Raw genomic sequence first — 115,343 nt, 5'->3', positions numbered from 1 at the left:
CTATGAGAGCTTGCGTGACACCGCGACATCGCGCTCGCGCCGCGACCGCAGCATGGACGAACGCCGGACGCCTTACGACGACAAGGCATATCAGGCAGCACCGCCGCCGCCAAAACCACCAGCACCGCAGCCGGCGGCACCGCCACCTGCACCGCCCCCGCCACCGCCTGCACCACCCGCGCCTGTTCAACAGGCTGACGTCACGCCGACCGAAGGTCCCGGTCGGATCAGTGCGTTGCTGTCGAAGCTGCGCAAGGCCATGTCCCGCAAGCAGTCCCCGCAGGACACCATCGATACCGGTGAATGGGTCTCATCCTTTGCCGATGGGAAGCCAACGGAAGATCTGACGCACCCCGCCTATTCCCAGTCGGCAGCGGCCTTTGCGCCCCTGCAGCCGGCCGCGGCAGCCTATCCACCACCGCCTTTCCGGCCCGGCGGCCATGTTCCCTATCGGCAACAGACGGCGCAGCCGCCATTGCCTCCCCACATGATGCCGCAGCGATCGTATTCGGGTCCGCAGGCCTATCCCTATGGGAAGCCGTTAGGCCTTCCGCAGGCGCAGCACTGGCAGGTGCCGCAGCAGCCGGGCTATCCCTACCCGCAGCCCATGCCCCATGCCGGACAGCAGATGTCTTATCCGCCCCACCCCGCTTCCGCGCCTCATCCGCAACAGCCCACCGCGCTGCAGCAGGCAGCTCAGCCTGACGAGCCATCGGTGGAGGCGCCCCGGGCGGCGGAGGATGTCGAACGGCAAGCCCCGATCGACGAAATCCGCGCCAGCCTGCGCGAATTCCGCGAAGCCGTCCGCGAACTTACCGAGACCCGCGCGCGCCGCCGCTACTTCTGAGCCACAAAATAAGTCTCGCTGCCGAACAAAAACATGCCGGTTTCGCGTAAACGGCATGGGACGGCGCTTTGACGGGATTGCGTGTTGGAATTTTCGTGAAAATGCCGCGCTGCATGGTGCCGAGGGCACGCTTCCGAGTTTGATCGGGGCGCGTGGTTTCGCGGCATGCGTCAGACAAGGATCCAGGGTGCCGCATTCATGTTTTCGATGCGGCCGTTTGGGCGGAACGGTGTTGAGGTGGACCATGGCCGAAGTGATTGATGGGAAGAGCGTCGCCGAAGACGTGGTGCGGACGGTCAAGACCCTGACGGCCGAACTTGTCGCGAAAGGCAAGGCCAAACCCGGTCTTGCCGTGGTCATCGTCGGTGAGGATCCGGCCAGCCAGGTCTATGTCGCTTCCAAGTCGCGCACCGCCAAGGAATGCGGCTTTCATTCCGTCCAGCACACGCTGCCGGCCGAAACCTCCGAGCCGGCATTGCTGAAGATCATCGGTGATCTCAACGCCGATCCGGCCATCAACGGCATCCTGGTGCAGCTTCCGCTGCCCGCCCATATCGACGCCGGCAAGATCATCCAGACCATCGCGCCGGAAAAGGATGTCGATGGCTTTCATTTCATCAATGTCGGCAAGCTCGGCACCGGCGAACTCGAAACCGCCTTCGTGCCGTGCACGCCGGCTGGTTCGATGCTTCTGATTGAGCGCGTGCGCGGCAAGGACCTGTCCGGCCTCAACGCGGTCGTCGTCGGCCGCTCCAACATCGTCGGCAAGCCGATGGCCAATCTCCTGCTTGCCGCCAACTGCACCGTCACCATCGCCCACAGCCGCACCAGGGACCTGCCGGCGCTTGCCCGCACCGCCGACATTCTCGTCGCGGCGGTCGGTCGGCCGGAGATGATCAAGGGTGATTGGGTGAAGCCCGGCGCCACGGTCATCGATGTCGGTATCAACCGCATTCCGGCGCCGGAAAAGGGCGAGGGCAAGTCGCGCCTCGTCGGCGATGTCGCCTATGCCGAAGCGGCGAAGGCCGCCGGCGCCATTACGCCGGTGCCGGGTGGTGTCGGCCCGATGACCATTGCCATGCTGATGGCCAATACGTTAGCCTCTGCCTACCTCGCGGCCGGATTGAAACGGCCGTCCTTCTGACCCACCAGAAAGCCGCAGCTTTGCCGAACCCAACTGTTCCTGTAGAACGGCCGGTCATGACGGATCCCGTTCAAGGCGGCCGGCAGTTCGCTTTCCTGCTGGTCGACAAGTTCTCGATGTTCTCGCTGGCCGCGGCGATCGATACGTTCCGGTCGGCGAACCGGTTGCTTGGCCGCGACTTCTACGGCTGGACGACCGTCTCCGCGGATGGCGATCCGGTGATGGCCTCCAATGGCCTGCCGCTGAAGATCGACTACGCCGTTGCCGACCTGCCGCCGGTCGACATCCTCTTCGTCTCGGTCGGATTGACGACGGAATTTCCCGGCAAGAGCAAGGTGCTGGCGGCGCTGCGCAGCTGGGGCCGGCGCGGCAACGCGCTCGGTGCGCTGTCGGTCGGCTCCTACCTACTTGCAGAGGCCGGCCAGCTCGAAGGCTATCGCTGCACCATCCATTGGGAAAACCGAGCCGGCTTCGTTGAACGCTTCCCCGACATCAACTGCACAGGCAATGTCTTCGAGATCGACCGCAAGCGCTACACATGCGCTGGCGGCACCACATCGATCGACCTGATGCTGGAGATCGTGCGCGGCGATTTCGGCTCCAACCTCGCCAATGGCGTCGCCAACCAGTTCCAGCACGAGCGCATCCGTTCGGCCGGCGACCGCCAGCGTGTCGGGCCGGAACGCGATCTCACAGGCAAGTCGGAGAAGCTCAGGCGCATCGTCGAACTGATGGCCGACCACCTCGATGAGCCGCTGTCGGCGGTCCAGCTGGCCAAGTCCGCCGGCCTGTCGGTGCGCCAGGTCGAGCGCCTGTTCCTGCGCCATCTCAGCGTCACGCCGGGCCGTTATTACATGCGGCTGCGGCTCGAGCGGGCGCGCGAATTGCTGCGCCAGACCAACATGCCGATCCTCGACGTGGCGATCGCCACGGGCTTCACCTCGCATTCCTATTTTGCCCAGAGCTACCGGCTGCAATTCGGCAGGCCGCCCTCGGAAGAGCGCCGCACGACCTACTGAGCGGAGGTTTTCGCTTCCGCTCAAAAGTTTGACATTCCGTCCCCTCACACCGGCGCCCGGCCTTGTGTCCTGACGCCGCGTCAAATAGCTTCCCGCCCGGATCGGGGCGGATTTGAGGAGATTTCGATGGCGGGATTTGCACGGAGCGTCGCTGCGGCGATCCTCCTTTTGTCGATGACGACGTTCGGCTTTGCCGCAAACAAGGTCATCATCATTCTCGATGCCTCTGGCTCCATGTGGGCGCAGATCGACGGCAAGCCCAAGCTCGAAATCGCCCGTGAATCGCTGAGAACCGTGCTTCAATCGGTTCCCGCGGATGACGAGATCGGCTTCATGGCCTATGGCCATCGCGAAAAAGGCAGTTGCGACGACATCCAGTTGATCGTGCCACCACAGGCAGGCTCGGCAAGCGCCATCTCGGCCGCTGCCGACAGCCTGAAATTCCTCGGCAAGACGCCGCTGACGGCCGCCGTCAAGCAGGCGGCCGAAGCGTTGAAATACACCGAGGACAAGGCGACCGTCGTCCTCATCACCGACGGGCTGGAAACATGCGGCGGCGATCCCTGCGCACTTGGCAAGGAACTCGAGGCGTCCGGCGTCGATTTCACCGCTGACGTCGTCGGCTTCGGCCTCACCGCCGACGAAGGCAAGCAGATCGCCTGCCTCGCCGACAATACCGGCGGCAAGTACATCCAGGCCTCCGACGAGAAGGCATTGCAGGAGGCGCTAGTCGAGACGGTGGCGGCACCAGCGCCAGCGCCAGCGCCAGCACCCGCTCCTGCTCCTGAACCGGCTCCCGCCCCGACGCCTGCGCCGGAGCCCGCGAAACCGGAATTCAACTTCCAGCCGACGGTGGTGATGGCCGAAGGTGGCGAGCCGATCACCGACGGCAACGCCTGGGAGATCTACAAGGCGAACTCCGACGGCTCGCGCGGCGATTCCGTGACCACCGAATATGGCGCCTACAAGGGCAATCTCGAGCCCGGCGAGTATGTCATCGTTGCACGCGACGACGAGGCCAAGGTGGAGCAGAAATTCAAGATCGAAGCCGGCCAGGTCTACAAGCCTCTGTTCACCTTGAACGCGGGCACCATGCTCATTCATCCACGGCCGAGCCAGGGCGCCGACATCAGTGACGAGGCCCATGTCGACTTCACCTATCCCGGCGGCAACACCACCCACTATGGCGACACCAAGATCATCGTGCCGGCGGGTGAACAGAAGGTCACGGTCCAGATCGGCAGCGGTTCGGTGGTCGAGACCATCCAGCTCGCCGCCGGGCAGACGATCGAGAAGGACGTCATCGTCGGCGTCGGGCACGTCGTGTTCAACGCTTATTATGTAACTGGCGGCGACAAGGCCGACAGTTCCGGCCTCGGCTTCCAGATCGTCAAGGCGAAGAAGAAGATCGACGGTTCACGCGACGATGTCGAGCATTCCTATGGGCCGGACAGCAAGTTCTGGCTGCCGCCGGACGACTATGTCGCGCTCACCACGCTTGATCTTGCAACCGTCGAACAGCCGTTCAGCGTCAAGGTCGGCGACAATCAGGACATCAAGGTGCCGCTCGGTGCCGGCGTTCTGGCCATGTCGGCCCCTGGCGCCTACTCGATCGAGGTCCTGTCTCCGAAAAAGGACATTCAGGGCAATCGCAAGGCGCTTGGCCTGAACTATGGCGACGCCTGGCAGCAGACCATTCCGGCCGGCGATTACGTGGTCGTCCGGCACATGTCCGATGGAGGCCATGACAAGGAAATGCCGGTGACGGTCAAGGCTGGCGAGCGTACCGAGATCACCGTTGCGCCATGACTGCCGCATGACCGGCAGCAAAAAAGGGCGGCTGTCAGCCGCCGTCAGACTGCTGACAAACCCCTGGCTTTTGCTGGGGGTTTTTGATTCACTGGGTCATGTTGAAGCGACCCGCCCCCGAACAGACCGCGCTTGAGATGGTAACGTTGGATCAGCTTGTTCCGGCTGATCATCTGTTGCGCAAGATCGAGCGCGCGATCGACTTTTCGTTCATCCACGATCTGACCGCGCCGCTGTACTGCGCCGACAATGGCCGGCCGCCGCTCGACCCGACCTTGATGTTCAAGGCGCTGTTCATCGGCTACCTGTTTGGGGTTCGCTCGGAACGCCAGTTGGTGCGCGAGATCGAGGTCAACGTCGCCTATCGCTGGTTCCTGCGGCTGAAGCTGACGGACAAGGTGTTCGACGCCTCGACGCTGTCGCAGAACCGACGCCGGCGCTATCAGGATGAGACCATCGCGCAGGGTATCTTCGACAGGATCGTCGAGCAGGCGATCCGGCATGGGCTTGTCGACGGCACAGTGCTCTACACCGACAGTACGCATCTGAAGGCCAGCGCCAACAAGAACCGCTTCGACCTTGCGGTGGTGGCCAAGTCGCGCGCCGACTACTGGGAAGCGCTGGACGCCGCGATCGAGGAGGACCGGGTCCAACATGGCAAGAAGCCGTTGAAGGAGAAGGAACGCCAGCCCGCCGAGAAGCAGACCAAGGTGTCGCGTACCGACCCCGACAGCGGCTACATGGTGCGCGACGGCAAGCCGAAGGGCTTCTTCTATCTCGACCACCGCACGGTGGACGCCGCCCATGCCATCATCACCGACACCCATGCCACGCCGGCCAACGTGCATGACTCGATCGTCTATCTCTCACGCCTCGACCGACAGCGCCAACGCTTCGGCTTCCAAGTGGGGGCGGTTGGGCTCGATGCGGGATACGCAACCGCTGGCATCGCCAAGGGATTGGAGGACCGCGACATCCTCGGCGTCACCGGCTATCGCAATCCAACACCACCCAAGCCCGGCATGATGAGGAAAACCGCCTTCGCTTATGAGCCGGATCTGGATGGCTATCGCTGCCCACAGGGCCAGCTTCTCAGCTACGCCACCACCGATCGCAACGGCTACCGCCAATACAAGAGCGACCCGGCCATTTGCCAAACCTGCCCGCTGCTGGCCTCCTGCACGACCAACGCCGCCGCGACACGCACCATCACCCGCCATGTCTGGCAAGATGCGCGAGAGCGCATCGACGCCAATCGCCTCACCGGCTGGGGCAAGCTTATCTACCGCCGCCGCAAGGAGACCGTCGAGCGCTCCTTCGCGGACGCCAAGCAACTGCATGGCCACCGCTACGCCCGCTTCCGAAGTCACGTTCGCGTCGCCTGCCAGTGCCTGATTGCAGCCGCCGCCCAGAACATCAAGAAAATCGCCCTTTGCCTGTGGCCAAAGCCAAAACCAGGCATCGCCTGAGGCCAGCGAACCACGGGTCCCCGTCCTGCAACCTCCTGTCAAATTGTCCTGACAACGAAATCGCTAACCCGTTCAGTCGCATAAAACAAAACCCCGCCTAAAATAGACGGGGTTTGTCAGCAGTCTGAGGGCGGCTGTCAGCCGCCCTTTTTCATCGACACGACGATGATTTCGTCACGCCGTGCCGAAGGCGCTGGCGCCATGGTCGGCACGGCCGACCAACTGGCGGAAGCCGGCGAACAGCTCGCGGCCGAAACCGAATTCATTGCCGATGAGGTCGGCATCCGCCGTCCGGCGCAGTGCAAACTCGCCGGCCGGCACCAGCACTTCCAGCGTTCCGGCGTCGGCGTCGAGCCGGACGATGTCGCCATCATGGATCCTGGCGATCGGTCCATCCTCGACTGCTTCCGGCGTGACATGGATGGCGGCCGGCACCTTGCCGGAGGCGCCCGACATGCGCCCGTCGGTGACCAGCGCCACGCGCTGGCCGCGGTCCTGCAGGATGCCGAGCACCGTGGTCAGCTTGTGCAGTTCCGGCATGCCGTTGGCCTTCGGCCCCTGGAAGCGGATGACGGCGATGAAATCACCGGTCAGCGTTCCCGCCTTGAACGCCTCGTTCAGCCCTTGCTGGCTGTCGAAGACCTTGGCCGGCGCCTCGATGATGCGCCGCTCCGGCTTCACCGCCGAGGTCTTGATGACGGCATGGCCGAGATTGCCCGAAAGCACCTTCAGACCGCCGGTTGCCTGGAATGCCTTGTTGAACGGCGCCAGCACCTTTTCGTCACCGCTTTCGCGCGGCGAGGCTTCGCGCACCACGCTGCCGTCGGCGCCGAGCTTGGCCTCGACCGCATAGGGCCGCAGGCCTTCGCCCCACACCGTCTGCACATCCACGTGCAGGATGCCTTCGTCGAGCAGTTCGCGGATCAGGAAGCCGAGCCCACCCGCCGCGTGGAAGTGGTTCACGTCGGCGAGACCATTCGGATAAACTCGCGCCAGCAGCGGCACGGCCTCCGACAGATCGGAAATGTCCTGCCAGGTGATGGCAATACCGGCCGCCGCCGCCATCGCGATCAGGTGGATGGTGTGATTGGTCGAGCCGCCAGTGGCATGCAGGCCGACGACGCCGTTGACGACCGAACGCTCGTCGATCATCCGCCCGACCGGCGTATAGGCATTGCCGAGCGCGGTGATCGCCAGCGCCCTCTTCGTCGCCTCGCGCGTCAACGCCTCGCGCAGCGGCGTGCCGGGATTGACGAAGGAGGCGCCCGGCGTGTGCAGGCCCATGATCTCCATCAGCATCTGGTTGGAATTGGCCGTGCCGTAGAAGGTGCAGGTTCCCGGCCCGTGATAGGACTTTGACTCGGCCTCCAGCAGTTCGGCCCGTCCCGCCTTGCCTTCGGCATAGAGCTGGCGGACCTTGGCCTTTTCGTCGTTCGGCAGGCCGGTGGTCATCGGCCCTGCCGGAATGAACACCGCCGGCAGATGGCCGAAGGTCAGCGCGGCGATCACCAGACCCGGCACGATCTTGTCGCAGACGCCGAGATAGACGGCGGCGTCGAACATGTTGTGCGACAGGCCGATCGCAGCGGCCATGGCGATCACATCGCGCGAAAACAGCGACAGCTCCATGCCGGGCTGGCCTTGGGTGACGCCATCGCACATTGCCGGCACGCCACCGGCCACCTGGGCGATGCCGCCGGCCTCGCGCGCCGCGTCCTTGATCAGTGCCGGAAAGGTCTCGAACGGCTGATGCGCCGACAGCATGTCGTTGTAGGAGGTGATGATGCCGAGGTTCGGCACCGTGTCCGCACCCAGCGCCAGCTTTTCCGATGGGCTGCACACCGCAAAGCCATGGGCGAGGTTGCCGCAGGACAGCACGGCCCGGTTGGCGGTGCGGTTCGACGCTTCGGCGATACGGCCGAGGTAGCGCTCGCGGCCTGGTCTGGAGCGCTGGCGGATGCGCTCCGTGATGGCTTCGATGTCGCGTCTGGCGGTCATGGTGTCGGTCCTTTCAGGCGAGGTCCCGGAACACAATCCGGCTGTCTGCCGGGACCCTCAGCACGTTCAAATCAGGGCGCCCAGAAAACCTCTACAGGCTTGGGTGCGGCGTCGAGCACGGCGCGGATTGGCTTTCGCGGTCCAGGGGCAACCGCGCTGTCGAAGGCGGTGCGCTTGTCCTCGCCTTCGATGTGCAGCGCGATGAAGCCGGCATCGACAATGCGCGCCAGCGACAAGGTCAGCCGCGGCTCGACGGCGCTCGCCGCATGAACCGGCAGCACGATCCTGTCGGACGACGGGTCGAGCAGCTTTGCCAGATCATCGGCATCGGGAAAGAACGAGGCGGTGTGGCCGTCCGGTCCCATGCCGAGCACGACGACATCGAGCGGCCAGGGCAATGACTGCAGCGCCGAATTGTCGGAAGCCGCCGCATCCTCGATGCCGACGGCTTCGTGATAGAGCGGTACGAACCGTGCCGCCTTGGCCGCGTTCTGCAACAGATTGGCGGCCACCAGCCCGGCATTGGAGCGCGGCGAGGAGGCCGGCACGAAACGCTCGTCGACCAGCGTCACAATCACCTTGTCCCAGGCGATGGGTATCACCGAAAGGGCGGCGAAGAATTTGGCCGGGGTGGTGCCGCCGGAGACGGCGAGCAACCCTGTGCCGCGCTCGGCGATTGCCTTGGTCAGGCGCCCTGCGACATGGCCGGCAAGCGCGGCCGCCAACTCCTGGCGCCCGGCAAAGCCGTTCCAGCTATAGGCGGCGCCGTTCAATTGCTCTCGTGCCATGTCCGCCCGTCACGTTCGATCAGTGCAATAGAGGCCGACGGCCCCCAGGTGCCCGCTGTGTAGCCCTGCGCTTCCTGTCTGGCGCTTTCCCACGCGTTCTGGATCGGGTCGATCCATTTCCACGCCGCCTCGACTTCGTCGCGACGCATGAACAGCGTCTGGTTGCCACGGATGACGTCCATGATCAGCCGTTCGTAGGCGTCCGGCGCGCGGCCGTCGAAGGATTGCGCGAAGCTCATGTCGAGCGAGATCTGGCGCAGCCGCATGCCGCCCGGACCCGGATCCTTGATCATGATGAACTGCTTGACGCCTTCGTCCGGCTGTAGCCGGATGACCAACTGATTGGCGAAGATCGGCCCGGCGCTGTCGCCGAAGATCGAATGCGGGATCGGCTTGAACTCGATGACGATTTCCGAAACCCGCGTCGCCAGCCGCTTGCCGGTCCGCAGATAAAACGGAACGCCCGCCCAGCGCCAGGTGCCGATCTCGGCCTTGATGGCGACGAAGGTCTCGGTGTTGCTGTCGTGGGCAAGCTCCTCGACATAGCCCTTCACAGCGCCGCTCGCCGAGGCGCCGGCGCGGTACTGGCCACGCACGGTGTGCTTGGGCGCCTCGTTGCCGTTGATGCGCTTCAGAGCCCTGAGCACCTTCAGCTTCTCGTCGCGCACCGCGTCGGCGTCCATCGACGACGGCGCTTCCATGGCAACAAGACACAGCAGCTGCAGTATATGATTCTGCACCATGTCGCGCAGCGCGCCGGCCTTGTCGTAATAGGTGACGCGGTCTTCCAGACCCACGGTCTCGGCCACGGTGATCTGCACGTGGTCGATATGGGCGGAATTCCACAGTGGCTCGTAGAGCGCGTTGGCAAAGCGCAGCGCCATCAGATTCTGCACCGTCTCCTTGCCGAGATAGTGGTCGATGCGGAAGATCTGGCTTTCGTGGAAATCGTCGCCAACCAGGTCGTTGAGTGCTTGCGCCGAGGCAAGGTCGCGGCCGATCGGCTTCTCCAGCACGATGCGCGAGTTCGGCGTGATCAGCTTGTGCTCTTTCAGCTTGTGCGAGATATCGCCGAACAGCGCCGGCGCCACCGCCAGGTAGAAAGCGCGGATGCGGTCGCTATCGCCGATCGCCTTCTTCAGCTTGTCGAAGCCGGCGCCTGTGGTCGCATCGGCCGAGACGTAGGAAAGGCGGGCGAGGAACGTCTTCAGTTCCTTGGCGTCGATATCGTCAGCTTTGACGTGGTCCGAGATCGCTTGTTTGGCGAAGGCCTGGAATTCCTCGTCGGTCATCTTCGAGCGCGACGTGCCAATGATGCGCGTCGGCTCGGAGAACTGATGGTCGCGCTGGCGATAGTAGAGCGACGGCAGAAGCTTGCGTTCCGACAGATCGCCGGTGCCGCCGAAAATGATGAAGTCGAAAGGATCGACGGGGATGATCTGGCTGGTCATGGTCTGTCCGCTCTGACGCCGGTCGCTGTGACGCGGCTGATATAATCTAATCGATTTAAATTTTCCAGTGCCATGGTGTCACATCTGAGTGTTGCGCCTGCCTCTTGACAGCCCGATACCTCGGAGGCTTGTCGACAGGCGCGGCCCCGGAAGCCTTCGCAGTTGCAGCATAGAGCGGGATCGAAGCGAAAGCCAAAGGAGAAATCGGCGATGACCGCACATCTTTCGACCAAGCCGGTTAGAGGTCGTGGCCCGGCTAGAAGTCGTGGCCCGGTCAGAAGCCGTGGCTTTGCATGTGCCGCGGGCACTCCGGTCGAACGTTACCAATCATGAGCGGGAAAAGCATGCGTCTGGAAAATAAGGTTGCCGTCATCACCGGTGCGGCGGCGGGCTTTGGCGAGGGCATCGCCAGGCGCTTTGCGCAGGAGGGCGCCAGGGTCGTCGTCGCCGACCTCAACGCCAAGGGCGCGGAGCGTGTCGCCAGCGAAATCGGCGAGGCGGCGATCTGGACCCAGACCGATGTTTCGCTGCGGTCCGAATTCGACGAGATGGTCTATGCAGCCAAGAGCGCCTTCGGCCGCATCGACATCATGGTCAACAATGCCGGCTACACCCATCGCAACGGCGACATGCTCAACGTCGACGAGGAAACCTTCGACCTGATCACCGCCGTCAACATGAAGGCGATCTATCACGCCGCACGCGCCGTGGTGCCGATCATGGATCGGCAAGGCGGCGGCGTCATCCTGACCACGGCTTCCACCGCCGGTCTGCGGCCACGGCCCGGCCTCACCTGGTACAATGCCTCGAAGGGCTGGGCGATTACCGCCACCAAGTCGATGGCGGTGGAACTGGCGCCGAAGAACATCCGTGTCAACTGCCTCTGCCCGGTTGCCGGCGAGACCGGCATGCTGGAGAAGTTCATGGGCGCCGACACGCCTGAAATCCGCGAGAAGTTCCGCGCGTCGATCCCGCTCGGCCGGCTTTCGACACCACTCGATATCGCCAACGCCGCACTCTGGTTGGCGTCGGATGAAGCCGCCTTCATCACCGGTGTGGCGCTGGAAGTGGACGGCGGACGCTGCATCTGAAAGCGCCAATGCCCCGAAAATCGGTACCGATTTTCGGAAAGGATCATGGGCAAATCAAAATGCGGTACGGAGGCAGCGTTTCGGCGACGGGTCTATCTCTTGTCTTGACGCAATTCCCTCAGGGAAAGCGCTACGCGCTTTTCCCGGGGAAACCGCTTCACACTTTTCCTGAAATTGCTCGAGGCGTCAGGCGCCGGTCTTGATGTAGGTCTTGTAGATCCAGCCGGTCTTGCCGTTGTAGGTGATCTGGCACCACTTCTTGCAGCTCATCACTTGCACCGAGCTTTTGGCTGGCACCGTGAGGATAGCGGCCGCATTCTTCTTCGGGCCGCTACGCATGGTCACGGCCCGCAGGATCTGTCCGGTTCCGGCGGCCTCGACTTTGCGTGGCTTCGACTTGGCCTGGCTGCCGTCGCCTTCAGCCGCTGCGGGCTGCTCCGACAGCACTTGCGGCTGTACCGCCGGGATGGCGGCGGTTTTCGCGTCATCGGGATGGCTACCCGCCGGCGGAGTGGGGGCGGCAACCTTGGCAAGTTCGCTGGCCGCATCGCTATCGGCTGCAGGTTGCGCGAATGCCACTGCGGCTTTGTCCGGTGCCTGTTTAGCCTGGTTCGCCACTTGGCCGGGAGCAGGCGTACTGGCAGCGGATGCGGCCTTCGACTGCGAACCGGTCCAACGCGGATCATTGGCTGGCAGCGCCGGTATGGTGGCTTGCGCGGCCGCCACGGTCGGCAAAATCTTGTCCGACTTGCGCGCCGCCTGCGGCACGGCCGCTGCAGCCACAGTTGCTCCCGCCGGAGCGATTTTGGTCGTTTTCACCGGAATGGTTGGAATGGTCTGCTCGGGGCTCGCCGCCGCTTGCCTGTCATTGGCCGGCAATGCCAGCCACAGCGCCACCGCGGCGACACCAAGCAGTGCGGCGGTGCCGATCGCGGCGATCACCAGATGCGAATTCGAGCGGACCTCCTGCCAAAAGGACGGCCGCATGCCATATCCGAACTGCATGGCAAAGCGCCGACGTTCCGGCGTACCGAAACTGAAGGGCTCTCTCACTCTTGCCACCTCCATAAGCGGGCCGATGTTCTTCCGATCAAACGCCAAGAACCTGGCGCCAGATCTGCATCAGTCCCAAGAATCAAAGCGGGCAAGCCCGCAGAATTCCCCGTCAGTAACCCACAACCGGCATCTTTATATCGCTGATTGTGGCATCACTACGCCCTCATCGGCGATTCTGCTCCTTTGGATGGGATTCTGCAATGTGCCGCTACGGCAACAAATATTACAACAATATTACATAGATGAGAGCGATCCTCTCCGCATGGAGCACGATCCTGAAAAGTGGCATCCGGTTTTTCGCTGGAGATCACGCTCCAACAAGTCAGATAGCGTCCCAATTCCACCGGGACAGAACTGTTTCTAGATCCTGTCGCGCAACGCGAACCAGTTGAGCGCCAGGAACAGCAGCGGCGCGCGGAAGCGCCGGCCACCGGGGAATGACGGGATCTTCAGATCCTCGATCAGCTTCAGGCGGTCGCGGTTGCCGGCGACGGTTTCGGCATAGAGCTTGCCGAAGAAGTTCGACAGCATGACGCCGTGGCCGGAATAGCCGCCGGCCGAGATCACATTGGGCATCACTTCGCGCACGAACGGCTTTCGCGGCACTGTGATGCCGACATAGCCGCCCCAGCCATGCGTGATCTCGACATCCCTGAGTGCCGGATAGAGTTCGACGATCTGACGGCGGATGTGGATGTGGATGTCCTTCGGATCGTTGACGCCATAGACTTCGCGTCCGCCGAACAGCAGCCGCCCGTCCTTCGATCTGCGGAAATAGCGCACGACGAAGCGGGAATCGTCGACCGCCTCGCCGCCCGGCAGCACTGTCGAGTCCGCGCCCAGCGGCACCGTTGCGCCGATGAACGACCCGATCGGCATGATGTGCGCGGCACTCACCGGCTCAAGCGTGCCGCCATAGGCGTTGACCGCGATCAGGCATTTCTGCGCTGTCAGCGTGCCTCTCGGTGTCGAAACCTTGACCTTGCCGCCGCTGGAAATGATGCCGGTCGATGGTGTCTCCTCGAACAGCCGCGCGCCGGCTTGCGCCGCCACCCGCGCGGTGCCGATCACCAGCTTCATCGGGTGGATGTGGCCGGTGCCGGTGTCGCGCGTGCCGCCGAAATAGGCGGTCGAGCCCAGCCGCTCCGCCGTCTCCTTGGCATCCATGAACGAGATATGCGGGTAGGAAAAACGACTCGCCATGATCTCGGCATGCGCCTTGTAGTCGTCGACATAGCGCGGCTTGTGCGCCACCGAGAGTTGGCCCGGCATATAGTCGATATCGATCTGGTTGGCGGCGGCAAACTCGAGGAGATCCGCCTTAGCCTGTTCGGCAAGGTCGAACAAAGCCTTGGCGCGGGAGAGGCCGTATTCGGCTTCCAGATCCTCGACCCAGGCGCGCTGGCCGGTACCGAGCTGGCCGCCATTGCGCCCGGAGGCGCCATCGCCGAAGCGGTAGGCTTCAATCAGCACGACATTCGTGCCTGCCTTGGCAAGGTGAGCAGCCGCCGACAGGCCGGTGAAACCACCGCCGATGATGATGACATCGCACGTCTTGTCGCCATCCAGCGCCGGATATTCCGGCCGTGGGCCGGCGGTGTCCTCATACCAGGAACGGCCGGGAGAGATCGGGGATTGGTAGGGCATGATCCTCAAGGGGAGTAGGGGAGTAGGGGAGTAGGTAGGCTAGTCGGCTGACAGTCTGCGGACTAGAAGTCGAAGAAGCTTTCCCACACTCTCGGTACTCGCCAACAGTGGATCTGACGTCGCTTTCGGCGAGAGGCCGATACGCTCAGCGATCAGAAGTTGAGTTTCCAGTTCCTTCAGCGATCCTTGAGCTATACGAAGAAACTGCTGATAAGAACCTCGGATTTCTCTGCCATATCCCTCCGCTATGTTCGCCGGCACTGACGTTGCAGAGCGTCGCACCTGGCTGGTCAGTCCATATAGTTCTTCTTTAGGCCAGGATTTCGTAGCGCCGTAAACCGCTACCGCAAGGTCCATAGCCTGCTGCCAAACCAGCAAGTCCTTGTAGGAACCTGTTTTTTCGACCATCGTTCCTACTCCCCTACTCCCCTACTCCCCTACTCGCTAAACGTTCAGCAACAGATACTCTCGCTCCCACGGACTGATCACTTCCATGAACGTCTCGAATTCCGCCCGCTTGATCGCCGCATAGGTCGCGGCGAAGGATTTGCCGAGCAGTGCGCAAAGTTCCTCATCGCCCTCGAACAGGTCGACGGCTTCGAGCAGGCTGCGCGGCAGGTCGATCTCGGCCGCGTTGGCGGTGGTCAGCACGGGAGGCTCGGCCTTGATCTTGTTGGTGATGCCGATCAGCCCGCAGGCAAGCGATGCCGCCAGCGCCAGATAGGGATTGGCATCGGAGGAGGGGATGCGGTTTTCGACGCGCCGCGCCGCGGGATCCGAGCGCGGCACGCGGAACGCCGTGGTGCGGTTGTCGTAGCCCCATTTGTTGTTGACCGGAGCAGACGCCGCCTGTGTCAGCCGGCGGTAGGAATTGACATAGGGCGCAAACATCACCAGCGCGTTCGGCACATGCTTCTGCATGCCGCCGATGAAATGGAAGAAGTCTTCGGTCTCCGAGCCGTCCTCTGCTGAAAAGATGTTCTGTCCGGTCTTCTTGTCGATGATCGACTGATGGATATGCATGGCCGAGCCCGGCTGCCCCTGGATGGGCTTGGCCATGAAGGTGGCGTAGATCTCGTGCTTGAGCGCGGCCTCGCGAATGGTGCGCTTGAACATGAACACCTGGTCGGCCAGCTCGATCGGGTCACCGTGGCGCAGGTTGATTTCGAGCTGACCGGCGCCCTCCTCATGGATCAGCGTGTCGATCTCCAGGCCCTGGCCCTCGGAGAAATGGTAGATGTCGTCGATCAGTTCGTCGAACTCGTTGACGCCGGCGATCGAATAGCCGGCGCCGCCGCCGATCGCGCGCCCCGAACGGCCGACCGGTGGCGTCAGCGGATAGTCCGGATCGGGGTTCTTGCGCACCAGATAGAACTCGATCTCGGGCGCCACCACCGGCTTCAGTCCACGCTTGTCGTAGGCGGCAAGTACGCGCCTGAGCACGTTGCGCGGCGTGAACTCGACAGAGCGTCCGTCCTGGTGGACGAGGTCGCAGATGACAGCGGCCGTCGGGTCCTCTTCCCAGGGCACTACCGTCAGCGTCGACAGGTCCGGCATCAGCTTGAGGTCGCCATCGTCCTCCGGATAGTGGAAGCCGTTGCCATCCTCGGGATAGCCGCCGGAAATTGTCGTCATGAAGACAGCCGACGGCAGTGCCAGCGAGGTGTTGGAGGTGAATTTTTTCGATGGCATCATCTTGCCGCGTGCGACGCCGGCCTGGTCAGGTGTGATGCACTCGATGTCCTCGATGCCGCGCCATTCCAGCCAGGCGCTGGCTTCCTTCCAGTTCTTGACGCCACGTTGGTTTTTCACGAAGGCAGGCGTACGCGCCCGTCCTCCGCGGCTCGACGGACGGACTTCCTTTTTTGCAGGCGGCATCATTCACCAGATTGGGTTGCGGATTGTGGAGTATAGCCGTGCGCCCCTGTGGAAGGGAAGGGGAGCCACGTCGGGCATTGGCCAACACGGTTGAAAATCACGCCAATCGGCTTAGTTTCCCAATCCCAATCGAGACCCCGATCCCAATCGAGACTTTGCATGCGGCACGACAGCAAATTGACCACGATCGGCTTCGATGCCGACGACACGCTCTGGCAAAACGAGCAGTTCTTCCGCATGACGGAGAAGCGCTTTGCCGCCATGCTTGCCGATCATGGCGAAGCCGAGCACATCTCGGCACGATTGCTGGAGGCCGAAAGACGCAACCTTGCCGTCTATGGCTTCGGCATCAAGGGATTTACGCTGTCGATGATCGAAACGGCGATCGAGGTCACGCAAGGCCGTGTGCCGGCTTCGGTGATTTCAGAAATTCTCGATGCCGGCCGCGAGATGCTGAGCCATCCGATCGAGGCACTGCCGCATGCGCGCGAGACGATCCAGAAGCTTGCCGGCGCATTCCGCCTTGTGCTGATCACCAAGGGCGACCTCTTCGACCAGGAGCGCAAGCTGGCTGGATCAGGCCTCGGAGATCTGTTCGATGCGATCGAGATCGTCAGCGACAAGAGTGCCGCCACCTATGCCCGCCTCTTCAGCCGCCACGGCGATGGCCCGGCAAGAAGCATGATGGTCGGCAATTCGCTGAAGTCGGACGTGGTGCCGGCCATCGAGGCCGGTGGTTGGGGTGTCCACGTGCCGCATGAACTCACCTGGGTGCTTGAGCATGTCGAGGCTCCGGTGACCGAGCCACGCTTCCGTGAGATATCCGATCTCGGACAACTGCCCGGACTGGTCGAAAGCATCGTCAATCCGGACTGATCGCGGGGCCTTCCTATTTTGCGCAATTCCGGACGGAAATTGCTTAGCGGTTGATCAGGCGATCGATCACCGGCTGCAGCCGTTCGGGTGTGATCGGCTTGGCGACCACCACGTCTATGACGCTCGACAGGCCCAGGCTCTCCGGCGTGCCATTCTTGTTTGAAAGCAGGATCACCGCCGGAAGCGATTTGCCGGAGGCTCGCCGCAACGCGTCGATGCTGGCCATCAGATTGTCGCAGTCCTTGTTGTCGGCGCCGCCGTCAAGGACAACCGCACCGGGAATGAGGGACCGCAGGATCTTTACCGCCATGTCGGGAGATTCCGAGATTGGCTTGAGCCCGGATCGCTCGACGATCTTCGAAATCACCACGCGATTGATCGGCGATTTGCAGACGACGAGCACTTGCGATGGATCGCGGATCGTCTCGGTGTTCGAGTCGCGGGCAACAAAATTCAGGTGTCTTGGAGTCTCGCCTTCGCGGTTCACTGGGCACACAAGTCGGCCAAGAAGCTCGCCCCCATTTCAATGCAGAGTTGAATCTGGAGCGCAATTGGCGTGAGATCGCCGCCTATGTCAAGTTGAAATAAAAGTCGCCCAGATCATCCCTGGGAACAGTGAATTTCAAGCAACGCTACTGTACTCAACTGTCCACAGGTGGCCTCATAAAAAGAAAATTCACCTGCGCAGAGACTGCGCAGGTGAAGGGTCGGTTGCGCGAGTTCGATCAGCTGTGGCTCTGCTGCGTGACGATCACCGGGATCAAGAGATCGCCCCAGTTTCCGTCGCCGCCGTGATGCCGTGCCGAGCGCACGAGCTCCACCGAGACGCCGGCCTCGACTGCCTTCATCACCGACTGGTTGAGGCGGTGCAGATCATTGGCCAGCATGCGGATCGTCGCTTGCTGGTCGACGGTCATCGTTGTGGCCTGTTCTTCGGCGCGTTCCTTGACACGGCTTATCGATGCCATTGGTCTTCTCCTTGTGTTCCAAGCCCTGTTGGGCGTTTCCTCTGTGTTGTTCTGTTTGCTATTCGGCGGCCGGCTTGAATTGCGCGTGCTCGGTCGACTCGTGCATGGCGGTGGTCGACGACTGGCCGCCAGTGATCGCCATCGACACGGCGTCGAAATAGCCGGTGCCGACCTCGCGCTGATGCTTGGTCGCGGTGTAGCCATTGGCCTCCGCCGCGAACTCAGCCTCCTGCAACTCGGAATAGGCCGCCATCTGCCGTGCCTTGTAGCCGCGCGCCAGTTCGAACATGCCGTAGTTGAGCTGGTGGAAGCCGGCGAGCGTGATGAACTGGAACTTGTAGCCCATCGCGCCAAGCTCCCTCTGGAATCTGGCGATCGTCGCGTCGTCGAGGTTCTTCTTCCAGTTGAACGATGGCGAGCAATTGTAGGCGAGCAGCTTGTCGGGGTGATGCTTGCGCACGCCTTCGGCGAATTTCTTGGCCTGCGCCAGGTCCGGCTTCGAAGTCTCACACCAGATCAGGTCCGCGTGAGGCGCATAGGCGACGGCGCGGGCGATGCAGGGTTCGATGCCGTTCCTGACGTTGTAGAAGCCTTCCACGGTGCGCCCGGCGCCGTAGTCGACGAAAGGCTGGTCGCGTTCGTCGATGTCGGACGTGAGCAACTTGGCGGCTTCCGCATCGGTGCGCGCGACGACCAGGGTCGGCGTGCCCATCACGTCCGCCGCCAGGCGCGCGGCGTTGAGGTTGCGAATGTGCGCCGCGGTCGGGATCAGCACCTTGCCACCGAGATGGCCGCACTTCTTTTCCGACGCCAGTTGATCCTCGTAGTGGACGCCAGCCGCGCCTGCCTCGATGAAGGCCTTCATGATCTCGAAGGCGTTGAGCGGCCCGCCGAAACCGGCTTCCGCATCAGCCACGATCGGCGCGAACCAGGTCTCGACCGAAAGACCGTTGCCTTCCGAGGTCTCGATCTGGTCGGCGCGCTGCAGCGTACGGTTGATGCGCTTGACCAGTTCGGGCGCCGCGTTGGCCGGATAAAGCGACTGGTCCGGATACATCGCGCCAGCCGTGTTGGCGTCGGCGGCAACCTGCCAGCCCGACAGGTAGATCGCCTTCAGCCCGGCGCGCACCTGCTGCATAGCCTGGTTGCCGGACATGGCGCCGAGTGCGTTGACGAAGTCCTCCTCGCGGATGAGCTTCCACAGCCGGTTGGCGCCCATTTCCGCGACGCTCTGGCGGATCTGAACCGAACCGCGCAGCCGCTTCACATCCTCCGACGAATAGGGCCGTTCGATGCCGTCGAAACGACCTTCCGGCGCCGAGGGGACAAGGTTGTAAAAGTCAGTCATTGGTCACTCCGAAGGATTGCTGCACCCGTGTCCGACGCCAATGATCTGCGCGCCGGGATATGACTGAATTTACATTGCGGTGCGAAATGGGCCAGAGAAATCAAGGAAATCAGCTTAAGATAGGGGAAAACCTGTGTTGTGTTTGACAGCAAGCCGTTGTAAATTTGTCATGACTGTAAAAGATGCGCGCGTAAGGTCGATGCGAAGGTGATGTAAAATCTTGTCAAGGACAGTTGATGGCTGACCAGAAGATCTTTGCCGGGCCGCGCATTCGCCGTATCCGCAACGCCAAGGGCCTGACGCAGACTGCGATGGCCGAGGGGCTCGGTATCTCGCCGTCCTATCTCAACCTGATCGAGCGCAACCAGCGGCCGCTGACGGTGCAATTGATCCTTAAGCTGGCGTCCGTCTACAAGGTCGATCCGCACGAACTGCAGGGCGAGGCGAGGGGGTCCGTCGCTGCCTTGAAGGAAGTGTTCACCGATCCTCTGCTGGTCGGCGAGTTGCCGGGAGATCAGGAGTTGATCGAGCTTGCCGAGGCGGCGCCCAACGCGTCGGCGGCTGTGATAAAACTGTTCCGCGCCTATCGCGAGCAGGCCGAGCGCCTGTCCGACCTCAACGAGCTCCTGGCGCGCGAAGGTCGGGCGACCGCACTATCCGGGGCTCGCTTGCCGATAGACGAGGTGCACGAGATTTTCGAGCGCCGGCCCAACCATTTCGCGGCACTCGAGGAAGAGGCCGCGGCGTTCACCTCGGTGCTTGATCCCGGCGACGATCTGTTCGGCGCGTTGAAGGCTTGGCTGAAGCGCGAATACGGCATCGTGGTCAAGGTGCTGCCGGTTGCCACCATGCCGAACTGGCGCCGCCGTTATGATCGCCACTCGCAGCGCCTGTTCCTGTCCGAACGGCTGTCGCCGTTCGACCAGTTGCGCGAAGTGGCGATGGAGGCCTGCCTGATCCGCATGACGGTCGCGGTCGCCGGCGAGATCCAGGCGCTCAAATTGACCACCGACGAGGCCCGCCGTCTCGCCCGTTTCGAACTCGGCCGCTATGCGGCGCATGCGCTGATGATGCCCTACCAGGCCTTTCATGCGGCTGCCGTTCGCGCCCGCTATGATATCGACGTTCTGCGTTCGCGCTTCGGCGTCTCCTTTGAACAGGCGGCGAATCGGCTGACCATGCTGCAGCGGCAGGGCGTCCAGGGCGTGCCGTTCTTCATGCTGGAGGTCGACAATGCCGGCAACCGCTTCCGCAAGGCCGGCAGCCAGGGCTTTCCGCAAAGCCGCTTTGGTGGCGGCTGTCCCAAGCTGCCTGTGCATGTCGCTTTCACCCAGCCCGGCCAGATCTTCGTCGAGGCGGTGGAAATGCCCGACGGCGCCGAGTTCCTGTGCATTGCCCGCACGCTGGAAGGTCCGCAAGGCGCCTTCTCCGAGCGTCCGCGCCGCACGGCGTTGCTGCTTGGCTGCGACATCGGCTTTCGCGACGACATCGTCTATGGCGCGGCACTTCCCGGCGCGGCTGCCACCGCGAAGGCGGGCAGCGTCACGGCGACGCCGGTCGGGCCCGCCTGCCGGCTTTGCGAACGCGTCGGCTGTCTGGCGCGTGCCGAGCCGCCGGTGACGCGTCCGCTTGGCCTCGACGAGATGGTGACCGGCCTGAGTGCCTTCGACTTCCAGTGACCCCAGGCCCCAGTGACGCCGGGCCGGGTGCCACAATTGTCGTCGATCTCTGGCTCACCCCCGGCCTTCGGCTTTGCGTTACGCGAACGGAGTATCTTTTTGTCGTCCCTTGCGCATCGTCCCGTCCACAAAAGCCCGACAGTCGCGCCCATGACCGACACAGCACCATCACCGAGCGTTGTTTTGTCGACCGTCTCGCCGCGCGAGGAACGCGTCGGCATGCTTTTGGTGTTCCTGTCGGCGCTGATGTGGAGTTTCGGTGGCACCATTGCCCGCTTCATCGTCGTCGGCGACAGCTGGACGGTTATTTTCTGGCGCTCCGTCTGGGCAGCGGCCTTCCTGATCTGCTTCATGGTCTGGCGCGACGGCTGGCGCGGCACGCTGAAATTGTTCCGCGACATGGGTCTGCCCGGCCTGGCCGTCGGGCTCTGCTTCGCCACGGCATCGACCGCCTTCGTCGTCGCACTTGCCTACACAACCGTCGCCAACATCCTGCTGATGCAGGCCGGCGTGCCGCTTCTGGCGGCGCTGTTTGCCTGGGCGTTGTTTCGCGAGAGGGTGAGTGTCGCGACCTGGCTGGCGATCGCCGCCGTCATTACCGGTGTCGCCATCATGGTGTCGGAATCGCTCAATGGCGCCGTCTCGCCGATAGGCGACGGGCTGGCGCTCTTGATTGCTGTCATGTTCTCGATCGCCACCGTCATCACCCGGCGATTTTCCAGCGTTCGCATGACGCCGGCGACCTGTCTCGGCACCATGCTTGCGGCGGGCTTTGCCGCCTCGCAGGCATCGACATTCGCCGTGTCGGCCAGTGACATGGGCTTTCTGTTTGCCTTCGGCGTGGTCAATCTCGGTCTTGGCCTGGCCTTCTTTGCCACCGGGGCGCGGCTGATCCCGGCGGCCGTCGCCGCATTGCTCGGCACGTTCGAGCCGATCCTCGGCCCGATATGGGTCTGGCTCGTCCATTCCGAAGTACCGTCGGAGCGCACCATCATCGGCGGCGGGGTGGTGGTGACGGCGCTGCTCGTCCATATCGGGCTCGAATTCAAGCGCCAGGCACGACCCGAGCGTGCAGGGGTCACAGGGGTGCCATCGCCTAATTGATGCGGCGTGCAAGCTTTGCCATTGACAAATTCGCTGCCGCGCGGGCAGGCTGAGACTACGCAACAACAAGACAGGCGTATCTTGCCAAGTCTCCCTGCCGGTCAGATCGAGACCGGACCACATCGTCGTATCTCTGCCCCCGCCACGGCGAAAGCCTTTGACGGTATCCGCACGCCTCCCAGGCAGCGACAGGGACACAAACCCACCACCCGCCGCTCATCGAACCGCCCGCATGCTGTCGGCAGTTGGCGCTTGTTGCTTTCTGGAAAGCTCAATAGTCTGAAACAAATGCCCGGCCGCGCGGGGTCCGCGACGAGCCGGCGAAGGAACACTCACCAAAGGAGAATAGCATGATCCGCAAAGCGCTCTGGCTTTCGGCGACCTCGGTATTTCTGACGCTTTTCACCGTCGGCGGCCATGCCGAGGATCGCGTCGTCAACGTCTTCAACTGGTCGGATTATATCGACAGTTCGATCATCGATGATTTCACCAAGAAAACCGGCATCAAGGTCGTCTATGACACCTTCGATTCCAACGAAATCCTGGAAACCAAGCTGCTTGCCGGCGGCAGCGGCTATGACGTGGTCGTGCCCAGCGGCAACTTCCTCGCGCGCCAGATCCAGGCCGGCGTGTTCCAGAAGCTCGACAAGTCGAAACTGCCGAACATCTCCAACATGTGGGACACGGTTTCGGAGCGAACCGCCAAATACGACCCCGGCAATGAATACTCGGTCAACTACATGTGGGGCACGGTTGGTCTGGGCTACAACATCAAGAAGGTGCAGGCGGCACTCGGCACCGACAAGATCGACAGCTGGGATGTGTTCTTCAATCCGGACAGTCTGGCCAAGTTGAAGGACTGCGGCGTCTATGTGCTGGATTCACCGGCCGACATCATCCCGGCGGCGCTGAAATATCTCGGTCTCGACCCCAACAGCACCTCGCCTGACGATATCGCCAAGGCCGAGGAGGCCCTGCTCAAGGTCCGGCCTTACATCAGAAAATTCCACTCCTCGGAGTACATCAACGCACTCGCCAATGGCGACATCTGCCTGGCCGTAGGCTGGTCGGGTGACGTGTTCCAGGCCCGCAACCGCGCGGTCGAGGCCAAGCAAGGCGTGGAAATCGGCTATTCCGTGCCGAAAGAAGGCGCTCAGATGTGGTTCGATCAGATGGCGATCCCTGCAGATGCGCCACATGTCGCCGAGGCGCTCGAATTCATCAACTACATGATGACGCCGGAAGTGATCGCCAAATCGTCGAACTATGTGCTCTACGCCAACGGCAACAAGGCGTCGCAGCAGTTCGTCGACAAGGCGCTTCTCGACGACCCGTCAGTCTATCCCGACGCGGCGACCTTGCAGAAGCTCTACACGGTTCAGCCTTACGATCCCAAGACCCAGCGTCTGATCACACGCAGCTGGACCAAGATCGTCACCGGCCAATAAGCAATCCGATACGGTCCCGGCAGCCACCTGCCGGGACCGATTCTTTCTGGGGCAAGAAGCAAGAAACAGGACGGAGTGGGACATGAAATCGCTTGGCAGCATCCGCAGGGATTTTGCGCCGTGGAACGACCCGAACGCCAAGCCATACATCCAGTTCGACAATGTCACCAAGAAGTTCGGTGACTTCACCGCCGTCAACAATCTGTCGCTGACCATCTTCGAGCGCGAGTTCTTCGCCCTGCTCGGCGCGTCGGGCTGCGGAAAGTCGACACTGCTCAGGATGCTCGCCGGATTCGAGGAGCCGACAGCTGGCCGCATCCTGCTCGACGGCCAGGATCTGCGCGGCATTCCGCCCTATCGCCGGCCGGTCAACATGATGTTCCAGTCCTATGCGCTGTTTCCGCATATGACGGTCGAGAACAACATCGCCTTCGGCCTCAAGCAGGACGGCATGCCGAAGCCCGAGATCGCGTCACGCGTGGCCGAGATGCTGAAGCTGGTCAAGCTCGAACAGTTCGCCAAGCGCAAGCCGCATCAATTATCCGGTGGCCAGCGCCAGCGCGTCGCGCTCGCCCGCTCGGTTGCCAAGCGGCCGAAGGTGCTCTTGCTCGACGAGCCGCTAGGCGCGCTGGACAAGAAGCTGCGCGAGGAGACCCAGTTCGAACTGATGGACCTGCAGCAGAATCTCGGCCTGACCTTCGTCGTCGTCACCCACGACCAGGAAGAAGCGATGACCATGGCCGATCGCATCGCCATCATCGATAAGGGCGAGGTGATGCAGGTGGCGACGCCCGCAGAAGTCTATGAAGCCCCGACATCGCGCTTTGTCGCCCATTTCGTCGGCAACGTGAACATGTTCGAGGGCAAGGTCGCCGAGCAGACCGCAAACACGACACGCATCGCGGGTTCGAGCGGAGCCCAGATCGTCGTCGACAACGCCGCCAAGACGGCTGCAGGCGCCGATATCGTGTTCGCCATCAGGCCGGAGAAGATCAAGATTTCGTCTAAGAAGCCGGCCGATGCGGTGAATGCACTTGAAGGCGAAGTCTACGACATCGCCTATCTCGGCGACATGACCGTTTTTCACGTCAGGCTGGATGACGGGCAGATGGTGCGCGCCAGCACCATGAACGCGGCCCGCATCACCGAGGATCCGCTGAGCTGGAACGACCGCGCCTGGGTTTCTTTCCGGCCCGATGCCGGCGTCGTGCTGACGCGGTAGGGGGCGGTCATGTCGAACGCCGCCGTCACCGCATCAGCCCCGGCAACCAATTCCGACAAGTCCATCCTGGCCAGGCTGGGAGCAGCTTTCGTCGGCCGACTGGTCATCATCGTCCCCTATGTCTGGCTGCTTTTTTTCTTCCTCGTTCCCTTCATCATCGTCTTCAAGATTTCGCTGTCGCAGACGGCGATCGCCATGCCCCCCTACACGCCGGTGCTCGACTTCAAGGACGGTATCTCCGGGTTCTTCGCCGGCTTTGGCGCGCTCAGCTTCGACAACTACGCCTGGCTGACGCAGGATGCCCTCTACTTCAACGCTTATGTGACAAGCGTCATCATCGCCGCGATCTCGACGGTCCTGACGTTGATCGTCGGCTACCCGATCGCCTATGGCATGGCACGCGCGCCGGCAACGATCCGCCCGACATTGCTGATGCTGGTGATCCTGCCGTTCTGGACCTCGTTCCTGATCCGCGTCTATGCCTGGATCGGCATCCTCAAGCCGGAGGGGCTGCTCAACCAGCTGCTGCTGGCCACAGGCATCATCAGCCAGCCCTTGATCATCCTCAACACCTATACGGCGATCTTCATCGGTATCGTCTATTCCTACCTTCCGTTCATGGTGCTGCCGCTCTATTCGTCGCTCGAAAAGATGGATTATTCGCTGATCGAGGCCGCAAAGGATCTTGGTTGCCCGCCGACCAGCGCGTTCTGGAAGATCACCTTCCCGCTGTCGCTGCCCGGTGTCATCGCCGGCTGTCTGCTGGTGTTCATCCCCGCCGTTGGCGAGTTCGTCATTCCCGATTTGCTCGGTGGATCGCAGACGCTGATGATCGGCAAGACGCTGTGGAACGAGTTCTTCGCCAATCGTGACTGGCCGGTCTCGTCGGCCGTGGCCGTCATCCTTCTGCTGCTTTTGACCGTGCCGATCATGTTCTTCCAGCAGGCCCAGGCGCGCGCCCAGGAGCAGGACAAATGAACACCACCTGGAGCCGATTCAACGTCACCTCGATCGTGCTGGGCTTTGCCTTCCTGTACCTGCCGATCGTCCTGCTCATCGTCTTCTCCTTCAACGAGTCGAAACTGGTTACCGTCTGGGGCGGTTTCTCGACCAAATGGTACGTTTCGCTGTTCCACAACCAGGGCCTGATGGACGCCACCTGGGTCACGGCCCGCGTCGGCGTCATTTCGGCCACGGTGGCGACCGTGCTCGGCACGCTGGCGGCGCTCACCTTGACCCGCTACACGCGGTTCAGGGGCAGGTTGCTGTTTTCAGGCATGGTCTTTGCGCCGCTGGTCATGCCGGAAGTCATCACCGGCCTGTCGCTGTTGCTGCTGTTTGTCGCCGTCGGTCTCGACCGCGGTTTCCTGACCGTCACGCTCGCCCACATCACGCTCACCATGTGCTTCGTCGCCGTCGTCGTGCAGTCGCGCCTGGTCAGCTTCGACCGCTCGCTGGAAGAAGCTGCGATGGATCTTGGCGCAACGCCGGTGAAGACCTTCTTCCAGATCACTCTCCCGGTCATCATGCCGGCGATCGTGTCCGGCTGGATGCTGGCCTTTACGCTTTCGCTCGACGATCTGGTCATCGCCAGCTTCACCTCCGGGCCTGGAGCAACAACGCTGCCAATGAAGATCTACAGCCAGGTGCGTCTCGGCGTGACGCCGGAGATCAACGCCGCTTGCACGATCCTGATCGCCGTTGTCGCGGTCGGCGTCATCATCGCCTCGGTCGCCAACAAGCGGCGTGAGGTGCAGCGCCAACTCGACGAGCGGGCCGCACAACGCGGCTGAGGCAATTCCGGGAAAGCGCGTAGCGCTTTCCATAGGGAATTGCTTCAGGATAAACCGGCGGTAAGGTCTATTCGCCAGAAACGCCGCGGCTGATCGGGGAAATGAACGGCGTGCTCCACGTTCCTCCGACGAAGAAGGATGACTGGATGGGGCCTTGCTGGCCGTTGGCCTGCGTTGCCGCCTGGTCCGGCTGAATGATACCGCCGGAAAAGGCCAGTCCTCGTCCGGTGTAGGACGCGATCCCGGACAGCCAGAGCTTGTACTTCGCCGAATTGGCTTCGGCCTTGTCGATCCGCGCCACGCCCTTCGTGATGCTGGCCTTGATTTCGGCACCGTCGATCGGCAATGTTCCGTCGGAGACGTCGTCGAGCGCGAAGAAGCCGCCTTGTTCGGTATGCTTGAGGAAGGCGGGCAGGTTGAGCTTGCTCAACACACCCGGTCCGAACGTCGCGGAGACCGAGCCGTCGGCATTGTCGAAGATGGAGTCCCAGGTTCTGCCTGGTCCCTTGAGGATCACCGAGACCGTTCCGGTGGCGACCGGCACCAGCCGGGTCATCCCAGCCGCCGTGCCGAAGGCGCCGCCATCGATGTCGGACGCCAGCAGCTTAATCTCGACCTGCGAGCCTTCCGGTTTGCGGTCGAAGCGAAGGCTGCTCTGGATGTTGCCGCCAAAGGCCGAGGCATCGGAGATATCGAAGACGGAAAGACCATCCTTGACCTGGGCGGTGGCGGCGACGTCGGCGAGTTGGATAGGCCCCGCCGTAGCGTGCGCTGCCGACAGCCTGAGATCGAGGTTGACCTTGTCGGCGAAACTTGTGTCGATGTCGCCGGGTTCCGCCCCTCCGGTCGGCGCCAGCGGCGTGAAGGCCGAGAGAAACGATCTGAGGTCGAGCGTGTCGAAGGCGAGCGTCCCGGAGATCACCGGTTGCGCCTCGCCCAACGAGAGATCCAGCGCGCCCATTCCAGGATTGTTGTCCAGCGCGATCGCGGTGTTGTCGAATTTGACTCGCCCTGCCGTAGCCGTGATCTTGCTCGAAATGCTGACCGAACCGATCGCAGCACTCGGCGCAATGCCGGCCTGCGACCACTCCAGGACACGCCGCAGCGAAGGTGCCGAGAATTTCGCCTGGCCGTCGAAGTAAGCGTTTTCGGACATGCTGGCCGTGCCGTCGAACGAGAAGGTCGCGGGCGCCGCCTTGAAGGACAGCGTCAGCGGTGCCGTACCGCCGGCAAACAGCACAAGCGGCTTCGGCGAGGCTACGTCCAGCGCGACGCTTTCGCCGCGCCAGATCCCAGTTGCCGACAGCGTCGCATTGCTGTTCATCGCCGCCCAATTCGCCTGGCCGGACAGGCTGCTCAGGATCTCGACATCCTTGCCGCCGATGGACGCCACCATGCGGCCGTCGCGGAACTCCACCGTACCGAACGTGTCGGCCGGCAGCTTGTCGAGGTCGGGCTTGGCGGGGTCGGCATTGACCACGCCGCGCGCCGTGTCGATGGAACGCGTGATGCGCCCGCCGGTCGGGACGGCGGGCAGGAAAAAGCCGGCCGGTGTTCGCTCAACCCGGATCGTCGGCCGCACCAGCCGCGCCGTCGAAAACTCCACGTCGCCGCGCAAGGCGGCCATGGCGGAAAGGTCAACCTCGACTCGCTCAGCCTCGACCACCGGCGGCGCCTCGGTGTCGGTCCATTGCGAAAGCGTCACATCGGTCAGGATCGCGCGGAATTTCGGCCAGACCTCGATGCGCGGCGAGCCGTCGATGGCGACCCGGAAGCCGCTCCACGCACTCATCTCCCAGGCAATGCGGTCACGCACGATTCGGGTGGAGGCGATCAGCGGCAGGGCGGCAACGACCAGCGCGATGACGAGCACGGCAGCGCCGATCGCCCATATTCCGCGCCGGATCAAAGTTGATGGCATATCGCCCCGTACGTTTCCATTCCGACAAAAATCGCCTGACGGGTGTAACCCCAGTCGTCACTACGACTTAGGGCTGAGGCATTTCAAGTCTTTATGGCCCGGCGATGGCATTTGCGCACATCTGGTCTCACTGACCGAACAAAATCTTGCTCTGCTGCGCTGCGATATGCATAAGCGGTGGCGACCGTGGAGGAACGATCATGGCTGCCGAAGTACCGCTCTGGACCCCGACGCAAGACCAGATTGATGCAGCACCCTTGACCGCTTTCATGAAGGCTGCGGCAGTGAAAGCCGGCGCAGCGTTTTCATCGTATTCGGAGCTCCACCGCTGGTCGGTCGAGGATCGCGAAGGGTTCTGGAACCTGGTCTGGGACTTCGGCGGTATCGTTGGCGACAAGGGGACCAATGGGGGCGAGCGCGTGCTCGTCGACGGCGACAGGATGCCTGGTGCCTCGTTCTTCCCCGACGCGACGCTGAATTTCGCCGAGAATCTGCTGAAGAAGACCGGCGCTGGTGAGGCAATCGTGTTTCGCGGCGAAGACAAGGTCGAGCGCCGACTGTCGTGGAACGAGTTGCAGGCGCTGACGTCACGGCTGCAGCAGCTTTTCCTGTCGCTCAAGGTGAAGAAGGGCGATCGCATCGCGGCGATGATGCCCAACATGCCGGAGACCGTCGCCGCCATGCTGGCTGCCGCCTCGATCGGCGCCGTCTGGTCGTCCTGCTCTCCCGATTTCGGCGAGCAGGGCGTGCTCGACCGCTTTGGCCAGATCGAGCCGGTGGTCTTCATCGCGCCCGATGGCTACTGGTACAATGGCAAGGCGATCGAGGTCGCCGACAAGATCGCCGCGGTCGCGGCCAAGCTTGGCACGGTGCGCAAGGTTCTGGTCGTCGACTATCTCGGCACCTCGAGCGATGTTGCTGATGTCATCGACAAGGCCGTGGCGCTGGAAGAGGTGCTTTCGCCCTTCGCCGTCAAGCCCGTCACCTTCGAGCGGCTGCCGTTCGCGCATCCGCTCTACATCCTGTTCTCGTCGGGAACGACCGGCATTCCCAAATGCATCGTCCATTCGGCCGGCGGCACGCTGATCCAGCATGTCAAGGAACATCGGCTGCATGCCGGTCTCACCGACGGCGACCGCTTCTTCTACTTCACCACCTGCGGGTGGATGATGTGGAACTGGCTGGTTTCGGGGCTCGCCTCGGGCGCGACGCTGCTGCTCTATGACGGCTCACCCTTCTATCCCAACGGCAATGTGCTGTTCGACTTCGCCGATGCCGAGAAGATGACCTTTTTCGGCACCTCGGCCAAGTTTATCGATTCCGTGCGCAAGGCCGGTCTCAAGCCGATCCGCACGCATGATCTTTCGAGCGTGCGTGCGATTTCCTCCACCGGGTCGCCGCTGTCGCCGGAGGATTTCCGCTTCGTCTATGACGGCATCAGCAAGGACGTCCATCTGGCTTCGGTCTCCGGCGGCACCGACATCGTCTCCTGCTTCGTGCTCGGCGTGCCGACACAGCCGGTGTGGACCGGCGAGATCCAGGGACCTGGCCTTGGCCTTGCCGTCGATGTCTGGGACGACGACGGCAAGCCGATCCGCCAGGAGAAGGGCGAGCTGGTCTGCACCAGGGCGTTTCCATCGATGCCGATCGGCTTCTGGAACGATCCCGAGGGCAAGAAATACCAGGCAGCCTATTTTGAGCGTTTCGACAATGTCTGGTGCCATGGCGATTTCGCCGAATGGACCGTGCACGGCGGCATGATCATCCATGGCCGTTCCGACGCCACGCTCAATCCGGGCGGCGTGCGCATCGGCACGGCGGAGATCTACAACCAGGTCGAACAGATGCCCGAGATTCTGGAAGCGCTGTGCATCGGCCAGGATTTCGACAATGACGTGCGCGTCGTGCTGTTCGTGCGGCTCGCAGCCGGCGTCAGACTGGATGACGATCTGGAAAAGCGCATTCGCTCCAAGATCCGCAGTGGGGCGAGCCCGCGTCACGTGCCAGCCAAGATCGTCGCCGTCACCGACATCCCGCGCACCAAGTCCGGCAAGATCACCGAGCTTGCGGTGCGCGACGTCGTCCACGGCCGCGCCATCAAGAACAAGGAGGCGCTCGCCAACCCCGAGGCGCTGGAGCTGTTCAGGAACCTGCCGCAGCTGGCCGAGTGACCGGGCAGGCATGGTTAACCAAATATGTCGCGAGAATTTACCTAGATTTCATGAGTGGTACACATTCGTAAACTTTCGGCGGCGCGGGTAAGGAGTTGTTAAGGCCCGGCGTCGATAGTCGCACGTAACTTGAGGGAGAAATCCCGTTCCTCTGCCCCGGAGGATCTGAATTCGCTCAAGCCCCGTTGTGACAGCAATCCCATCTCTTAAGGCGTCCTCTTGGGCGCCTTTTCTTTTGCTGCTGCATGCCGCCCAAAAGTGGTGCGGTTTTGGGACAACGACACGCACAGGGATAAAGACCGAAAGCGCATCGCCTGAATCTGATCGGACGCGCTGCGCTGTAGGTCGGTCTGTTTTCCGGAATTGCTTATTCGGCGAGCACGCGGGTCGACGGAAACGCGACCTCGACCAGGGTGCCTTCACCCGGTGTCGAGTTGATGGTGAACCGGGCGCGGTTGGCTTCCACCATCGCCTTGGTCAGCGGCAGTCCAAGCCCCGTGCCGTCACCACGTCCGCGCTTCAACGCGTTGATCTGCTTGAACGGCTTCAGTGCCTGCTCGATCTCGGCGTGGCTCATGCCGATGCCGGTGTCGCGCACCCGCATGACGACGTCGCCTGACGTCTCATAGGCGGTGGAGACGATCACCTGGCCGCCGGCCTGGGTGTAGCGAATGGCATTCGACAGGATGTTGAGCGCGATCTGGCGCACGCTGCGCAGGTCGGCGACCACTTCCGGCAGCCGCGACGCGAAGCTGGAGCGGATAATGACGCGCTCGCGGTTGGCCTGCGGCTGCATCATCGCCACCGTCTCGGCCAGCGTGTCGTTGAGCGACACTGCCTCGTATGCCATCTCCTGCTGGCCGGCCTCGATCTTCGAGATATCGAGCAGGTCGTTGACGAGGTCGAGCACATGGTTGCCGGAGCGATTGATGTCGCGCAGATAGTCGCGGTAGCGGTCATTGGCGACCGGTCCGAACTTCTCGTCGACCATCAGTTCGGAAAAGCCGATGATGGCGTTGAGCGGCGTGCGGATCTCGTGGCTGATGCGGGCGAGGAAATCGGTCTTTTGCGAGGACGCACGCTCGGCCACCGCGCGTGCCTGGGTCAGGTCCTCTTCGGCCCGTTTCCACTGCGTGATGTCACGCACGACGGCACAGAAGCCGCTGTCGTTGGGCAGCCGGCCGATGGTCATGAACAGCGGGATGAAGCGGCCCTGCGCCTCGCGCCCGATCACCTCGCGGCCGTCATTCATGACGCTCGCCACGCCGGGCTCGGACAGTCCGTTGAGATAATCGCGCGCCGCACGCTGGCTTTCTATCGCAAACAGCGAGGCGAACGGTTTGCCGGTCACTTCGTCGCTGTCGAAACCGAACAGCGCTTCGGCCGGCCGGCTGATCGAGCGGATGGTGCCGTCACGGCCGATCAGCACGACCCCGTCGGTGGCGGTGTCGATGATGGTGCGCATCTCGGCGATGCGTGCCTTGAGCTCGGGAATGTCGGGCTGCGTCTGCTCGTCGCCAACCACATGCAGGGCCGCCGGCGCGTCATCTTCGCCGGTGCGGCGCACGACCAGCATCAATGCCTTGCCGTCACGCCAGGGGACAGAGCGCAGGATAGCCTCGATCGGGAATTCCTGCCGATCGCGCGTCTTCAGTCGCAAGGCGCGATCGGTGCCGTCGGAGGTCCCATCGTGGGCGTAGGGGTCGGCAAACAGCGCGCCGAGGCCGCCGGCATCCGCCAGGTCGTCGAGCGCCTCATAGCCGGTCAGGTTGAGGAATTCCTCGTTCGCATAGTGCAACTGGTCGCCGGAATGGATGAGCAGCGGCACCGGCAGTTTGCTGAGAAGCGAGGTATCAGGAGCCTTGTGCTCATCTCCGGCGGAAAAGGCCGACGGCACGAAACCTTCGACCTTGAGCGGCGGCACATTAAGGCGTGGGCGCGCGATGCGTGCTGCGGCGCCGCTTGCGCCGGCTGTTTCCGCGACGGACGCGGACGCCTTTTCGTTAGAGGCAGCGGCTTCCTCGTCGGGCTGTACCCAATCTTCACTATCCTCGGCATCGCGAAAATCCGCCGATGTCATGCTGTCGTCATCAACAGCGTCATGTGTCGCATCGGCTACAACCGGCCCTTTGCCGGTGGCGACGGGCTCGGTGATCTCTGGTTGCGCCGCCACCGGTTCGGAAACCGGGGCCCCGTCGCTGTTGTCCGCGACAGGACCGCGTTCATCATCACGGTCGGCATAGTCGAGCAACGAACCCGGCAGGGTGTCGGAGGGTGCCTCATGACCCGCTTCGTCCGGGTGACCGCCGTCAAGCCGCGCCAGATCCGCTTCGTCCTCGGCATCGACATCCGTCTCGGCCCGCATCGTCTCCGGCTCCGCCGCCGGGATTTCGCCGGCCAGCGTCGGCCCTTCGTGCGAGGCCACATCCGCTGTTGACGGAATCTCGCCGACTGCCGCAGCCTCGGCGGTCCGTTCCCTGGGATTGTCCAGGCTGGGCTTCTCGGCCTTCGGCGGCTCGACCGGGGAACTGTCCTTCTTCAGCCTTTCGCCGATCTCACGGAACGCGCTTCGCTCCAGCGTCGACAGGCCCTTATCGTTGGCTGGCTGGCGATGTTCGGCCAGCCGGATCACCTTGTCGGCAAAGCGTCGCTCCGGTTTCGGCACGATGGTCAGCGCCGGCACCTCGCCCTGGAACGGGTCCGATGCCTTCGGCTCCTCGACCTTCGGCTCCTGGGCTTTCGGCGCTTCAGCCTTGGGCTGTTCAGGCACGGGTTCCACGGCTTGCGGCTCCGGCGTCTCCGGGGCCTTGCCGTTGGGCACCAGCGCCATGCCGATGGCTTCCGGATCGACGACCGCGTCACTGGCCCGGGCAACACCGAAGCCACGGAAGCCTTCAAAAGCACGGCTGCGGCCATAGACAGGCAGCGCCGCGAGGTCGACAGGGAGCTTCAGGTCGGATCCGGCGACCGGCCACAGCACGGAGCGGCCGGACCAGGTATCGCGGCGTTCCAGCAAGCCGGCGATCTCGCCGGAGGGATCGAGGCCGAAAGTGGCCGCCACATCCCTGAAGCGCCGCCCGATCACGTCGGCGGCCGGCTTGCCGACAATGTCGGCGAATTCCGGAGAGAGTGTGCTGAACTTGCCTTCGGCATCGGTGCGCCAGACAAAGCGCAGTGGAGCCGCAGTGCGGTCGATCGACCGCGCGACTGGGCGCTCGACAAGGGCGGTCTTGGTATCGCGCTGCGTCGGATTTTCCGCCGCACCCTTCGCGAAGGCGGCAGGGGGCTCAACCGGCTCGGCGGCAGCGGCCCGGTCTGCCTGTTGCGTGTCGTCTTCACCGGCATTGAAGTACCAATGATCGTGCTGCGCCGGCGTCGCGTCGGCAGTTCCCGGGTCGTTATCCGCCGCCTCCGCAGGCTGCCCCGCTGGATCGGCATTCTCAGGCGCTGGCGGAATGATCTCGGCGGCTTCCGGAACGCTCGGTTCGTCCACCGCCGGGTGTTCGATGTCGATTGCCGGTCTGTTGTCCTGGTCCGGTTCCGACTGGGCAATCGCGCTTACCGCAGCCGCGGTTTCAACCTGGGCTGGCGCTTGCGTGTCCGCGACACTGTCGTCGGCAGCGGACGTGTCGTCGAGTTGGTCCTCGTCGATCACCACCAGCAGATGCCGTTCCTCGGTCAATCTTGCCAGCCCTGCCGGATAGGAGGTCGCGCCACCAGGCACAAGGCGCTTGACGATGCGGTCGCTCTCATCCGCGACGTCGGCAGCCAGCGCCGCCAGCGTCTCCGGCAAGATGCCCAGTGCCGAAAATCCTTCCGAGGCGGCCTCGACGTTTCCCTTGGCATCGACAAAGGCGATGAAATGGCCGTCTTCGGTAATGCCGCTAATGGCGCGAGCGGCGATTTCGCCGGCGCTGCGCGAGCCCGTCTGCCCCGCCGGCACGGTCAGCATGATCGCCTTTTCGGCATCCGGCATGGTCACGGCACTGGCAAGGAAACCGACGGCACGGCTGGTCATGCCGGTTGCCAGCCGGACCGTGATGGCGCGGTCGCCGCTGATCTCGGGAAATCCGCTGGTCGCCATGATCTGGCGTCTGGCGATCAACGGCAACTGCGCGGAGGCGCCGATGATCGCTTCGATGTCGGGGTAGCCGAACACCGCGGCTCCTGGCCCATTGGCCCAGATTACCTGCTCGAGATCCGTCGAAAGAATCGCGATCGCGTCGCCGGCGGCAAAGCGCTGGCGGACTGCTTCGAGCACGGCGACGTCGAGGAAGGAATATTCGGACGGCATGCGCTTGGCGAACCCTCACGGAGCGGCAAATTGCGGTTAACGCTTTGTTAATAAAAGCCGGCGGCGCGAAGGTCCACAAGCCAGAACGTGCAAAGGCTGGAATCTGGCCTCTTGGTTAACGGCCCGAAGAAATTTATGGTGCACTGCAACAAAGATATTGCAATGCACAAAATTTGCCTTTATATTGCCATCATACATGAACGAGACGGCTTTCTGTCAAAGCCGCTGACGCTGAAAAGGATGGAAAATGTCCAGGACCAAAACTGCCGACACGATCGAAAACGTTGAATTCCCGAGCTTCGACGCTTCCAAGGCTACCGACCAGATGCGCGCTTTCGCCGAAAAGGGCGTTGAGCAGTCGAAGGAAGCCTACGCCAAGCTGAAGACCGGCGCCGAGGAGACCCAGAAGGCTCTGGAGTCGACCTACGAGACCGCCAAGACCGTTTCCAGCGACCTGTCGCTCAAGACCATTTCCGCTCTCCGCGCCAATGCCGAGGCTGGTTTCTCGCATCTCGAAGCCCTGATCGGCGCCAAGTCGCTGTCGGAAGTCGTCGAGCTGCAGACCGCCTTCCTGCGCAAGCGCGTCGAAATGACCGTCGAGCAGGCCAAGGACTTCCAGACCGTCGCCTCCAAGGCGGCCGAGGACGTCTCCAAGCCGATCAAGACCGCCTTCGAGAAGGCGATGAAGGAAATCAAGGTTGCCTAACATTTGCGCATGATCTGAAGATGCAACAAAAGGTCGCATTTTCTTAAAAACGATCAGGCGTATGATGGTAGCCATCAAGGAATACCCGGCGAGTGGAACCTCCTCCCTCTGCTCCCAGGGTGACCAGCCAGCACCTCCTCCCGCTGGCTCGTAACAGGAAAAGGCCGGCACCTCCTCCCGCCGGCCTTTTTCTTTGTCCGGCGAAAAGTCGATGCTGTTTGTGGGCAAGCGACCTTTGCCTAGCAAAAGTCTTGAATTAAAATCCATTAGCCCGTAAGGACGCATCGCCGAACGACGGAGCGGATCAAGGAAAGCGCGCTTTCCACGTGGTCTGGCTCGGTGAACGTGCCGTTGTAGCTCAGATGGTTAGAGCGCCGGATTGTGGATCCGGAGGTCGCTGGTTCGATCCCAGCCAACGGTACCACTACTTTCCTCAATAAATTCAGTAGTTTGTCGCATGGGGTAGGGGCGTCCTTGCCCGCTTCATGTCGCACCTATGTTGCAAATGGCTACCGTTGATTTCCGAGGGTTTCCTGCGACTATCGGCAAGTCCGTGCGACATGAAACGCGACATGGGAGGATTCAACATCAAAATCACAGACTTCGTGCCAGACGCTGCCGGCGTCGAGTTCATCCCCAAAACGGCGGCGGCGCCGGGGTGAGGTTGAGCAAGCCATGAGGCTGATCAGATCATTGGTGAGACGTGCGCCGGAATGGCTGCTGCTTCAGTGGGAAAGGCGCGGCGACGCCAAATCCTCAAGCGCTACCCCCCATTGGGTAGCCGTCGTGGGGTCAGCAGCCGACTTTTTTGAGATACTGATCGGATTGGTCCATGCCACTTGATATCGAAACTCGGTTTCTCTGCCTGGCGGATTTTGAACCGGCGGCGCGGGAGCGATTGCCGCACGCGGTTTACGAGTTCATTGCCGCCGGTGCTGGCGAAGAAATCACCAAGCGTGACAATGAAGCCGCATTCGACCGCATCAGGTTAAGGCCGCGCGTGCTTCGCGATGTGACAAGACTTGATACCGGGATCACGCTCTTCGGGCAAAGTCTGCCGCATCCAATCATCCTAGCCCCAATAGCATATCAGCGGCTGGCGCATCCGGAAGGCGAGGTGGCCGCAGCGCGCGGCGCCGGAGTGGCGGAAGCGGTGTTCACTCTGGGCACGACGGCGACGGCGGCGATCGAGGATTGCATGGCGGTGACCCAGTCTCCAGTCTGGTTCCTTCTCTATTGGCAAAGCGATAGCAGTTTCAATGGCGAACTCGTATCGCGCATGGCCGCACTGGGCGCAAAGGCGATCAGTGTGACGGTCGACATGCCAACACCAGGCGATCGCCGCAGGCAGTTCCGGGCAGGATTCAAAATTCCCGACAGCCTCGCAACGCCATACTTCAAGGACCGGAACACCGGCGTCCTCAAAGTTGGCACTGCGCAGCGGCGCGCCATGCCGACCTGGGCGGATATTGCCTGGCTGCGTTCGCTGACAACCCTGCCGCTTATCCTGAAGGGCATCCTCGATCCTGACGATGCCGAGCAGGCGATCGGAACCGGTGCCGATGCCATCGTCGTCTCGAACCACGGTTCGCGTAACCTCGACACCCTGCCGGCGACCATCGACGCCCTGCCCGCCATCGCGGATCGGGTGGCCGGGCGGATTCCCATCATCCTCGACGGCGGCGTGAGGCGTGGCACCGACGTTTTGAAGGCAATTGCCCTGGGGGCAAGCGCGGTCATGATTGGCCGCCCCTATGTCTACGCACTGGCAACGGATGGTGCCGAGGGCGTAGCCCATTGTGTCAACCTGCTTCGCCGGGACTTCGAGGTCGCAATGGCGCTTACCGGCCGGGCGCGGATCGGCGAGATCGACCGGTCGGTAATCTGGTGAAGCCGGACCTATTCCTTAGCGCTCTGATGGCGGCTGTGGTCCTGTCTCAAAGACGATTGACGAAGCACTCTGCCGGTTCCAGCAGCCCCGCCGCGCGCTCTGGAAACGGCCGGCGTCGAGCTCATCGCAGAGAGCGTCCTAGCATAGCGCCTCGTGCCCCTCAGATGTTCCTCTCGAAGGTATGAGCCACGATCGGATCTGGCGTCGATAGCTCAAATCCTTTAGCTGCCATAAAGGTCAGAACGATAGCCACAGCTATCGATGCAATCACGGTGGCGGTGCGAGCTATGATTCTCATGATCTCTACCCAAAGCTCCAGCAAATTCTCTCGGACGGGTAGGTCCACCCTCTAAGGTCGGGATGCTCGCGGCGGATTGCAACTAACCCTTAGTCTAGGTCCAGCTTCGGCGCGCTTGGCAATGCGGGTTGGAAGCGGCCCCGCGTTTCGCTATCCCTTCGGCAGCAGCACCGGCATTTCAGAAAAGCACCAGCTAATTTGTGCGACGCTGGGCGCGGAGCAGCGCCGTTAGAGCCAGTGCTCCAAAAGAAAGGAGTGGACAACGCACCCAGGGCGGATTGCGTTTGCGCTCGACTGGCGCAATCCTCACCTAGGGGAAGTGAGGAAGCATGAGCAGCTTGGGCTTATGGGTCATACTCGCGACGGCGACCATGGCGATCCTTTACCTGTTGTCGTATGTCTCGATCACGATGTAGGGATATGGCCGGGGCGTGCTGCATTTGTTGACGGTCAGCGCCCCTTCTTCAGCTTCGGCGTGATCTCCTCGATCCGCACCTTGTTCTGGATAGTCAGCGTCGAGGCAGCCGGTCGGAAGCGCACCACGGTAGACAGCTATAGCTCGCACCTTGATCTGCACATCGTGACGTTCATCGGGATCTCAAACTTACAGCGCTGAACATCGCCGCTGCACGCTCGTTGGAGGATCAACTGCGAGCAGCGGTCGTTCTCAAGCGATGATCCGAAAGGTTCGCTCGCAGGGGTGAACTCACTCGGGGTAGCCCCCAACGTCCTCCGGCCCCGGCTTGTTGAAAAGGACAAATACCAAGGGATTGCCGGGCTCGGACATTGCATCGCTGCGCAGGCCCGATATCTCTCCGGCCACGCCGCTTGCGTACTCCGCAACCACTTCGCCGAAGCTATTGCGCTGGATGGCCACCTTCTGTCCGGCCTCGACCTTGTCGTTGAGCTTGACCAGATACTCGACCAACCCGCCCTCGGTTGCCAGGATCGGGAACGCACTGTTGCCGACAAAGACGGTCACGTCCTTGCCCGTGCGTCCCATCGGCCCGGCGACGATGCCGTGATGCTTGAGCACGTTCATCGTGCCTTCCACGAATAGCCCGATCATCTCGAGGTCCAGGTGGCGGGCAGCCCCGATCTCCGGGCAAAAGGACGGGATGCCCGCGGCGTTAAACGCGTTATGGAGGACATTGGGATATGTTGGATTGTCGAAGATCTGGCCGATCGGATAGAGCTCCGCCATCGCCTTGATCTCGGGCACGTCCATCTCGGCAATATTGAATGCGGTGACCTCGAATCCGGTCGTTCCGGTATGGAAGTCGATCGCGAAGTCGGCGTTGGGCCGCAGCAGCCGGTTGAACACCAGCCCGGCGTGTCGGCTGGCCGCGGTGATGTCGTTCTCGTTCCCGGGCCACACCCGGTTCATGTCTATCAGGTCGAGGCCTCTGCCCGCGTTGGGCCATCTGCGCTGCATGCTTTCCAGGGCCGGGCGGGAGATGTCGGTGACCGCCATCACCGTGCCCGACATCTCAGCGGGGTCGAGCTGGTTCATCACGGTCTGGACCGTATGTATGGAACTCATCTCGTCGCCATGCACACCGCTGGTCAGGATGCCGTGCTTGCCCGACTTCGCCCCCTTGGCGACGGCCACGGACACATACCAGTGCTGTCCGGTGGGACTCTCCACGCCCTGGAAATACAGAAAATGCTTCTTACCGGGCTCCAGGTCGTTGACGTCGAGCGTGCTGACGACTTTCTTCCCCTGGATCACATCGCCGACATAAATCGTCGCCGATGGCGCACCCGCTGCCGGAGCGGACGAGGAAGTCGCCGAGTCCTCGGCGTTCGCGGCGCCGGCGTTGGCCGCCAAGGCGGCCGCGGCGCCGACCGTTGCAATGGATGCCATTATAAGGTCGCGGCGATCAATGCCCTTTACAGATTTGTCCGACATGATGGGGCCTTTTTGCAGAAAATCCCCCGCGACTTCAAAATACTGGTATGCCGCCGAACACGCAAGCTGTCATGATTTCTGTGCCGTAAGCATAGGAGTGTCCGGGTTGGGTTATCACACGATTTGTCCGGTTTGTCGGAACTACGCGGAACCCATGTCGGCAAAGGGAGAGTTCTGCGCCTTTCCGGGCTTGATCCCGCGCTGTGCACCGCGTGGCGGTGATCGGCTCGGGCACGCTCGACAGCCTGCCGCACAATGGCTCCGTGGTGTCGTTGCTTGCCGTGTGCGGCACAACGCACAAGGCGAGCTATCTCGACATCGTCATGGTCAGCGTCGTCGGTCCCCTGGTGGCGCTGGTGGCGGTGGTCGCGTTCGGCTCTTTTTGAGACGAAGACCATCCAGACCCGGGCCAGCTAGAAGCTAGTCCCTTGACAATACGCTTTTCGAGGGACTGATTCCACGGAAACCAAAGCAACGTCACGGAGAGTTCCATGCCTCGTCCCTTCTTTGCTTGCCTGGGTCTCGTTCTCAGTCTTGTCGTGCCCCTGGCTCTGCCGGCGCCCGCCCATGCCGTCACGATCAACATCAATATCGGCACCAGCCTCAACAATGGCCGGGCGATCACATGCCGAGAGGGCGAGAGGCTGCTGCGCAACCGTGGTTTTTGGAACGTCCGGCGAGTGGATTGCCGCGGGCGCCTTTTCACCTATCGGGCGCGCCGCGCCAACGGTCTGTTTGAAGTCGGGTTGAACGCGCGCAATGGCCGTGTCGCAGACTTGCGCCGCATCAGGCGGTGACCTCGTCGCGGATCCGGCTGCCGCGGCCGGCCGTTTGGACCGGCGAAACGATCGCATGAGGCGCCCGTCGCAAGCTGCGGTCACTTCCTGGCGCGCGCGGCAAGATGTTGCTTCAGTTGCGCTATCTGGTCGGCCGACCACCCCCGCGGATCAGTCACGGCGAGCCACGCATTGACGTAGTGTTCGGGCGCAAAAACATGTCCGTAGCCCATCGGCGTGTTGGTCGATACGGCCATGTCGAGGGCGAGCTGCAGCATCGATACGACCGGGTACCACCGCAGCTCCGGCGAGACGTCCGGGCCGCGCGGCGCATTCATCCAGTCCGGACGGCGATAGAAATCGCTATAGGCGAAGAACGTCAGTGGATCGCTCGCATACTGGAGGTAGACGATGCGCAGCGGACCCCAGGGCGCGTCCCTCGGGCCGGGGTCGCCGTTCTGGTTCATGAAACGGACGAAGGACCCGTCCCGGAATTGCGGCAGCCAGGCCGGTGACCCGGCATTGCGATGCTCCGTCACGCTGCGCCAGAGTCTGCTCTTGAACGGCGGACCGCTCCACAGAGCCCCCTGGACAGGGTCACCAAGCATCTCGAAAAGCTCCATCGATCTCTCGGAATTCATCGCTCCCAAGCTCAGGCCATGCAGATAGAGTTTCGGCCGACTCTCGTGCGGGAGCGTCGTCCAGTATCCATAGACTGCGGCAAACAAAGCCTTTGCAGCCTCCGAGCCGTATTCCGGCTCGAGCAGCAGCGATAGCGGGCTCGACAGGTAGGAGTACTGCTGGGCCACGCTCGCCACGTCGCCGTGGTGGAGATACTCGACCGTATCCATCGCAGAGGGATCGACCCAGCCGGTGCCGGTGGGCGTGATGACGACGAGTACGGAGCGTTCGAAGGCGCCGACGCGTTTCAATTCATCGAGGGCGATTTGCGCCCTTTCCTCCGCCGTGTCGGCGGCACCGAGCCCGACATAGACCCGGATAGGTTCGAGCGCATCGGCGTGCGTGAACGCGCGTATCTCGGCGGCGGTGGGTCCTGTCGCGATGAATTCGCGTCCTGCCCTTCCAAGTTCTTTCCAGCGGACGAGGGAAGCCGAGCTGCCGGTCTTGAGCGGAGATTCAGGTTGCGGCCGGTCCGGCTCGATGAGGGCGTCAACCGCCGCGAAGGACGAATCGGCCAAGTGCAGCACGTAGCGGAAGAGCACGCCGTTTGCCATCGTCCAGAACAACAGTATCGCGACTGCGAAACCGATCACCTTCGAAACCCTGCGTGGGACGAAGCGGCCCAACCTTTCTGAAATCCAACGGGAGATACCTTTGAAGAGCCTGGCAAGCGCGATGACCACCAGGAACGTAGCGATCGCAATGAAACAGACCTCAACCGGATGCGCGCTCGTCACGGGTTCGAGCTGCATCAGTCGACGGATCGAGTTCTGCCATTCCGCCGCCCACCACAGAAACAGTATGGCGATGACGGCGCAAGCGGCCGCGACAGCAATCTTGAGAGAGAGCAGAAGCCGCTCACGCGGTTCCGGCAGTTCCATGTAGGTCCATAGCCAGCGCCAGGCGACTCCGATGCCGTATCCGACGGCGAAACATGCCCCGGACAGCACGCCTTGGGTCAGGTAGGTGCGGGGAATGAGCGTCGGAGTAAGCGAGGCGACGAAGAACAGCGTGCCCAAAACGAGGCCGCCGGCAGAAAGCGAGCGCCAGAAGCTTGTCACCCAGCTGCGCATACGCCCGTTTCGCTTCCCTTTGGGATGAATTGTCTCGGATGAATACGAGAGGCATCATGGCTCGCTCTCGCGTTTAATAGAAGGACGCAGCTGCTGAAATTTCCGTTTGCGTCGTCCGGCAAGTCGCAACATGTACTCGGTTGAGCGTCGACCTTTCGCGCCGACGCCACCACGACCGCCAGCGTAGTCGCCTGCGACGTCAGCTTTCAGGAAGCGGCAAAGCTGGCCTCTACAGTCGAGATGCGGCGTTAAGTTGCCCGTTCCAGCAGCCGGCTCAGGCGGCAAAATCTGACTCCATTGTCGACCTCAGCCCGGACAAGTACCAATTGCACGGTCTTCAGGAAGGAAGAAGCTTCGCCGCTCGCAAGGGGTGAGTTCGCGAGGCACGGTGCGCCGGGCGAAGTCAATGAGGTCCTTGGGTGTCTGGAAGACGCGAACGATGCGGACCCTTTCCTCGCCGGAAACAATTGCGATCTGGGTGCCGTCGGAACTGAAAGCTGCGCGTGTAAGGCCCGGTCGAACGGTCGCTTCGTCCCGGCTGGCAAGGACGGCAATCTGGCGCCCCGATTGCGTCGCCCATAGCCGGACCGTGCGATCTTCGGACGACGCGGTCACGACATACAAACCACTGGGACTGAACTGGGCGCTGACCACCGCGCCGCTGTGGCCCCTAAGAACGGCCCTTTCCAGTCCGCCAGCGACGCTCCAGATCCGGACGGTTCCATCGCGTGAGGCCGTCAGCAGCGACTGGCCGTCGGGACTGAAGGAGACCACCGTCACCTCGCCGGTATGTCCTTCCAGCGTTACGACGTTTGCTCCGTCCGCTGTCGACCAAATTCGGGCCGTGTGGTCGAGTGAGCCCGTGGCGACCAGTTGACCGTCTGGGTTGAAGGCCGCTGCCGTGATGCGGTCCCGGTGCCCCACAAGGGCCTTAAGCTCAGCTCCGCCCGCCTTCAGGAGGTGGCCCGCATTGTCTTCCCTGGCCGCGAAGACCAGACGTCCGTCGGGGCTAAGAATGGCCTGCGGCAGCTTGCTGCTTGTATTGATGACGGCCAGCTCGGTACCGGTCGCCGCATCCCACAGCTGCGCGGTACCGTCGATCGATGCGGAAACAAGCGATTTGCCGTCGCGACCAAACTGGATCTGGATCAGTCCGCCATGTGCTCGGAACTGGGCGGTCTCGAATCCCCTGGCAACCTCCCAAATTCGGACCTGGCCCCCAAGAGATGCCGTCGCGACGCGCCTTCCATCGGGACTGAACGTCGCGCGTTGAACGATCTCATGGGTATCGAGCCGGATGATCTCGCGGCCGCTCAGGACATCCCAGAGATGCGCCGCGCTGTCGCCGCCACCGGTCAACAGGTGGATATTGTCGGGACTGAAGACCGCGAAAGTCGGCCGATATTCATGAGAGAGCGTGGTCGTCAGTGCGCCGTCGACATCCCACAGCCGAGCTGTGCCATCGTGCGAAGCGGTGAGAAGAATGTTGCTGTCGGCCGGGCTGAATTCCAGATGCTCGACCAAAGATTCATGACCGGCGATCGTCGTGACCAACGAGGCGCGTTCAACGTCCCAGATGCGGACCGGCCCATTGACCGAAGCAGTCGCCAGAAAGCGGTCGTCCGGGCTGAAAGCACCGTTCATCTCTTCATCGCGTTCATCCGCACCGATATCGGCGAGCTTCAAACCCGAAACCTCCTGGCCGAGCAGGTCATGCAACGTTCCCAACGCTCCATCCCAAATCCGGGCAGCGCCGTCGAGTGATACGGTGGCGATCCGCTGACCCCCGTGACTGAAAATCACGCCGTTCAATTGCGTGTCGCTCTTGTGGCCGTCCAGCTTCGCGATCTCCGTTCCTTTCGACGCATCTAAAAGGCTGGAAGTGCCGCCGTATGAAAGCGGGCCGCATGCGCCAGCCAGCAGCCGGCCCCCGTCCGGGCTGAACGCCAGGCTATAGGGCCGGGAGTTCACCCGGAATGACCGCGTCAGTGCGCCATCCGCGGTATTCCAGATCGAAACAAAGTGCTTGCGTGCCGTCGCGAAGCTGTGACCGTCCGGACTGAAGCCAGCCCGTGCATATCCGTCGCTTCTTACACTCACGACTTTTCTTCCGGTCCGGGCGTCCCAGAGCACTGCATCGCTGTTCTCCCCCGCCGTCAGCACCTGGTTGCCATTCGGGCTGAAGATTGCGGTTGGATAATTGCCTACCGGCTGCAGGATGAAGAGCTGTTCTCCCGAGATGGCGTTCCATACGCGTGCAGTGCCGTCCCTCGCGGCCGTCAGGATACGGCTCCCGTCCGGGCTGAACTCAGCCCTCTCCACGGCCCCTCCATGACCTTTTAGAACCGCAGTTTCGGCACCGCTGGAGATGTCCCAGACGCCTGCAGTTTTATCGTAGGATGCGGTGACGATGTGATCGCCGCTCGGATTGAACGCCGCATCCGCGACGCCGGCGCCATGCCGGAAGATTTTGATCTGGTGGTGCGCCAGCAGGGCCTTGTAGAGGGCTGCCTCCGCTTCAAAGAGATAGGGCCGCTCGGACTGGTCTTTCGAGGGCAGTGCTTCGAGCGCCAAGAGGATCGCAGCCTCGGTGCTGCCTGTCGCCGTGGACTGCTGTGAAAGAAAGGAGAGCGAAAGAGACTGGTTGCGCAGCGCCTGGTCGCGTTGCCGCCCGGCTTCCTCCTGCGCCCTGAAGGCGACCAGTGCGCCTGCGCCCGCCAGGAGGGCGAGCATTATCGCTACAATCGCGGCATTGCGCGTACGTCCGGCTAGCCGGTTTGCCGCGGCAGCCGCAAGGCTCCGGCGCTCGGCCTCGCGCTCCAGGCGTTCGCGTTTTGCCTCTTGGGCGGCCTCGATCAGTGCCAGCTCTGCCTGCCGGTCCTTCTCCTCTCTCTGCTGATGGGCACGCAAGGACGCCTCGATGTATTCAAGGACGTCATCGTCGACCTCCTCCCGTCTTGACAGCATCAGCTCTTCACCCTCTGCGAGACGTTTGCCGGACGGAAGGAGAAGCTCTCGATTCCTGTTCTCCAGGTGCCAACGGTGAGCGTCGGCCCTGAGGCGGTCGCGGGTCTCGAGGAAGTTCCGGTTTGCATTCACAATGTCACTGGCGCGCGGCCAACGGCTCAACAGTGCTTCATGTGCAACGCGGACGAAAACATGCCCTCCGGCGTCCTCGTCGCTGACGAGGAGCCGTGCGTCGATCAGGCCCCTGACGAGGGCCGATCGCTCGGGAGTGCCTGCAATTTCGGGGAACAGGGCCGGACGTGCCGTCACCGTTTCATCGCCCGGCCTTGCCGTGGTGAGCGCGCGCAGCACCGCGGGTAAGGCCTCCTGGATGTTGGGCGCCAGCAAGTCTACGACTTCATCGGCGCGGCGCGCGATTGCGCCTTCGAGCCCGCCGAGCGCGTGATAATGCCCAAAGGTGAGAACTCGGCGCGCGCGGCCGGCTTCGTACAACGCGTCGAGCACAAACTCGAGAAGCGGCAATGATCCGGGATCGGCAGCTGCTGCCTCCTGCAGGACATCATCGAGCCGCCCCAGCTCGGCACTCTCCTCGAAGCGGAGACCGGCAACGCCCGCAGGCTCGCGGATGATCTGCGCGATCTCTGGGCCAGTCGGCGGCAGGAGTTCGTAGCTGGAGAGGCCATCCTTGAGCGCCGAGAAACCCCGGACCTCACCGCAGCGGTGAAAGAAGTCCGAACGGATCGCCGCTATCACCCAGACCAGTCCGCTCGCGGCCAGCACCGCCATGAAACGCACAAGGGCCTCGCGCGTCGCCGGCTGCCTCTCGGTCGTGAACAGCTCCTCCAGCTGATCGATGGCGACAAGCAATCTGATCTGCGAGCGGGCCGGCCCGGCGGCCTTGCCAAGTGCCTGTCGGACCATCGTCAGTGCCCGATCCGGCGTGCTCCTGCAGAGCCGAGCAAACTCCGCGGCCGTTACTTCGGAGGCCAGCTCCGGCACAGCAGCTTCGCGAAGCAGTGCCGCAGCCAGCACAGCGAATGGATCCGGTCCTTCGGAAAGGCGGATCAGGCAGCGGCGCCACAAGGATATGCCGGCCACGGCTCCAGGCTGTGTCAATGACGGCAGCAGGCCAGCGCGCAGGAGGGAAGACTTGCCGCAACCGCTCATTCCGTAAATGAGAAGGAATGCCATGCCGCTAGCTGCCTGCCGCTCCAGTCTTGCAATGCAGGCAGCAATCGCCCGCGCTCGGCCGAAGAAGAGATCGGCATCTTCGAATTCGAAGGCATCGAGACCGCGAAATGGCGACCTGACCGGTTCCTCCGAAGCAAGGGGTACGCGGTAGACGCGCAAGGCGCGTGCGACGCTCTTCAGCTTGTACTCGCCGAGATCGACGAAGTCCAGCGAGAGCCGGTCTTGAGCCTGGGCCTGGACCGCTTCCGTGACACAAATCCCGCCCGGTCGTGACAATGTTTGCAGATGAGCGGCGACATCGACGGCCTCGCCCGCGAGGTGATCGCCCTCCGCGACGACATAACCCAGGTGAACGCCGATGCGGAAACGCAGGCGCTTTGTCTCGGGAACTTCGCAGTTCCGCCTATCGACATCATGCTGGATCTCACTCGCACACCGCATCGCCTCGACAGGGCCGGAAAACTCGGCGACCACGCTCTCTTCGGCGCTCCAGAACACACCATCCGCATGTTCAACCAGCAGCCGATCGATGATCTGCCTGTATGCCCAGAAAGCTGCAGCAGTGCTCCGCTCATCCTTGCCTGTCAGCCGGCCCTCAGGAGCCAATTCGGCTGCCAGGATGGTGGCCATTCTCGGTGCGGCATTTGAGGAAAGGACCAACCTGTAACCGCGCCTCGGAACCGTCTGCACGACGGCCTGCCGATTGTCGTTGAGCGCCGCACGGATCTCGTGAATGCATTGCACTAGGCTGTCGTCGGTCACGGCTATGCCGTTCCAGACTGCCTTCATCAGGTCGTCCTTGGTGATGACGCGATCAGCGTTCTCCAGAAGGTGACGAAGCACCGCGAAGGTCTGGTGGCGAAGTGCGATTGTCCTGTTGGACTTGTCGCGCAAGGTCTCGCTGCTCAGATCGGCAGTAATGCCGTTGAGTACGAACGTCGTGGGCGGCGAGCTATTCAAGCCGGTTTCCTCACGCACGAAGCCGCAGTCCAATTCTTCGATCTTAGCACGGTTCGCACTGCGAAGAGGTCATCGCCATCCAGACCGGCGGGGAGCGCAGATTTCGGCGAATGATCGGAAGCCATTCGTGACCAAAGAGACGCCTCGGACCGACAATTGCATTCTCAGCGGGAGGCTCGCCATGGACTACTTGGTGCGGATTGCTCGATCTGCGGGTGCAAGACCGGTGCCACGGCTCACGGGCCTCTGCCTGCTCAGTCTGTTCTTCGCGATGGCGTCACAGGCTTACTCGACTGACCGTCGCGCAGACGACCTGACTGAAGTCGATCTGCAATTGATCCTTGCCGTGGACGTCTCGCCATCGATGAGCAAGGTTGAGCAAAGAGTGCAACGCGACGGCTACGTCGATGCTTTCCGCCACACGGACATCGCGAGGGCAATCAAGTCGGGAGAGCGGGGCAGGATCGCAGTGCTTTATCTGGAGTGGGCCGGCCCACGTCAGCAAACAGTCATTGTGCCGTGGACAATTGTCGAAAGCCTCGACGATGTTCTGACTTTGGCAGACAGGCTTGCGGCGCTGCCGTTGACTGAAGGCCGCGGAACGTCGATTTCCGGCGCATTGTCGGCCGCGAATGATCAGTTCGCGAAGAGTGAATTGCGCAGCCCGCGCAGGGTTATCGACGTATCCGGCGACGGACCCAACAATGCCGGAGCGCTCCTCGACCCCATCCGGCAGGTGCTTCTCGCGGAAGGCGTGACGATCAACGGGCTGCCTATCGCAATGCCCCGCATTGGCGGGGCCGACGGGTTTGCGATGTACGACCGCCCCAATCTCCAATCCTATTTCGAGCGCTGCGTCATTGGCGGGCCAGACGCATTTACAATCGGCGTCACCGAGGCCGCTATGTTCGCCACCGCAGTCCGTCGAAAGCTGGTGCGTGAAATCTCCATGAACATGGGTCAGGTGATCCACGCCAGCTACACCGTGCGTTCACACCGCACGGTCGATTGCAACGGGATAGCTCAGGTGCCGGGCCGGTAGCGATGGGCGACGGGGTGACCGCGTTGGAGAGGGTGGGCAGCAACGCGCACCGCTGCTTACGGTCAAATTGAATCTGCTTGCGGAGCCAGGGCCACTGGCTTGCCATGCGGTGTAGTCAGGTAGGCGTTTCGCCAATCCTGTTGGCGTCTGTCCACCTCGGCTCGCAGGGCGAACTGGCTCCTGTCGAGTATCTGCTCCAGAGCGCTGAGAAAGGCCCCGTAATAGATCGCGTCGGGGTCCATGGCTGTATCGGTCGCCCGTCGATCAAGCTCGGCGCCCAAGGTCTGAGACCAATCCTCGGCTTCGATCTTTCCGTCGGCGATGAGCAGCTCGACCAACGCAATGACCTGAGCGTGCCATTGCTCGGAGAAGACAGGTTCGCCATCGCGATGGCGCCGCGCGCGACGGGCAATCTCAGGCCGGCTCAAGATAGCTGTCCCACATGTCGATCCGCAGGCTGTCTGCGCTGTCGCCGGCTTCAGGCCAAAGATCCGACATGCGAAACCGCACGACGTATGTCTGCTCGCGCCGTATCGTGCCGACAGCTTTCTCGTCGGGCAAGGGCTGTGGTCCGTTCACGCTGTCGACAACCCCGGGTCGGCCGCGGACATACCCAGCCAGCCGCGTGTGCATTGTGGCGACGTCGCGCCGTGCCACAATCTTGTCGCCAGCCTTGAACCTTGCCCCTGTGGGCGAGACCTCGACCGCAGGCCTGGGCGCCTCGTATTCGAAGGTTCGACTTGAGGCCCTGCCGTCGACGAACTCCTGAACGCCCGCGACGCCTTCATCCACAGACGTGACCATCATGGCCAGAATCCACTTCTCGAAATAGTCGAGGCCGAGGTAGGCGTCCGGGGGAAGCCTTTCCAAGACGTGGCGATACCAATCGAGCGTCCAGCCCGTGCGATCCGTCGTCAGCTTTTTCATCGACATCATGGCGATCGCCCATGTTCGCGCCTTCCATTCATCGGAAAACAGCGCCGAGTCATCTTCTGCGACGTTTGGGATCGGTCTGAACCCTTGCCTGCCGCCGAGGTCGTGTACCGTATCCATCACCCCACCTCCTGCTTTGGCGACAGATCCCTCATCGTCCCGATCATTGCATTGCGCGTCACGAGGCCGGCAAGGTCCTCTTCGGTCCAGCCGTCCGTCCCCTTTGGACGCTCCGGGACCACCATGTACCGCCGGTCTGAAGTCGAGTCCCACACCGTGACCTCAACCGTGTCCGGCAGGTCGGTTCCCAATTCGGCGAGAACGCCACGCGGATCGCGGACCACTCGCGCCCGGTACTCGGTCGACTTGTACCAAGATGGAGACATTCCCAAGATTCCAACCGGATAGCAGGAACACAAGGTACAGACGACAACGTTGTGGATCTCCGGCGTGTTGAACACTGCGACAAGGGGGTAGTCCTTCCTGACGTTTGGGACGATTTCCGAAAACGCCTCGGCGGCATGTTTCGCCAGGCGTTCCGCGAACTTAGGATCAGTCCACGCCCGCGCGATGACCTTGGCTCCATTCATCGGACCTACGTTTTCCGAGTAGTCGTCGAGCCACTTGTCCACGGCGTCGGCCGCCAGAAAGCCTTTCTCGACCAGAACCGTCTCCAGTGCTCTCAGGCGAAGCGCCGATTCAGGCGGAAGATGGCTGTGCAATTCCCGATGAAGTTTGGCAACCTTGTCGGAATCGTATGAACTCATTGATACCCTCCCTGAGTATCATTCTTCGCACCGCGCTGGGTTGGATTTTTAGGGTTGCGTGGCTAACTCCCCGCCGACCATCAAGGACCAGCTTATTGGAGCGGTGCACTCGAGTCATTGACTTTCTGACCTTACGTCAGCTTAAAGGTCGAAGCCGATGTCTTGCAGCTTTGGGCCCCCTGCATGCGGCGACGGGACCGGGCGCCCACTAGGGCACGCGCCAGGCGCGACACCATTGCAGTTCGACACTCCGATATGATCGGCCCTTGATATCGTGTAAAACGATAGGGGTCCTCAGTGCTTCCGGAATGAGACGATGCGCCCGGCCAAGATCCGTCATTCGAGAAGTGATGGCGAGGATCGCGTACAGAGCGATGGGCATGGGCTCGCGCGATCTGGTGCTCTCGCGATTGCATCGCAGGCAGCCCATGCTACGCGCGACGAGCGCCTCGCGCCTGACGTACGACTTGCCGCATCACTTAGGATCGGACCAAGACCCGAGTTGTGAAGGAGGAACGTCCATGACCAGCGAAGCATTCTACCACGAAGGCAATCGCTCTCTGCAGGACCGCTTCGAGAGCCGGCGCATCGCCGACCGCCTGGCAGAGATGGCGCGGACGGCCTTCACCGACGAGGATAAGGCGTTCATCGAGAATGCGATTTACTTCTTTCTTGCCACTGTCGACGCCGAGGGACGGCCAGATTGCTCATTCAAGGGCGGCCCCGCCGGCTTCGTGCGTGTCATTGGGCCGTCGGAGCTGGCGTTCCCGGATTATGACGGCAACGGCATGTTCAGGAGCCTCGGCAACCTCGACGTCAATCCGAACGTCGCACTGTTGTTCATCGCCATGCACGGCACACCGCGCCGCCTGCGCATTAACGGCGCCGCCCGAATCGACCGAGACGATCCGCTAACAGGCAGGACGGTCGGCGCACAGATGATGGTGCGCGTGGAGGCGCGCGTGATCTTCCCGAACTGTCCGCGCTACATCCCGACGATGCAGCTCAGCGAGCCGTCGCCCTTCACGCCCATGCCGGGCTGCGATCTGATCGAACCTGCTTGGAAGGGCTTCGACGCCTTCAAGGACGACATCCATCCGCGCCAGCCGACATGGAAAGGCTGATCGAAGGCAACCACGCTGTCGCCTGGACGTAAACGAGGCGGTCAGCGCCGCGACCGATGAACGGGGTCGCGCCGCGGTGATCAGGCGCATGCGCAGGGCGCTCGAGGACAAGGACGTGTAGGGTGGCCTTCTTGGTAACTGCTCCCCTGCAGCGGCGCCTTTGTTCTCGTAGAGGCCGGGCTGCTCGAACGGGCGCCGCGGGAAGGTGTGATTTCCCGACCTTGAAGCGGAAGAAGATCGCATCTTCTATGGCGAGCGATACCTTGAAAATCGTCACCATTTGACGATGCCGACGCCGGCGATATTGTGAACCGCATGACCGACCAGCCCAACCGCCCGGACGACTATCCCGATCGCCAGATCGATCGCCAGCAGGAAACAGGTTTTCAGCGCAGAGTTCCCTTGCCCGCTGGCTACCGACAAGGTGTCATCTCCGCGATCACCGTGCTGCTCGGATTTTCGCTTCTTTTCCTGCGGTACTGGAATTTCGAAGTCGAGGGCGGATGGACGTTTGCGTCGATCCTGGCGACGCTGCTGCTGGCACTGGCCATCGTCCTTCAGTTCGTTGCGCTGTGGCGGTCGTTGCTCCCACGAGACGATGACGAGCCGGTTTATCAGGTCACGCTGCGCTGGTTCCTCGCCTCGATCATCGCTCTCCTTGCGGGCGTGCTGCTCGCCGGGCTGACGGCTTCGCACGTCTTCAATCTTTGATCGATTCCCAGGCCCGCGACTGCTGCCGTCCAGCCGTGGCGCCTATTTCGCCTCGGGCGGTTCCGCCCGAGCCCGAGCGTCCCGTAGAGCGGGCGGCCCCTCGCTGCGGGCCGGCGCTTCGTGGCGGCGAAAGGCGTTAAGGCTTGTGCAATCTTCGCGGTCTATCGTCACGGGCAGATTGGCGAGGGAACCATGAAACGCAAGCCGCTTCTGCTTTTTGCCTTCCCGTTTCTCATTCTTGCGATCCTGGCAGGGGAGCGCTTGGCGACTTTCTTGTTGGGAGCCTATCCAGCCAGCCCCACCGCATGGTGGATATGGCTTGAACTGCGCCCGTTGTCGACGATGCTTTGGCAGCAGGTCGATGCCAATCTGGGTGGCTCGATGGTTGCCGACGCCGCCGTCCTTGCTGTCGCATCGATCGTCTGCTGGATAGCATGCCACACCAGAAGGTCGGCTTTCTTCTTCCTCGCCAACCACATCGCCCTGATTTTCGCGGGGCTGATGATCGCGGCTGGCAGCCACTCGGAAACGGCGAGCACGATCGCTACATTCACGTCGCCCAGTGGTTTTCCATTCTCGCTGACGGTCGATTTCACCTTGAAGGGCAGCCTGTTGCTGCTTCTGGGCACAGCCGCCTGTGCATACTGCCACGTCGCCTTCCTCGCCGAAGCGCGGGCGCGGTCAGAAGCCCGAACCGTCCGCATCCTGGCCCTGCGGCGCGATCTCTAGAGCAGGTGCCATTCGCCACCTGCGCCCTGCCCAAATCCATGGCCTACGAGGTCTAATTGACCCTCTTGTAATAGACCTTGCCGTCAGGCTGCTGGATGCGCTGGTAGTTGGAGCTTGGGGGAGGGGGTGACGCCGGTGCGGCCCTTTTCCTGGGCGCACGCGGCGCTTCGATGACACCGGATTCGCTCGCGCTCGCGCCTTCGACAGCTTCGGGCGCCTCAGCCAGCGTGCTGGTGGTGATCTCGGGCGGTTCCGGAGCACCCGGCGTGGCCTCGTCGCCGGCGATCGGCCTAGTCAGTGCCAGCTGGGCAACGTTGCTATTGATCTCGTTGAAACTGCCTTGCAGTTGGCTGTCCAGTTTCTCGAACCGGCTCTGGAAGCCGTTGTTGACCGTGTCGAGCCGTGCCGCGATCCGCTGCTCGAACGCCCCGAGCTGCTCCAGCCGCGCTTCGACAAAACGCAAGTCGTTCATGCCGCGATAGAGATAAATCGCGGCCGCCATGTTGACCACGGTGAGCAGCAAGCCGCCGCTGGCGATGAGAATGCCGATCGTCTTTATCTTGCTCGGTTTCTCGATAGCGACCTGTTCGCGCTGCTCCTGTTGTCCGATATCGATCGCCGGCATGTCCGGTTCGCTGAGCATCGTCATTGGACCACCACCTTCGCGCCAACCGCGACGCGCTTGAAAAGATCGATCACATCGGTGTTTGTAAGCCGAAAACATCCCGATGTCCCGTCGAACCCGACACCAGACGGATCATTGGTGCCGTGTATACGGTAGAGTGTGTCGCGACCGTCGCGAAGCAGGTAGAGCGCCCTTGCGCCGAGGGGATTGTAGGGGCCGGCGGGCACCATTTTCGGCAGCTCCGGCTGGCGGGCCCGCATTTCCTGCGGCGGGCGCCACTCCGGCCATTCGGTCTTGGCCCCCACCTGGACGATGCCTGTCCAGCCAAACCCGTCGCGCCCGACGCTGATCTGGTAGCGGAGCGCCTGGCCCTGGCGGGTCACCAGGTAAAGCGCTTTCTCGGTCTTGCGGATGATGATGGTTCCTGGCTGCTCTGTGGTCGCGAAGGCAACCGTCTTGCGCAGGCTGGGGCCCATTGCCGGCAGCGGCGGCCGATCCGAAAGGCTCGATCTCGCCTGGGCGAAGTCCTGGACTGGTAGCGCCAACGCCGCGCCCAGCAGGCTGGCGTAGGCCAACCCCTGGACGATCCGGTAGCTAGCGTGCAGCGTCATCGAGCCGCTCTTTGAACATCCGCTTCAGGTCCTTGTTGAAGCGCGCCCGCCCATCGACTTCGGAAGGCAGGATCGCACGATTCAAGGCGTCGGTCAGCAGCGCATTGTCGAGCGGGACCGACTTGATGTGCGGCGCCTTGAAGATCTTCTCGAGCTCGCTGCGCGAGAAGTGGTTGCCGAACCATTTGCGCTTGTGCTTGTTGGCGACCAGCGTGATGTTGACCGCATTGCCGCGCAACTCGCGGATCTTCCTGTAGAGCCGCTTGCCTTGCCGCAGCGAAGCGACGTTGAGTTCGAAGACGATGAAAATCTCGTCGCTCGTCGACAGCACGGAATTGTGCCAGGGCGTTTCGAGGTTGGGCAGGTCGATGACGATGTCGTCGAAGCGGTAGGCGACGAGGTCCAGCAGCCGGAAGACGAAATCGCTGCCGTGCGGCTCGAATGGCAGCTGCGGCCTCTCGAACGCATAGAGGGTGAGGCCGGACGGGCGCGACAGCTTGATGACATCCATCAGCTCGACATCGAGCCGTTCCGGCTGGCCGATGATGCCGGCAAGGTCGAACTGGTTGAACAGGTTGAGATAGGCACCGCAATTGGCGCTCTGGAAATCGAGGTCGACCAGGCAGGTGGAACCCGCGCGTTCGGCCGATTTCGAGGCCAGGAATTCGGCCGCCGACAAAGCGAGTGTCGTGCCACCGGCACCGCCGCTGGCGCTGACGAAGGTGATGATCCGGCTTTTCGTTCCCTGGTTGCCGGTGTCGTGGAAGGTCACCGCGCTGAGCAATTCCTTGCCGTCGAGCGGCTTGTGCAGCCAGTCCGAGGCGTTCATGCGCACCAGCACGCGCGTCTGTTCCGACGTCAGCTCGTCGGAAACCGCGATCAGCGGCACGGTTGCCCATTTGGACCGCGCCTCGACGATGCCGGCCTGGCCGAGCACCTCGCCATTGCCGAGATCTAGGATGACGATGCCGGGTCGCGTGTCGGCGGGCGGTCCCTTGTGGAAGTCGGCCGTCTCGGAAACCCTGACATCGTAGATTGCCAGCGCTTCGAGCCGCGTCGCCACCTCGCGCTTGAAGTTCGGATCCGACGAGAACAGCGCCACCTGCTTTCGCTTGGTAGGCGTAACCTTGGTGTTGATGGCATTCATGGGAAGGAGGCCTTCAGGTCTTCGCCCGTAACCGTGCTCAGCATGGAGGGCATGTTGATGTCCGCAAACTTCAGGAAGAAGAACTGGAAGGTTAAATTCTGCAAGTTCACGGTGATTGTCGGCACCGGTCCACCCAGACGGGTCTGGTAGCCGAGACCGGTTGCCGCGTAGGTGACGACGACGTTGTCGCGATGTAGTCCTGCGAAGAAGTGACACATGCCTGGCCGCTGGTTGGCGGCCAGCGCCGGACAGACGTCGTTGGCGGTGTTGGCGGTGTCGCCGCGGAAGATACGGCTGAAGGCGGCAGCATCGAATGTGCCGCCATTGCTGCATGCACCGGTGGTTCCGGTGTACTTGCAGGAAAACGGACCATAGGCGCCTGCCGCGACGGGGGCACCCGGCGAAGCGATAGGGGCGGCGGCCGTCAGATTGCTGACAACCGGATTGGAGATCGACGCCAGCCGGGCGCCGATCTGGACGGCCTTCGTCGCCTCGTTCCATTGATAGAACGCATAGCCGAAATCGACGAAGCCCAGGACAAGCGAGAACAGCAGCGACGAGACGATGGTCATTTCCACCATCGCCGCGCCGTCTTCCGATTTTGCAAAACGCTTGAGCATGGTCAGAACCGGATCAACCGCTCGTCGTGGGAACCATGAATCGTGAGCGGCCCAATGCCGATGAACGACAGCATTCCAACACCCGCGTATGGGTACGAGCCGACCGCACGGACGGTGCAGACTTGTGCCGTGGTGGAGCGATATTGGGTAACGCCGCCCGACACGGTATCCTTGCATGAGTTGTTCATCGTCACCGTCGCATACGATGTCGCCCCTGATGTCTGCCAGCCGCTGACGCGCGCGCTGCCGGTGCCGGTCGGGTTGCCGAACACTGCGATGTTCGCGGCCATGGTGGCGCAGTTGATCGCCGCCAGCCCCGCATCGGTATACATCTGGCTGTTGCAACGCGCGCCAAAGCGGGCGGCGTCTGTAAGCCCGGCCTCCATCAGCAGCTTGTCATGGATCAGGTTGCCGAACTCGAACACTCCTGCCGACAGGACCAGCATCAGCGGCGTGATCAGTGTCATCTCGACAATCACTGCACCGCGTTGGTCGTGTCGAAATCGACTGAGATATCGGGACAGCATCTTGAACATCGCGGTCACCGGTAGAGCTGCGCTTCGTCGCGCAGATAGTTGTCGAGCGTACCGCTGCCGCCTTTGCCGGTGATGTCGACCAACTCGACGTAGATATTCTTACCGTCTATGATCGGCTCGGTGATGAAGAAGCTGCCGAATCTCCTGACCGGAATGCCCGTCTGGCGGCCGCTGAAATTCGTGCCCGAAGCTTTGAGCGCATTGCAGTCCAGGATTGCGCCGTAAAGCAATCGGCGGTCGGGCGTCGAGATCGGGGTGCCGGCTCCTGCGGGCGGCGTGCCTTTTTCACCTCCAACCGAAGCATCGCCGACGATACTGTCATTGGTGAGCGGGTTTCCGTCGGGATCGATCTCGTAGCGGTAAACCTCATACCGCGTCGGGAGGTTGGCACCGGTTCCTGATAGAGCCGTAGGCACCGCACGTGTCGGATGATTGGCGGCCCAGTAGCGTGCGAAGTTCCAATCGCCGGCGCCCATGCGACCGCCCATCATGGTGCAGTTGCCGGCGATCTGGCACGAGTCGCGTTCAAGCCCGATGCCTTTGGTCGGGTCTGTTTGGTAGTTGACCTTGTTGTTCTTGACAAATTGATCCCAGTTTATGGCACCCTTGCGTACATTGACCGCAGGCCCGTCCGAGAACGATGACGCATCGATACCGAAGCGCGAGTTGATGCCATCCAGCACCGGACCCGCATTCTGTCCCGGCTCGGTGTCGACGCCGTCGCGCGAATAGCAATTCTGCGGCTTGGAGTCGGCAAGCATCTTTTCGAGCTGATTGGCGCCGTTGCCAAACGGTGAAGCCAGGAAAGCGAAGTTGCCGGGAAAGTAAGACCCGTCTCCGCGCAGCATGATTTGGCGGCGGCGGTATTGCCTGGTTTGCGCCGCCTGTTCCAGCGTGACGCCGCCGGTGAGGGTTGTATCCTCATACGGGTTGCACATGAAAACGGGCGTGTAATCGCAGACGCCCGACGTAAACCCGGCAGTCGCCCGGGCAGCAACGTTGAAGCCGTTGCTGGCCGAGTTGCCCGTCAGAAACGACGCGGGGAATATCGCGGCGAAACCAGTCGGCGCCACCTTCACTTCAATGAATGCGGTTTCATCTTCGCCGATAGATTGCGTTGCATTGGCATAGTTTGCGCTGGTGACGAGAGTTCCGTCTGACGCGGGTATGGTCTTCAGGAAACACCACGAAATGTTGCCGGAGCTGTTGCATCGTGCGGTGCCGCCTGGCTCCCCGGAAGTCAAATTGAACCGGCCAGTAGGACCAACGGTTGAGAAAGTGGCCTCGTTGGTAACCAGCGTCGCCATGGCGCGTTCGGCTCTGACCCATGACCCGGGCAAGCCATCAAGCTCGGCGGCTCCGGCCAATGCAAAGGCATCCGCCGCCTTCTGCAAATCATTGTGCAGGTTATTGACCCGGCTCATGTCGATCGCCAGCAGCGAAAAGCCGATGATCGCCGGCAGCGTGACGCTGACGAGGATCAGCGCTACTCCTCTCTGATCGTGCCAGAACGCGCGAATGGTCCGCAGCATGGCCTTACTCTTTGCTCCCCTGACGCCGGCTTTCCTCGTATTGCCTGGCGCATTAAAACCGCATCCTTCTGTTCAGTTCACGGCGTCGTCGTCGTCGTCGTTACAGCCGACCCTGCCCCGCCGACATTGACATTTATCGCTGGCGGTGGCGGCGGCGGCGGCGGAAATCTGTAGTTGTTTGCAACAGCGGCGGCCCGCGTGCCGTCGCCTTCGATCCTGGTGTTCTTGGAAGCCGGGTTGAGCGGGTCGACCGTCTGCAGCAGCGAGTTGAACTTCTGCGTGTCGCCGGCGGCCAAGGTCACCGTATCGTAGTTGTTCAGATAGTCCGCGGCGCAGCCTGACAGCGCGCTGGCGCACAGGATGAGGATCAAGAGGCTATTTCTTGACATAGATCATCTTGTCCTTCGATTTGAAGTCGAGCATGTGGCCATAGGGGCCGGTGACGCCGTCGCCTGTTTCATATTTTCGGATCATGTCCTTGTTCACCTCGAGCTGGCCCAGCAAGAAGAATTCCGGGTCGTTGGCCGGCCGTGTCTTGTCGAACGGCGTCGCCAGCTGCTCGCCGGGCTTCACCGGCCGCACGACATGCGGCGTGACGATGACGACCAGCTCGGTTTCTTCCTTCTGGTTGTCCGAATTGCGGAAAAGCGCGCCGACGACCGGCACCTGGCCAAGCCACGGCACCTGTTTCTGGATCTTGGTGTTCTTGCTGGACAGAAGCCCGCCGACGGCGAAACTCTGGCCGTCGCGCAATTCGACGACGGTCGACAGCTTGCGGTTGGTGAAGATCGGGTCGCCGGTAACGGTGAAGGAAGTCAGGTCGCTGACTTCCGGCGCCAGTTGGATATGGATCTTGCCGTCGTCGAGCACGATCGGCGTGAACAGCAGATTGACGCCGAATTGCTTGTACTGGATGATGGGCTGGCCATTACTGTCGAGGCTGCGGATGGGTATTTCACCGCCGGCGTTGAAGCTGGCCGGCTCGCCTGAAAGCGTGGTGAGATTGGGTTCGGCCAGCATGCGCACGACACCCTTGGCCTCGAGCGCCTGGATGACCATGTCGACCTTGATGTTGCTGTCGATGATTTGGGTGATCAGCGCCGCGAACGGATTGGCGTTCGACAGGAGTCCGGGGACCAGACTTCCGACCCCAATCGGGTCTCTGTCCCTGTCAACCGTGCCAATGCCGGTTGCAAACTTGGTTGCATCGCTGCGCCCGACGAAGGAAACGCCGACGTCGCGACCGGCGTTGCGCTTGGCTTCCAGCACGCGCACTTCCAGGTTGACCTGCTGGCTGTCGTCGACGATGACGGAGTTGATGATGGCATCGGGGCCATATTGCTGCGCCACTTCCATGATCGCCGCCAGCGTGGCGCCGTCCTTGACATGACCGCCAAGCCTGACCCTGCCATTGACCGAACCGACTTCGACGCGCGACCTTGGCGCCACCTGGCGGATCGCCTGCGCCATGTCGCTGACGTCGACGCCGACCTCGATCTGGATGACGCCGAGCGAGTGCTTGTCCGTGGAGAAGAGATTGACCGTGGTGGTGCCGGCGCCCTTGCCGATGACATAGAGCGTGCGGTCGGTCATCGGCTGGGCATCGGCGATCTTCTCGTCGCCGACGACGATGTCACCCAGAGTGGCGTTCACCTGGATCGTCACCGATTGCGACATCGGCAGGAAGATCTTATGGACGCTGGGGTTCGACACGTCGATGAAGCGGTCGGCCGCCTCAGCCGCCAGGCTCGACAGAAACAGCGCTGCCGTACAGAACAACGCGGCCGCCGCCATTCTCAACCAAGTCCACTGCATCCCCAACTCCCCACTCGCTACCGGTGGCAGCCCCACTTTATTCGCCGGTGGCAGCCACTTTATTCAGCGCATCTTATCATTGTTGTCGCGGCACGTCATATGTCTCAAGCTTCACACCCCGAAAAACGCCCACGCTAGCACGCGACGGGGGCTCGGGTGTGACATATTTGACTACTTCCTTAACAACTTCCCGCGCTTCCGGGGCCGTTGCCACGGCCGGAGCCGGCTTGATCTTGCTCAGATCGTCGAGCTTGTTTCCGACTCGGTCGACTGCCTGTGCCAATCCAGCAATCTTGTCGTCGGCACGCTTGCGCGCGTCCTCCGCGAGCTGGCGATCGGCTGCGGCAGCAGCGTCGGCTGCAGCCTGTTTGGCGAGCTCGGCTTGCCTTTTGGCGACGTCAGCCGGCATTTCCCCGGTCAGGTCGGAAAGAGTCACGCGCTCGGTCGTCTCGCCCTTGCTGGCGGCTGCCTGGCGAAGCGCCAGGGACAACTGGCCCGCGCCGGCGGCCAAGGTGAGCTTCTGCGCATCCTTGGTGCTGGCCTCGAGCGTCACTGATTTGACGACCGTTGGGCTGTCCTTGCTTTCGTCCGCAACCTGGTCGACGGCGAGCACCTTCATGCTTTGCAGCAGCACGTCGACAAAACTCTGGTCCGGGCCATCTTCACTTCGCACCGTACGAGTCAGCAGCACATCGACCCGGTCACCCGGAAAGACGAAGCCGGCAACGCCGAGCACGTCGTTGACGCGGATGGACACCGCCTTCATGCCTTCGCCGAGCACCGCCGATAGCGTGGCGCGCTGGCCGGGGCCGGTAATTTTGGTGGCGAGGATCGGTTCGTTGACGCCGATCGCCTGCAACGCCTGCTTCGAGCCGTCACCGGCGAGCAGTTCCTTTGTCGTCTTGAAGGCACCGGCCGGAACAGCGCCAGATGGCCATGCAACTTCACGCAATTTGTCGGCGTCAAGCGTGTCGCCGAACTTCAGCCCCACCGCGGCGACGACGACCGTATCGCGCGGGACTTCACTTGTTTGTGCCATCGCATCTCGCTGATTTGCCAGCCAGATGTTGGCGAGGACAACCGCAATAACGCCGAACACGCCGGCGAGAACAACCATAATGACAGTGTTGGCACGCATGACCCAGCCCCTTGTTCCCCGGGCAAACGCTCGTCGCCCGCCCCTTGTAGAGCTTTGGGCCCGGACCAGCCGGGCCCAGAGTGTTTGGTTAGCCCAGATTGAGCGCGTTGGTCAGTGTGTTCCACGAGGTCGACACATAACCACCGACCAGAACAATCGCCGCAATTGCTGCGGCGCTGATCAGGCCGATCAGGATCGAGTATTCGACCATGGCAGCGCCGTTTTCGTCGTCGCGGAACTGCCGGGTCATCGTCATGAGCTTCTTCATGTCAATTTCTCCCTTTTGGAGGTTTGAACCCGACGAGACGAGCCAGAGATGAAATCCATACCCAAGCATCCCCCGTCATCTCGATCCTAGGTCCCACGAAAAAGCGAAGTCAAATGGGATTAAGAGTTCGTTAACGTTTGAATACCTGATCTACCGCGCTATGAGCCGATTTAGATTTGAGCAAGACCTTGATTCGACTAATTTTTCAAGCGCTCTTAACCATTCGTTCACAATTCGGTCTCAGTTGGGGGTATGCCGATCATATATTAGGCGTACAGCATATTCCTTTATATCTAAGGGGTTACGCCTTGTTTGTGGACGCTGCGCCACCTGTTACGGCTTGTAAGGTTCCGTGAGGCTGGGTAGAGGGGCGTCTAGGCAGAATAAAAACGATATTTTCCAGAAGGCAGCCTTAACTATGTTGTAAGTATTGGCTCCGGGGCACCACCAGGAGCCCTTTCCCAGTGCTAAGTTTGCGCATCGCAAACTTAGCACTATGCGCAGTCGGCAGCCTGGTCGGGCCAGCAGGGCAATGGGTGGGGAGCAGGGGGTCATGCACGTATCGCGTCCAGAATGCAAACTGGCGAGAGGCCACCCCTGCAAATCCAGCCCGCCGTGAGCCCTAAAGAACAGCGCGTCGGCTCTTGGAGCCAAAGGCTTGAATCATGGGTGGCGCGGTTTTGAGCGCTTTAAAAAGCGGCTTCTCGATCCAGACGTGGACCGTCCAGCCGATCAGCCCACAGACCGCCAACGTCAGCACGATAATCAGGTCGGGCGAGGTCGGATGGATGATGATCCACAGTGGGACCATGATGATCGCGTTGCCTACAAACTGGATACACCGGACCTATCGGGCGAAGCAGCATCGCCGAACCATACAATCCGAGCACGACCTAAAGCGACCTGCGGTTCCAGAGCACCAAGGCTGCCATTGCATAGAACAGGACCTCGAAACAAAGGGTCCATGCGACAGGCAGCAAGGTTTTGTCATGACGTCGGTTGCTGGCCACAGCAGGAACGTGGCGGCCACATTCCGCTAGCCAACATCCGGGCCTGACATTAGGAGCGCGGCAGGAATGCAAACGACAATATAGATCGGCACACGCGGCGCCAGCGCCGCCATGCGAACTCCTGCCAAGTCAATCCGACGGATGTTCTGGCGATGATGACGCCGGATATGACGAAGAAAATATCGACCCCGGCACGCCGACACTCTGAACGTTTTGAGACGCCAGGCCGCCTGACCCGGTTATAGCGGTGCGGTCATGGCGGCATGCACATAGACGACCATCAGCGCCGCTATGAAGCGAAGTATTTGCAAAGATCAGATCAAAGCAAAAGTCCCCAGACACTGCCAAGCGCAAGCACTTGCCGGTCGATGACGCAAGCGGATGGCTTCTGAGGAGTTAACAGCGCCCCACAAGTTTACCGATCAATCAGATGTCGATGGAAATCCACTTTCAAGGCCAGAAAATTCATCGGCCATGCGGCGCTTGAAACAGCGTCGAAGGACGAGGTCTTGAACAAGATCCGCCCGTTCGTCAGTCCGTTCGTGGCGGCAACGCGCGCCGCTGAATGCTCGCGAGCTCGACCAATTGACCAGCGGCACCGCCGACGAGATGCTTTGGTCCCGGCGCCGATCGAGCCGGGACCAAGCCTGGGCCTAAATTGTAGTCAGCCCAGATTGAGCGCGTTGGTCAGTGTGTTCCACGACGTGGACACATAACCGCCGACCAGAACAATCGCCGCAATTGCCGCGGCGCTGATTAGACCGATCAGGATCGAGTATTCGACCATGGCAGCGCCGTTTTCGTCGTCGCGGAACTGCCGGGTCATCGTCATGAACTTCTTCATGTCAATTTCTCCCTTTTGGAGGTTTGAACCCGACGAGACGAGCCAGAGATGAAATCCATACCCAAGCATCCCCCGTCATCTCAATCCTAGGTCTCACGAAAAAGCAGAGTCAAACGGGATTAAGAGTTCGTTAACGTTTGAATACCTGATCTACCAAGATTCGAGCCGATCTAGATCTTGGCAAAGGATTGATTCGACTAATTTTTCAAGCGCTCTTAACCACTCGTTCACAATTCCGTCGCAGTTGGGGGTATGCCGATAATATATTAGGCGTACAGCATATTCCTTTATATCTAAGGGGTTACACCTTGTTCATGGCTCCGCACCACCTGTTGCGGTCTGTAAGGTTCCGTGAGACCGGGTGGGAGGGCGCCTCAGACAAAATAAGAACGACGTTTTTTGGACAGAGGCCTTAACTATGTTGCAAGTATTGACTTGCGGTCCGCCGCCAGACGCTTGCCCCCTCCCGTGGTTAATGGTTAGTTTATGCCTTACGAATTTAGCGGGGCTAATCGTTGTGTCGAGGCGATCGGAAACGGGGCAGGCGGAGAGTGGGGAGCGGTTCGCGAGACGGCTTCAGGATCGCGCATGCGGCGTGACCCAGGTGGGCCTCGCCGGCGGTGCGCGCAGCTCCCGGTCAACAAATAGTCTCAGGGCACGAGAATTCGGGGGCAGCACAAAATGTTAGGCCGTTTCATCAAGGGGGCAGCCGAGCCGCTGGCGCAGCAAGTAACCCAACGGGCACCGCTACCCGTTGCACCGCCGCCGCCACCAGTTCCGGATCTGGCACCGCATGGCGACGAGTTCCTGGCGCTGAAAGTCGATCTCCATCGACATCTGATCGACCGGTTCAACCTCGCGGCGCTTGAAACATCGTCGAAGGACGAGATCCTGAACGAGATCCGCCCGATCGTGCGTGAGTTCGTTCGTGGCCGCAACGTGCCGCTGAATGCCCGCGAACTCGACCAACTGACGAGCGACACCGCCGACGAGATGCTCGGGCTGGGACCGATCGAGCCGCTGCTGAAGGACGATTCTATTGCCGACATCCTGATCAACACCCACAAGCGCGTCTTCATCGAGCGATATGGCGTGATCGAGGAGACCGGGATTCGTTTTCGCGACGAGGCGCATCTGCTGCGTATCATCAACAAGATCGTCTCGGCAATTGGGCGGCGCGTGGATGAATCGGCGCCGATGGTCGATGCGCGGCTGGCCGACGGCTCGCGCGTCAACATCGCGGTGCGGCCGATCTCCGTGGATGGGCCCCTGGTGTCGATCCGCAAATTCTCAAAGAATCCCTATTCGCTTGAGCGCCTGATGGCATTCAATTCCATCCGCCCGCCGATGGTCGATCTCCTGCGCATCGCCGTGCAATCGCGCAAGTCGATCCTGGTTTCGGGCGGCACCGGCAGCGGCAAGACGACCTTGCTCAACGCGCTGTCGAGTTACATCCCCTCGAGAGAAAGACTGATCACCATCGAGGATGCGGCCGAACTGCAGCTGCAACAGCCGCATGTCGGCAGGCTGGAGACGCGTCCGCCCAATGTCGAGGGCAAGGGCGAGGTGCGCCAGCGCGAATTGCTGAAGAACGCGTTGCGCATGCGGCCCGATCGGATCATCGTGGGCGAGGTACGCGGCGAGGAAGCCTTCGACATGCTGCAGGCGATGAACACCGGCCATGAGGGGTCGATGACCACCATCCATGCCAACACGCCACGCGACGCGATCTCGCGGCTGGAGCAGATGGTCGGCATGGCCGGCATGCCGATGAGCAACGATTCCATCCGGGCGCAGATTGCCTCGGCCATCGATATTGTCGTGCAGACGCAGCGTCTTTCGGATGGCGGCAGGCGCGTAACGTCCATATCGGAGCTGACCGGCATGGAAGGCAACGTTGTCCAGCTTCAGGAAATCTACCATTTCGTGCGCCGCGACGTCGGCGCCGACGGCTCCATTGTCGGTGACTTTCGCGCCACCGGTGTTCGACCGCGCTTTGCCCAGGAGGCGGCGACGCTTGGCCATCAGTTTGCCAAGGATGCCTTCAATCCTCAGGTTCCGCTCTGATGCCGACCGGACAGACCTTACTCTACTTCATCTACGTGCTGGCAGCGGCCTCGGTCATTCTCGCTGCGGAATCGTTCTACGTATCATTTTCAGGGCGGCGCGCGCGCATCACCACCGTCAACCGGCGTATCAAACGGTTGCAAGAGGAGGCCCCGGCCGAACAGACGTTGCAGGGCCTGTTGCAGGAACGTGGCCTGACGGCGACTGGCGACTTCATCTTCGGCGCAGTCGCGCTCAACCGGCTTTACACGCAATCCGGCATAACTGGTAACCCCCTGGCCTTTGCCGCGGTATTCCTGTTGGCCGGTCTGGTGTCGGCCCTGGTGCTGCCGTTGGTTCTGGGCTTTTCGACTGTGGCCGGGATCATCGCCTTTTTTGTCGTCGGCCTTATCCTGCCGCTTCTCGTCTTGCGCCGTGCACGCAACAAGCGAATCCAGAAATTTGCTGCCCAACTTCCCAACGCACTCGACATGATCGTGCGTTCGTTGCGCGCCGGTCATCCGACATCGGTGGCAATCGGGCTTGTGGCACGTGAGATGCCAGACCCGCTCGGTACCGAATTCGGCATCGTCTCCGACGAAATCACCTTTGGCCTCAGCCTCGAACAGGCCGTGCGCAAACTCTCGCAACGCGTCGGCTTTGAAGGCCTCCATCTCCTTACCATATCACTCTCCATTCAGGCCAAGACCGGCGGCAACCTGACCGAGATGCTATCGAATCTTTCATCTTCGCTCCGCGAGCGGCAGAAATTGAGGCTGAAGATCAAGGCGCTTTCCGCCGAGGGCCGAGCATCGGCATGGATAATATCTTTATTTCCCTTGGTTATGTTTGGAATACTTTTTATAGTTGCTCCCAGCTATTATGGAGATATTTGGGGTAGCCCGCTGATAACGCCGGTATTCCTGATATTTGGAATATTGGCGCTTTTTGGCGATTTCATCATGTTTCGAATGGTCAATTTCGATTTCTGAGGAGGGCGCGCCATGACCGTTTTTGCAAGCCTTCAGAATTCGGGGATGCTCATCTCGTTCGCCGTTCTCATGGCGGCGATGGCGCTTTTTCTGTTCGGCGCATTGATAATCTTGCCGGCCATGCAGACACGGAAGCTGGTAGCGCAAAGCCTGTTGGCCGAGGGTATTGCCAGCCGTCGCTCGCTGATGGGCCAGGACCAGTTGGCCAAGATTTCGGCGCAGCGCCCAGTCGATGCGTATTTTCGGTCGATAGAAAAGGAACGTGACGAACCCAGCGCCCTGGACGCCAAGCTTTTCCGCGCCGGCTTCTATCAATCAACCGCGCCGGCGGTTTACACCTTGTCGCGCCTGGCTGCGGTCTTGATAGGCTTCGCGGTGACGTTCGCAATCCTGTCCCATATACTGCCGTCCAAGGTGCCAGGGGTCGTAGCCTTTGCCATCGCTGCCGTGTTCGGGCTGGCCTGCATAGTCATACCAAGCATCGCTCTCGATCGGTTCGAGAATGCACAAAAGCAGGTCTATCGCCGCGGCTTTCCGGATTTCATGGACATGATGATCACCTGCGCCGATGCCGGCATGAGCCTCGAGGCGGCGGTCGAGCGCGTCGGAACAGAACTTGCCGCCACCCACAAATGGCTCGGTATTCAGCTGACGATCATGAATTTGCAGTTGCGCGCCGGCAAGCCATTGCGGGATGCACTGCGCGAGCTCGCGGACCGAATCGGTCTCGAAGAGGCGAGATCCCTGGCGGTGCTGTTCCGGCAATCGGAAGAGCTCGGCACCAGCCTGACAGACGCCTTGCGGGTCTACAGCGACGAAATGCGCAGTCAGAGAATCCTGCGCGCGGAGGAGATCGCCAACGCTCTTCCGGTCAAGATGATGATTCCGCTGGGTCTTTGCATCTTTCCTGTCGTTATGATGATTGTCATGCTACCAGTTGTCATCCGAATGAAAGGCGTTTTCTTCTAGTTCCATATATGCTTTGGTTCTAAAGCTAGAGTCGGAGGGCTCGTGGGGACAAGCTCTTGGGGGACAAAATGATAGGGCCAATGCGTCTCGCAGCCGTAGCAGCCAGTCTGTTGATGATGGTGCTTGCCGGCTGTCAAACGAACGACTCCCTCGATGGTGTCGTTCGCACCAACGAGCCGTCGAAAGGCGACGTAACGTCCTTTGGCGATGCTTTCGACGGGCTGAAGACGGTCGGCGATGTCGAATATCACGCCTCGGACCAGGCCGTGGCCGAAGCCAAGAACCAGTTCCGTGCGGAAAACTATGGCAATGCCGGCGCCTTGTTCTTCAAGGCGACGCAACTGTCACCCAATGACGGTAACGCGTGGATGGGGTTGGCTGCCTGCAGCGACCGGATCCACCGCTTCGATCTCGCCGACCGGGCCTATGCCCGAGCCCTCAAGCTGGTCGGCCCGACGGCGGAATATTACAACAATGTCGGCTATTCCTACCTGCTGCGCGGCAAGCTGCAGAATGCACGCAGCAATTTCCTCAAGGCCTACGAACTGGCGCCAAAAGATCCGACCGTCGCCAACAATCTGAAGCTGCTGTCGTCGAGCGTGCAGAACATCGAGCGCTAGCATGCTGCTTGTCGAATCGCTGCTGCTGATGGCGCTCGCCATCCCCTTGCTGGCAAGGATTGCGTGGCTCGACTTCACCACCCAGCAGATAGCCAATCGCGACGTGCTTCTGCTGCTCTGCCTGGGGGCGGGGTCGCAGTTGCTGCTGTCGCTACAGTCCGGATTCTGGTTGGACATGGGGTTGAGTGCCGCTGCCGGGCTTCTGTTGTTTGTCGCGCTCTTGCCTTTCTGGGCGCTGCGCAAGGTTGGCGCCGGCGATATCAAGCTGATGGCGACCGTGCCTTTTCTGATCGGTGGCAGCGCGCTCGTCGTCTTTTCCTTTCTGATGCTGCTTTTTGCTCTCGTCACGGCGCTGGTCGTGAAAAACCCAACGCTGCTGCCGGAAGGCACCTTCCGCGTATACATTCAGCATTTGGATCGCAAAGGTGTTGTGCCGTTTGGAGTGCCGATTTCCTTGGCGTCGATATGTACGATCGCGTTCCAAATCGTAAGCAGCTTCATCGCCCCCGGAAGTCTATTGATCTGAAGGGGTCATGCACGAAATCACTTGGTGGAGTTCGGCGAAGCTTCGGCTGCTGAGTTAACCCTCTGGAAACCAATAACTTGCCCCAGAGCCTGCAAAATGCTTGGATTGCATCTTGTTGGTGGGGCGCCAAATGAACATTTCCAATTCTGAAAAGGCTCGTGATCGCGGTTCTGATTTTGATTCCGATCGCATATCCGTTTGCTCTGAGGCGCAGTCGGAAAGTGATCAGGAAGGCATTCGTCAACGATCCATGCGCTTGCTCCCGCCTCCAGCTCTGCGTGATTTTGTCGGCCGCGCAACGCTGACATTTTACTTCGCGTTCGGCGCGGCCATAAAGGTGGGAGCTCTCATATTGGCTCTGCGCAATATGGTGTGGACGACAGCATCTGGCGTCGACCTTGCGGCGGACGTTGCCTCTCTCGGCTTCCTGGTGCTGATGGTTGTTTCAACCGTGACGCGTCTTCCGCCGGTGAAGACAGCGCAGGGAATCGAACCCCGAATCTCGGCGCTGATCGGATGCTTTGCCACGGTGACTTTGGTGGTTGTCCCTCGTGTCCAGATCCTTCCGCAGCTTGAATTGTTTGCGGACCTCATCATCATCGGCGGTTTCACGCTTTGCATTTGGTGCCTGTGGTGGCTCGGCAGATCGTTCAGCATCACTGCCCAGGCCAGGCGACTTGTCACAGCAGGCCCCTACCGGTTTGTGCGACACCCTCTCTATGTCTGCGAGGCGATCGTCCTGGTCGGCATCGTCTTGCGCAATCCGATATGGGAAACAGTTGCAATTTGCGCGATTGCTCTCACCTTTCAATATCGGCGGCTGGTCAATGAGGAAAAGGTCTTACAATCGGCCTTCCCCGAATACGAGTCCTACAAGCGTACGACGCCGATGCTACTTCCTTCCTTTTCTTCATTTTGGTGATCGAACGCCGCCGCGCCATTAGAATACCCTAGCCCAGCGATCTGAAGTGCGGAAAACCGCGCCCTCATCAAGTCGGCGATGTGCCTAAATAGCCAGCAAAAATGGCCGTATACCTCTATATTAGCTTGTGCTAACGTATAGAGGTCGCAGCCCAAAACACCCCAAACGACCCCCCGGTGCTGCGATTACCGAGCGCCGGCAAATATGCGCTCACCAGACTCTCCAGTTTGCCGGCGCTCGGTCCCCTCGGGGTGACGACGCGGGCGTTGCAGCAACGCTTTCCGCCGTGTGGGTTTCGTTTGCAATTTGGACAGACAAAGATCCGTCATGGCGCGCCGCAAAGGCATATTAGTTCATGCTTGCATTGATGTCCAAAAACTGGAACTGTTCGTGCGGGGTAGAAATCATGCGATGGGGCGAAAGACAACCGGGTCGATGCTTCCCGGAATCTTTCGAGGGCGAATGTATTTTCCACAGTTTCTGGTGGGAGCAACGGCGGCGTTGGCCGTTATCTTTGGCTGGATCTACAGCGTCACGGGCTCGTTTTGGGTCTCGTTGGCGTGGACAGTCATCAGCGCCGTCGTGCTGCAGGTGGGGTATTTCGCCTGTGTGCTCATCATGATTTTCCGTCGCGTCGATGAAACAACCGATGCCGATCGAGCGGTTCAGAAGAAGTCCGATGAAGCGTTTCCCGCCAAACGCGACGGTATCTCGTTCTAGAGTGAGAAGGGTGCGAATTCTCGTGGTTTGGATCAGTAGGTGGCGCGGCCGCCGGAGAGATCGAATACCGACGCGGTGGTGAAGCTGTTCTCCTTCGAGACCAGCCAGGCGACCATGTTTGCCGCCTCGTCGACTTCCAGGAACCGCGCGCGCGGGATCTTGGCCAGCATGTAGTCGATATGCTCCTGTTTCAACTGGTCGAAGATCGGCGTGCGCGTCGCAGCCGGCGTGATGCAGTTGACCGCTATGTCATAGCCAGCAAGCTCCTTGCCCAGTGACTTGGTCAGCCCGATGACGCCCGCCTTGGACGCCGAGTAGGCCGAAGCGTTGGGGTTGCCTTCCTTGCCTGCGATCGAGGCGATGTTGACAATGCGGCCGTAGTTGCGCGCCTTCATGGCAGGCACGACAGCGCGGTTGACATGAAAGGTTCCGTTGAGATTGATATCGATGACGCGCCGCCAGGCATCGAGCGGATACTCTTCGAGCGTGTGATTTGGCCCGGCTATCCCCGCCGAATTGACCAGGATCGAGACGGCCCCGCTCTCGTTTTCGGTGCGGGCGTGCGCCGCAAGCACCGCCTCGGCATCGGTGATGTCGACCAGGACGCCCTTGGCTGCGTCCCCGAGGCCGGCAACAGCCACCTCCAGCCCTGCCTTGTTCATGTCCCAAAGGCTTACCCTTGCGCCCGATGCGACCATCCGCCTGGCAAAGGCCAGGCCCAGCCCTTGCGCTCCGCCGGTAACGACGGCGACCTGTCCTTCAAGATCGATTTTGTTCATTGCGTTCAATCCCTGGCGATCGATATGCAGCCACACGACGGCACGCCCGATTTCGGCATGGAAATCGCCGACAGGGGCACTGCTGAAATCCCTCGTCTAACGTGGCGGCCCGACGCTTGTTTTGTTCGGGCGGGCAGTATCGACATCTTCAGGCAGCCGAGCCCGACGTCAATGGTGTCGGCGAGGGCAGGTCCGTAAATGTGCTACGTATTGTGATACAAATCTGCCGCGCGCACTTCGGGTTGAGGCCGACGCCGCTGCCAGAAGGCAGTGTCCCACCGCGCGGCGGCGGCATAATGCACGTCGAGCGCGGAGGCGTAGTCGGCAAAGCCCTGCGAGGCGATCATCGCGTAGCGCGTGCGTGCGAGGTCGTCGCGTCCGTCGACCATATCCGACGCGGCATAGGCGGCGAGGATCCCTGAGCGCAGCGCATGCACGATCCCGCGCGACGACAGCGGATCGGCGGCGAACAGGCAGTCGCCCGCCGCCACCCAGCGCTCACCCGCGGCCGGATCGACGGTGGCCGTTCCCGCCGATTTCACCAGCATTGCGGTTTCACGCGCGCCAGGAGGCAGAAGCGGTGCGATCAGCCGTGTTGCCGCCAGTGCGCGGTACCAGGATTCTGGGTCGCGCAGGCCGCTGCCCAGGTCAGGATCGGTCAGGCACGCCACCACCCGGCGTCCGCCGGGCAAGTCGGCGCTATACCACCAGCCCTCGGGGCGCGCCTCGATGACCATGCGGCCATCGCCCGGCGCGCGGTCGAAGAAGCGGGTGTATGCGGCGAGGTGGCCATGCACCCGAAGCTTCGCGCCGAAGGATCGCGCCAGCCGCCAGCTGCGGCCAGTCGCCCAGATCACGGCGCCTGCGAAAATGTCCCCATCGGCGAGCTTGAGCCGCCAGCCCTGGTCCTCGCGCACCGCCGAACGCACCTCGCACCCAAGTCGCACTTGTGCGCCGGCCGCCGCTGCCGCCTGCACCAGAATCTGATCGAACCGTGCCCGGTCGAGTTGCCAGCCGGCGCCGTGGGCGGAGAATATGCTGTACCGCTCGTCGAGCGCCTCGCGGGCCCATGCCGAAACGACCGCGCGGTTCTCCACGAAAGCCGCAGCAAGGAACGGCGTCCAGACGCCGAGCTGGCGCAGCAGCCCCTGTGCCACCGCCGCCAACATCTCACCCGGTTTTATCAGCTCGTGCCGCCCCGCTTCGAACAGCACCACGCGCCGTCCGGGCGCGTGGCGGCGCAGCATCAGCGCTGCCGCGGCACCCGCCGGGCCGCCGCCGATGACGACGAAGTCAGCCTGCTCGCACGGCATAGAAGGATGCCACCACCCCTGCCGGGTTCGTGCTGCCGCCATCGCCCGAATGCGGGATGGTGCGCACCACCGAGCCGACGATCGCGGGCACTTCCAGCCGGTCGGTGCTGTCGGGCCAAACCGGTACAAGCCAGCCGATATAGTCGTAGATCCACTGCTCGCCGCCGACCACGCCCTTGCCCTGGAAGCGGACCTGCATCGGCGAACCGTAAGCGAAGCTACCGCGCAGATCGAGCGACCATCCCGACCCGCCGATCGTTCCCGCAAGTTCGGTGACGGACTGCTCCGCAATGGCCAGCGTGCCTTCGCCGAACAAAAGGTCGTTGGTCGCCTTGCTGAGATCGGGGTCGTTGTTGAAGCTGCGATAGGCCCAGTTGCCGACAAACGGATTGGTCACGGTCATTCTCCCGAATCTTCGACGCAGATGTATTTGATACCGGGCGAGGGCTGATCGAGCCCGCCCGCCGGATTGCGGACGATGAAGCCGAGCTTCGACCATTCGGTCACCATCTTGAGGTCGCCGGCAAGCGTCTGCGGAATGCCGCGCGCCCAGTTGCGGAACTGGAAGTCCTTGCCGACGGGATAATAGGCCTGCATCGGCCGATGCGCCGGCCACCATAAGGTCTCCCACACGCGCCGCTCGCGCTCCATCAGCGTGTTGCCGACGCTGTCGGGATAAAGGACGTTCCATTCCTCGTAGGTGACGTCGATCGTCTGGGTGGAGCATTCGTTGAAATCCGCCTGCCATGGCAGCCCGCTGAGCTTGGTCAGGTCGCCGGGCTGCAATCCCACATCGAGGTCGCTGCCTTGCGACAGCGGGTCGGAGGCATAGGCGATATAGCCTTCCTCGCTGACGCCCGCTCCCCATCGGTTGGCGTTCTCCTGCGCCGCGGTCAGCGCAAAGCTATACCATTCCGGGTCTGCTTTGATCCGGTAGGGCTCGCGCCAGATCGCCGGGTTGCGGATGATCCACGTGACCTCACCGCCTGGGCAGAAGGCGCCGCCAAGTCCGTTCGACAGCACACCCTGGTCGAGACCGCGTCCGCCCGGCACATTCCAGTCCTTGTAGGGCTGCCAGGGATCGATCGCGGGGGCGAAGCCTGCATCCACCTCGTCAATGAAGATGCCCGCCGCCCATTGCCGCAGCAGGAACAGTTGCGTGTCGGTCAGCCGCAGGAACTTGCTCACCGTCTTGTTGGTGATCGGATTGTCGCCGGCAAGCAGCGGCATCAGCGGCAGATGATAGGTCCGCGTCGCCGGATTGGCGTCGAGCCGGAACAGGTTCTCCTCGCCTGGCTTGCGCAGCAGGTCGAACAGATACTGCCGCGCGGAACGGCCGGGATCGGTCGTGGCATCCTTGGCCGCGGCAGCGAGCGCGCGCTCGAGCAACTGGCCGGAACGGTATTCGAACGCCAACCGGCGGAGCGCAGCCTCGATCGGCTCGTCCGGATCGGTGGTCCGGTCTGGTTCGCCGGGCTCCTGCCGCGACGAGGCCCGGGCGAGCGTCAGCATCCGTTTGCGCGGCGGCGCGGCGGCCGCGGCGATGCGCTCGATCACGCCGGTGATCTCAGCATCGAAGGCGCTGCGCGCCTCGGCATAGGCCGGCTCGGCCACGGTGTCGTTGTCGGCGAAGGTTTTTTGCCAGCGCGCGGCATAGCTGCGCGGCGCCTCGCCATCGTCGGGCGGGCAGACCGCGGCGGTGAACGTCGCCGCTGCCGCCCTCAGCGTGGCGGCGGCATCGCCAACCACGGCATCTCTAGCCGCGCCCGGCGCCTGCGTTGCATCGAGTAGCATCAGGCTCGGTTCCACCGCTGCCTCGAGCAGCCGTCCGCCGACATGGTCGTCCTTCGCGCGGCCTTCCTTTTGCGCCAGCGCACGCGGTGCGATGCGTGGCGGGATGCACAGGCGATAGGGATCGAACGTGCCCCGGCTCGACTGGTTGTGCGGGAAGTTCGATTGCTGGAGGATGTTGGTGAAATAGGAGAATTCGTCGGCGCGGAAAATGATCGGCCAGATGTCGCGCCAGAACCAGGGGCGATAGGCCGGATTCCACTCAACCGGTCCTGCCTGCCAGTGCAGCAAGGCCGCCGTGTCGGTCGGATCGATCTTCTGCGGCGCGTCAAACGTTCCCGCGGTGCCGTACATGTCGGTGCGATAGGCAAATTCCCGGATAGACATGTCCTCGACCACGTCCTCCAGCGTGATCATGTCGAGCACTTCCGGCGCATAGCGCGGATACCCGACCAGCACCCAGGCAGGATATTCGACATCGATGTAGCGCAGCGCCTGGACGCGCTCCTCCATCATCACCAGCCGCGCCATCACCGGCCCGTCGGAGATGTCGTCGAACCAGCCGTCGCTGTTGGCGTAGGTCTTGATGCGCGGATGGCCAAACCCGCTGAGGAACGAGCCGCTGTTGCCGTGTCCGCCAAGCAGCAGCAGCCGCCCGCTGTCGTCGGTCATCATTTCGCCCAGCGTGTCGATGTCGTTTGGCACCATCCCGGTCGGCGGGAAGGTGACGGCATAGGCCGGGTTGGTGTCCCGCCCGAAGCTCGCCTTGCGCCGCGCGGTGCAGTCGACGGCTTGCGGGCCGGCGTCGATGATCAGATTCTGCCGTTCGACCGGATCGGTGATGCCGGCGTTGCGCAGCGGCGCGTCGGCGGCATAGCCGGCCTCGCCGCGCAGCCCGTCGAAGGTGAACCATGCCGCCTTCTTGTTGGCGAGCTGAACGCGCCACTGGATGTCGACCAGCTTGCCGCGATTGCCGCCGCCTTCGACATGGTCGCCGATCTTCAGCGGACTGCCCTGTGGGTTGGCCGCGTCATAGACGAAGATCTGGAAACGCGCGGCCTGGCGCTTGATGCGGCCCTTGCTGTCCTTGAAGTGTTTGATCGGCGCATCGCCTTTCGCGGCATTGCCGTTGGCGTCGCACTCGATCGGCAACTGCGCCGGCTTTTCCGGCGAGATGCAGAAACCCTCGGGGCTGTCGCCGAGCCGCGCGATGCCGACGGCCGGGTGGATGCGATAGACTGTTGGGTCGGCCATTTGATTTCCCCTCGGTGCCTGCGCCGGCCGTGTCTTGTGTTTTCAATCGAGAAAGTTGAGCGAGACCCCGTCGAGCCGCAGCAACTCGCGGTCCTCCTCATAGGAGGCGCCGATCACGACCAGGCTTACTGTAAGGCTGGTGGCGCCGGCCGCGATCAGCCGGCGTGCCGCGCGCGTCACATCGATACGGTGGTTGCGCGGCGTGTTCATGCTGCGCTCGCGTAGATCGAACTTGCGGTTCTCCGCTGGTGGAATTTCGCAATGCCCGGGCCCGCCAAAACATTCGCCGTGGCCGAAGATTGCCGCATAGCCGGCATAGCCCGCCAGGTTGAGCGGCGTGCTGGCGTCGGCATCCGGCGTGTTGAGAAACACGCGGATGAAGCAGGAGCGCGGCAGCTGCGGCACGCGGTGCAGCCGCACTTCCGCCGAGCGGAAGCTCTTGGTCGCTTCAGGCACCGCGATCGGCGCCGAAACGAAGCGTCCGACCGGACTGGTCAGCCCGACCGGCATGAGGCATCCGCCACGAACATATTCATAGCCGAAGCGGTTCATATCGAGCGTATCGCGCACCGCGTAGCTCCACGGCGTCAGCGCGGAATCGAGATCGGCGGGCAGGCCGTCGGGATGGTCCTGCTGCCAGCGCCACCAGAGCCGGTCGATATTGGCGTGCACCGGCCAGAAGATCGGGTCGTAGGACGCGGTCAGGTTCGAGAACATGTCGCCGAACTGCGGCTCGGAGTAGAGGTCGTCGCGCTGGTGGAACTTGCGTCCGGCAACGCGTACCGCGCTGTTGCGATCGGCGGGCGCGCTGGTCTTGAACGCAGGGTTCATGCCCCCGGTCCAGATGTGCATCGTGTTGTGCGGATTCTGGTCCAGGAAGCCGAAGCTGTCGACATAGAGGCTGCCACCGCCGAAGTCGCGGAAGGTGCGCAGGCTGAGGATCTCGTCGATGTCCTCCTGTGCCGGATAATGATAGTGGATGACGGTGTTGATCGTGCCTTTGCCGAACTGGCTTGAATAGCGCAGCGGATACCATAGCGAATTGACCTCGAGCAGCGCGTCGATCAGCCGTTTGCGGTTTTCCCCTTCCACATAGTCCTTGCCGCAGGCGCCGCTGACCGCGTCATAGGCCTGCGTCGGATTGGCCCACAGCTTGCCCACCAGCGTGCCGATCTTGGCCGGGAAACCATGATCGCGCAGGAAGCGCACTGAGGCCTCGGTGAGGAAACCTTTGAACGCATCGGGGAGGATAGCGCCGTTGGCCGGATCCTCAGGCTTGTAGCGCTCAGCCGGGAAATCCCACCACGGCATGGTCACGTCGGGGCAGAAATCCTGCAACGCCTGTTCGAATTCATAAAGATACACGCGATGCCACGGCAGGAAACGTTCCCAGCCATGCTGACAATGGTTCTGGTGGATCAAGGCCAGATTGTTGTAGCTGCGCTTGTCGCCGACCCATTTATTGAGCTTGTAGAGCTCACGAAAGGCATAGCGCAGCCGCTCCTTTTGCGCGTCGTCCAGCACATCGACGTCCATGCGCTGCCGCAGCTCGCCCTTGGCATAGCGCCATGCCGCCGAATCGGACGCCTCGCTGAAGACCGGGCCGGCAATCCCCTTGACCTCGACGCGCGCCTCGGTCGCCACGCTGACCTCGCTGGCGAGTGCAATCGAACCGATCAACGCGCCGGGGCAGCCCTCTTCGATCCACGTCTCGATCCGGTCTATGTCTTCATCGGCGACCGCCGTCCCGCCCCAGGGCAGGCGAGGGAACTGCTTGCCGTCGAACGGCGGCAGTCCGCGCAAGCCCCGGATCAGCGCCGAGCGCGCGCCGCGCCCCTTGGCATCGCTGGTGCCGCAGCAGGTGGTCGAGAGCGGCGCGATCAGTGGCATCCCGTGCAGCTGCAGTGCCAGGAACTCTGGCAGCGTCAGTCCCGTCAGGCTGCCGGGTCCCCCGGTGCCGCCGGCCGTGGCGAGGATCGCCTCCACGTCGCTCCAGGTGAACGGCGCGGCGGGCATTGGCTGCGCCTTATTTGTGGCCATCGTGGCCATCCATCTGCATCTGCATCGCGCCGCTCTGGGTGATGTCGCCCACCTGATCAGGCAGCACCACGGCAACGTTCTGCATCATGCCCTGGTCCTCATGATCGAGGATGTGGCAGTGCAGCACGTACTCGCCAATGTAGCGCTCGTAACGGGTACGGACCTTGATCGTGTAGATGCCCGAGAAGCCGGCCGGCAAGGATTGCGGGATCAGGCTCTTGATCCACAGCGTATCCTTCCACACGCCCTTGAGCCCGGCATATTGCGGATCGTAGGGCTCACCGCCGGCATCGTCTATCGCGCCCGGCGCGCTGACGTCCTTGCCGTTGGGATCGATGATCGAGACGATCTGGAACGGATTGACATGGATGTGGAACGGATGGCTGACGAAGTGTGACTGCAGCGTCCATTCCTGCGCCTTGCCCAGCGGCAGCGAGCGGTCGATGCGGGTCGGGTCGTAGGGCTTGACGTCGGCTGTGTTGAGCGTGTTGCCGACTTCGAACTTGGTGTTCGGCCCGGTCGTGTCGATGAAGAAGGTCAGCTCCTGTGTGCCGTTGCCCTTCACCTCGTCGTCGGTGACGTCGGGATGCGGCGTGAAGCTGGTGAATTTCGTTCCGGCCTTGAGATCGGCCACCACCGTCGCTTTGACATTCGCGGGCATGTTGGCCTCGGCCAGGGCAACCAGCTTGCGATTGACGTAGGTTTCCACGTTATCGACCGGCGTCCCTGGCGCGACGTCGACCAGTGCGAGCAGTTGCGGTCCGACATCGAGCCCGTTGACCACACCCGATTTTGGTGCCGAGGAGTCGATCACGCAGTAGCGTCCGGCGTCTGGAAAGACGACCAGCGCGTCAAAGCGATAGCCGGGCTGGAAGGTTGCAAGCTTGGTCGGCTGCGCCGCCGCCATCGTCAGCCCGTCGGCCGCGACCAGCGTATAGGGCACGGGTGTGGTGCTGCACGTATCCTTGATGAACGCCGCGTTGGTGTCGGCATTGAGCAGCGTTTTCACTCCGGGCTTGAGCTTGCCGTCAAGCACCTTGAAAAATTGTAGGCTGATCGTGTCGCGGACGCCGGCATGGACCATCCGCCAGCGCTCGATCTGGCCCTGCGTCGCCTTCAAGGGGTCGTTCGGATTGAACACCCTGCCATTGAGCGAGGTATAGCGCCCCGATGCCGGCCATGTGCCCGGCCCGAACTGGTCATAGCCCTCGATGCCGCCGACATCGCCCGGATCACAGAAATAGTGGCCGTTGATGTCCTGCTTGATCGGGCCGAGCTCTCCAGGCTTCGCCGCCGGCGCGCGGCAGGCATACTGGATCTGCTGCATCACCAGCACCCGCTCGGGGATCGCCGAGGTCGGGATCAGCGTATCGATGTCGCCATGGGTTGTCGGGGTCGGGAAGCGGTTGCCGCGGATGATCAGCGCACCGGCCATGCCGCTCGACACCTGCAGCGCCGTCGAGCCGTGGCGATGGGTGTGATACCAGAACGTGCCGGAAGGATGGTCCGACGGGATGTTGTATTCGTAGGTGAACTGCGTTTGCGGGTTGATCGACAGCAGCACGTTGTCGCTGTTGCCCGACGGGCTTACCCACAGCCCGTGAGTATGCAGATTGGTGCCGTTGAAGCAGTGGGGGATATCGGGCATCTGGCCACCGGGCATGCAGCCGGGGTCGCCGGGCTGCGGCCCTGCCGGCAACTGATTGTCGAGGGTGACGCGCACCGTGTCGCCCGGAACGGCCTCGATCGTCGGCGAGACATAAGGAGCCTTGGGATCGACGCCCTTGCCGGTGTAGCCGCGCAAATGGACCTTGTCGTAGCCGCCCGTGGACGGGTTGTAGATCTGGTTGTCGATGTACTCGATCTTGAGATTGAGCAGGCGGTCGCCACGCACCGGCAGCGTATTTCCGGGCAGTGGTGCAGCAGGTGCGAGCTCCGTCAGGGCAGGCTTGGCGATCGGCGCGCGGTCATCCTGCAGCACCGGTGGATTGAGGATCTCGGCCGCCGCGGGCAGCACCGCGATTGGTACCAGGCTGCTGCCGAAAAAACCCAAGAGAAATCGCGCACGCGCCATCGATCCACCAAGCGACATGGGGCCTCCCTCATACTGGCTGTAGACTTCGATCCGTAAGCATAGTGCGCCCAATCCGAAAATCTGTCTAGCTTGCAAAGCCATAAAATCTAAAATTTACTTCCAACAAAACTGTTATGGCGCACTTAAGAACTTGCTTATACGACTAAAGGTCAGTTCATTTCGATATTGCTCTATTTTTAATCAGTTTAGGTGCCGATCGACGGCGGACCATGACCGCAAGGATCACAGCGTCTGCAATGTCACCGTGGGGGCGGCAGTCACCACCTTGGGGACGCCGCTCAGGACGGAGCCGCTGCCAAAATAGGCCACGAACAGCACCGAGGTTCCCCAGTTGAACTCGAAGCTGTAGCTGTTGCCGCCGACCGTCGCGTAGTAACCGGCCGGGGCCGGTGTCGGGTGGCCGGGCCCGGTATCGCCGTACTGCGAATTCAGCGCGATCGCATAGGCATTGTTGCCTTTGGTGTCCTGCGGGCCGCCGATGAAAGCGAACAGGCAAAGACCGGCCGAATTCGCCTGGAAGCCCAGCTGCATGTACTGCGGCAGCGTGACCGCCTTCAGCGTCGTGTCGACAGCGACCGGGACGGCGTCGCCGGTGGTCGGCAAAGGCGTTGGCGCCGCGCCGCCCATGCCCGGCCCATAGGCCGCGATCCAGATTGGCGTGTTGGTGTTCACGCTGACATTGGTGATGTTCAGATTGTTGGCCTGCCAATTGTTGATCAGGATGGTGGGCTGCAAGGCCAGCCCCGGCGCCAGCAGGAATTGCGGCTGGCTGCTGCCGCTGGTCAGCGCCAGCTTGCCGGCATTGTTCATCTCGGAAGCATTCTGGAAAGCCAGGATCATCGACCCGTTGGGGGTCTGCGGCATCGCCACGCTGTCGCGCACGGCAAGCTCCACCGGAGAGCCATCCCAATTGTCCGTCGCCAGGGATTGACCCAAAATGTTGAAGTCCGAAGGTGGCATGGCTTCCGTCTCAGAGAGCAGCCAGGATGGCGGAAAGGCGGACCGGTGCGGAGGTCTACAAGGATTGCAGCAGGGTCGTCACCGGCGTTGCGGTCTGCGGCGAGAGATTGACCACGTAGACTATCGCCGCCCCCCAACTGAAGGACATCGTGTATCTGTTGCCGGCCGCCGTGGCGTAAAACCCGTCCGGCGGAGTGTTCCCGGTCGGCGGTCCGGTGTCGCCGCTCGGGGCGTTGAGCGCAATCACATAGGCATTGTTGCCCGACTGGTCAGGCGGTCCACCGACCACCGCGACCACCTGCTGATTGCCGGTGCTCGAGCTGAATTCAAGCTGCATCCAGTTCGGTGTCGTTATCCCTTGCACCGCCTGGCGCATCGCCAGCTGGACAGGTGTGCCGCTCACGAGCTGGCCAGGCTGCATGCCGGGAATGCCGGGGCCGAAGGCCTGCACGAAGATGGGGGTCGCGGCATTGAGGCTGGTGTTGGTGAGGGTCAGGTTGTTGGCCTGCCAGTTCGCCGTCAGCACGCTGATCATCCGTGCCAGAGCCGGGACCCGAACGTTCGTTGGCGCGCTGCTGCCAGAGGTGACGGTAAGCCTGCCCTCGTTGTTCTGCTGTGACTGGTTGAAGTAGCCGACGATGAGGGAGCCGTTGGGCGTCTGCGGCATGGTCACGCTGCCACGGACCGCCAGTGTCTGCGGCATGCCGTTCCAGGTCGCGTTGACCGTGCCCGCTGCGATGAAGTCGTGCATGTCAGGATGTCCTCTTTGCACCGGCGTTGTCACGGGAGCCGGCGGCTTGCGCTTCCGGCTCCCGCGCTTCGATCACAGAGACAGCAGTTCCGCCGTCAGCGAGGAAGCCGTCGAAGGCGACATGTTCGCCACGTAGACAACCGAGGAACCCCAGTTGAATTCGAAGGAGTAGTTGTTGCCGCCCGTCGTCGCGTAATAGCCTTGTGGCGCTGCCGTGCCGGTGCCCGGACCGGTGTTGCCGGACGGCGAGTTCAGCGCGACAGCGTAGGCGTTGTTGCCTGACGCATCCTGCGGACCGCCGACAACGGCGACGATGATCAACTGGCCGGTATTCGTCCCCAGGGTCAGCTGCATCCAGTTCGGGGTCGACGTTCCCTGGGCGATGCCGCCTGGCTTGAGCGTCAGCGCGGTGTTGATGGCTAGCGCAACCGGCTTCTGGCCGGGCAGTCCAGGACCGAAGGCCTCGATCCAGATCGGCGTCGCGGTCGCGACGCTGACATTGGTGACGGAGAGATTGTTTGCCTGCCAGTTGTTGACGAGGATGTTCGGCTGGGAAAGCAACGCCGGAGCTGTCAGGAACGACGGTGTCGAACTGCCTGAAGTCAGCGCCAGCTTGCCGGCATTGTTGAGGGAGGCGGTGTTCTGATAGGCGAAGATCATCGATCCGTTGGTCGTCTGCGGCATCGCCGCGCTGTCGCGGTAGGCCAGCGTCAGCGGCGAGCCATCCCAGTTTGGGTTAGATGCGTTTGCACCGAGAATGTCGAATTTTGCGGTCGTTGCCATAATTTCCCTCGCGGTTTGCGGGTTTCGGACTGTCGTTCTTGCAGGCGAATTCCAGAGCGGCGGACTTGAAGTCGAAGCGTGCCGTCGCTCGATCGTTTTGTTTCAACATCGGATGTTTCCAAAACCTGTTGCCGGCTTGGGGCCCGATGGTCTGGTTTCGAAACGGCTCCTCCTTCCACTCGTGTCTGCGTGACGCCGCCGCGATGCCCGCCTTGAGGCGGTCAGCTCGCGTCGATGTCCGTCAGTTTCAGTTGCAGGTTGCTGAAGCGCAGCACCGGCGTATTGACGCCGCTGAGTGCTGCGTAAAGCGTGATGTCGAAGACCAGCCTCGCGCCTGCCGGCATTGCGTTGGCGCCAAAGACGATGCTGTTTTTGGAGGCCCAGCCGGCGATCGCCGCCGCGAAAAGCGCGGCGAAATCGCCGAGCTCCGCCGGCTGTTGCCCGTCGATCTCGAAGGACCGCGCCAGCACGATCGGAACAAGCGGACTGATCGAGGCGCTGTCGAACGCGCCGCCGGCAACGGCGGGGAACGGGAACTGGTAGGAGCAGGCGACCTTGACCCGCCTTGTGGTTCCGCTGGTCACGTTGGCGGCCGCATGCGCCGCAAGCAGCGATTGTTCGTGCACCGGGTCCGCCAAAAGGTCGGCCATGATCGTGTAGATGCGCTGGCAAAGGCTTGACGGCGATGTCGGACAGGCGGCACCTGAACCCTGGCCGGGCAGCGTCGCCACATCGATCGGCGTCGCATTGTCGATGAACGGCGTGACCGGCTGGCTCGGCCTGACCTGCGGCGTCATGTAGACGAATTCGGGCACCACCTGCCACGCGGTGTTGTTCGAGGCTTCAAGCGTGATCAGGTTGCGCTCGATCTGCACCGAGGCGAGCGCATTCTCGGCCGCCAGCACGTTGAGTGCATCGACCTCGATCGTGTGCGCCACGCCGAAATTGCCGGGCGCGGCGTTGTCGACCTCGAACAGCAGGCCGTCTGGTGGTGACGGCTGGACCGGATGCTGGTTCGGGTACGGCGTCAGCGTCGACGGGTCGAGCGCGGTGACGGTCAGCGCGACATTGGAGAAGCTCGATTCACCTTGCGCGGCCGGCCACTGCAACTCGATCTGCCGCGTCGTCCCGTCCGGCTGCAGCGTGTCGGTGACGACGTAGCTGTCGGTGACGCTGACCAGACCCTGACCGAGGGCCATGTCCAGGCTCGGATTCCAGTCCTTGTTCGCCGTCACCTCGCCAATGGCGGTGGCGAAGGCGGCCACCGCATCGGCCCAGGCTGGATCGGCCGGGTTGCGGAGCACCGGGTTGATGGCACCGTAGACGGCCGAGGTGCGCGCCAATGCCGTGAACAGGTCGTAGGGCGGGCCTGCGCTGGGGGCAGGGTTGGTGGAGTTCGGCGGGTTGTCCGGCGCCGCGCTGAGGTTGGTGTTGTAGGTGACGGCGGTGTTGATCTGGTCCTGCGCGACGAGGAACGCCTGATAGGTATAGAGGTAGCTCCAGTCGGCGCCGTCGGCGATTGGATTGCCCGAACCCGACGTTGGCGTGTAGCCCGACCAGGTCTGGCTGACCAGCGTCGGCGGTGTTGGGTATTGGCGATACACCACCGGGATTTTGGTCAAGGCGCCGGCAGGTCCGACATGCGGCACGCCCTTTGGATAGGGATCGACGAGCTGCAGCCAGATCGATGGACGCGCTTCGCCGGGTGCGCCCGCCGGCGCCAGGAAGAACTGCAGGTTTGTGATGGCGAAACGCAGATCGAATGGCACCACCGCGGCAGCGGCCGCGTCGGGATCGCCGTAGAGGAAGGTGAGGGGGCTCGCCCCCGTGCTGCTGATGCCGACATGGGCGGTTGAGAGCCCGGCATTCTGGCGCGTGGCGGAGAAGGTGCCGGCGCCTGAACCGCTGGCGGCGGTGGCGATCGTGAAGGTGGTGTCCCCGGTGACGGTGACGCCGTAGACGCCATTCGCCGGCAATTGCCCCGAACTGGCCTGGAATATCATCAGCACCCGGCTGCCGTCGGTCAGGCCGTGCGGATTGTTTGTCGTCGCCGACAGGCTGAGACCGCTCCAGCTGTAGTCTCCGGCGAGTACGGCTTCGATCTGGCCGAAGAGCTCGATATTGCCATCGGCGGCAGCCGAGACCGACTGGTTCCAGGTCACGTCGTATTGGACGATGGTGTCGACGGAATAGGCCGTCATCAACGCCGCGCGCATCTGCTGCTCGAACACATCCTTCGCGATGGCAAGTGCCGCGGTCGTGCCGGTGAACGGCGATTGCGGGCCAAACAGCCAGTCCACTTCGTATTGCGCGTATTTCTGCGCCAGCGCCTCGCGGCCGAGCGCCATCGCGTCGTAGGCGTCGGGGGCGACCTCGAAGGCCTTGGCCGCCGAGGCCGGTGACAGCACCTCGTCGACCGCCTGGAAGAAGATGCGGTTGAGCTGATCGAGGTCGGTGTCGATGAACAGCTGTTGCGCCGGCAGCGCCGGCAGCTTGGACGACAGCTGCGGCATCGAAACACTGGCGCTGTTCAGCACATTGTCGAGCGGCTTGGGCGACAGGAAGCGCGGTCCGGCCCCGGCGGCACCGATCGAGATGTCGAGCAGCGATACCGCGGCCGCCCACAGCGATTGCGAGCCGGCGCGTGCCCCGCCGGAGCCGTCATGGGCAAGCTTCAATGACTTGAGCCGCTTGCGCGCCAGTGCCGTGCTGGATTGGGCCGTGCTCGACAGTTTCTGCTGTGGCGACGCATCGGCCCCGTTCATGCCGATGGCGAGCTTCTGCGCCGGGAAGGCGCCGACGAAAGCGGCGGCGAATTGCGACATGTTGCTGGCACCGCCGGTCGCCGGAACAAATCCGGTCGCGACGTTCTGCGCCGACGGCACCATGATCGTGCCGAACTGGTCCTTCAGATAGGGCGAGATCAAATTGGCATCGCGGGTGATGCCGAACAGCACGACGATCTCGAACAGCGGCGGCAGGGCGCCGGGGCCGCTGACCGGCATCGAGATGGTCACCGCGCCGGGGAAGTTGGTGCTGAGCCCGGCCAGCCAGTTGACGAGGTCGGCAACCATGCCGGTCACCTTGCTTGTGTCTGCTGCACCAACCGGGAAATTGACAAGGCTGCTGCCATCCGCTTGCAGGGCAAGACTGGTCTCGACATAGAACGAGACGCCTGGGCCGCTGATCTGGTCCTCTATGGTGCGGAAATTGGCCAGAGCTGCCGCCTTCTGGTCCGCCGACATGCTGCTGAAGGCCGCCTGGCTCGGCGTCAGGACGATCTCGATCGTGTTAGGCGTCGAGCCGTTGAAGCCATAGGTCGGCAGGATCCCCGGCCATTGGTCGACCGGCACGATCGGATCGAAATAGAGGTTGGTATCGCTGTAGCTGGCCGGGGTCGGCAGTTGGTTGCCGAAGGCGTCGTTGACGAAGAAGTCCAGCGTGAACTTGTCGTTGATCGAGGCGTAGCGGTCGGGCGTGGCGGAGCCGGCATTGGCGGTGGCGACGTTGTACAGCGGCGCGAACACCCGGTACGTGCCGGTGGTGCCGGACTGGTCGGGCTTTTGCGGCTGGATCGGCGCCGACAAATTGCTGAGCGTGAAGCCTGTCGTCGCCTGTATTTGGTAAGTGACGAGACTGTAGAGCGAGTTGAGCGACGCTTTTGCGTCACCCGCCGCGACCAGTGCTGCGTGCAGTTCGGTATCGTCGGCGATGCCGGATGCGCGCAGCGCCTCAATGACGCGGCCGCGCGAATGGGAGTTCGCCGCGCCAAGCTGCCCGGTCTTGACCAGGGCGGCAGGCGTCTTCAGCTGCATGACGCTTTCGGAGCGCGTCAACTCGACACCGAAGGTACCGGCCGCGACCTTGACGTAGCGGGCCTCCAGGGCCGGGTCTGCGGTCTCAGCATAGTAGACGAGGCCGCTCTGCGTGCCGGCAAGCACGACCGCGTTGTAATAGGGCTGGATGGCGAGCGGCGAGCCGCTCTGGTTGGTTCCGCTGCCGGCCTTGTAGGTCACCAGCATCGTCACCTGCGCGACGCCCTTGACGAACAGCGGCGTTGGCAGTGCGTTGCCGGTCTTGTCGACAAAGCGCAGGTAGTAACCCTGCGCGTTGGTGACCGTCGCCTGCTGGATGATCTGCAGGAAACCGTAGCCGCCATCCGCGGTGATGTCGGTGCTGGAGCCGACGGACACACCCGCCGGCAGACCGAGCGCGAAGGCCATCAGCCCTTGCGGCGGCTGCGACACCGTCGTGGTGTTGGTGCGCAGCGCGAAGACGGCATTTGGATCGACCACTGCCGAGACGAGGCCGGGCGCACCGGCGGCCGTCTGGAACAGGATCTGGATTGCGTCGACCGGCCGGTCACCGCCCCTGAGATCGTCGAGGATCCGGCCGAGCAGCGCCTCGTCCGACTGGCTGGCGCCGGACAGTGCGTAGACGTCGGCAAGCACGCTGCCTTGCGTGGCGCCCGGAATCTGCTTGACCGTCAGCGTGATGCTGGTGGCGAAAGTGATGTCGCCGGCGGGCAGCGGCGTGCCGTCCGGCAGATAGGCCCCTTGCGCCTGGCGGGATTTCACCAGGACGGGGACAGCAGCCGTTCCTTCATTTGCCTGCAATTTCTCCAGGCTTGACGCGAATGGCCGCAGGCTGAGCGCCGTCGCGCTTGGCGGCGTCCAGGCGATGGCGTTCTCCAGCGCAAAGGATTGCGGCCCGGTCGAACTGAGCGCGATTGGTGTCGGGCTGCTTGGCGCCGTTATCGACGCTTCGGTGAAGGCGAGATAGGGGCTGAGGACGTCTTGGGTGAGCGAGAACGAGGCGTTGACGGCAAGCCAGTCCTGCGTCTTGTCGGGATTGCTCAGCGTGATGCTGTAGCTGTTGTTCTTGGCGAAGCCGCCGGCGGGAAATTCCTGCCACAGAAGCGCGAACAGCGGGTTCGTGCTGGTCGACACCGCCTCGCCCGGCACGGTGAGACCGGCGGTGTAAGGCAGGCGCACGCCGCCACGCAATGCGCTCGACATCTGACCGGCGAGACCCTGGAAGCGTGTTTGTGCGCCGGGTGTCGGTGCGGCCACCGCTGCCATGAACAGCTTGTCGAGCGGTGACGAGGTCAGCCCCGCATCCTGCATCGTCACCAGCAGCTCGTGCACCGCGCCACGGATCAAGCCTTTGAAATAATCGAGGAATATCTCCTGCGACAACGGCGTGGTGCCGTCGCTGTCGTTGACCGAGGTCGGGTTCGAGGTCTGGTTGACGAACAGCTGGTTGAAATAGGTGTCGACCGCTTGCAGGTAGGTCTGCGAGACGAGGTTCTGCGCCAGGAACTGGTAGGACAGATCCTGTGCGTTGCCATTGCCGTCGGTGCGTCCGGTGGTCGCCATGTTGAGGAACGGCGGCATCGGGAACACGCAAGCCTTGGCTTTGCCGGTCGGTGCGGCAAGCGTGGCGGAGAAATTGGCGAGCTGGCTAAGCAAGGTCGGATAGTCGATCCAGGCAGTGAGCGCGTCCGGCTCGCTGTCGATGTCCTTCAAGCCGGGCGTGCCGCTGCTGGAATCGAATTCAAGCAACACCACGGAGTTGTAGGCCGGCAGGTTCAGTGCGTGCATGAGTGCGAAGGTGGCGAGCTGCGTCGTCACCGCCTCGAACGGCTTGAAGTCGGCATAGGTCGGGTTGTGCGATGGGTTGTCGTCATACTGTATGCCGAGCGAGGTCACGACCCACGGCGTGCCCTTGCTGGTCGCATCGGGGAACACCACGGTCAGTTCCGGCAGGAACAGGATAGGTAGGTCCTTCGGCAGGTTGGGGCAAAGCCCGACATTCGCCGCTGCACCCGCAAGAAGCCGCTGCTTCAGTCGCGCGAACGTTTCGATCTGGGCCTGTTGCGACGAACCGGCAAGCTGCCATTCGAAGCGGAACGAGGCATTGAAGCTAAAGCTGATGGAAATGGAGAAGAGGAAGAGGTTGATCTCCACCGTGACGCTGACGCTGACGCTCGCCTCGATGTAGAGCAGGATCGAGCCGCCACCGCCGCCCGGCACACTGGGTGGTTCCAGCGCCAGGATGATGCCGATGCTGGCCTCGAGGCGGACGTTGACGCTGGCCTTGATGATGACGAAGTCGAGCGAGCCGTAGAGCTCGCCGATGATGCCGAACTGGCCTTGCAGCGACAGCGCGTCCGGCTTTTTGGCGAGGTCTCCGCCACCGCTGGTGAGATAGCCGGCCGCACCCTGGATGATGCCGAAGAAGGTGACGCTCACCCCCGCCTTCAGCGGCCCGGCGGTGAAGTCCTTGCCGACGCCCAGCCGCGCGGCAAAGCCGAACGCCAGGATGCTCTGGTAGGTGCCCTTGAACACGTCGGGGTCGGTAGCCGAGCTCAGGCTGGCTATGTAGAAGCCGCCCGATCCGGTCACCGGAATAGGCCCGGCCTGCGCCTGCACCTGGAAGCAGACGCTCCAGTTGTCGCCGTCGGGGAAACCGAGGTCGACCTTCCAGTCGCCATTCGTGTAGACGTCGACGCTCAGTGTCGGCAGCGTCAGCGAGGCTGCGCCAACCTGGAAGGTGCGCAGGCTGTCGGGCAGGCTGAAGACGGCGGCGAATTTGCCGATCGTGTCGGAGATCTTGGTGTAGACGACCTCGAATTCCGCACCCTTGCCGGCACCGCCGGTCAGCTTGAGCAGTAGCGCGTAGAACGGCGTCACGTCGTAGAAGACGAAGCCGACCTCGAGCACTTTCAGCAGCGTGAAGTCGGTGACGATGATCCACTTGCCTTCGGGATGGTAGATATCGGCAAATTTCTTGTTCTTGAGGGCGTCCCAGAAGTCGCCCTGCATGAACTTCAGGAAAGCATCGAAATTGGCGGGCGGCTTGGTCGGGTCCGGGCCGACCCGCTGGCCGACGCCGAGATAGACGAGCTCGAAGACATCGCTGACAGCGCCCACCTTGGCGGGCACAGGCGCCGCCAGCAGTTTCTGCGCATCGTCGCCGCCACCACCGCCGCCATCCTTGCCCAAATTGTAAGCACCGATCCAGCCAATCTGGTCGGCGCCTTCGGTCGGCGCGAACAGGCCGATGCTGATCGTCCCGTCCGGCGGCAGGCGCTGGCCCAGTATCTCGATGAAGCAATTGTGCATGCCGAGCACCAGCATCTTGGGATCGGCATCGGTAGCGTATTCGAGATTGAACTGTTCGATCGAGATGGTCAGCACGCCCTCGATCTTGATTTCCAGCTTGCCGTCGACTTGCGGAAGCTGGATGCCGAAGGCCAGCCCACCGCCGTCCTCGGGGCTAAGCCAGCCGATGAGGACGCTGAATTTGAAGGCCGAAAGCGAACCGACCAGCCCGCCCATCGAGCCGAGATCGAGATCGAAGATCAGCGCATAGTTGAAATTGTCCTGCAGCGTGATGCCGTTTTCCGCCAGGCCCGGCAGCGAACCGAGCGAATAGTAGTTCAGGCTCTCGATCGTCTGATCGGCCGTGCCCGAATAGAGGAACGATTTCAGCTTGAACGGGATCAGGTCGAGCAGGCTGTCGGCGCCGCTGCGCTTCTCGGTGGCGCCGAGGTCGAGCCGCAGGTCACCCGGCGAAAAGCTAAGCGACGGCGTGCTTGTCGACGGCTGTCCCTTGTCCGGGATCGTCAGGTCGAAGCCAACGTCGATGCCGAGATTGGAAAAGGCCAGCTTCTCGAACGCAAACAGGTCGAGCACCTGGAATTCGTTGAACTCGATATCGCCCCAGATGGCGAAATGGGCGCTGATGTGGGTCGTGTCGGCTTTTGGCGGCGTCGCCGCGGTTTCGTCGTCGAACGAGAATTGCAGTTTCGTCAGCGTGATCTGCCTGAGATATTTGTTGTTGGACTTGCCGTTCTCGTCTGTGAAGTTGAAGACGAAATCGCCCTGGGCGACGAACGAATAGACGCCCTGTCCGGAACTCTTGTCGTCGCCGCTGGTGCCGTGCGCCTGGTAGGAACCCATGATGGCGATGACATTGGCGTCATCGCCGGCATTGGCGGCCGGGCTCAGCGCGGCATCGAGATTGACGCCGGTCTTGAACAGATTGTTGATGGTGAGATTGACCTCGCAGGCGAAGCTGCGCAACTCGGAATTGGTGAACAAAGCGCGCAGATATTCGACCTCGAAGCCATAGTCGATGTCGATATCAATATTGCTATCGGGGGCCGCTGCCGACTTGCTCGCCGCCTTTTCATAGTCGACCAGTGCGAAGGTCGCGCTCTGCGCCAGCGTCGGCACGGCCTGCGACGGGTCGGTGTTGTTGATGGCGATGCCGACATGGTGGACACGAAAGCCGGCTATGCCTGGATCCTTCATGCCGCCGAGCACAGCGCGCACCGCGGTCGGCAATTCATCGAGTTGCATGTTGCAGTTGACGGCGAGGATGCCGTTGAAAGTCGGGTCGGTGACCGTCTGGTAGAAATTCCAGTATAGCGAGGTGGTGTCGGGCTGCGTGCCGCCATTCGGGAACACCGCGGCCTTCGCCTCGGTGATCAGCTTTTGCAGATAGGCCTGGGTGGCGGCGGCGGTGAACGTCTTGTTGAAGATGTCGGCCTGAGACCACAGCCTTGTGTCGGCAACCAGAGCTTCGATCGTCTCGCCCGGATAGAATTTCATCATGAAGATCGGCGGCGTACCGTCGGGCGCGGCGAGCTTGCCCGGCGACAGGTCGAACGTCCAGTCGCCGATCTCCAGTTTGTCGCCTGAAAAGTCGAACAGGGCCTGCCCGGAGCCAAGCGGGTCGGGGTTGGCGGGGTTTTCGCTGACCACCGTGAAGATCTGGTTCTGCTGCACGGCCTTGCAGATCGACGGACCCATGGCTTCGAATTCCAGGATGCCGGCCGCACTCGTCGCCATCTGCAACCCGGTCCATGCCAGCGGCGTGCCGGCAAGTTCGGCCAGCATGCCTTGCGGCGTCATCGCCAGCGTCGTCGGTCCGGCGGCGGCAGCGTTTACCGTCGCGCCTTGCTTCGGCGCCGGAATGAAGCCGCTGGCGCGCCTCGGGTTGAGCGCCCGCGATTCCATGTCGAGATAGGCGGCGGCATTGAGGTTCGGGTCGGTCGAGAAATCGAGCCCCGCATAGGGCACCAACGGTATGGCTGGCGTGCTTGCGGCTTTCGCGCTCCATGAGGCGACCTTGAAAGCGTCGAGGACATAGACGGTGAGGCCGGAGGCGGGTTCAGCGCCGGCAAGCATTGTGGCCGTGTTGGTGCGCTGATTGTAGAGCGGAGCGCGCTCGGGCTGCGAGATATAGCTGCCGTCCTGGACGATGAGCTGTGCCCACGAAGTCGTCGCGGTGGCATCGAGAAAAGCCGGGCTGGTCGGCGAATCCTGCGCTGGCGCTATGCGATAGGCCGGCTGCGCCGGTACGAATTCGAGCTTGTCTGGTGCCGAGCCGATGGTGACGGTCACGAACTCGGTGCCGGTAACGCCGCACAGCATCTGCACCGTTTCGGAGCTTGCGCCTGCGGCCAGGTTGGCGCCGGCATCGAGCGCCAGGCCGAATTGTCCAGCCGGCGTCAGGTAGTAATAGCGCTGCTCGCTCGGCGATTGTTGCGGACGGCCGGCGAAGACGAGACGGCTCGCCGTGCTGATATCGCCGGTGTTGACGGTGCTGAGGGCGAAGGGCTTGCCGTCGGCGGTGACGAAAGTCGAGCCGAGCAGCGGGTCGGTGAACTGGAAAAAGCTGCGCGTCGCGTCGAGCGGGCCGAGCACGTCCAGCGTGACGTTGAAGCCGAACGGCGTGGCCGAGCCACCGACGCCGCGGAAAACCGGATAGTTCAAGGCGCCGACCAGCCCGCCGCCGGTTGGCGGGTTGAAATACATCATGCCGGCCTCGAACTGGACGAGGTCGGTGGTCGCCAGTTCAAACGCGACGCTTGCCGTACCAGCGAGCGGTCCGCTGAGCGCCAAGCTCGCGAATGGCGCGGCCGACTGGAATGTCACCGTGGCGCCGGCTGGCGGCGTCGCCGTCAACAGCAGCGCCGCCGGCGGCTGGCTGTTGGCGATCTGCAGGCTGTTGGAGGCGTCGTCGAACAGCACCGTCGTGGACAGCGTGAACAGGTCGGGCTGAACCTGGAACGTCACGCTCTGCCGGAATGCCAGCGAGAAGGACTCCCCCACCGTAGGCGACGAGGTGCCTTGCCCGGTGACCGAGACCAGGATCGGCGCGATGCTGAGCGGCTCGGGAAACCAGCCGATCTGAGTTCCGGGACTGTCGGCGAAGGCTTTGCGGATGCCTATCTCGAAAGCGTTCCAGTCGCGTGTCGCCGAAGGGACGAAGAACGCGATGTAACCAAGCTGACCGGGGTCGACCCAGCTCTGGGCGGTCAGATCGAATGTCGGGTCGGCGCGTGACTTATCCTGGAACACAAAGGCGACACGTGCGCCGGCTAATGGGTCCGCCAGATAAAGACCGCTCGCATCGCGTTTGAAAGCGATCATCCCCACCTCCCATGCACTCTACGGCGCTATCCGGCTATCTCCTGCCGCCGCTTTGAGTTGGGCGGGAGGACTTGGCGCGCCGCTTATATTACCAAGACGTAAAGTATAATTGTAAGACGAAGAAAGAGATTTGTAAAAGACTATATTTGGGTGGATTTCAAAATGAAATAAATTTTATCTATATGGTGACCCGGCTAACTCATCGGTATGAATGGGTTCTGTTTTGATACCGAGCGGCGCAGTAATACGCACCTCAACAGAATCAATCACTTAGTATGACGGGAGAAATAATCTTATTCCGATGGCGGTCGCGTGCGTAACCGCAAAAGCTATGCCGGGACCGGCGCGACGCGCTTCAGGGGCGGCTAGCCATTTGTCCTAGTCCGAAAAACTCGCTGGGGAACATCGCCGCCAATCAGGGCGGCAAAATCTTTCCGCCCCTCTATGTCAAAGTTTATAGACGGCAAACTTTAGCCTGCTCTAATGGAGCTTCATGCTGTCTGGGGGTAGTGGGCAGACAAGCATGGGGCCGTCGTTTGTGGGAAAACGACGGCCTTTCCTTTCGACGGCTACCTGGCTTCAGGGTTTTGCCGGCGCGCAAAATGTTCATAGGTGATTTGCCAGGGGTCGCTCTCGGAAGCTCTTTCCTCGCCGATCCAATGGAAGCTGTCGGCAGCGATCTCGGTGAAACGCCATCGGGTTTTCAAACCGCGCGAGTCATCGCCGAGCTGGACGATGTCCTTACCCTCGGCCCGCCCGATCTGGCGCGAGTGATCCTGGTTGAGCGGGTCGTTCCATATGATGTGCCAGCCATCGATCCCAGGATCGAAGATGCGCAATGTCGTGCCATACATCGTTGACGGCGCAGACCGCTTGGGCCTGATCCAGACGTCCTGAATCGCGCGGCCTCCGAGCACCCAGCCAAAATGGCATTCTCCATTCCATTTCTGCATTGTGCCGTCGTCGAGGTGGTGGACCGTGTCCATTTCCCAACTTCCAACCAGCCATCCATACAGGGCCATGTCTTTCGCCCGGTCGGCTGGGGGACCTTCGGATCCGAGAGCGGTGAGAAACGGAGAAATCGTCATCGTCCTACGCCTTTCCAGCTAAACGAACCAAACTGCCAGAGCAGCCCTGCCGGCCATTGTCGCGCCCGCCTGCCGCAAGAGCGCCGACTTGTGGAATTTTGCGATGGAAGCCCATGTCGGCGCCGGAACATTGCCGCCACAACTTGCGGCGTTGCGGTGTCCAGGGCTTGGGGAAAATTGCTGTAGTGCCGCTATGAATGAGATCGTTTGCGAACGCGATGGCGAGCTGACCGCATGCGCATCCTTCGCGATATCCGCGCAGGATAGGCCATTTGGCTTAATTGCGAGATTGCTAATATGCTTGTAGCTTGATCGTTGCTGGTCCCTCGAAGCCCCAGCACTGGCCGGCACGGCCCAGCGCCACCCCGAAGGCTGCAACCGTGCCGGCCTACCACGTGGCTGCCGTTCTCCACTTCGATCAATTCTAGCGTGTTGGCGCGTGCCAGCGACGACAGGCGCTAAGCAATCTTGCGTTTCGGCGAGGCGCTCTTTTTAGGCGGCCCCAACCCTTCCTGTTTGAGGCTCTTTTTCAGCACCTCGGCCAGGTTGATGACGTTCTCTTTCGGCTTCGGCGCGGGCTTCGGCGGCTGCTTGCCCCTGCGTTTCGCGTCGATCATGGCAATCAGCGCATCTTCGTAGGTGTCCTCGAACTTCGAAGGATCGAAAGTCGTCACCTTCTTGTCGATGAGCATGCCGGCGATTTCGAGCAGTTCGGGATCATATTTCTGCGTCTTCAAGCCATCGAACACGCTGTCCTGCGAGACCATTTCATTGTGGTTGCGCAGCTCGGTCATCACCATGCCCTTGCCATAGGGCTGGATCAGAACCTCGCGGCAGCGCTGATACAGCACGACGCAGGATCGTGCAGCGACGCCCTTGTTCTTCATGGCATCGCGGATCACGCCATAGGCCTCTACAGCGGCGCCATCGGCCGGAATCAGATAGTAGGGTTTCTCCAGATAGCGCGTATCGATCTCGTCAATCGACACGAACTCGCCGACCTCAAGCGTATGCTGCGACGTCAGCTTGAGCGCCTTGATGTCGTCGGGCTCTATCTGGAGGAACTGATCCTTTTCGACCTCGAAGCCCTTCACCTGGTCTTCCGCGTCGACCGGCTCTCCAGTGTCCTCGTCGGCGTAGACGCTTTTGACCGGGAGTCCGTCCTTGCGGTTCAATATCCTGAAATGAACCTTCGACGCCTCGCTGGTGGCGCCGACGATCTTCACGCCGCAGGACACCGAACCAACCTTCAAAAAACCCTTCCAGGCAGCACGCGGGGCGACCATTTTGCTCATCCTGTTTCCAGTCAGGGCAAACGGGTTTCCGTGCAAATCGTTCCTACGGTTTGCCGCCATCCGTTTCCGCTACGCTCGAGATCGGCAAATCCGACGAACCCGCAGGGTGCGATCCGTTGGCAAGGGCGACGGCAGGCTTCTCTGACAGGTGCGCAACACCTATCTCTAATCAACGAGCAACGCGGGCGGCAGAAATTGGCGCAACGATCTGGAAGTGCTGATCTCCCACTGCATGGCGGTCGCGTGCCCAAATGGCTCGGTGATCGCATGACGCGCCTTGGCGCGGTGATGTGCGAGGCGATCATCCATCACTATGGTCGCACTGAATTGCTGCGCCGCCTGGCTCACCCGTTCTGGTTCCAGTCTTTCGGCGCGGTGATGGGGATGGACTGGCATTCCTCCGGCATCACGACAAGCGTTGTCGGCGCCCTGAAACGGGGCCTGTCTCCACTCTCCGGCGAACTCGGTATCCATGTCTGTGGCGGGCGTGGCACCCATTCGCGCAAGACTCCGCACGAACTGACCTTGATCGGCGAGCGCGTCGGCTTCGACGGAACGGGGCTGGCCAAGGCCAGTCGGCTGGTCGCCAAGGTCGATAGCGCTGCCGTCCAGGACGGCTTCGACCTCTACCTTCATGGCTTCATAGTCACCGACGATGGCGACTGGGTCGTGGTGCAACAAGGCATGAACGGCGACAGCAAGGTGGCGCGTCGCTATCACTGGCTGTCCGAGGGGCTGACGAGCTTTGTCGAGCAGCCACATGCCGCGATCGAAGGCGCTAATCAGGGCGAGATCGTCAATCTGACCGACCGGCGCGCCGATGCTTCGCGTCACGGCCAGCTGGAGCTGCTGCGGGATCTGGGTCCCGATCGCATCGTGAAAGAGTTTGCCTTGCTGGAGCACGGCTCGCCACCCGCTCCCGCGCAGCCCCTGCTGCCGCATCTGATTATGCCGGCCCATCACGACGTTCGCGAAAGCGACGTCGTCATGCGCCGCCTGTACGGCAATATCGCTGCCGCCGTCGAGCGCGGGCCTGCCGATTTCCCGGAGCTGCTCTTGGTGCCGGGCGTCGGTGCCCGCACCGTGCGTGCGCTGGCGATGGTGGCCGAGGTCGTGCATGGAGCGCCATGCCGGTTCTCGGACCCCGGCCGGTTCTCGCTGGCGCATGGCGGCAAGGACAGGCACCCGTTCCCGGTGCCGCTGAAAGTCTATGACGAGACGATCGGCGTGCTGAAATCGGCCGTTCACAAGGCCAAGCTCGGCCGCACCGAGGAAATCGATGCATTGAGACGGCTGGACGACCAGTCACGCCAGGTCGAGCGCTATGTCACCGGTCCCAGCCTGAAGGAAATCGTGGCAGGCGAGTTCGACCAGTCGCACATGCTGGGCGGACGCAGTGTTTTCGGATGGGAACCACCGCCGCAAGCACAGGCAGTTCGATCCGGCACTGAGGAATGAAGTCAGCCGAAGGCCCTGTCCCTCGACTTTAAAATTCTTTGCGAAGGCTCCAGCAAGATGCCGGAGCCTTCGCGGTTTACGGGATTTCAATAGAAGCGGATCCAGTAGGATCGGCGGAAACATCTCCGGCGCCAGCGGCCTCGACGCCAATAGCGACGCCAGACCACGCGCCATCCACGCCGCCGCCTCCATACACGCTGCCGCCTCCATCGATAGTACTGCACGGGTTCGACGTAATTCTGGCTATCAGGACCCGGCTCAACAAGGTCGTCTACCGGCTTGTCCAGCTCATCGAGAATGCCGTTCCCCCGTGCTCGGGGTGCCAGCCACCGCCCTAACCGGGCGAGCTACCGCGACCACGGCCGCAGCGCTCGCGAGGCGCCTAGACGCCGAGCTAAATCTGTTTAAAAACCCGAAGTCGGTGTTGGTCGAGGTTCGCGGTGGCAAGAACTTGCGAGTTTGGCGATGAAGACTTCAACGCCGCGCCCGCCAAAAGCGGTCGCGCCGGAGGTCGTCAGATGTCGGCGACTCCCGGTAAAGGCCAAAACCGATCTACATGGCTCTATTTCACGCCGATGCCGGCAGTCAGGCCGCCATCGATTTTGTAGTCCGCTCCGGTGCAGAACCCGGCTTTGGCCGAACACAGAAAGGCGATGAGTTCCGCCACTTCCTCCGGCTCGCCGATGCGCCCGATGGGATGCGCTTCGCCAAAGCGCTTGTAGGCGGCCTCGACATCGGCATCGGTGCCGTTTTCGCCGCGTGCCGCTTTTTCCAGGATCGGGGTGCGGATCGAGCCGGGGCTCACGGAGTTGACGCGGATGCCGGAGCGCGCGTAGTCGAGCGCCAGTGAGCGCGTCAGCGTATGGATCGCCCCCTTGGTCGTCGCATAGGCGGCGACATTCTGTTGGCAAGCGTGACCCTGCACCGAGGCCACGTTGACGATGGCTCCGCCGCCCCGCCGGATCATTTCCGGAATGCCGAAATGCGCTGTCAGGTAGATCGAGCCGACATTGACCGACATTGCCTTGTTCCAGGTCTCGAAATCGGTGCTGGTAGCTGTTCCGTATGGATGGACCGCCGCCGAATTGACGATGATATCGAGGCCGCCGAACCGCTCGACGCCGGCCGCGACCGCATCGCGAACCTGATCCGGCACAGAGACGTCGGTGTCTATGACCAGCACGCCTGGCCCGGAGCTTTCCAGTTGCGCTTGCATCGACCGCGTTGGCCGCGCGGTCGATGCCACAGGCGATGATCGCGGCACCACCTGCCGCCAGGCGTATAGCGCTTGCGAGGCCAATCCCGGTCGTACCCGTCACCAGAGCGACCTTGCCGTCGAAATCCTTCATTGCGGGTACTCCGTTATTTGCTGTCCAAGGTGGCTCCTAATGCATGTCGCCCAAAAGTGGCCCCGGTTTTGGGGCAACGACATCCATAAAAACAAGGACCTAAAGCGCGTCGCCTGAATCCGCTCAAACGCGACGCGCTTTAGTTTGACACTCGTTGCGGTCCAACAATAGGTTGCCGTCCTCGCAGAAGGAAAGCGGTAATGGAACAATGCTGGCGCTGGTATGGACCGAACGACCCGGTGACGCTCGATCATGTCAGGCAGGCGGGCGCGACGGGTATCGTATCGGCGCTGCACGACATTTATGACGGGCGCGCCTGGCCGCTTGAGAGCATTCTGGAGCGCAAGCGGATCATCGAGGCGGCAGGGCTGACCTGGTCGGTCGTCGAGAGCATTCCCGTCCACAATTCCTTCAAGATCGGTGCGCCGGAGCGCGAGCGCTACGCAGGCTACTATCGCGACACGATCCGCGCCCTTGCCAAGGCCGGCATCACAACGGTCTGTTACAATTTCATGCCCGTGGTCGATTGGACCCGCACCGATCTGGCCTATCGGCTTCCGACGACGGGCTACGCCCTGCGTTTCGATGCGATCGATTTCGCGGCCTACGACCTGTTTGTGCTGAAACGCAGGAATGCCGAGGCCGGCTACAGCGCCGCCCGCATTGCCGAGGCGGAAACGCGACTAAGGGAATTGAGCGACGAGCAGATCGACAGGATCGAGCGCAACCTCATCGCCGGCCTGCCGGCAACAGAGCGCAGCTACGACCGTGACAGTTTTCGCGAGGCCCTGGCGGACTACGATGCGATCGGTCCGAAGGAATTGCGCGACAACCTTGCCTGGTTCCTGCGCGAGATCATTCCGGTGGCCGAGCAGGAGGGGGTGCGCATGTGCATCCATCCTGACGATCCGCCCTTCTCGCTCTATGGCCTGCCGCGCATCGTTTCGACCGCCGCGGATGCGCGTTTTATTCTCAACGCCGTCGACAGCCTCGCCAATGGCCTGACATTCTGCACCGGCTCCTATGGGACGCGCGCCGACAACGACATCGTCGCCATGGTCAAGGAATTCGCCGACCGCATCCATTTCGCCCATCTGCGCAACATCACCATCGAGGAGGATGGCTCGTTCTATGAAGCCGAGCATCTCGAAGGTGGCACCGACATGGCACATGTCATCCTCGCACTGATGCAGGAAGAGGCGCGCCGCAGCAGGGAAGGCCGCGCCGACTGGCGCATCCCCATGCGCCCCGATCACGGCCACCTGCTTGCCGACGATATCGGCAAGACCAGGATCAATCCCGGCTACTCGCTGATCGGCCGGCTGAAAGGCCTCGCCGAACTGCGCGGCATCATGCGCGCTGTGGAGACTTTCGGGCTGGCTTGAAGTCATCAGGCACGCGTCATGAGAAGGGATCCGGGCGCAACGGCCAACCTGCGGGGCCTTCAGTTCATGCGGAAGTCCGCATAAACGTCTCCGATCTATGTCTCGTCGCAATATGCATGAAACATCCGTTGGGAATATTATTTTGCCCTCGGGCCACAATATGCAGCGCTGACTTTCTTCTGTTGGTGCCGATATTGGGGTGCCCATTGCTTTGATCGGCTGCCCCTGCGTGGCACCTTGGATGCACGTCCACGCCTCGAGTGCTTGCCGATGGTCGCTTCTACTTCTCCTCGGCAAGGGCGGAGAAAAGAAGGAACCTGCCATGCCCAGAATTGTGCCGGTACTCGATCTGAGCCGTCTCGAACAAGGAGCGTCCGAGCATCGCACCTTTCTCCTGGATCTGCGCACGGCGGCCCGCGACGTCGGCTTCTTCTATCTCAGCGGCCACGGAATTTCGGCCTCGGAGACCGATGAAGTGCTCGATGCCTCGCGCCGGTTCTTCGCCTTGCCGGAGACCGACAAGCTGGCGATCGAAATGGTCAAGTCCTCGCAGTTTCGCGGCTACACGCGCGCCGGCGGTGAACTGACCAAGGGCGCTGCCGACTGGCGTGAACAACTCGACATCGGCGTCGAGCGCCAGCCCATCCCGCAAGGGCCGGGAATTGCGCCTTGGACACGGCTGCAAGGACCGAACCAATGGCCCTCGGCATTGCCCGATCTCAAGCCGGCGCTGCTGGCATGGCAGGCCAGGGCTACGGCGGTGGCGATCCGGCTGCTGAAAGCCTTCGCGCTGTCGCTTGATCAGCCCGAGGACGCCTTCGACGCGATCTACAGGGACTCGCCCAACCATCGCATGAAGATCGTGCGCTACCCTGGACGTAACGCGACGGATGGCGACCAGGGTGTCGGCGCGCACAAGGATGGCGGCTTCCTGACGCTGTTGCTGCAGGACGACAACAAAGGGCTGCAGGTTGAATATGACGGCAGCTGGGTGAATGTGGACCCGCTCCCCGGAACGCTTGTCGTCAACATTGGCGAACTGCTCGAACTGGCGTCGAATGGCTATCTGCGCGCCACCGTTCACCGCGTCGTGACGCCGCCTGCCGGCGTCGAGCGGATTTCCGTTCCCTTCTTCTTCAGCGCGCGGCTGGATGCGACGATACCGCTGCTGAATTTGCCCGAGGAACTGGCGGCCGAGGCACGCGGACCGGCAAGCGACCCGGACAACCCGTTGTTCCGCGATGTCGGCACCAATGTCCTGAAAAGCCGTCTGCGTTCGCATCCCGACGTGGCGCGCCGCCACTATGCCGATCTTCTCCAGACCGGAGCGGAGCGCCCGTGAAGCCCAAAGCATGTCGCCCAAAAGTGGCCCCGGTTTTAGGCGGACGACATGCATAACAAAGCCTCGATGCCGAACAGATTTTCGCCGTTTTGCGTGTTCTTTGGAACGTCATTCGTCGCCAAGTCGCGGAAATAAGCTCAGAAAGGTAAAATCGATCGGCGGTCTCCTCCCATTCCGCTGAGCGGTGTTCCCCTCTGAAGGTTTGAACCTTCTTTTGGCCGGGCCGAATTCGAGCCCGGCCATTTTTTGTGCTGCGGTCATGGATCGCAAAACGGAATTGCTGCAAAAACCCGGCGCGGCGCAACGGAATACCTTCCCGGGTTGGGCGGACCGGCCGATCCTAAAGATCAGGATTCGAGCGATGGCGCTCGACCATATTGATTGGTCGGAACGATTTTCATGACACAGAAACAATTGCGGCTTGGCGCTTTCATGCGCCCCGTCAGCCTGCACACAGGCGCCTGGCGCTATCCGGGCGCCTATCCCGACGCCAATTTCAATTTCGCGCATCTGAAACGCTTCGCCCAGACCCTGGAGGCGGCGAAGTTCGACGCCTTCTTCATGGCCGACCATCTGGCCGTTCTCAACATGCCGATCGAGGCGCTGCGGCGCAGCCACACGGTTACGTCGTTCGAGCCGTTCACGCTGCTGTCGGCGCTGGCGGCCGTCACCGATCATATCGGGCTGGTCGCAACCGCATCGACGACGTTCGACGCGCCCTACCACATCGCCCGCCGCTTCGCTTCGCTGGACCATATCAGCGGCGGCCGCGCCGGCTGGAACATCGTCACCACATCCAACCCCGATGCGGCGCTCAACTTCGGCCTCGACGAACATGTCGAGCATGACGAGCGCTACCGGCGGGCACGGGAATTCTATGATGTCGTGACCGGCCTGTGGGACAGCTTCGCTGACGATGCCTTCATCCGCGACGCTGAAAGCGGTCTCTATTTCGATCCTTCCAGATTGCGTGTGCTCGATCACAAGGGCGAGCATCTCTCGGTGCGCGGGCCGCTCAACATCGCCCGGCCCATCCAGGGTTGGCCGGTCATCGTCCAGGCCGGCGCGTCGGAGGCAGGGCGGCAACTGGCGGCAGAGACGGCGGAAGTCATTTTCGCCGCGCATGCCGATCTCGCCGCCGGCCAACGTTTCTTCGCCGACGTCAAAAGCCGTGCGGAGAAACTCGGCCGCTCGCGCGACGACATCAAGATCCTGCCCGGCGCCTTTGTCGTCGTCGGCGACAGCGTCGAGGACGCGCAGTCCAAGCGGGCGAAGCTCGACAGCCTCGTCTATTACGAGAGCGGCATTGCCTCGCTGTCGATCGCGATCGGGCATGACGCATCCGGTTTTGATCCGGACGCGGCCTTGCCCGAAATCCCCGAAACCAATGCCAGCAAGAGCGGCCGCGAGCGTGTCATCGAACTGGCGCGCAAGGAGAACCTGACCGTCAGGCAGCTTGCCCAGAGGCTGGGTGGCTATTCCGGCCTTGCTTTCGTCGGTACACCTCAAACGATCGCAGACGAAATGGAGGAATGGCTGGTCACCGAGGGCTCCGACGGGTTCAACATCATGTTTCCCTATCTGCCCGCCGGGCTCGACGACTTTGTCGAGAAGGTCGTGCCCGAACTGCAGGGACGGGGGATCTTCAGGCGGCAGTACGAGGGAACGACATTGCGCGAGAATCTTGGCCTGAAGCGGCCGCCCAACCGGTTTTTCGAGTAGAGTGTTCTTAACAGCGAGGTCGTGCCCAAATGTCAGCCCAGACAAACACCCGCATCGTGCTTGCAGCGCGACCGCAAGGCCGGCCAAAGCCAGGCGATTTTCGTATCGAGACGGTTGAAATTGTCGAGCCGGCGGAGAACGAACTCCTCCTGCAGATCCTCTACCTGTCGCTTGATCCCTATATGCGCGGGCGGATGAACGACGCCAAATCCTATGCCAAGCCGGTCGAGATCGACGGCGTGATGGAAGGCGGCACCGTTGCGCGTGTCGTCAGATCCCGCCATGCCGGCTTCGCTGAAGGCGATGTCGTCCTGTCGCACTCGGGATGGCAGAGCTTTGCACTGTCCGACGGCGTCGGGCTGCGCAAGCTCGAACCCGCGGCGGCGCCCGTCACCACGGCACTCGGCGTTCTCGGCATGCCGGGCTTCACCGCCTATGCCGGCCTGCTCACGATCGGACAGCCAAAGCCTGGCGAGACGGTCGTCGTGGCGGCGGCCAGCGGCGCGGTCGGGTCAGCCGTTGGACAGATCGCCCACATCAAGGGTGCGCGTGTCGTTGGCATTGCCGGCGGCGCCGACAAATGCGCTTTCGTGCGGCAGGAGCTCGGCTTCGATGCGGTCGTCGATCATCGTGCCGATGATTTTGCCGCGCAGTTGAAGGCGGCCTGCCCTGATGGCATCGACATCTATTTCGAGAATGTCGGCGGCCCTGTCTGGGATGCGGTGTTCCCCCTTTTGAACGATTTTGCCCGCGTGCCGGTCTGCGGGTTGATCGCGCAATACAATGTCATCGCGGAGTCCGGCATCGATAGGCTGCCGACGCTGATGCAGCAGGTGCTCCACCGCAGCCTGACGATCAGGGGGTTCATCCAGCGTGAATTCGTCGACCAGCGCCCGGCATTCTACCGCGACATGGCCGACTGGATAGCAACCGGCCGCGTTCGCTACCGGGAAGATATCGTGGATGGAATAGAGAACGCGCCGCGAGCTTTCCTTGGCCTTCTCGAAGGCAAGAATTTCGGCAAGCTCATCGTGCGGGTCGCCGGAAATCCCTGAGGGCTTTGCCCAAGAGGATTTCCGGCATTTCGAATCCAGAAATGGTCGCTCATTCCTTGCCCCGCATGGAGACTCTAATTGTTGGGGCTCCCATCGAACTCGACGTTCTTGAAAGAACCGTCCAATAGTCGAGTGCTTTCAACTGCTCGACGCCATCCAGCACCATGCTGCCTGCGACATAGACGATGACCGCAAGGCCGAGCCAGCCGATCCAGCGATGCCTGGCCAGCAGCGCCGCGACCAGGGTCGAGGCGATAGCCATCAGCACCACCGACAGGATGAGGCCAAAGACAAGCGCATCCATGTCGTTGCTGGCAGCACCTGCCACGGCGAGCACATTGTCCAACGACATCGAAACGTCGGCAACGACGATCTGCACGATCGCTGTGCGCAGCGCCTTGGCCGGTCGTGTCGCCGCAAGGAAAGCCACGGTCGGATCGGCGTCTGCGCCGTCCCCGTCATCGGCATTGCCGGCGGATCGCAATTCTCCGAACATGTTCCAGCAGACCCAGAACAACAGCAGACCGCCGACCAGCATGATGCCCGGGATCGCCAGCAACTGCACGGCCACCACGGCAAAGAAGATACGGATGACAGCCGCTGCGGCGATGCCGGCGATGATCGCCTTCTGCCGCAGCGCCTTTGCCAGGCCCGCGGCCGCCATGCCGATCACCACGACATTGTCGCCCGACAGAACGAGATTGATGGTGATGACTTCCAGATAGGCTGTGATCGTCGCCTGATCGATCCCAAGGGACATCCGGTAAGCTTCCCTGTCGTTCGCAGTTTTCCTTGCCCTAGGCAGGACTCAGCAAGACGAGTGGACCCTACCATGCATATGGGGCTTCGCTTCCGGCAAGATAGGGGTGGCCTGTTGTCACCGCACCTCGCCCTGCGGCAGCGTCAATGGCGGCATACTCCAGCACATTATCGGCTTGGACGCGGCGGCATTCGCTGCGCCGTTCTCGATGCGCACGATCCGGTCGTGTCTCGGTTTGAAGGCTAGCTGGTCGCGATCCGGGCCGAACTCCTGTATGCTTACCGCAAAGCATGGGGAGGTCTCATTCCATATGCCGTCCAGACTGCCCGGATGCGCCGAGCCCGGGACCACGCGGACGGTATAGAAAGCGCTCTGCCAAGAAATAGCGGAGGTGTGGGCAATGGCTCAAGATATGCCCGTTCAACCAATTCGCCACGAACTCCTGCTTGGAAGCTGGCGAATGACGTCTTGGATGACGAGAGACGTTTCGACCGGGGAGCGGCAGCCAGCTCTGGGTCAGGAACCTCATGGCATCGTCATCTATACACCTGAGCGCGTCATTTTCTTTATCCTTAGGAACAATCGCAATCGGCCGCAGCGTTTGCCGCCATCCGACGAAGAGAAGATTGCGTTGTTCGACTCGATGTTCGCCTATTCGGGCAGCTATACGGTTGAGTCAGATCGCGTTGTCCATCATGTCGACATGAGCTGGAATGAAGCATGGAGTGGCACGGAACAGGTGCGGTTCTGCAAAGTCGACGAACATACGCTGACTTACACCTCGCCCCCCACCCAAAATCCGTTCGACGGGCGCGAGATTATTCACGAAGTAACCTATGTGCGAGAGAAATGACCCTGGGTCGATCTGCCTCTCATGTCTCGGCATCGACCGCATCGCAAGATTTCAAACTGAGACACTACCTGATGGCGAGCAGAGTCGACATTGCGTGAGGATGTCACTATATACCGGCGGCTTCGACCCGCGCGCCTCAGGGCAGCGCCGCCGAAGCGACTGTAAATGTGTTACGGATTGCGCCATCTATTGTGACGAAATCGGCTAGGAAACCGGAAAAAAGCAAATAGAAACAGTGGCGCAAAGCTGGGCGTGATCCCAGCCAACGGTACCGACCCCTCAGAAACAGAATGCTCTTGACCCCTCGATTTCCTTTGACGCTGTGGACCTTGGACAAGATCGGCTTGCCGGCTGGCGACGACTCGGTTCGTATGGGACCATGCATCCTTTGCGGGGTGTCGGCGTTTATGATTACCAACCGGCTTTGCCGCCAGGGAACAGCAGTATGAGTGAACACGCGATCGAGTTCTTGCGGGGATGGATAGGCGAAAAGGTCCACTGCCAGTCATCCCACGCCAGGATCGACAAGCAGGCCGAGTCTCTGGCCAAGGAATGCGCTGCCAAGGCGGCAGAGGTCGGCATCCCTCTGGAGGATATCCAGGAAGAGGTCGGCGACATTCAGGAACTGATCGCCTCCCGGCTCGAGGAAGCGGCCGAGGCCGACGAGAACCAGCAGGCCCCCAGCAAAGCCGCGAAATAGCCGCTTAGAGCAATTCCAGGAAAACTGTCTGGAACGCGGGCTATTCGGCCCGCGTCTTCGTATCAATCATCCCCTCCGCCAAATTTCTCTTTCAGCCACACTTTCGGCAACGCCGGCACGAAATTGCCGTCGCGTCCGCTCATGTCGTCATTGGCGACCAAGGCGTTGAGGATCGATTCCTCCACGCTCTGGATCACCGCATCGAAAAACGGATCGATGTCGGTGTCGGGAACAAAATCGGCGCTGGCGATGCGGCCGGACGGTGCCAGCGCCGCGCTCGCATTGGCGGTCGAGAAGGCGATAAAGATGTCGCCTGAACTGTGATAGCCGAAGCCGCCGGTCATGGCGACGCCAAGCGGCACGCGGCGCGCCAGCCGCTTCATTTGATGCGGCAGGAATGGCGCGTCGGTGGCGATGACGGCGATGATCGAGCCCTTTTCGGCACGCGGTGTGCCTTGCCGGATCGCCGGCTCGGCAAGCTCCGGCCCGGCGCGCAGGCTACGAACCGTAAAATTATGCCGCTTGCCGAAATTCGACTGCACGAAGGCGCCGACCGTGTAGGCGCGGCCGTGCCATTCGACGATGCGCGACGCGGTCCCGGATCCGGCCTTGAAGCCGAAGGTGATCATGCCGGTGCCGCCGCCGACGCTGCCTTCCTCGATCGGTCCGCTGGCCGCACCGTCAAGTGCCTGCGCAACATGCTCTGATGTCAAATGGTGGCCGTTGATGTCGTTGAGGAAGCCGTCAAAGGTCTCCGCCGCCACCGGCAGGCCCCAGGCGCTGTCGAGTGCCGCCGGCAGTACGCTTTGCATCCAGCGCAGCGTGCCATCGCGTGAAACACCGCAGGAATGCGTGTTGGTGATGGTGATCGGAAAGTTGAATGCGCCGGTTTCCTCGACGATGTGCGAGCCGGTCATTTCGCCATTGCCGTTCTGGCTGAAGATGCCGGCAAAGACGGGCGTGGCAAGATCGGCGCGCGGCCGGGGCAGGATCGCGGTGACGCCGGTACGCACCGGTCCCTGGCCAACGACGAGCGCGCCATCGCCTGAAATCAGCGTCGTGAAACCGACGGCGACGCCCGGCACATCGGTGATCGCGTTGAACGGACCGGGTGTGCCGTCGAAACCGATGCCAAAACGCCGCGCGCGCGGCTTGCCGGAAGGCGTTGCCAGATGGTTCGGATTGTCGGTCATGATCTCAGAACAGCGATCCCTGATTGCCGGGCTCTTTGGCCTTTGCCGCCGGCTTGGCCACGGTTTTCGGTCTTGCCGTGCCGCTGGTGGCAATCGCATCGGCGGTACCGTCGGCGAACTCCAGCGAAAGCGCCATTCCCGACGCCACTTCGGCCGCATGTTTGATCACTGCCCCATCGGCGTCCTTCACCAGGGCGAAGCCGCGCGCCAGGACGGCCTTGTGCGAAAGCGTGGTCAACAGGCGATCGGCCTGGTTCAATTGTCCGCGCAGGCGCTCGAGCCGAGCGGAGATCACCCGATCCTGCCGTCGTGCCAATGCTGCCAGCGTGTCCCCTTGCAGCTTCTGGCGCCGCGCGATCGGGGCCGGCGAAAGCCGCGCCGCGGTGCGCGAAAATCGTGCGCGCCGTTCGCGCACGATGGCAAAAAATGCCGCTTGCGCGCGGGCGAGGTCGCGGCCGGTCAGCGTGCGGGCTTCGTTCATGCGCCGCGACAGCGTGGCCGGCGTCAGCCTTTGGCCTTGAAGCCGCGCCCGCTTGCGATCGACGCTGACGGACAGCGCCCGGCCGAGGCGGCTTGTCGCCTCGTCGAGGCGTCGGCGCGGCAGCGCCAGCAATTGATCGGGCGAGGGGAGCGCGCGGGCGGCGGCACGGGCGGCTTGCCGCTTGCGCTCGAAATTACGCAAGACCGCCGCCTTGAGCCGCGCGCCAAGGCTGGCAAGCGTCGCTTCGAGGTCGGCCTTCACCGGCACCGCAATTTCGGCGGCACCTGTCGGTGTCGGGGCGCGGCGATCCGCGACGAGGTCGATCAGCGTCCAGTCGGTCTCGTGGCCGACAGCCGAGATCACCGGAATGGCGGAGGCTGCAACGGCACGCGCCAGCGCCTCGTCGTTGAAGCCCCAAAGGTCTTCGAGGCTGCCGCCGCCGCGCGCCACGATCAGCAGATCGGGGCGCTGGACGGCACCGTCCCAGGCCAGCGCGTTGAAGCCATTGACAGCGGCGGTCACTTCCGCGCCCGCCGTCTCGCCCTGCACACGTACCGGCCAGACCAGCACATGCAATGGAAACCGGTCCTTGATGCGATGAATGATGTCGCGGATGACGGAACCTGTCGGCGAGGTGACGACGCCGATGACGCGCGGCATGAACGGCAGCAACCGCTTGCGGCCGGGGTCGAACAGGCCCTCGGCCTGCAGCCGGCGCTTGCGCTCTTCCAGCAGCGCCATCAGGGCGCCGGCGCCGGCTGGCTCCAGATTGTCGATGACGATCTGGTAGTTGGATTTGCCGGGATAGGTTGTGAGCTTGCCGGTGGCGATTACCTCCATCCCCTCCTCGGGGCGGAATTTCAGCCGGCTCATCGTGCCCTTCCACACCACGGCGTCGAGCCGCGCGCGGTCGTCCTTCAGCGCAAAATAGGCATGACCGGACGAATGCGGCCCGCGATAGCCGGATATTTCGCCGCGCACCCGCACATTGCCGAACACGTCCTCGACCGTGCGCTTCAGCGCGCCGGAAATCTCGCTCACCGTGTATTCGGTGGCGTTCGTGCGTGATTCGGATGCTGCCTCGCTCATTGGCCGATTGGGGAACGGTTGAACGCCCACGTCAAGGCGCCTGTGACGGACCACGCGTCATAACGCGATGTTAAGCCTGCTTTGATTGAGTTGAATCCAACGAAGCTGGCCAAGGACGCATGAGCGCAAGCGGACATCGCAGCCCATTGACGTATCAGGTCACGCTGACCGTGCTGGCGCTTGCCGCTTTTGCGCTGGTCATGGTCGTGGGATTTGGCTTCTACGCGGCCGTGCAGACCGATCGTGCCTCGCTTGAGCGACAAAAGATATTCTTCGCCAACGGTTTGCAGGATCAGATCGCTACCGTGGAGCGCGAGCAGGAAAGTATCTCGGTCTGGGACGATTCCATCCTTAACGCCAAGGCCGGCAACCAGCAATGGATGGTCGAGAACATCAGCGTCTGGATGTACACCTACTACGGTCACAACCGTGTCTATGTGCTGGACGAGGCAAACCGGCCGATCCACGCCATGCAGGAAGGCAAGGTGATGCCGCTGGCCGTCTACGGCGCGGATGAGCCTGCTTTGCTGCCCACCATCGAAAAGCTGCGCCAGCTGATCGCTCAACCGCCGCAAGCGAACGCATCCGGCGGCCCGACCAAAATGGTCGCCGAGGACCTGGTGTCGCTTGAGGGCAAGCCCGCGATCCTCAGCATCGCACCGCTGGTGCCGAGTTCGGATCGTGTCACCCAGGCGCCGGGCAGCGAATATCTGCATGTCTCGATCGAGTTCATCAACGACACTGTCATCGGCAAGATCGCCGAAAAATATCTGCTTGATGGCGCGCACCTGCTGCTTTTGTCGCAACCGGTCAGCTCAGCCGCCATTCCGCTGATGAATTCACGCGGTGTCATTCTCGGCTACATCGGATGGGATCAGGAGCGCCCCGGTCTGACGCTGGTGCGCAAGGCAGGCCCGGCATTGGTCGCCGGCGTGCTGTTTGCCGCGGGCGCATTGATCTTTCTCCTGCGGCGCCTGCGGCGGACATCGCTGGCGCTGCAGACCAGTCAGGCGCAGGCACAGTATCTCGCCTTTCACGATACGCTGACGGGTCTCCCCAACCGGGCTCTCTTCGAGGACCGGTTGCGGCGAGCCTTGCTCGCGACCGGACGCGATACGGCAAGGATAGCGCTGTTTTATCTCGATATCGATCGTTTCAAGCATGTCAACGACACGCTCGGCCATCCCGCCGGCGACGAGCTTGTGCGCCAGACGGCAACCAGGCTGCAGCAGACGATCCGGGAAATCGACACGGTGGCGCGGCTCGGCGGCGACGAGTTCGCGCTTATTCTGGTCGATGTTCGCGACATCAGGGCGGCCGAGGATGTTTCGGAACGGCTGCTGCGGAAAATGCAGGAGCCGTTCAGGCTGATGGACGATCAGGTCTTCGTCAGCGCCAGCATCGGCATTGCCCTGGCGTCGGGTCCGCAAGTCGATGCTGACGATCTGCTGCGCAAGGCCGATATTGCGCTTTACGAGGCCAAGAAGAACGGCCGCGGTCGCCATCAGATCTTCGCCGGCGACATGGACGACCTCTTGCTGCACAAGCGCAAGGTCGAGAACGAGCTCCGCAGCGCCCTTTCTGGCGGGACCGGGATAAAACTGGCCTATCAGCCGATTTTCGCCGCGGATGGCAGGACGATCGCCGGCGCCGAAGCGCTGATCCGCTGGGCGCATGAGATCCATGGCGCGTTGCCGCCGCAACAGTTCATCGCCATTGCCGAGGAACGCGGCATGATCGGCGAACTCGGCAAATGGGTGCTGGCCGAGGCCTGCCGGTTCGCCGTCGGCACGCAATTGCCCTGGGTTGCCGTCAACGTCTCGCCGCTACAGCTGCGCGATGCCGGGTTCGCCGACGAGGTTGCGTTGATCCTTGCCGAGACCGGGCTGGCGCCGGCGCGGTTGCAACTTGAGATCACCGAGAGTGTGCTACTGGAAAACAACGACACCACCAGGACGGTACTGGCGGCCTTGCGCCAAACGGGCATCAGGGTTGCGCTCGATGATTTCGGCACCGGCTATTCTTCGCTGAACTACCTGCGCCGCCATGCCATCGACAAGCTCAAGATCGACCGTTCCTTCGTGCGCCTTCTCGACAATGATCGAAATTCCACCGCGATCGTCAAGGCGTTGGTCGACCTTGCCATCGCTCTCGACGTCGAGGTCACCGCGGAGGGGGTCGAGACCGAGGAGCAAAAGGCTCTGCTCGTCGGCATGGGCTGCCATCAGTTGCAGGGCTATCTGCTGTCACCGCCGCTGGAACCGGCCCAGATGCTGGCCCTCGCAGGCCCGTCGCCCGTTGAGGGGAGGTCGGCTTCGGCTCTTGGTTGACCTTCCTGTCGGGGAGGATCTGGCCTACCAGCCCGGCAGGATCTGGTTCGGCTTCGTCCGCTTCATCTTGGCATAGGCGAGGGCGGCGAAGTCGAATGTCCCGGCCTCTTCACCGATCGGCACGGAAATATTGTCCAGGCTTTCCGAAATGTGGCGGGCAAGTGCATCGACGATCTCCGGTCGCGACGTCTGGCCGCGCATGATGCCGATGCGGCAGTCGGGCAGGGCGCCGAAGCCGTCGGCTTCGCCCAGCACCCGCATGCCGGGCCTGAGCGCGCATTCCGGCAGCACCGAGATCGCCAGGCCGGAAAGTACGGCGGCGGTGATGACGGTCGCCGAGAAGCTGGTGAACAGGATGCGATACTCGCGGTTCTGCTGGTCTAGCACGTCGACGGCGGCGCGCCGCCAGATGCAATTCGGCCGGCCAAAGGCCATCGGCAGCGTCTGCTGCTCGTGCGTCGCATGGTTGGCGGAGGTGACCCAAAGCAGCGGCTCGCGCCGCACCACCTCCGATTGGCCGCGTACATCATTGTGCGTCACCAGTGCCAGGTCGAGATTGCCGCGCTTGATATGCTCGACCAGCCCGGGCGTCGGCTCGCAGATGACCGTCAGTTCGACGCGCGGATTGGAGCGCGTGAACCGCGCCATGATCTCGGGCAGGAAACGGTCGGCATAGTCGTCGGGCGTGCCAATACGGATCGTGCCTTCAAGCCGCCGGTCGTCGAAGGCGGCCAGCGTCTCGCGGTTGAGATAGAGCAGCCGCCGCGCGTAGGAGAGCAGCTTGTCGCCTTCCTCGGTCAGCCTGTTGGTGCGCCCGTCCTTCTCGAACAGCGGCTTGCCGATCCGCTCCTCCAGCCGACGCATCTGCATCGACACCGCCGACTGCGTCCGGTGCACCTCTTCCGCCGCCCGTGTGAAGCTGCCGGTATCGGCAATCGAGATGAAGGTCTGCAACTGATCGAGATCGAGTGGCGCTTTCATCGGTCCAATCCATCACTAGTGTTGATGCCTAGGATTAGAAACATTCGTTGGATTAATCAATCGGTCGATGGCAAATTGTCATTGTCCACATGAAGGCATGTGAATCGAAGCCGAAACGGACGCTGTCGCCAGCGCCGATGGCAGGGCTTTGTCCGTTCGAGTCTGAAGGAGACCGACATGACCACGTTTGATTTCGCCACCGAGACCTCGCGCATCACCTCGCGTCCGGCCGTTGCGACGCGCGTGGCAAACACCGTCTCCAACGTCTACCGCGCCTGGAAAAACCGCCGCGCCTTCTATCGCCTTGGCGAGATGTCGGATTCCGAACTCGCCGATATCGGCCTGACGCGCGCCGACCTCCATGTCGCCATCGACATACCGTTTGGCCGCGATCCGACGAAGATCTTGCGCGAAATCGCCAGCGATCGCGTCGAAACGATCGAGGATATCGTCCGCAAGGTGGCCTGATCGCCTGGCTTGGTTGCTGTCGCATCGGTTGCCGTGAACCTTCTTAAGGTTCGACGCGACTGACGAGTATGCAGGCCCCCACTCCCTGCCGGATCCCCGCCGGCCCGCCTGCACTTTGGCCCGGTCCTCCCAGGACCGGGCTTTTCTTTTGAAGTGCCAATCGGTGCTAGCGCCGATCCATGTCCCGCTTGAACTGGTCGAAGATCGTTTCCACGCCCTTCTGATATTCGTCACGCTGCTGGGCGCCGGTCTCGAACATCTTGCCGAACAGGTCGTCGAACGGGTTCCTCGGCCGGCCGCTCGGATTGGTCTGCGGCTGCGGCGCCTGCCGCTGCGGTGGTGCCTGTGGCTGTTGCGGCGCGGGCTGTCCGCCCCCGCCGAAGCCGCCACCACCTTGCCGCAGCATCTCCTCGAAGATCTTGCCCAGTGGGTTGTCGCCATGGGGGCTCTGGGTCTGCTGCGGTTGCGATGGCTGCGGCTGCGGCGCGCCACCGCCGAACATGTCCTGCAGCACCTTGCCGAGCGGATTGTCGCCATAGGGATTGGGTGCCGGCTGCGGCTGGCTTTGCGGCTGCGGGGCACCGCCGCCGAACATGTCCTGCAAAACCTTGCCGAGCGGGTTGTCCATCGGATTCTGCGGCTGCGGTGCCTGGCGCGGCTGTGGAGCGGGGGCTTGCATGCCGCTTTGCCGCATCATCTGCTCGATGATCTCGCCGAGCGGATTGTTGCCGCCGCCAAAGCCACCGGCGGCTTGCATCTGATTTGTCGTCTGCTTGAACAGCCCGCCCATGACCATCGAGGCGATGGTCGGCAGCATCTGCTGCAGGATCTGCTGGCTGACGCCGCTGGCTTGCGCTGCCTGGCTGGCCACGGCCCGCGACAGGTCCTTCGAGCCGAACAGGTGGCCCAAAATGCCGTTGCCCTCATCGACGCCTTGCGGCGAGAAGGCTCGGGTCGCGTCCTCGAAATACTTGGCGTGCTGGCCGCTTGCCATTGCCGTCATGAAGGCGCCGAGCCCATAGGGATCGGCGGTGTTGCGCTGCAGCCCCTGCGAAAAGGCCGGCAGCAGAGCGGCAACGGCCGCCTGTGTCTGCTGCATCGAAAGCCCGTATTGCTGGGCAAGGGCCTGCATCCCGTTGCCGTTCTGGGCCTGCGCCAGCATATCGAACAAGGTGGGCATCGGCTTTCTCCTCCGGGAAATCCTAGGGTGGAGAGCCTAATTCGTTTCGATGGCCGATTGAAGCGGCTTTTGCCAATCAATCGGCCGCGCCTGCACTCGCAGGGTTAGTAGGCGTATTCCATGAAGACCGGCTCGATCGAGCCGCCCCAGCGCGTGTGGTAGGCGGAGAGCATCTCCTCGGCGCTGGTGGTGCCGCGTGCGACCACTTCATCGAGCGTGTTGAGGAACGAGGTCTCGTCATAGCCGTCGCGGTTCTTGCGGCCACGGTTCTTCAGGCCCATGCGTGAGATGACCATCACGTCGCGGGCGATCTCGCGCAGCGTGGTGTTGCGGAAGGACGCGGAAATGCCTTGTTCCGGCACCGCGGTGCGCATCGCCAGCACTTCGTCATATGTCCAGCTTGAGGTCAGTGCCTCGGCGGCGTCGAGCGCTGCCTCGTCATAGAGCAATCCGACCCAGAAAGCCGGCAACGCGCAGATGCGCCGCCACGGCCCGCCATCGGCGCCGCGCATCTCGAGGAAACGCTTCAGCCGCACATCCGGGAACAGCGTCGACAGATGGTTCGCCCAGTCGCCCATCGTCGGCAGCCCGTCCGGCACTTCATTGCGCGCGGCGCCGGCCATGAACTGGCGGAAGGTGATGTGCGTCATGTCGTGATAGTGGCCGTCGCGGATGACGAAATACATCGGCACGTCGAGCGCCCATTCGACATAGTCGGCGAAACCGAAATCGGGCGAGAAGCAGAATTCGAACAGGCCCGAGCGCTGGTTGTCGGTGTCGCGCCAGATGTCGCCGCGCCAGCTCTGCAATCCGTTCGGCCGGCTCTCGGTGAACGGCGAATTGGCGAACAATGCCGTCGACAGCGGCTGCAGCTTCAGCGACACCTGCATCTTGCGGCGCATGTCGGCTTCGCTCTCGAAGTCGAGGTTCACCTGGATCGTGCAGGTGCGGTACATCATGTCGAGACCCTTGGTGCCGACCTTGGGCATGTAGCGCGTCATGATCTCATAGCGCGACTTCGGCATTTTTGGCGTCTCGGCCAGCGACCATTTCGGGCTGCCGCCAAGGCCGAGAAAGCGGATGCCCATCGGCTCGGCGATCTCGCGCACCTGTGCCAGATGCGCATTGCCCTCGCGGCAGGTCTGGTGGATCGTCTCCAGCGGCGCGCCGGACAGCTCGAACTGGCCACCCGGCTCTAGCGAAATCGCACCCTGGCCGGTCGGTTCGACCAGGCCGATGATGCGGCCGTCATCGATGATCGGATCCCAGCCGAGTTTCTGCTGCATGCCTTCGAGGATGGCGCGGATGCCGCGCTCGCCGCCATAGGGCACAGGCGCGTTGCCGTCGACATAGAACGGGAATTTCTCGTGCTCGGTGCCGATGCGCCATTTGTCGCGCGGCTTGTTGCCTTCGGCCAGATGCTCGACGAGTTCATCGACGCCTTCGATCGGGCGGAAATCGGTTGTGTCGCGCGCCATGATAGAGCCCTCCGCACATAATCCCGAAGATCGGCTTTCGATTTTCGGAAAGGATCACGTGCCCCTTCAAGTGTTACAGCGTCGTTTGCGCGTCCGAAAGGACACGCGGAGTTGTAGGACGGTCGGACGACCGCCGGCGCTAGATGGACGAAATGTCAGTAGTCGATCAAGCGAAAAATCCTGAGCCACAGGTCAACAGGAATTGAACGATACTGCGCTCTCCGTCCCTTGCAAGGAATGAAGTCTCACCAGTCTCCGACGGTAGCCTGGATCACCGAAAGTGCTGCCACCGCCGCCGTATCGGCGCGCAGGATACGCGGTCCGAGCGGAATGGCCGTGACGAAGGGCAGGGCGCGCAGCATCTTGCGCTCGTCATCGGAGAAGCCGCCCTCCGGCCCGACCAGCAGCCCGAGCTTCTTTTCCTTGACCGCCTGCAGAGCCGGCAGCGGATTGTTGGTCGAGGCGTCCTCGTCGCAGAAGATCAGCCGCCGCTCTCTGTCCCAGCCGGTCAGCAGGTGGTCGAACTTTTCGGCTGCACGCACCTCCGGCACCGCCAGGATGCCGCACTGTTCGGCGGCCTCGACGACATTGGCGCGCAGGCGATCGATGGAAGGTTTTGCCACTTGCGTGTGCTGGGTGATGACCGGCTGCAGGACACCGGCGCCCATTTCGACCGCCTTCTGCACGAGATAGTCAAGCCGGCCCTGCTTCAGCGGCGCAAAGCAGTAGATGAGATCGGGCAGCGGCGGTTGCGGCCGTTGCAGCGCCAGCACCTTCAGCCGCACCGCCCTTTTTGTCTTCGCCGCGATGGCCGCCGACCATTCACCGTCACGACCGTTGAACACCAGGATTTCGGCGCCTTCGCCAAGCCTCAGCACATGCAGCAGATAGTGGCTCTGCTGCTGACCGGCATCGAACTCGATCTCGGGCCCGAGGTCGTCGGGCACGAACAGGCGTTGCATCTTGTAATTGGCGCGCATCGCCGAGGAATGAGCGAGCCGCCCGCCGGCGTCAAGCCTCGGCGGTCGGATGCCACACCGGCCGAAAGCCATGCTGCAGGACGGCGAGCGTCGTGGCCGGCGTCAGCAGCGCAAGCGCCTTGCCTTCGAGCAGGTTGAAATCGGAGGGTGGGCCATATCCGGCAAAAGACCAGCGCAGCGCCTTGCCGCCGCGCAAGGCATAGGCGGTGCCGCTATCAG

The 115,343-nt window shown here is 62.3% G+C and carries 89 protein-coding genes, 1 tRNA gene and 1 pseudogene (2 of these 91 cut by a window edge); 40 read left to right on the top strand and 51 right to left on the bottom strand.

The window, feature by feature from the left end; translation table 11 throughout:
* From CGZ66_RS23825 to CGZ66_RS23805, 5 genes are all read left to right on the top strand, one after another.
* Positions 1–847: the 3' portion of a GumC family protein gene (locus CGZ66_RS23825; RefSeq protein WP_095088589.1), read on the top strand. The gene continues 1,832 nt to the left of window position 1, outside the view; 847 of the gene's 2,679 nt are visible here — the last part of the coding sequence; its start codon lies off the left edge, out of view; its stop codon occupies positions 845–847.
* Between the two features lie 244 nt (positions 848–1,091).
* Positions 1,092–1,991 (top strand): bifunctional methylenetetrahydrofolate dehydrogenase/methenyltetrahydrofolate cyclohydrolase FolD, encoded by a 900-nt coding sequence (gene folD, locus CGZ66_RS23820; protein WP_095088586.1) that lies wholly within the window; start codon positions 1,092–1,094, stop codon positions 1,989–1,991.
* A 56-nt stretch (positions 1,992–2,047) separates the two neighbouring features.
* Positions 2,048–3,010 carry a GlxA family transcriptional regulator gene (locus CGZ66_RS23815; RefSeq protein ID WP_013530232.1) on the top strand — a complete coding sequence of 321 codons (963 nt, stop codon included), beginning with the start codon at positions 2,048–2,050 and terminating at the stop codon, positions 3,008–3,010.
* A 126-nt stretch (positions 3,011–3,136) separates the two neighbouring features.
* The gene (locus CGZ66_RS23810) at positions 3,137–4,819 is read left to right on the top strand and encodes a vWA domain-containing protein (protein ID WP_095088584.1); all 1,683 of its coding nucleotides are present in this window, start codon (positions 3,137–3,139) and stop codon (positions 4,817–4,819) included.
* A 98-nt stretch (positions 4,820–4,917) separates the two neighbouring features.
* Positions 4,918–6,288, top strand: coding sequence for an IS1182 family transposase (locus tag CGZ66_RS23805; protein WP_095081263.1), 1,371 nt, complete (start codon positions 4,918–4,920; stop codon positions 6,286–6,288).
* 174 nt (positions 6,289–6,462) lie between these two features.
* On the opposite strand, the gene edd is transcribed toward CGZ66_RS23805, so the two are convergent.
* The 3 genes from edd to zwf form a co-directional block, all read right to left on the bottom strand.
* The gene (edd, locus tag CGZ66_RS23800) at positions 6,463–8,286 is read right to left on the bottom strand and encodes a phosphogluconate dehydratase (RefSeq protein ID WP_095088582.1); all 1,824 of its coding nucleotides are present in this window, start codon (positions 8,284–8,286) and stop codon (positions 6,463–6,465) included.
* Between the two features lie 71 nt (positions 8,287–8,357).
* On the bottom strand, positions 8,358–9,074 hold the full coding sequence (pgl, locus tag CGZ66_RS23795; RefSeq protein ID WP_095088580.1) for a 6-phosphogluconolactonase: 717 nt from the start codon (positions 9,072–9,074) through the stop codon (positions 8,358–8,360).
* Entirely contained in the window at positions 9,056–10,525 is a 1,470-nt protein-coding gene (gene zwf / locus CGZ66_RS23790) for a glucose-6-phosphate dehydrogenase (protein WP_095088578.1), read from the bottom strand. The genes pgl and zwf overlap by 19 nt, the downstream gene beginning before the upstream one ends.
* 344 nt (positions 10,526–10,869) lie before the next feature.
* Between zwf and CGZ66_RS23785 the strand changes: the two genes are divergently transcribed.
* The gene (locus CGZ66_RS23785) at positions 10,870–11,616 is read left to right on the top strand and encodes an SDR family oxidoreductase (RefSeq protein WP_095088868.1); all 747 of its coding nucleotides are present in this window, start codon (positions 10,870–10,872) and stop codon (positions 11,614–11,616) included.
* Between the two features lie 186 nt (positions 11,617–11,802).
* Here CGZ66_RS23785 and CGZ66_RS23780 read toward each other — a convergent pair whose 3' ends face one another.
* The 4 genes from CGZ66_RS23780 to CGZ66_RS23765 all read right to left on the bottom strand — a co-directional run bounded on the left by CGZ66_RS23780 (position 11,803) and on the right by CGZ66_RS23765 (position 16,200).
* A complete protein-coding gene (locus CGZ66_RS23780; RefSeq protein WP_167392226.1) occupies positions 11,803–12,669 on the bottom strand; it encodes an SH3 domain-containing protein in 867 nt (288 codons plus the stop codon).
* Positions 12,670–13,032: 363 nt separating this feature from the next.
* Positions 13,033–14,319: an NAD(P)/FAD-dependent oxidoreductase gene (locus CGZ66_RS23775; RefSeq protein WP_095088576.1), complete on the bottom strand. Its 1,287-nt coding sequence runs from the start codon at positions 14,317–14,319 to the stop codon at positions 13,033–13,035.
* A gap of 39 nt (positions 14,320–14,358) precedes the next feature.
* Positions 14,359–14,727: a four helix bundle protein gene (locus CGZ66_RS23770; protein ID WP_095088573.1), complete on the bottom strand. Its 369-nt coding sequence runs from the start codon at positions 14,725–14,727 to the stop codon at positions 14,359–14,361.
* A 36-nt stretch (positions 14,728–14,763) separates the two neighbouring features.
* Positions 14,764–16,200, bottom strand: coding sequence for a glutamine synthetase family protein (locus CGZ66_RS23765; protein WP_167392225.1), 1,437 nt, complete (start codon positions 16,198–16,200; stop codon positions 14,764–14,766).
* Between the two features lie 156 nt (positions 16,201–16,356).
* Between CGZ66_RS23765 and CGZ66_RS23760 the strand changes: the two genes are divergently transcribed.
* Positions 16,357–17,073, top strand: a complete 717-nt coding sequence (locus CGZ66_RS23760) for an HAD family hydrolase (protein WP_095088571.1) — start codon at positions 16,357–16,359, stop codon at positions 17,071–17,073.
* A gap of 43 nt (positions 17,074–17,116) precedes the next feature.
* On the opposite strand, the gene CGZ66_RS23755 is transcribed toward CGZ66_RS23760, so the two are convergent.
* The 3 genes from CGZ66_RS23755 to aceA form a co-directional block, all read right to left on the bottom strand.
* Positions 17,117–17,560 (bottom strand): ANTAR domain-containing protein, encoded by a 444-nt coding sequence (locus CGZ66_RS23755; protein ID WP_425352304.1) that lies wholly within the window; start codon positions 17,558–17,560, stop codon positions 17,117–17,119.
* A 238-nt stretch (positions 17,561–17,798) separates the two neighbouring features.
* On the bottom strand, positions 17,799–18,041 hold the full coding sequence (locus tag CGZ66_RS23750) for an SMc00767 family acetate metabolism repressor (RefSeq protein WP_095088567.1): 243 nt from the start codon (positions 18,039–18,041) through the stop codon (positions 17,799–17,801).
* Positions 18,042–18,099: 58 nt separating this feature from the next.
* Positions 18,100–19,389 (bottom strand): isocitrate lyase, encoded by a 1,290-nt coding sequence (gene aceA / locus CGZ66_RS23745; protein ID WP_095088566.1) that lies wholly within the window; start codon positions 19,387–19,389, stop codon positions 18,100–18,102.
* A gap of 236 nt (positions 19,390–19,625) precedes the next feature.
* Between aceA and CGZ66_RS23740 the strand changes: the two genes are divergently transcribed.
* The 6 genes from CGZ66_RS23740 to CGZ66_RS23715 all read left to right on the top strand — a co-directional run bounded on the left by CGZ66_RS23740 (position 19,626) and on the right by CGZ66_RS23715 (position 26,635).
* The gene (locus tag CGZ66_RS23740) at positions 19,626–21,068 is read left to right on the top strand and encodes a helix-turn-helix domain-containing protein (RefSeq protein ID WP_095088564.1); all 1,443 of its coding nucleotides are present in this window, start codon (positions 19,626–19,628) and stop codon (positions 21,066–21,068) included.
* Between the two features lie 150 nt (positions 21,069–21,218).
* Positions 21,219–22,172, top strand: coding sequence for a DMT family transporter (locus CGZ66_RS23735; RefSeq protein WP_095088562.1), 954 nt, complete (start codon positions 21,219–21,221; stop codon positions 22,170–22,172).
* Positions 22,173–22,522: 350 nt separating this feature from the next.
* Positions 22,523–23,620, top strand: coding sequence for a polyamine ABC transporter substrate-binding protein (locus CGZ66_RS23730; protein ID WP_095088560.1), 1,098 nt, complete (start codon positions 22,523–22,525; stop codon positions 23,618–23,620).
* Between the two features lie 82 nt (positions 23,621–23,702).
* Complete coding sequence (locus tag CGZ66_RS23725) at positions 23,703–24,842, top strand: ABC transporter ATP-binding protein (protein ID WP_095088558.1); 1,140 nt, start codon at positions 23,703–23,705, stop codon at positions 24,840–24,842.
* A 9-nt stretch (positions 24,843–24,851) separates the two neighbouring features.
* A complete protein-coding gene (locus CGZ66_RS23720) occupies positions 24,852–25,820 on the top strand; it encodes an ABC transporter permease subunit (RefSeq protein WP_095088556.1) in 969 nt (322 codons plus the stop codon).
* Positions 25,817–26,635 carry an ABC transporter permease gene (locus tag CGZ66_RS23715; protein ID WP_095088554.1) on the top strand — a complete coding sequence of 273 codons (819 nt, stop codon included), beginning with the start codon at positions 25,817–25,819 and terminating at the stop codon, positions 26,633–26,635. Before CGZ66_RS23720 ends, CGZ66_RS23715 begins: the two co-directional genes overlap by 4 nt.
* 67 nt (positions 26,636–26,702) lie before the next feature.
* On the opposite strand, the gene CGZ66_RS23710 is transcribed toward CGZ66_RS23715, so the two are convergent.
* Positions 26,703–28,556 carry an AsmA family protein gene (locus CGZ66_RS23710; RefSeq protein ID WP_095088552.1) on the bottom strand — a complete coding sequence of 618 codons (1,854 nt, stop codon included), beginning with the start codon at positions 28,554–28,556 and terminating at the stop codon, positions 26,703–26,705.
* Between the two features lie 200 nt (positions 28,557–28,756).
* Here CGZ66_RS23710 and CGZ66_RS23705 point away from each other — a divergent pair, with 200 nt between their 5' ends.
* A complete protein-coding gene (locus tag CGZ66_RS23705; protein WP_095088550.1) occupies positions 28,757–30,727 on the top strand; it encodes an acetoacetate--CoA ligase in 1,971 nt (656 codons plus the stop codon).
* 367 nt (positions 30,728–31,094) lie between these two features.
* Here CGZ66_RS23705 and CGZ66_RS23700 read toward each other — a convergent pair whose 3' ends face one another.
* On the bottom strand, positions 31,095–35,021 hold the full coding sequence (locus CGZ66_RS23700) for a PAS domain S-box protein (protein ID WP_095088549.1): 3,927 nt from the start codon (positions 35,019–35,021) through the stop codon (positions 31,095–31,097).
* A 247-nt stretch (positions 35,022–35,268) separates the two neighbouring features.
* On the opposite strand from CGZ66_RS23700, the gene CGZ66_RS23695 reads away from it, so the two are divergent.
* The 4 genes from CGZ66_RS23695 to CGZ66_RS23675 all read left to right on the top strand — a co-directional run bounded on the left by CGZ66_RS23695 (position 35,269) and on the right by CGZ66_RS23675 (position 38,532).
* Positions 35,269–35,727, top strand: coding sequence for a phasin (locus CGZ66_RS23695; protein ID WP_095088547.1), 459 nt, complete (start codon positions 35,269–35,271; stop codon positions 35,725–35,727).
* 347 nt (positions 35,728–36,074) lie between these two features.
* A tRNA-His gene (locus CGZ66_RS23690) sits at positions 36,075–36,151 on the top strand.
* Between the two features lie 408 nt (positions 36,152–36,559).
* The gene (locus tag CGZ66_RS23685) at positions 36,560–37,618 is read left to right on the top strand and encodes an alpha-hydroxy acid oxidase (protein WP_095088545.1); all 1,059 of its coding nucleotides are present in this window, start codon (positions 36,560–36,562) and stop codon (positions 37,616–37,618) included.
* A 644-nt stretch (positions 37,619–38,262) separates the two neighbouring features.
* Positions 38,263–38,532: a hypothetical protein gene (locus CGZ66_RS23675; protein ID WP_143748824.1), complete on the top strand. Its 270-nt coding sequence runs from the start codon at positions 38,263–38,265 to the stop codon at positions 38,530–38,532.
* A gap of 90 nt (positions 38,533–38,622) precedes the next feature.
* Here CGZ66_RS23675 and CGZ66_RS23670 read toward each other — a convergent pair whose 3' ends face one another.
* On the bottom strand, positions 38,623–39,828 hold the full coding sequence (locus CGZ66_RS23670; protein ID WP_095088539.1) for a succinylglutamate desuccinylase/aspartoacylase family protein: 1,206 nt from the start codon (positions 39,826–39,828) through the stop codon (positions 38,623–38,625).
* 212 nt (positions 39,829–40,040) lie between these two features.
* Here CGZ66_RS23670 and CGZ66_RS23665 point away from each other — a divergent pair, with 212 nt between their 5' ends.
* Entirely contained in the window at positions 40,041–40,214 is a 174-nt protein-coding gene (locus CGZ66_RS23665; protein ID WP_245331188.1) for a hypothetical protein, read from the top strand.
* 105 nt (positions 40,215–40,319) lie between these two features.
* Positions 40,320–40,625 carry a hypothetical protein gene (locus CGZ66_RS23660; protein WP_095088537.1) on the top strand — a complete coding sequence of 102 codons (306 nt, stop codon included), beginning with the start codon at positions 40,320–40,322 and terminating at the stop codon, positions 40,623–40,625.
* Positions 40,626–40,705: 80 nt separating this feature from the next.
* On the opposite strand, the gene CGZ66_RS23655 is transcribed toward CGZ66_RS23660, so the two are convergent.
* Together CGZ66_RS23655 and CGZ66_RS23650 are read right to left on the bottom strand one after the other, a co-directional pair.
* Positions 40,706–42,358, bottom strand: a complete 1,653-nt coding sequence (locus tag CGZ66_RS23655; RefSeq protein WP_095088535.1) for an alpha/beta hydrolase — start codon at positions 42,356–42,358, stop codon at positions 40,706–40,708.
* 306 nt (positions 42,359–42,664) lie between these two features.
* A complete protein-coding gene (locus CGZ66_RS23650; RefSeq protein ID WP_245331187.1) occupies positions 42,665–47,494 on the bottom strand; it encodes an nSTAND1 domain-containing NTPase in 4,830 nt (1,609 codons plus the stop codon).
* A 163-nt stretch (positions 47,495–47,657) separates the two neighbouring features.
* On the opposite strand from CGZ66_RS23650, the gene CGZ66_RS23645 reads away from it, so the two are divergent.
* Positions 47,658–48,518 carry a DUF1194 domain-containing protein gene (locus tag CGZ66_RS23645; RefSeq protein ID WP_167392224.1) on the top strand — a complete coding sequence of 287 codons (861 nt, stop codon included), beginning with the start codon at positions 47,658–47,660 and terminating at the stop codon, positions 48,516–48,518.
* Positions 48,519–48,580: 62 nt separating this feature from the next.
* Here CGZ66_RS23645 and CGZ66_RS23640 read toward each other — a convergent pair whose 3' ends face one another.
* The 3 genes from CGZ66_RS23640 to nthA are packed head-to-tail and all read right to left on the bottom strand — an operon-like array spanning position 48,581 to position 50,218.
* The gene (locus CGZ66_RS23640) at positions 48,581–48,946 is read right to left on the bottom strand and encodes an SH3-like domain-containing protein (protein ID WP_095088532.1); all 366 of its coding nucleotides are present in this window, start codon (positions 48,944–48,946) and stop codon (positions 48,581–48,583) included.
* Complete coding sequence (locus tag CGZ66_RS23635) at positions 48,933–49,571, bottom strand: SH3-like domain-containing protein (protein WP_095088531.1); 639 nt, start codon at positions 49,569–49,571, stop codon at positions 48,933–48,935. The genes CGZ66_RS23640 and CGZ66_RS23635 overlap by 14 nt, the downstream gene beginning before the upstream one ends.
* On the bottom strand, positions 49,571–50,218 hold the full coding sequence (gene nthA / locus CGZ66_RS23630) for a nitrile hydratase subunit alpha (RefSeq protein WP_095088529.1): 648 nt from the start codon (positions 50,216–50,218) through the stop codon (positions 49,571–49,573). The genes CGZ66_RS23635 and nthA overlap by 1 nt, the downstream gene beginning before the upstream one ends.
* 380 nt (positions 50,219–50,598) lie before the next feature.
* Between nthA and CGZ66_RS23625 the strand changes: the two genes are divergently transcribed.
* From CGZ66_RS23625 to CGZ66_RS23615, 3 genes are all read left to right on the top strand, one after another.
* Positions 50,599–51,342, top strand: a complete 744-nt coding sequence (locus CGZ66_RS23625; protein ID WP_206073756.1) for a pyridoxamine 5'-phosphate oxidase family protein — start codon at positions 50,599–50,601, stop codon at positions 51,340–51,342.
* A 315-nt stretch (positions 51,343–51,657) separates the two neighbouring features.
* A complete protein-coding gene (locus CGZ66_RS23620) occupies positions 51,658–52,053 on the top strand; it encodes a hypothetical protein (protein ID WP_206073755.1) in 396 nt (131 codons plus the stop codon).
* Between the two features lie 192 nt (positions 52,054–52,245).
* Positions 52,246–52,782 carry a hypothetical protein gene (locus CGZ66_RS23615; protein ID WP_095088526.1) on the top strand — a complete coding sequence of 179 codons (537 nt, stop codon included), beginning with the start codon at positions 52,246–52,248 and terminating at the stop codon, positions 52,780–52,782.
* A gap of 52 nt (positions 52,783–52,834) precedes the next feature.
* On the opposite strand, the gene CGZ66_RS23610 is transcribed toward CGZ66_RS23615, so the two are convergent.
* The 12 genes from CGZ66_RS23610 to CGZ66_RS23555 form a co-directional block, all read right to left on the bottom strand.
* Positions 52,835–53,431, bottom strand: a complete 597-nt coding sequence (locus CGZ66_RS23610; protein ID WP_095088524.1) for a hypothetical protein — start codon at positions 53,429–53,431, stop codon at positions 52,835–52,837.
* Complete coding sequence (locus CGZ66_RS23605) at positions 53,428–54,018, bottom strand: L,D-transpeptidase (RefSeq protein WP_095088523.1); 591 nt, start codon at positions 54,016–54,018, stop codon at positions 53,428–53,430. Before CGZ66_RS23605 ends, CGZ66_RS23610 begins: the two co-directional genes overlap by 4 nt.
* The gene (locus CGZ66_RS23600) at positions 54,002–55,165 is read right to left on the bottom strand and encodes a CpaE/TadZ family protein (protein WP_095088521.1); all 1,164 of its coding nucleotides are present in this window, start codon (positions 55,163–55,165) and stop codon (positions 54,002–54,004) included. Before CGZ66_RS23600 ends, CGZ66_RS23605 begins: the two co-directional genes overlap by 17 nt.
* Positions 55,162–55,785, bottom strand: coding sequence for a TadE/TadG family type IV pilus assembly protein (locus tag CGZ66_RS23595; protein ID WP_095088519.1), 624 nt, complete (start codon positions 55,783–55,785; stop codon positions 55,162–55,164). Before CGZ66_RS23595 ends, CGZ66_RS23600 begins: the two co-directional genes overlap by 4 nt.
* A 2-nt stretch (positions 55,786–55,787) precedes the next feature.
* On the bottom strand, positions 55,788–56,321 hold the full coding sequence (locus tag CGZ66_RS23590; RefSeq protein ID WP_245331186.1) for a TadE/TadG family type IV pilus assembly protein: 534 nt from the start codon (positions 56,319–56,321) through the stop codon (positions 55,788–55,790).
* A 5-nt stretch (positions 56,322–56,326) separates the two neighbouring features.
* On the bottom strand, positions 56,327–57,853 hold the full coding sequence (locus CGZ66_RS23585) for a TadE/TadG family type IV pilus assembly protein (protein ID WP_095088515.1): 1,527 nt from the start codon (positions 57,851–57,853) through the stop codon (positions 56,327–56,329).
* Positions 57,854–57,930: 77 nt separating this feature from the next.
* Positions 57,931–58,242, bottom strand: a complete 312-nt coding sequence (locus CGZ66_RS23580; RefSeq protein ID WP_095088513.1) for a hypothetical protein — start codon at positions 58,240–58,242, stop codon at positions 57,931–57,933.
* Positions 58,229–59,668, bottom strand: coding sequence for a type II and III secretion system protein family protein (locus CGZ66_RS23575; protein WP_095088511.1), 1,440 nt, complete (start codon positions 59,666–59,668; stop codon positions 58,229–58,231). The genes CGZ66_RS23580 and CGZ66_RS23575 overlap by 14 nt, the downstream gene beginning before the upstream one ends.
* 76 nt (positions 59,669–59,744) lie before the next feature.
* The gene (gene cpaB / locus CGZ66_RS23570) at positions 59,745–60,806 is read right to left on the bottom strand and encodes a Flp pilus assembly protein CpaB (protein ID WP_095088509.1); all 1,062 of its coding nucleotides are present in this window, start codon (positions 60,804–60,806) and stop codon (positions 59,745–59,747) included.
* Between the two features lie 88 nt (positions 60,807–60,894).
* Entirely contained in the window at positions 60,895–61,074 is a 180-nt protein-coding gene (locus CGZ66_RS23565; RefSeq protein ID WP_095088858.1) for a Flp family type IVb pilin, read from the bottom strand.
* Between the two features lie 622 nt (positions 61,075–61,696).
* Positions 61,697–61,885: a hypothetical protein gene (locus CGZ66_RS23560; protein ID WP_095088507.1), complete on the bottom strand. Its 189-nt coding sequence runs from the start codon at positions 61,883–61,885 to the stop codon at positions 61,697–61,699.
* 863 nt (positions 61,886–62,748) lie between these two features.
* Positions 62,749–62,928, bottom strand: coding sequence for a Flp family type IVb pilin (locus CGZ66_RS23555; RefSeq protein WP_095088856.1), 180 nt, complete (start codon positions 62,926–62,928; stop codon positions 62,749–62,751).
* A 681-nt stretch (positions 62,929–63,609) separates the two neighbouring features.
* Between CGZ66_RS23555 and CGZ66_RS23550 the strand changes: the two genes are divergently transcribed.
* The 7 genes from CGZ66_RS23550 to CGZ66_RS23520 all read left to right on the top strand — a co-directional run bounded on the left by CGZ66_RS23550 (position 63,610) and on the right by CGZ66_RS23520 (position 69,723).
* The gene (locus CGZ66_RS23550) at positions 63,610–64,995 is read left to right on the top strand and encodes a TadA family conjugal transfer-associated ATPase (protein WP_095088505.1); all 1,386 of its coding nucleotides are present in this window, start codon (positions 63,610–63,612) and stop codon (positions 64,993–64,995) included.
* Positions 64,995–65,966: a type II secretion system F family protein gene (locus CGZ66_RS23545; protein ID WP_095088503.1), complete on the top strand. Its 972-nt coding sequence runs from the start codon at positions 64,995–64,997 to the stop codon at positions 65,964–65,966. Before CGZ66_RS23550 ends, CGZ66_RS23545 begins: the two co-directional genes overlap by 1 nt.
* A gap of 12 nt (positions 65,967–65,978) precedes the next feature.
* Positions 65,979–66,935 (top strand): type II secretion system F family protein, encoded by a 957-nt coding sequence (locus CGZ66_RS23540; RefSeq protein WP_095088501.1) that lies wholly within the window; start codon positions 65,979–65,981, stop codon positions 66,933–66,935.
* 68 nt (positions 66,936–67,003) lie between these two features.
* Positions 67,004–67,555 carry a tetratricopeptide repeat protein gene (locus CGZ66_RS23535; RefSeq protein WP_167392223.1) on the top strand — a complete coding sequence of 184 codons (552 nt, stop codon included), beginning with the start codon at positions 67,004–67,006 and terminating at the stop codon, positions 67,553–67,555.
* Position 67,556: 1 nt separating this feature from the next.
* Entirely contained in the window at positions 67,557–68,081 is a 525-nt protein-coding gene (locus tag CGZ66_RS23530; protein ID WP_095088497.1) for a prepilin peptidase, read from the top strand.
* Between the two features lie 130 nt (positions 68,082–68,211).
* Complete coding sequence (locus CGZ66_RS23525; protein WP_095088495.1) at positions 68,212–69,003, top strand: methyltransferase family protein; 792 nt, start codon at positions 68,212–68,214, stop codon at positions 69,001–69,003.
* Positions 69,004–69,330: 327 nt separating this feature from the next.
* Positions 69,331–69,723, top strand: a complete 393-nt coding sequence (locus CGZ66_RS23520) for an exopolysaccharide production repressor protein (protein WP_245331185.1) — start codon at positions 69,331–69,333, stop codon at positions 69,721–69,723.
* A 32-nt stretch (positions 69,724–69,755) separates the two neighbouring features.
* Here CGZ66_RS23520 and CGZ66_RS23515 read toward each other — a convergent pair whose 3' ends face one another.
* The 12 genes from CGZ66_RS23515 to ku all read right to left on the bottom strand — a co-directional run bounded on the left by CGZ66_RS23515 (position 69,756) and on the right by ku (position 94,320).
* Positions 69,756–70,502: an SDR family NAD(P)-dependent oxidoreductase gene (locus tag CGZ66_RS23515; protein ID WP_095088854.1), complete on the bottom strand. Its 747-nt coding sequence runs from the start codon at positions 70,500–70,502 to the stop codon at positions 69,756–69,758.
* 203 nt (positions 70,503–70,705) lie between these two features.
* A complete protein-coding gene (locus CGZ66_RS23510) occupies positions 70,706–71,815 on the bottom strand; it encodes an NAD(P)/FAD-dependent oxidoreductase (protein ID WP_095088491.1) in 1,110 nt (369 codons plus the stop codon).
* The gene (locus tag CGZ66_RS23505; RefSeq protein ID WP_095088489.1) at positions 71,796–72,218 is read right to left on the bottom strand and encodes a hypothetical protein; all 423 of its coding nucleotides are present in this window, start codon (positions 72,216–72,218) and stop codon (positions 71,796–71,798) included. Before CGZ66_RS23505 ends, CGZ66_RS23510 begins: the two co-directional genes overlap by 20 nt.
* A complete protein-coding gene (locus CGZ66_RS23500; protein ID WP_095088487.1) occupies positions 72,215–74,860 on the bottom strand; it encodes a LodA/GoxA family CTQ-dependent oxidase in 2,646 nt (881 codons plus the stop codon). The genes CGZ66_RS23505 and CGZ66_RS23500 overlap by 4 nt, the downstream gene beginning before the upstream one ends.
* 42 nt (positions 74,861–74,902) lie before the next feature.
* Complete coding sequence (locus CGZ66_RS23495; protein ID WP_095088852.1) at positions 74,903–76,900, bottom strand: tyrosinase family protein; 1,998 nt, start codon at positions 76,898–76,900, stop codon at positions 74,903–74,905.
* Positions 76,887–78,992 (bottom strand): multicopper oxidase family protein, encoded by a 2,106-nt coding sequence (locus CGZ66_RS23490; RefSeq protein WP_095088485.1) that lies wholly within the window; start codon positions 78,990–78,992, stop codon positions 76,887–76,889. Before CGZ66_RS23490 ends, CGZ66_RS23495 begins: the two co-directional genes overlap by 14 nt.
* Positions 78,993–79,217: 225 nt before the next feature.
* The gene (locus tag CGZ66_RS23485) at positions 79,218–79,955 is read right to left on the bottom strand and encodes a hypothetical protein (protein ID WP_095088483.1); all 738 of its coding nucleotides are present in this window, start codon (positions 79,953–79,955) and stop codon (positions 79,218–79,220) included.
* 55 nt (positions 79,956–80,010) lie between these two features.
* Complete coding sequence (locus tag CGZ66_RS23480; RefSeq protein WP_095088481.1) at positions 80,011–80,706, bottom strand: hypothetical protein; 696 nt, start codon at positions 80,704–80,706, stop codon at positions 80,011–80,013.
* 72 nt (positions 80,707–80,778) lie between these two features.
* The gene (locus CGZ66_RS23475; RefSeq protein WP_095088479.1) at positions 80,779–81,489 is read right to left on the bottom strand and encodes a hypothetical protein; all 711 of its coding nucleotides are present in this window, start codon (positions 81,487–81,489) and stop codon (positions 80,779–80,781) included.
* A 221-nt stretch (positions 81,490–81,710) separates the two neighbouring features.
* On the bottom strand, positions 81,711–91,937 hold the full coding sequence (locus CGZ66_RS23470) for a hypothetical protein (protein ID WP_095088477.1): 10,227 nt from the start codon (positions 91,935–91,937) through the stop codon (positions 81,711–81,713).
* A gap of 569 nt (positions 91,938–92,506) precedes the next feature.
* Positions 92,507–92,923, bottom strand: a complete 417-nt coding sequence (locus CGZ66_RS23465) for a hypothetical protein (RefSeq protein ID WP_245331184.1) — start codon at positions 92,921–92,923, stop codon at positions 92,507–92,509.
* 560 nt (positions 92,924–93,483) lie between these two features.
* Positions 93,484–94,320: a non-homologous end joining protein Ku gene (ku, locus tag CGZ66_RS23460; RefSeq protein WP_483425961.1), complete on the bottom strand. Its 837-nt coding sequence runs from the start codon at positions 94,318–94,320 to the stop codon at positions 93,484–93,486.
* A gap of 195 nt (positions 94,321–94,515) precedes the next feature.
* Here ku and CGZ66_RS23455 point away from each other — a divergent pair, with 195 nt between their 5' ends.
* Entirely contained in the window at positions 94,516–95,778 is a 1,263-nt protein-coding gene (locus CGZ66_RS23455; protein ID WP_095088473.1) for a DUF763 domain-containing protein, read from the top strand.
* 562 nt (positions 95,779–96,340) lie between these two features.
* On the opposite strand, the pseudogene CGZ66_RS23445 reads toward CGZ66_RS23455, so the two are convergent.
* Positions 96,341–97,127 (bottom strand): annotated as a pseudogene (locus tag CGZ66_RS23445) (SDR family NAD(P)-dependent oxidoreductase).
* Positions 97,128–97,327: 200 nt separating this feature from the next.
* Here CGZ66_RS23445 and uxuA point away from each other — a divergent pair.
* The 4 genes from uxuA (at position 97,328) to CGZ66_RS23420 (ending at position 102,631) form a co-directional block, all read left to right on the top strand.
* Entirely contained in the window at positions 97,328–98,512 is a 1,185-nt protein-coding gene (uxuA, locus tag CGZ66_RS23435; RefSeq protein WP_095088471.1) for a mannonate dehydratase, read from the top strand.
* A gap of 322 nt (positions 98,513–98,834) precedes the next feature.
* Entirely contained in the window at positions 98,835–99,854 is a 1,020-nt protein-coding gene (locus CGZ66_RS23430) for an isopenicillin N synthase family dioxygenase (RefSeq protein WP_095088845.1), read from the top strand.
* A 399-nt stretch (positions 99,855–100,253) separates the two neighbouring features.
* Positions 100,254–101,576 carry an LLM class flavin-dependent oxidoreductase gene (locus CGZ66_RS23425; protein WP_095088468.1) on the top strand — a complete coding sequence of 441 codons (1,323 nt, stop codon included), beginning with the start codon at positions 100,254–100,256 and terminating at the stop codon, positions 101,574–101,576.
* A gap of 29 nt (positions 101,577–101,605) precedes the next feature.
* On the top strand, positions 101,606–102,631 hold the full coding sequence (locus tag CGZ66_RS23420) for an NADP-dependent oxidoreductase (protein WP_095088466.1): 1,026 nt from the start codon (positions 101,606–101,608) through the stop codon (positions 102,629–102,631).
* Positions 102,632–102,680: 49 nt separating this feature from the next.
* On the opposite strand, the gene CGZ66_RS23415 is transcribed toward CGZ66_RS23420, so the two are convergent.
* The gene (locus CGZ66_RS23415; RefSeq protein ID WP_095088464.1) at positions 102,681–103,391 is read right to left on the bottom strand and encodes a YjbE family putative metal transport protein; all 711 of its coding nucleotides are present in this window, start codon (positions 103,389–103,391) and stop codon (positions 102,681–102,683) included.
* A 400-nt stretch (positions 103,392–103,791) separates the two neighbouring features.
* Here CGZ66_RS23415 and CGZ66_RS23405 point away from each other — a divergent pair, with 400 nt between their 5' ends.
* Both CGZ66_RS23405 and CGZ66_RS23400 read left to right on the top strand, forming a co-directional pair.
* Positions 103,792–104,244, top strand: a complete 453-nt coding sequence (locus CGZ66_RS23405; RefSeq protein ID WP_095088460.1) for a lipocalin-like domain-containing protein — start codon at positions 103,792–103,794, stop codon at positions 104,242–104,244.
* A gap of 445 nt (positions 104,245–104,689) precedes the next feature.
* Positions 104,690–104,944 (top strand): DUF768 domain-containing protein, encoded by a 255-nt coding sequence (locus tag CGZ66_RS23400; protein WP_095088458.1) that lies wholly within the window; start codon positions 104,690–104,692, stop codon positions 104,942–104,944.
* Between the two features lie 62 nt (positions 104,945–105,006).
* On the opposite strand, the gene CGZ66_RS23395 is transcribed toward CGZ66_RS23400, so the two are convergent.
* Positions 105,007–106,137, bottom strand: a complete 1,131-nt coding sequence (locus CGZ66_RS23395) for a DmpA family aminopeptidase (RefSeq protein ID WP_095088456.1) — start codon at positions 106,135–106,137, stop codon at positions 105,007–105,009.
* A 4-nt stretch (positions 106,138–106,141) separates the two neighbouring features.
* On the bottom strand, positions 106,142–107,707 hold the full coding sequence (xseA, locus tag CGZ66_RS23390; RefSeq protein WP_095088454.1) for an exodeoxyribonuclease VII large subunit: 1,566 nt from the start codon (positions 107,705–107,707) through the stop codon (positions 106,142–106,144).
* Between the two features lie 119 nt (positions 107,708–107,826).
* Between xseA and CGZ66_RS23385 the strand changes: the two genes are divergently transcribed.
* Positions 107,827–110,037: a bifunctional diguanylate cyclase/phosphodiesterase gene (locus CGZ66_RS23385; protein WP_095088452.1), complete on the top strand. Its 2,211-nt coding sequence runs from the start codon at positions 107,827–107,829 to the stop codon at positions 110,035–110,037.
* Between the two features lie 24 nt (positions 110,038–110,061).
* On the opposite strand, the gene CGZ66_RS23380 is transcribed toward CGZ66_RS23385, so the two are convergent.
* A complete protein-coding gene (locus CGZ66_RS23380) occupies positions 110,062–111,018 on the bottom strand; it encodes a LysR substrate-binding domain-containing protein (RefSeq protein WP_095088450.1) in 957 nt (318 codons plus the stop codon).
* A gap of 177 nt (positions 111,019–111,195) precedes the next feature.
* Here CGZ66_RS23380 and CGZ66_RS23375 point away from each other — a divergent pair, with 177 nt between their 5' ends.
* Positions 111,196–111,486 (top strand): DUF1127 domain-containing protein, encoded by a 291-nt coding sequence (locus CGZ66_RS23375; RefSeq protein WP_095088448.1) that lies wholly within the window; start codon positions 111,196–111,198, stop codon positions 111,484–111,486.
* Between the two features lie 166 nt (positions 111,487–111,652).
* Here the strand turns inward: CGZ66_RS23375 and CGZ66_RS23370 are convergent, their stop codons facing one another.
* From CGZ66_RS23370 to CGZ66_RS23355, 4 genes are all read right to left on the bottom strand, one after another.
* On the bottom strand, positions 111,653–112,666 hold the full coding sequence (locus CGZ66_RS23370) for a DUF937 domain-containing protein (protein WP_095088446.1): 1,014 nt from the start codon (positions 112,664–112,666) through the stop codon (positions 111,653–111,655).
* Between the two features lie 104 nt (positions 112,667–112,770).
* Positions 112,771–114,144, bottom strand: a complete 1,374-nt coding sequence (locus tag CGZ66_RS23365; protein WP_095088444.1) for a glutamate--cysteine ligase — start codon at positions 114,142–114,144, stop codon at positions 112,771–112,773.
* Between the two features lie 245 nt (positions 114,145–114,389).
* Positions 114,390–115,124, bottom strand: coding sequence for a 16S rRNA (uracil(1498)-N(3))-methyltransferase (locus tag CGZ66_RS23360; protein WP_095088442.1), 735 nt, complete (start codon positions 115,122–115,124; stop codon positions 114,390–114,392).
* 31 nt (positions 115,125–115,155) lie between these two features.
* A protein-coding gene (locus CGZ66_RS23355; RefSeq protein WP_095088440.1) for a hypothetical protein crosses the window boundary here: on the bottom strand, positions 115,156–115,343 show its final stretch. It continues 475 nt past the right edge of the window; the window shows 188 of its 663 coding nt (coding positions 476–663); the start codon falls outside the window, past its right edge; it ends in the stop codon at positions 115,156–115,158.

The sequence above is a fragment of the Mesorhizobium sophorae genome (genome assembly GCF_002270415.1).
Classification (GTDB): Bacteria; Pseudomonadota; Alphaproteobacteria; order Rhizobiales; family Rhizobiaceae; genus Mesorhizobium; species Mesorhizobium sophorae.
The sequence above is the reverse complement of the archived record's forward strand: the minus strand, read 5'-3'. Positions and strand labels throughout refer to the sequence as shown.

Coding starts and splice junctions, on each gene's coding strand:
- folD (WP_095088586.1), top strand. CDS start 1,092: ATGGCCGAAGTGATTGATGGGAAGAGCGTCGCCGAAGACGTGGTGCGG.
- CGZ66_RS23815 (WP_013530232.1), top strand. CDS start 2,048: ATGACGGATCCCGTTCAAGGCGGCCGGCAGTTCGCTTTCCTGCTGGTC.
- CGZ66_RS23810 (WP_095088584.1), top strand. CDS start 3,137: ATGGCGGGATTTGCACGGAGCGTCGCTGCGGCGATCCTCCTTTTGTCG.
- CGZ66_RS23805 (WP_095081263.1), top strand. CDS start 4,918: ATGTTGAAGCGACCCGCCCCCGAACAGACCGCGCTTGAGATGGTAACG.
- edd (WP_095088582.1), bottom strand. CDS start 8,286: ATGACCGCCAGACGCGACATCGAAGCCATCACGGAGCGCATCCGCCAG.
- pgl (WP_095088580.1), bottom strand. CDS start 9,074: ATGGCACGAGAGCAATTGAACGGCGCCGCCTATAGCTGGAACGGCTTT.
- zwf (WP_095088578.1), bottom strand. CDS start 10,525: ATGACCAGCCAGATCATCCCCGTCGATCCTTTCGACTTCATCATTTTC.
- CGZ66_RS23785 (WP_095088868.1), top strand. CDS start 10,870: ATGCGTCTGGAAAATAAGGTTGCCGTCATCACCGGTGCGGCGGCGGGC.
- CGZ66_RS23775 (WP_095088576.1), bottom strand. CDS start 14,319: ATGCCCTACCAATCCCCGATCTCTCCCGGCCGTTCCTGGTATGAGGAC.
- CGZ66_RS23770 (WP_095088573.1), bottom strand. CDS start 14,727: ATGGTCGAAAAAACAGGTTCCTACAAGGACTTGCTGGTTTGGCAGCAG.
- CGZ66_RS23765 (WP_167392225.1), bottom strand. CDS start 16,200: ATGATGCCGCCTGCAAAAAAGGAAGTCCGTCCGTCGAGCCGCGGAGGA.
- CGZ66_RS23760 (WP_095088571.1), top strand. CDS start 16,357: ATGCGGCACGACAGCAAATTGACCACGATCGGCTTCGATGCCGACGAC.
- CGZ66_RS23750 (WP_095088567.1), bottom strand. CDS start 18,041: ATGGCATCGATAAGCCGTGTCAAGGAACGCGCCGAAGAACAGGCCACA.
- aceA (WP_095088566.1), bottom strand. CDS start 19,389: ATGACTGACTTTTACAACCTTGTCCCCTCGGCGCCGGAAGGTCGTTTC.
- CGZ66_RS23740 (WP_095088564.1), top strand. CDS start 19,626: ATGGCTGACCAGAAGATCTTTGCCGGGCCGCGCATTCGCCGTATCCGC.
- CGZ66_RS23735 (WP_095088562.1), top strand. CDS start 21,219: ATGACCGACACAGCACCATCACCGAGCGTTGTTTTGTCGACCGTCTCG.
- CGZ66_RS23730 (WP_095088560.1), top strand. CDS start 22,523: ATGATCCGCAAAGCGCTCTGGCTTTCGGCGACCTCGGTATTTCTGACG.
- CGZ66_RS23725 (WP_095088558.1), top strand. CDS start 23,703: ATGAAATCGCTTGGCAGCATCCGCAGGGATTTTGCGCCGTGGAACGAC.
- CGZ66_RS23720 (WP_095088556.1), top strand. CDS start 24,852: ATGTCGAACGCCGCCGTCACCGCATCAGCCCCGGCAACCAATTCCGAC.
- CGZ66_RS23715 (WP_095088554.1), top strand. CDS start 25,817: ATGAACACCACCTGGAGCCGATTCAACGTCACCTCGATCGTGCTGGGC.
- CGZ66_RS23710 (WP_095088552.1), bottom strand. CDS start 28,556: ATGCCATCAACTTTGATCCGGCGCGGAATATGGGCGATCGGCGCTGCC.
- CGZ66_RS23705 (WP_095088550.1), top strand. CDS start 28,757: ATGGCTGCCGAAGTACCGCTCTGGACCCCGACGCAAGACCAGATTGAT.
- CGZ66_RS23700 (WP_095088549.1), bottom strand. CDS start 35,021: ATGCCGTCCGAATATTCCTTCCTCGACGTCGCCGTGCTCGAAGCAGTC.
- CGZ66_RS23695 (WP_095088547.1), top strand. CDS start 35,269: ATGTCCAGGACCAAAACTGCCGACACGATCGAAAACGTTGAATTCCCG.
- CGZ66_RS23685 (WP_095088545.1), top strand. CDS start 36,560: ATGCCACTTGATATCGAAACTCGGTTTCTCTGCCTGGCGGATTTTGAA.
- CGZ66_RS23675 (WP_143748824.1), top strand. CDS start 38,263: ATGGGTCATACTCGCGACGGCGACCATGGCGATCCTTTACCTGTTGTC.
- CGZ66_RS23670 (WP_095088539.1), bottom strand. CDS start 39,828: ATGTCGGACAAATCTGTAAAGGGCATTGATCGCCGCGACCTTATAATG.
- CGZ66_RS23660 (WP_095088537.1), top strand. CDS start 40,320: ATGCCTCGTCCCTTCTTTGCTTGCCTGGGTCTCGTTCTCAGTCTTGTC.
- CGZ66_RS23655 (WP_095088535.1), bottom strand. CDS start 42,358: ATGCGCAGCTGGGTGACAAGCTTCTGGCGCTCGCTTTCTGCCGGCGGC.
- CGZ66_RS23645 (WP_167392224.1), top strand. CDS start 47,658: ATGGACTACTTGGTGCGGATTGCTCGATCTGCGGGTGCAAGACCGGTG.
- CGZ66_RS23635 (WP_095088531.1), bottom strand. CDS start 49,571: ATGGATACGGTACACGACCTCGGCGGCAGGCAAGGGTTCAGACCGATC.
- nthA (WP_095088529.1), bottom strand. CDS start 50,218: ATGAGTTCATACGATTCCGACAAGGTTGCCAAACTTCATCGGGAATTG.
- CGZ66_RS23625 (WP_206073756.1), top strand. CDS start 50,599: ATGGGCTCGCGCGATCTGGTGCTCTCGCGATTGCATCGCAGGCAGCCC.
- CGZ66_RS23620 (WP_206073755.1), top strand. CDS start 51,658: ATGACCGACCAGCCCAACCGCCCGGACGACTATCCCGATCGCCAGATC.
- CGZ66_RS23615 (WP_095088526.1), top strand. CDS start 52,246: ATGAAACGCAAGCCGCTTCTGCTTTTTGCCTTCCCGTTTCTCATTCTT.
- CGZ66_RS23610 (WP_095088524.1), bottom strand. CDS start 53,431: ATGACGATGCTCAGCGAACCGGACATGCCGGCGATCGATATCGGACAA.
- CGZ66_RS23605 (WP_095088523.1), bottom strand. CDS start 54,018: ATGACGCTGCACGCTAGCTACCGGATCGTCCAGGGGTTGGCCTACGCC.
- CGZ66_RS23600 (WP_095088521.1), bottom strand. CDS start 55,165: ATGAATGCCATCAACACCAAGGTTACGCCTACCAAGCGAAAGCAGGTG.
- CGZ66_RS23595 (WP_095088519.1), bottom strand. CDS start 55,785: ATGCTCAAGCGTTTTGCAAAATCGGAAGACGGCGCGGCGATGGTGGAA.
- CGZ66_RS23590 (WP_245331186.1), bottom strand. CDS start 56,321: ATGTTCAAGATGCTGTCCCGATATCTCAGTCGATTTCGACACGACCAA.
- CGZ66_RS23585 (WP_095088515.1), bottom strand. CDS start 57,853: ATGCTGCGGACCATTCGCGCGTTCTGGCACGATCAGAGAGGAGTAGCG.
- CGZ66_RS23580 (WP_095088513.1), bottom strand. CDS start 58,242: ATGTCAAGAAATAGCCTCTTGATCCTCATCCTGTGCGCCAGCGCGCTG.
- CGZ66_RS23575 (WP_095088511.1), bottom strand. CDS start 59,668: ATGCAGTGGACTTGGTTGAGAATGGCGGCGGCCGCGTTGTTCTGTACG.
- cpaB (WP_095088509.1), bottom strand. CDS start 60,806: ATGCGTGCCAACACTGTCATTATGGTTGTTCTCGCCGGCGTGTTCGGC.
- CGZ66_RS23565 (WP_095088858.1), bottom strand. CDS start 61,074: ATGAAGAAGCTCATGACGATGACCCGGCAGTTCCGCGACGACGAAAAC.
- CGZ66_RS23560 (WP_095088507.1), bottom strand. CDS start 61,885: ATGGTCCCACTGTGGATCATCATCCATCCGACCTCGCCCGACCTGATT.
- CGZ66_RS23555 (WP_095088856.1), bottom strand. CDS start 62,928: ATGAAGAAGTTCATGACGATGACCCGGCAGTTCCGCGACGACGAAAAC.
- CGZ66_RS23550 (WP_095088505.1), top strand. CDS start 63,610: ATGTTAGGCCGTTTCATCAAGGGGGCAGCCGAGCCGCTGGCGCAGCAA.
- CGZ66_RS23545 (WP_095088503.1), top strand. CDS start 64,995: ATGCCGACCGGACAGACCTTACTCTACTTCATCTACGTGCTGGCAGCG.
- CGZ66_RS23540 (WP_095088501.1), top strand. CDS start 65,979: ATGACCGTTTTTGCAAGCCTTCAGAATTCGGGGATGCTCATCTCGTTC.
- CGZ66_RS23535 (WP_167392223.1), top strand. CDS start 67,004: ATGATAGGGCCAATGCGTCTCGCAGCCGTAGCAGCCAGTCTGTTGATG.
- CGZ66_RS23530 (WP_095088497.1), top strand. CDS start 67,557: ATGCTGCTTGTCGAATCGCTGCTGCTGATGGCGCTCGCCATCCCCTTG.
- CGZ66_RS23525 (WP_095088495.1), top strand. CDS start 68,212: ATGAACATTTCCAATTCTGAAAAGGCTCGTGATCGCGGTTCTGATTTT.
- CGZ66_RS23520 (WP_245331185.1), top strand. CDS start 69,331: ATGGCGCGCCGCAAAGGCATATTAGTTCATGCTTGCATTGATGTCCAA.
- CGZ66_RS23515 (WP_095088854.1), bottom strand. CDS start 70,502: ATGAACAAAATCGATCTTGAAGGACAGGTCGCCGTCGTTACCGGCGGA.
- CGZ66_RS23510 (WP_095088491.1), bottom strand. CDS start 71,815: ATGCCGTGCGAGCAGGCTGACTTCGTCGTCATCGGCGGCGGCCCGGCG.
- CGZ66_RS23505 (WP_095088489.1), bottom strand. CDS start 72,218: ATGACCGTGACCAATCCGTTTGTCGGCAACTGGGCCTATCGCAGCTTC.
- CGZ66_RS23500 (WP_095088487.1), bottom strand. CDS start 74,860: ATGGCCGACCCAACAGTCTATCGCATCCACCCGGCCGTCGGCATCGCG.
- CGZ66_RS23495 (WP_095088852.1), bottom strand. CDS start 76,900: ATGGCCACAAATAAGGCGCAGCCAATGCCCGCCGCGCCGTTCACCTGG.
- CGZ66_RS23490 (WP_095088485.1), bottom strand. CDS start 78,992: ATGTCGCTTGGTGGATCGATGGCGCGTGCGCGATTTCTCTTGGGTTTT.
- CGZ66_RS23485 (WP_095088483.1), bottom strand. CDS start 79,955: ATGCCACCTTCGGACTTCAACATTTTGGGTCAATCCCTGGCGACGGAC.
- CGZ66_RS23480 (WP_095088481.1), bottom strand. CDS start 80,706: ATGCACGACTTCATCGCAGCGGGCACGGTCAACGCGACCTGGAACGGC.
- CGZ66_RS23475 (WP_095088479.1), bottom strand. CDS start 81,489: ATGGCAACGACCGCAAAATTCGACATTCTCGGTGCAAACGCATCTAAC.
- CGZ66_RS23470 (WP_095088477.1), bottom strand. CDS start 91,937: ATGATCGCTTTCAAACGCGATGCGAGCGGTCTTTATCTGGCGGACCCA.
- CGZ66_RS23465 (WP_245331184.1), bottom strand. CDS start 92,923: ATGGACACGGTCCACCACCTCGACGACGGCACAATGCAGAAATGGAAT.
- ku (WP_483425961.1), bottom strand. CDS start 94,320: ATGAGCAAAATGGTCGCCCCGCGTGCTGCCTGGAAGGGTTTTTTGAAG.
- uxuA (WP_095088471.1), top strand. CDS start 97,328: ATGGAACAATGCTGGCGCTGGTATGGACCGAACGACCCGGTGACGCTC.
- CGZ66_RS23430 (WP_095088845.1), top strand. CDS start 98,835: ATGCCCAGAATTGTGCCGGTACTCGATCTGAGCCGTCTCGAACAAGGA.
- CGZ66_RS23425 (WP_095088468.1), top strand. CDS start 100,254: ATGACACAGAAACAATTGCGGCTTGGCGCTTTCATGCGCCCCGTCAGC.
- CGZ66_RS23420 (WP_095088466.1), top strand. CDS start 101,606: ATGTCAGCCCAGACAAACACCCGCATCGTGCTTGCAGCGCGACCGCAA.
- CGZ66_RS23415 (WP_095088464.1), bottom strand. CDS start 103,391: ATGTCCCTTGGGATCGATCAGGCGACGATCACAGCCTATCTGGAAGTC.
- CGZ66_RS23405 (WP_095088460.1), top strand. CDS start 103,792: ATGGCTCAAGATATGCCCGTTCAACCAATTCGCCACGAACTCCTGCTT.
- CGZ66_RS23400 (WP_095088458.1), top strand. CDS start 104,690: ATGAGTGAACACGCGATCGAGTTCTTGCGGGGATGGATAGGCGAAAAG.
- CGZ66_RS23395 (WP_095088456.1), bottom strand. CDS start 106,137: ATGACCGACAATCCGAACCATCTGGCAACGCCTTCCGGCAAGCCGCGC.
- xseA (WP_095088454.1), bottom strand. CDS start 107,707: ATGAGCGAGGCAGCATCCGAATCACGCACGAACGCCACCGAATACACG.
- CGZ66_RS23385 (WP_095088452.1), top strand. CDS start 107,827: ATGAGCGCAAGCGGACATCGCAGCCCATTGACGTATCAGGTCACGCTG.
- CGZ66_RS23380 (WP_095088450.1), bottom strand. CDS start 111,018: ATGAAAGCGCCACTCGATCTCGATCAGTTGCAGACCTTCATCTCGATT.
- CGZ66_RS23375 (WP_095088448.1), top strand. CDS start 111,196: ATGACCACGTTTGATTTCGCCACCGAGACCTCGCGCATCACCTCGCGT.
- CGZ66_RS23370 (WP_095088446.1), bottom strand. CDS start 112,666: ATGCCCACCTTGTTCGATATGCTGGCGCAGGCCCAGAACGGCAACGGG.
- CGZ66_RS23365 (WP_095088444.1), bottom strand. CDS start 114,144: ATGGCGCGCGACACAACCGATTTCCGCCCGATCGAAGGCGTCGATGAA.
- CGZ66_RS23360 (WP_095088442.1), bottom strand. CDS start 115,124: ATGCGCGCCAATTACAAGATGCAACGCCTGTTCGTGCCCGACGACCTC.